This window comes from Kitasatospora sp. NPDC030952 (assembly GCF_055571335.1).
Map to the genome: position 1 here is coordinate 1 of NZ_JBVIFM010000022.1, position 110,569 is coordinate 110,569.

The 110,569-nt window shown below is 74.0% G+C and carries 103 protein-coding genes and 4 pseudogenes (1 of these 107 cut by a window edge); 59 read left to right on the forward strand and 48 right to left on the reverse strand.

From position 1 onward, the window contains the following. Positions 1–153: 153 nt before the first annotated feature. Positions 154–1,119: an NAD-dependent epimerase/dehydratase family protein gene (locus tag ACZ47G_RS30450; protein ID WP_465748149.1), complete on the reverse strand. Its 966-nt coding sequence runs from the start codon at positions 1,117–1,119 to the stop codon at positions 154–156. A gap of 201 nt (positions 1,120–1,320) precedes the next feature. Here ACZ47G_RS30450 and ACZ47G_RS30455 point away from each other — a divergent pair, with 201 nt between their 5' ends. Together ACZ47G_RS30455 and ACZ47G_RS30460 are read left to right on the forward strand one after the other, a co-directional pair. Further along, the gene (locus ACZ47G_RS30455) at positions 1,321–2,325 is read left to right on the forward strand and encodes a cytochrome c oxidase assembly protein (RefSeq protein WP_465748397.1); all 1,005 of its coding nucleotides are present in this window, start codon (positions 1,321–1,323) and stop codon (positions 2,323–2,325) included. Between the two features lie 98 nt (positions 2,326–2,423). Then, positions 2,424–3,062: a YdcF family protein gene (locus tag ACZ47G_RS30460; protein WP_465748151.1), complete on the forward strand. Its 639-nt coding sequence runs from the start codon at positions 2,424–2,426 to the stop codon at positions 3,060–3,062. A gap of 75 nt (positions 3,063–3,137) precedes the next feature. On the opposite strand, the gene ACZ47G_RS30465 is transcribed toward ACZ47G_RS30460, so the two are convergent. Continuing rightward, positions 3,138–5,357 (reverse strand): NADP-dependent isocitrate dehydrogenase, encoded by a 2,220-nt coding sequence (locus tag ACZ47G_RS30465; protein ID WP_465748153.1) that lies wholly within the window; start codon positions 5,355–5,357, stop codon positions 3,138–3,140. A gap of 412 nt (positions 5,358–5,769) precedes the next feature. On the opposite strand from ACZ47G_RS30465, the gene ACZ47G_RS30470 reads away from it, so the two are divergent. Both ACZ47G_RS30470 and ACZ47G_RS30475 read left to right on the forward strand, forming a co-directional pair. Beyond that, positions 5,770–6,096, forward strand: coding sequence for an SAV_915 family protein (locus ACZ47G_RS30470; RefSeq protein WP_465748154.1), 327 nt, complete (start codon positions 5,770–5,772; stop codon positions 6,094–6,096). After that, on the forward strand, positions 6,093–6,422 hold the full coding sequence (locus ACZ47G_RS30475) for a hypothetical protein (RefSeq protein ID WP_465748155.1): 330 nt from the start codon (positions 6,093–6,095) through the stop codon (positions 6,420–6,422). Before ACZ47G_RS30470 ends, ACZ47G_RS30475 begins: the two co-directional genes overlap by 4 nt. Positions 6,423–6,432: 10 nt before the next feature. On the opposite strand, the gene ACZ47G_RS30480 is transcribed toward ACZ47G_RS30475, so the two are convergent. Further along, positions 6,433–6,681: a hypothetical protein gene (locus ACZ47G_RS30480; protein ID WP_465748157.1), complete on the reverse strand. Its 249-nt coding sequence runs from the start codon at positions 6,679–6,681 to the stop codon at positions 6,433–6,435. A 79-nt stretch (positions 6,682–6,760) separates the two neighbouring features. Beyond that, a complete protein-coding gene (locus tag ACZ47G_RS30485; protein ID WP_465748159.1) occupies positions 6,761–7,630 on the reverse strand; it encodes a DMT family transporter in 870 nt (289 codons plus the stop codon). Positions 7,631–8,085: 455 nt separating this feature from the next. On the opposite strand from ACZ47G_RS30485, the gene ACZ47G_RS30490 reads away from it, so the two are divergent. Beyond that, positions 8,086–9,744: an APC family permease gene (locus tag ACZ47G_RS30490; RefSeq protein ID WP_465748161.1), complete on the forward strand. Its 1,659-nt coding sequence runs from the start codon at positions 8,086–8,088 to the stop codon at positions 9,742–9,744. Positions 9,745–9,805: 61 nt separating this feature from the next. Here ACZ47G_RS30490 and ACZ47G_RS30495 read toward each other — a convergent pair whose 3' ends face one another. Further along, positions 9,806–11,431 (reverse strand): FAD-dependent oxidoreductase, encoded by a 1,626-nt coding sequence (locus tag ACZ47G_RS30495; protein ID WP_465748163.1) that lies wholly within the window; start codon positions 11,429–11,431, stop codon positions 9,806–9,808. Between the two features lie 303 nt (positions 11,432–11,734). Between ACZ47G_RS30495 and ACZ47G_RS30500 the strand changes: the two genes are divergently transcribed. The 9 genes from ACZ47G_RS30500 (at position 11,735) to ACZ47G_RS30540 (ending at position 18,635) form a co-directional block, all read left to right on the forward strand. Beyond that, positions 11,735–12,901 carry a SchA/CurD-like domain-containing protein gene (locus ACZ47G_RS30500; RefSeq protein ID WP_465748165.1) on the forward strand — a complete coding sequence of 389 codons (1,167 nt, stop codon included), beginning with the start codon at positions 11,735–11,737 and terminating at the stop codon, positions 12,899–12,901. A gap of 32 nt (positions 12,902–12,933) precedes the next feature. Continuing rightward, complete coding sequence (locus ACZ47G_RS30505; protein WP_465748167.1) at positions 12,934–13,377, forward strand: cupin domain-containing protein; 444 nt, start codon at positions 12,934–12,936, stop codon at positions 13,375–13,377. After that, the gene (locus tag ACZ47G_RS30510; RefSeq protein ID WP_465748169.1) at positions 13,374–14,630 is read left to right on the forward strand and encodes a beta-ketoacyl-[acyl-carrier-protein] synthase family protein; all 1,257 of its coding nucleotides are present in this window, start codon (positions 13,374–13,376) and stop codon (positions 14,628–14,630) included. The genes ACZ47G_RS30505 and ACZ47G_RS30510 overlap by 4 nt, the downstream gene beginning before the upstream one ends. Before the next feature lie 5 nt (positions 14,631–14,635). After that, a complete protein-coding gene (locus ACZ47G_RS30515; protein WP_465748171.1) occupies positions 14,636–15,877 on the forward strand; it encodes a ketosynthase chain-length factor in 1,242 nt (413 codons plus the stop codon). A 53-nt stretch (positions 15,878–15,930) separates the two neighbouring features. Continuing rightward, positions 15,931–16,191, forward strand: coding sequence for an acyl carrier protein (locus tag ACZ47G_RS30520; RefSeq protein ID WP_465748173.1), 261 nt, complete (start codon positions 15,931–15,933; stop codon positions 16,189–16,191). A 1-nt stretch (position 16,192) separates the two neighbouring features. After that, positions 16,193–16,648 carry an SRPBCC family protein gene (locus tag ACZ47G_RS30525; RefSeq protein ID WP_465748175.1) on the forward strand — a complete coding sequence of 152 codons (456 nt, stop codon included), beginning with the start codon at positions 16,193–16,195 and terminating at the stop codon, positions 16,646–16,648. Further along, on the forward strand, positions 16,645–16,974 hold the full coding sequence (locus ACZ47G_RS30530) for a TcmI family type II polyketide cyclase (RefSeq protein ID WP_465748177.1): 330 nt from the start codon (positions 16,645–16,647) through the stop codon (positions 16,972–16,974). The genes ACZ47G_RS30525 and ACZ47G_RS30530 overlap by 4 nt, the downstream gene beginning before the upstream one ends. 378 nt (positions 16,975–17,352) lie before the next feature. Further along, positions 17,353–17,811: a hypothetical protein gene (locus ACZ47G_RS30535; RefSeq protein WP_465748179.1), complete on the forward strand. Its 459-nt coding sequence runs from the start codon at positions 17,353–17,355 to the stop codon at positions 17,809–17,811. A 125-nt stretch (positions 17,812–17,936) separates the two neighbouring features. After that, on the forward strand, positions 17,937–18,635 hold the full coding sequence (locus tag ACZ47G_RS30540; protein ID WP_465748181.1) for a class F sortase: 699 nt from the start codon (positions 17,937–17,939) through the stop codon (positions 18,633–18,635). Between the two features lie 69 nt (positions 18,636–18,704). Here ACZ47G_RS30540 and ACZ47G_RS30545 read toward each other — a convergent pair whose 3' ends face one another. Together ACZ47G_RS30545 and ACZ47G_RS30550 are read right to left on the reverse strand one after the other, a co-directional pair. Further along, the gene (locus ACZ47G_RS30545; RefSeq protein ID WP_465748183.1) at positions 18,705–19,739 is read right to left on the reverse strand and encodes a methyltransferase; all 1,035 of its coding nucleotides are present in this window, start codon (positions 19,737–19,739) and stop codon (positions 18,705–18,707) included. Between the two features lie 26 nt (positions 19,740–19,765). Continuing rightward, positions 19,766–20,845, reverse strand: a complete 1,080-nt coding sequence (locus ACZ47G_RS30550; protein ID WP_465748185.1) for a right-handed parallel beta-helix repeat-containing protein — start codon at positions 20,843–20,845, stop codon at positions 19,766–19,768. Positions 20,846–21,224: 379 nt separating this feature from the next. Between ACZ47G_RS30550 and ACZ47G_RS30555 the strand changes: the two genes are divergently transcribed. Next, entirely contained in the window at positions 21,225–22,166 is a 942-nt protein-coding gene (locus ACZ47G_RS30555) for a deoxyribonuclease IV (RefSeq protein ID WP_465748187.1), read from the forward strand. 112 nt (positions 22,167–22,278) lie between these two features. On the opposite strand, the gene ACZ47G_RS30560 is transcribed toward ACZ47G_RS30555, so the two are convergent. After that, positions 22,279–22,503 (reverse strand): hypothetical protein, encoded by a 225-nt coding sequence (locus ACZ47G_RS30560; protein ID WP_465748189.1) that lies wholly within the window; start codon positions 22,501–22,503, stop codon positions 22,279–22,281. A gap of 402 nt (positions 22,504–22,905) precedes the next feature. Here ACZ47G_RS30560 and ACZ47G_RS30565 point away from each other — a divergent pair, with 402 nt between their 5' ends. Then, positions 22,906–24,318, forward strand: coding sequence for an amino acid permease (locus ACZ47G_RS30565; RefSeq protein WP_465748399.1), 1,413 nt, complete (start codon positions 22,906–22,908; stop codon positions 24,316–24,318). A 346-nt stretch (positions 24,319–24,664) separates the two neighbouring features. Here ACZ47G_RS30565 and ACZ47G_RS30570 read toward each other — a convergent pair whose 3' ends face one another. From ACZ47G_RS30570 to ACZ47G_RS30590, 5 genes are read right to left on the reverse strand one after another with little or no spacing between them, the layout of a single operon-like run. After that, positions 24,665–25,315, reverse strand: a complete 651-nt coding sequence (locus ACZ47G_RS30570; protein ID WP_465748191.1) for a vWA domain-containing protein — start codon at positions 25,313–25,315, stop codon at positions 24,665–24,667. 15 nt (positions 25,316–25,330) lie between these two features. Further along, on the reverse strand, positions 25,331–26,503 hold the full coding sequence (locus ACZ47G_RS30575) for a hypothetical protein (RefSeq protein ID WP_465748193.1): 1,173 nt from the start codon (positions 26,501–26,503) through the stop codon (positions 25,331–25,333). Then, positions 26,500–27,714, reverse strand: coding sequence for a protein phosphatase 2C domain-containing protein (locus tag ACZ47G_RS30580; protein WP_465748195.1), 1,215 nt, complete (start codon positions 27,712–27,714; stop codon positions 26,500–26,502). Before ACZ47G_RS30580 ends, ACZ47G_RS30575 begins: the two co-directional genes overlap by 4 nt. Next, positions 27,711–28,127, reverse strand: a complete 417-nt coding sequence (locus tag ACZ47G_RS30585; RefSeq protein ID WP_465748197.1) for a hypothetical protein — start codon at positions 28,125–28,127, stop codon at positions 27,711–27,713. Before ACZ47G_RS30585 ends, ACZ47G_RS30580 begins: the two co-directional genes overlap by 4 nt. A 7-nt stretch (positions 28,128–28,134) precedes the next feature. After that, positions 28,135–28,839: a hypothetical protein gene (locus tag ACZ47G_RS30590; RefSeq protein WP_465748199.1), complete on the reverse strand. Its 705-nt coding sequence runs from the start codon at positions 28,837–28,839 to the stop codon at positions 28,135–28,137. Positions 28,840–29,103: 264 nt separating this feature from the next. On the opposite strand from ACZ47G_RS30590, the gene ACZ47G_RS30595 reads away from it, so the two are divergent. The 3 genes from ACZ47G_RS30595 to ACZ47G_RS30605 all read left to right on the forward strand — a co-directional run bounded on the left by ACZ47G_RS30595 (position 29,104) and on the right by ACZ47G_RS30605 (position 32,798). After that, on the forward strand, positions 29,104–29,838 hold the full coding sequence (locus ACZ47G_RS30595) for a Crp/Fnr family transcriptional regulator (protein ID WP_465748201.1): 735 nt from the start codon (positions 29,104–29,106) through the stop codon (positions 29,836–29,838). Between the two features lie 153 nt (positions 29,839–29,991). Continuing rightward, positions 29,992–32,514: a hypothetical protein gene (locus tag ACZ47G_RS30600; RefSeq protein WP_465748203.1), complete on the forward strand. Its 2,523-nt coding sequence runs from the start codon at positions 29,992–29,994 to the stop codon at positions 32,512–32,514. 32 nt (positions 32,515–32,546) lie between these two features. Further along, positions 32,547–32,798, forward strand: a complete 252-nt coding sequence (locus ACZ47G_RS30605; protein ID WP_465748205.1) for a hypothetical protein — start codon at positions 32,547–32,549, stop codon at positions 32,796–32,798. A 9-nt stretch (positions 32,799–32,807) separates the two neighbouring features. Here the strand turns inward: ACZ47G_RS30605 and ACZ47G_RS30610 are convergent, their stop codons facing one another. Continuing rightward, on the reverse strand, positions 32,808–33,602 hold the full coding sequence (locus ACZ47G_RS30610) for an FHA domain-containing protein (protein WP_465748207.1): 795 nt from the start codon (positions 33,600–33,602) through the stop codon (positions 32,808–32,810). Between the two features lie 146 nt (positions 33,603–33,748). On the opposite strand from ACZ47G_RS30610, the gene ACZ47G_RS30615 reads away from it, so the two are divergent. Then, positions 33,749–35,437, forward strand: a complete 1,689-nt coding sequence (locus ACZ47G_RS30615) for a serine/threonine-protein kinase (RefSeq protein WP_465748401.1) — start codon at positions 33,749–33,751, stop codon at positions 35,435–35,437. Between the two features lie 332 nt (positions 35,438–35,769). Here ACZ47G_RS30615 and ACZ47G_RS30620 read toward each other — a convergent pair whose 3' ends face one another. Continuing rightward, positions 35,770–38,721, reverse strand: coding sequence for an ATP-binding protein (locus ACZ47G_RS30620; protein WP_465748209.1), 2,952 nt, complete (start codon positions 38,719–38,721; stop codon positions 35,770–35,772). Positions 38,722–39,076: 355 nt separating this feature from the next. Here ACZ47G_RS30620 and ACZ47G_RS30625 point away from each other — a divergent pair, with 355 nt between their 5' ends. The 6 genes from ACZ47G_RS30625 (at position 39,077) to ACZ47G_RS30650 (ending at position 44,818) form a co-directional block, all read left to right on the forward strand. Continuing rightward, on the forward strand, positions 39,077–39,265 hold the full coding sequence (locus ACZ47G_RS30625; RefSeq protein WP_188305239.1) for a YegP family protein: 189 nt from the start codon (positions 39,077–39,079) through the stop codon (positions 39,263–39,265). A gap of 111 nt (positions 39,266–39,376) precedes the next feature. Then, positions 39,377–40,753 (forward strand): glycosyltransferase family 4 protein, encoded by a 1,377-nt coding sequence (locus ACZ47G_RS30630; RefSeq protein ID WP_465748211.1) that lies wholly within the window; start codon positions 39,377–39,379, stop codon positions 40,751–40,753. Beyond that, positions 40,750–42,123: a glycosyltransferase gene (locus ACZ47G_RS30635; RefSeq protein WP_465748213.1), complete on the forward strand. Its 1,374-nt coding sequence runs from the start codon at positions 40,750–40,752 to the stop codon at positions 42,121–42,123. Before ACZ47G_RS30630 ends, ACZ47G_RS30635 begins: the two co-directional genes overlap by 4 nt. Further along, positions 42,120–43,004 (forward strand): SGNH/GDSL hydrolase family protein, encoded by an 885-nt coding sequence (locus tag ACZ47G_RS30640; RefSeq protein ID WP_465748215.1) that lies wholly within the window; start codon positions 42,120–42,122, stop codon positions 43,002–43,004. Before ACZ47G_RS30635 ends, ACZ47G_RS30640 begins: the two co-directional genes overlap by 4 nt. A 139-nt stretch (positions 43,005–43,143) precedes the next feature. Next, on the forward strand, positions 43,144–44,436 hold the full coding sequence (locus ACZ47G_RS30645) for an NUDIX hydrolase (RefSeq protein WP_465748217.1): 1,293 nt from the start codon (positions 43,144–43,146) through the stop codon (positions 44,434–44,436). Further along, positions 44,417–44,818, forward strand: coding sequence for a DUF6188 family protein (locus ACZ47G_RS30650; RefSeq protein WP_465748219.1), 402 nt, complete (start codon positions 44,417–44,419; stop codon positions 44,816–44,818). Before ACZ47G_RS30645 ends, ACZ47G_RS30650 begins: the two co-directional genes overlap by 20 nt. 57 nt (positions 44,819–44,875) lie before the next feature. Here ACZ47G_RS30650 and ACZ47G_RS30655 read toward each other — a convergent pair whose 3' ends face one another. The 7 genes from ACZ47G_RS30655 to ACZ47G_RS30685 form a co-directional block, all read right to left on the reverse strand. After that, a complete protein-coding gene (locus ACZ47G_RS30655) occupies positions 44,876–45,250 on the reverse strand; it encodes a hypothetical protein (protein WP_465748221.1) in 375 nt (124 codons plus the stop codon). A 153-nt stretch (positions 45,251–45,403) separates the two neighbouring features. Then, positions 45,404–45,799 carry a roadblock/LC7 domain-containing protein gene (locus ACZ47G_RS30660; protein WP_380462478.1) on the reverse strand — a complete coding sequence of 132 codons (396 nt, stop codon included), beginning with the start codon at positions 45,797–45,799 and terminating at the stop codon, positions 45,404–45,406. 82 nt (positions 45,800–45,881) lie between these two features. Beyond that, a complete protein-coding gene (locus ACZ47G_RS30665) occupies positions 45,882–47,033 on the reverse strand; it encodes a hypothetical protein (RefSeq protein WP_465748223.1) in 1,152 nt (383 codons plus the stop codon). Between the two features lie 145 nt (positions 47,034–47,178). Next, a complete protein-coding gene (locus tag ACZ47G_RS30670; protein WP_188302932.1) occupies positions 47,179–47,562 on the reverse strand; it encodes a hypothetical protein in 384 nt (127 codons plus the stop codon). A gap of 678 nt (positions 47,563–48,240) precedes the next feature. Next, positions 48,241–49,248, reverse strand: a complete 1,008-nt coding sequence (locus tag ACZ47G_RS30675) for an MsnO8 family LLM class oxidoreductase (RefSeq protein ID WP_465748225.1) — start codon at positions 49,246–49,248, stop codon at positions 48,241–48,243. A 63-nt stretch (positions 49,249–49,311) separates the two neighbouring features. Further along, positions 49,312–49,974 carry a DUF2269 domain-containing protein gene (locus ACZ47G_RS30680; protein ID WP_465748227.1) on the reverse strand — a complete coding sequence of 221 codons (663 nt, stop codon included), beginning with the start codon at positions 49,972–49,974 and terminating at the stop codon, positions 49,312–49,314. Between the two features lie 235 nt (positions 49,975–50,209). Further along, positions 50,210–51,409: a peptidoglycan-binding protein gene (locus ACZ47G_RS30685; RefSeq protein WP_465748229.1), complete on the reverse strand. Its 1,200-nt coding sequence runs from the start codon at positions 51,407–51,409 to the stop codon at positions 50,210–50,212. Positions 51,410–51,791: 382 nt separating this feature from the next. Between ACZ47G_RS30685 and ACZ47G_RS30690 the strand changes: the two genes are divergently transcribed. The 12 genes and pseudogenes from ACZ47G_RS30690 (at position 51,792) to ACZ47G_RS30745 (ending at position 66,351) form a co-directional block, all read left to right on the forward strand. Continuing rightward, entirely contained in the window at positions 51,792–53,195 is a 1,404-nt protein-coding gene (locus ACZ47G_RS30690) for a DUF6271 family protein (RefSeq protein ID WP_465748231.1), read from the forward strand. Further along, on the forward strand, positions 53,192–53,689 hold the full coding sequence (locus ACZ47G_RS30695; protein WP_465748233.1) for a GNAT family N-acetyltransferase: 498 nt from the start codon (positions 53,192–53,194) through the stop codon (positions 53,687–53,689). Before ACZ47G_RS30690 ends, ACZ47G_RS30695 begins: the two co-directional genes overlap by 4 nt. 244 nt (positions 53,690–53,933) lie before the next feature. Continuing rightward, the gene (locus tag ACZ47G_RS30700) at positions 53,934–55,115 is read left to right on the forward strand and encodes a hypothetical protein (protein WP_465748235.1); all 1,182 of its coding nucleotides are present in this window, start codon (positions 53,934–53,936) and stop codon (positions 55,113–55,115) included. 255 nt (positions 55,116–55,370) lie between these two features. Next, a pseudogene (locus ACZ47G_RS30705) lies at positions 55,371–56,981 on the forward strand (AMP-binding protein); the annotation flags it as partial. 105 nt (positions 56,982–57,086) lie between these two features. Continuing rightward, a pseudogene (locus ACZ47G_RS30710) lies at positions 57,087–57,410 on the forward strand (acyl-CoA thioesterase); the annotation flags it as partial. Between the two features lie 64 nt (positions 57,411–57,474). Next, positions 57,475–59,904, forward strand: coding sequence for an oxidoreductase (locus ACZ47G_RS30715; RefSeq protein WP_465748237.1), 2,430 nt, complete (start codon positions 57,475–57,477; stop codon positions 59,902–59,904). A gap of 15 nt (positions 59,905–59,919) precedes the next feature. Next, entirely contained in the window at positions 59,920–60,882 is a 963-nt protein-coding gene (locus ACZ47G_RS30720; RefSeq protein ID WP_465748239.1) for a carbon-nitrogen hydrolase family protein, read from the forward strand. Positions 60,883–60,969: 87 nt separating this feature from the next. Beyond that, positions 60,970–62,091 carry a cupin domain-containing protein gene (locus tag ACZ47G_RS30725; RefSeq protein WP_465748241.1) on the forward strand — a complete coding sequence of 374 codons (1,122 nt, stop codon included), beginning with the start codon at positions 60,970–60,972 and terminating at the stop codon, positions 62,089–62,091. Positions 62,092–62,106: 15 nt separating this feature from the next. Then, on the forward strand, positions 62,107–63,000 hold the full coding sequence (locus ACZ47G_RS30730) for a fumarylacetoacetate hydrolase family protein (protein WP_465748243.1): 894 nt from the start codon (positions 62,107–62,109) through the stop codon (positions 62,998–63,000). A gap of 16 nt (positions 63,001–63,016) precedes the next feature. Then, entirely contained in the window at positions 63,017–63,769 is a 753-nt protein-coding gene (locus ACZ47G_RS30735; protein ID WP_465748245.1) for a maleate cis-trans isomerase family protein, read from the forward strand. Between the two features lie 42 nt (positions 63,770–63,811). Next, positions 63,812–64,735 (forward strand): PaaX family transcriptional regulator, encoded by a 924-nt coding sequence (locus ACZ47G_RS30740; protein ID WP_465748247.1) that lies wholly within the window; start codon positions 63,812–63,814, stop codon positions 64,733–64,735. Then, positions 64,732–66,351 carry an amidohydrolase gene (locus tag ACZ47G_RS30745; RefSeq protein ID WP_465748249.1) on the forward strand — a complete coding sequence of 540 codons (1,620 nt, stop codon included), beginning with the start codon at positions 64,732–64,734 and terminating at the stop codon, positions 66,349–66,351. Before ACZ47G_RS30740 ends, ACZ47G_RS30745 begins: the two co-directional genes overlap by 4 nt. A 17-nt stretch (positions 66,352–66,368) precedes the next feature. Here the strand turns inward: ACZ47G_RS30745 and ACZ47G_RS30750 are convergent, their stop codons facing one another. After that, entirely contained in the window at positions 66,369–66,887 is a 519-nt protein-coding gene (locus tag ACZ47G_RS30750) for a universal stress protein (RefSeq protein ID WP_465748251.1), read from the reverse strand. A 129-nt stretch (positions 66,888–67,016) separates the two neighbouring features. Then, positions 67,017–67,625 carry a hypothetical protein gene (locus ACZ47G_RS30755; protein WP_465748253.1) on the reverse strand — a complete coding sequence of 203 codons (609 nt, stop codon included), beginning with the start codon at positions 67,623–67,625 and terminating at the stop codon, positions 67,017–67,019. A 124-nt stretch (positions 67,626–67,749) separates the two neighbouring features. Here ACZ47G_RS30755 and ACZ47G_RS30760 point away from each other — a divergent pair, with 124 nt between their 5' ends. The 3 genes from ACZ47G_RS30760 to ACZ47G_RS30770 all read left to right on the forward strand — a co-directional run bounded on the left by ACZ47G_RS30760 (position 67,750) and on the right by ACZ47G_RS30770 (position 69,890). Beyond that, positions 67,750–68,385 carry an alpha-ketoglutarate-dependent dioxygenase AlkB gene (locus tag ACZ47G_RS30760; RefSeq protein WP_465748255.1) on the forward strand — a complete coding sequence of 212 codons (636 nt, stop codon included), beginning with the start codon at positions 67,750–67,752 and terminating at the stop codon, positions 68,383–68,385. Positions 68,386–68,500: 115 nt separating this feature from the next. Further along, a complete protein-coding gene (locus ACZ47G_RS30765; RefSeq protein ID WP_465748257.1) occupies positions 68,501–69,250 on the forward strand; it encodes a VOC family protein in 750 nt (249 codons plus the stop codon). A gap of 34 nt (positions 69,251–69,284) precedes the next feature. Further along, positions 69,285–69,890, forward strand: a complete 606-nt coding sequence (locus ACZ47G_RS30770; RefSeq protein ID WP_465748259.1) for a DUF7691 family protein — start codon at positions 69,285–69,287, stop codon at positions 69,888–69,890. 127 nt (positions 69,891–70,017) lie between these two features. On the opposite strand, the gene ACZ47G_RS30775 is transcribed toward ACZ47G_RS30770, so the two are convergent. The 3 genes from ACZ47G_RS30775 to ACZ47G_RS30785 are packed head-to-tail and all read right to left on the reverse strand — an operon-like array spanning position 70,018 to position 73,188. Next, the gene (locus ACZ47G_RS30775) at positions 70,018–70,866 is read right to left on the reverse strand and encodes a carbohydrate ABC transporter permease (protein ID WP_465748261.1); all 849 of its coding nucleotides are present in this window, start codon (positions 70,864–70,866) and stop codon (positions 70,018–70,020) included. Continuing rightward, positions 70,863–71,840: a carbohydrate ABC transporter permease gene (locus ACZ47G_RS30780; RefSeq protein WP_465748263.1), complete on the reverse strand. Its 978-nt coding sequence runs from the start codon at positions 71,838–71,840 to the stop codon at positions 70,863–70,865. The genes ACZ47G_RS30775 and ACZ47G_RS30780 overlap by 4 nt, the downstream gene beginning before the upstream one ends. 37 nt (positions 71,841–71,877) lie before the next feature. After that, positions 71,878–73,188, reverse strand: a complete 1,311-nt coding sequence (locus ACZ47G_RS30785; protein WP_465748265.1) for an extracellular solute-binding protein — start codon at positions 73,186–73,188, stop codon at positions 71,878–71,880. A gap of 327 nt (positions 73,189–73,515) precedes the next feature. Between ACZ47G_RS30785 and ACZ47G_RS30790 the strand changes: the two genes are divergently transcribed. After that, positions 73,516–74,424 (forward strand): IclR family transcriptional regulator, encoded by a 909-nt coding sequence (locus ACZ47G_RS30790; RefSeq protein ID WP_465748267.1) that lies wholly within the window; start codon positions 73,516–73,518, stop codon positions 74,422–74,424. A gap of 451 nt (positions 74,425–74,875) precedes the next feature. Continuing rightward, positions 74,876–75,601, forward strand: a complete 726-nt coding sequence (locus tag ACZ47G_RS30795) for an alpha/beta hydrolase (protein ID WP_465748269.1) — start codon at positions 74,876–74,878, stop codon at positions 75,599–75,601. Between the two features lie 31 nt (positions 75,602–75,632). Here the strand turns inward: ACZ47G_RS30795 and ACZ47G_RS30800 are convergent, their stop codons facing one another. From ACZ47G_RS30800 to ACZ47G_RS30810, 3 genes are all read right to left on the reverse strand, one after another. After that, positions 75,633–76,157 (reverse strand): universal stress protein, encoded by a 525-nt coding sequence (locus ACZ47G_RS30800; protein ID WP_465748271.1) that lies wholly within the window; start codon positions 76,155–76,157, stop codon positions 75,633–75,635. Between the two features lie 155 nt (positions 76,158–76,312). Next, on the reverse strand, positions 76,313–77,053 hold the full coding sequence (locus tag ACZ47G_RS30805; protein WP_465748273.1) for a TetR/AcrR family transcriptional regulator: 741 nt from the start codon (positions 77,051–77,053) through the stop codon (positions 76,313–76,315). 185 nt (positions 77,054–77,238) lie between these two features. Next, positions 77,239–77,571: a ribonuclease gene (locus ACZ47G_RS30810; protein ID WP_465748403.1), complete on the reverse strand. Its 333-nt coding sequence runs from the start codon at positions 77,569–77,571 to the stop codon at positions 77,239–77,241. A 351-nt stretch (positions 77,572–77,922) separates the two neighbouring features. Between ACZ47G_RS30810 and ACZ47G_RS30815 the strand changes: the two genes are divergently transcribed. Both ACZ47G_RS30815 and ACZ47G_RS30820 read left to right on the forward strand, forming a co-directional pair. Next, the gene (locus ACZ47G_RS30815; protein ID WP_465748275.1) at positions 77,923–79,641 is read left to right on the forward strand and encodes a carboxyl transferase domain-containing protein; all 1,719 of its coding nucleotides are present in this window, start codon (positions 77,923–77,925) and stop codon (positions 79,639–79,641) included. Positions 79,642–80,153: 512 nt separating this feature from the next. Then, the gene (locus ACZ47G_RS30820; protein ID WP_465748277.1) at positions 80,154–80,528 is read left to right on the forward strand and encodes an aggregation-promoting factor C-terminal-like domain-containing protein; all 375 of its coding nucleotides are present in this window, start codon (positions 80,154–80,156) and stop codon (positions 80,526–80,528) included. A 215-nt stretch (positions 80,529–80,743) separates the two neighbouring features. Here the strand turns inward: ACZ47G_RS30820 and ACZ47G_RS30825 are convergent, their stop codons facing one another. Then, positions 80,744–81,202, reverse strand: coding sequence for an HD domain-containing protein (locus ACZ47G_RS30825; RefSeq protein ID WP_465748279.1), 459 nt, complete (start codon positions 81,200–81,202; stop codon positions 80,744–80,746). Positions 81,203–81,448: 246 nt separating this feature from the next. Between ACZ47G_RS30825 and ACZ47G_RS30830 the strand changes: the two genes are divergently transcribed. Further along, positions 81,449–82,375, forward strand: a complete 927-nt coding sequence (locus tag ACZ47G_RS30830; protein ID WP_465748281.1) for an AEC family transporter — start codon at positions 81,449–81,451, stop codon at positions 82,373–82,375. Positions 82,376–82,478: 103 nt separating this feature from the next. Here the strand turns inward: ACZ47G_RS30830 and ACZ47G_RS30835 are convergent, their stop codons facing one another. Beyond that, the gene (locus ACZ47G_RS30835; RefSeq protein ID WP_465748405.1) at positions 82,479–82,913 is read right to left on the reverse strand and encodes a MarR family winged helix-turn-helix transcriptional regulator; all 435 of its coding nucleotides are present in this window, start codon (positions 82,911–82,913) and stop codon (positions 82,479–82,481) included. A 201-nt stretch (positions 82,914–83,114) separates the two neighbouring features. Between ACZ47G_RS30835 and ACZ47G_RS30840 the strand changes: the two genes are divergently transcribed. Further along, complete coding sequence (locus tag ACZ47G_RS30840; RefSeq protein ID WP_465748283.1) at positions 83,115–84,005, forward strand: alpha/beta fold hydrolase; 891 nt, start codon at positions 83,115–83,117, stop codon at positions 84,003–84,005. A gap of 54 nt (positions 84,006–84,059) precedes the next feature. After that, positions 84,060–84,494 carry an SMI1/KNR4 family protein gene (locus ACZ47G_RS30845; RefSeq protein ID WP_465748285.1) on the forward strand — a complete coding sequence of 145 codons (435 nt, stop codon included), beginning with the start codon at positions 84,060–84,062 and terminating at the stop codon, positions 84,492–84,494. An 8-nt stretch (positions 84,495–84,502) separates the two neighbouring features. On the opposite strand, the gene ACZ47G_RS30850 is transcribed toward ACZ47G_RS30845, so the two are convergent. After that, on the reverse strand, positions 84,503–84,796 hold the full coding sequence (locus ACZ47G_RS30850) for a hypothetical protein (RefSeq protein WP_465748287.1): 294 nt from the start codon (positions 84,794–84,796) through the stop codon (positions 84,503–84,505). A 234-nt stretch (positions 84,797–85,030) separates the two neighbouring features. Between ACZ47G_RS30850 and ACZ47G_RS30855 the strand changes: the two genes are divergently transcribed. After that, positions 85,031–85,246: a hypothetical protein gene (locus tag ACZ47G_RS30855; RefSeq protein WP_465748289.1), complete on the forward strand. Its 216-nt coding sequence runs from the start codon at positions 85,031–85,033 to the stop codon at positions 85,244–85,246. A 140-nt stretch (positions 85,247–85,386) separates the two neighbouring features. Then, the gene (locus tag ACZ47G_RS30860; protein ID WP_465748291.1) at positions 85,387–86,616 is read left to right on the forward strand and encodes a response regulator; all 1,230 of its coding nucleotides are present in this window, start codon (positions 85,387–85,389) and stop codon (positions 86,614–86,616) included. Positions 86,617–86,835: 219 nt separating this feature from the next. Here the strand turns inward: ACZ47G_RS30860 and ACZ47G_RS30865 are convergent, their stop codons facing one another. The 3 genes from ACZ47G_RS30865 to ACZ47G_RS30875 all read right to left on the reverse strand — a co-directional run bounded on the left by ACZ47G_RS30865 (position 86,836) and on the right by ACZ47G_RS30875 (position 89,009). After that, positions 86,836–87,699, reverse strand: coding sequence for a DUF4328 domain-containing protein (locus ACZ47G_RS30865; protein ID WP_465748293.1), 864 nt, complete (start codon positions 87,697–87,699; stop codon positions 86,836–86,838). A 377-nt stretch (positions 87,700–88,076) separates the two neighbouring features. Then, a complete protein-coding gene (locus tag ACZ47G_RS30870) occupies positions 88,077–88,202 on the reverse strand; it encodes a hypothetical protein (protein ID WP_465748295.1) in 126 nt (41 codons plus the stop codon). Positions 88,203–88,250: 48 nt separating this feature from the next. Next, on the reverse strand, positions 88,251–89,009 hold the full coding sequence (locus tag ACZ47G_RS30875; protein WP_465748297.1) for a DUF4232 domain-containing protein: 759 nt from the start codon (positions 89,007–89,009) through the stop codon (positions 88,251–88,253). A gap of 359 nt (positions 89,010–89,368) precedes the next feature. On the opposite strand from ACZ47G_RS30875, the gene ACZ47G_RS30880 reads away from it, so the two are divergent. Beyond that, complete coding sequence (locus tag ACZ47G_RS30880) at positions 89,369–89,683, forward strand: hypothetical protein (protein WP_465748299.1); 315 nt, start codon at positions 89,369–89,371, stop codon at positions 89,681–89,683. Between the two features lie 22 nt (positions 89,684–89,705). Here the strand turns inward: ACZ47G_RS30880 and ACZ47G_RS30885 are convergent, their stop codons facing one another. Next, positions 89,706–89,969, reverse strand: a complete 264-nt coding sequence (locus tag ACZ47G_RS30885) for a dsRBD fold-containing protein (RefSeq protein ID WP_188302898.1) — start codon at positions 89,967–89,969, stop codon at positions 89,706–89,708. A 267-nt stretch (positions 89,970–90,236) separates the two neighbouring features. On the opposite strand from ACZ47G_RS30885, the pseudogene ACZ47G_RS30890 reads away from it, so the two are divergent. Further along, a pseudogene (locus ACZ47G_RS30890) lies at positions 90,237–91,082 on the forward strand (DMT family transporter); the annotation flags it as partial. A gap of 215 nt (positions 91,083–91,297) precedes the next feature. Beyond that, positions 91,298–91,945, forward strand: a pseudogene (locus ACZ47G_RS30895) (DUF6629 family protein); the annotation flags it as partial. Positions 91,946–91,996: 51 nt separating this feature from the next. Here ACZ47G_RS30895 and ACZ47G_RS30900 read toward each other — a convergent pair. Both ACZ47G_RS30900 and ACZ47G_RS30905 read right to left on the reverse strand, forming a co-directional pair. Beyond that, positions 91,997–93,343, reverse strand: coding sequence for an MFS transporter (locus ACZ47G_RS30900; RefSeq protein WP_465748301.1), 1,347 nt, complete (start codon positions 93,341–93,343; stop codon positions 91,997–91,999). After that, positions 93,340–93,963 (reverse strand): helix-turn-helix domain-containing protein, encoded by a 624-nt coding sequence (locus ACZ47G_RS30905; protein ID WP_465748303.1) that lies wholly within the window; start codon positions 93,961–93,963, stop codon positions 93,340–93,342. The genes ACZ47G_RS30900 and ACZ47G_RS30905 overlap by 4 nt, the downstream gene beginning before the upstream one ends. A gap of 312 nt (positions 93,964–94,275) precedes the next feature. On the opposite strand from ACZ47G_RS30905, the gene ACZ47G_RS30910 reads away from it, so the two are divergent. Continuing rightward, positions 94,276–95,019, forward strand: a complete 744-nt coding sequence (locus ACZ47G_RS30910; RefSeq protein WP_465748305.1) for a histidine kinase — start codon at positions 94,276–94,278, stop codon at positions 95,017–95,019. Positions 95,020–95,174: 155 nt separating this feature from the next. Beyond that, complete coding sequence (locus tag ACZ47G_RS30915; protein WP_465748307.1) at positions 95,175–97,034, forward strand: helix-hairpin-helix domain-containing protein; 1,860 nt, start codon at positions 95,175–95,177, stop codon at positions 97,032–97,034. 79 nt (positions 97,035–97,113) lie between these two features. On the opposite strand, the gene ACZ47G_RS30920 is transcribed toward ACZ47G_RS30915, so the two are convergent. Both ACZ47G_RS30920 and ACZ47G_RS30925 read right to left on the reverse strand, forming a co-directional pair. Next, a complete protein-coding gene (locus ACZ47G_RS30920) occupies positions 97,114–98,040 on the reverse strand; it encodes a carbohydrate kinase family protein (protein ID WP_465748309.1) in 927 nt (308 codons plus the stop codon). A 3-nt stretch (positions 98,041–98,043) separates the two neighbouring features. Then, entirely contained in the window at positions 98,044–99,072 is a 1,029-nt protein-coding gene (locus ACZ47G_RS30925) for a pseudouridine-5'-phosphate glycosidase (RefSeq protein WP_465748311.1), read from the reverse strand. Positions 99,073–99,210: 138 nt separating this feature from the next. Between ACZ47G_RS30925 and ACZ47G_RS30930 the strand changes: the two genes are divergently transcribed. Together ACZ47G_RS30930 and ACZ47G_RS30935 are read left to right on the forward strand one after the other, a co-directional pair. Continuing rightward, positions 99,211–100,113 carry a LysR family transcriptional regulator gene (locus tag ACZ47G_RS30930; protein WP_465748313.1) on the forward strand — a complete coding sequence of 301 codons (903 nt, stop codon included), beginning with the start codon at positions 99,211–99,213 and terminating at the stop codon, positions 100,111–100,113. A gap of 306 nt (positions 100,114–100,419) precedes the next feature. After that, entirely contained in the window at positions 100,420–102,111 is a 1,692-nt protein-coding gene (locus ACZ47G_RS30935; protein WP_465748315.1) for a peptide-N4-asparagine amidase, read from the forward strand. Between the two features lie 411 nt (positions 102,112–102,522). On the opposite strand, the gene ACZ47G_RS30940 is transcribed toward ACZ47G_RS30935, so the two are convergent. The 4 genes from ACZ47G_RS30940 to ACZ47G_RS30955 form a co-directional block, all read right to left on the reverse strand. Continuing rightward, complete coding sequence (locus ACZ47G_RS30940; protein ID WP_465748317.1) at positions 102,523–103,194, reverse strand: response regulator transcription factor; 672 nt, start codon at positions 103,192–103,194, stop codon at positions 102,523–102,525. A 62-nt stretch (positions 103,195–103,256) separates the two neighbouring features. Further along, on the reverse strand, positions 103,257–103,454 hold the full coding sequence (locus tag ACZ47G_RS30945) for a hypothetical protein (protein ID WP_465748319.1): 198 nt from the start codon (positions 103,452–103,454) through the stop codon (positions 103,257–103,259). Between the two features lie 145 nt (positions 103,455–103,599). After that, on the reverse strand, positions 103,600–104,088 hold the full coding sequence (locus ACZ47G_RS30950; protein WP_465748321.1) for a hypothetical protein: 489 nt from the start codon (positions 104,086–104,088) through the stop codon (positions 103,600–103,602). A gap of 99 nt (positions 104,089–104,187) precedes the next feature. Then, positions 104,188–105,372 (reverse strand): sensor histidine kinase, encoded by a 1,185-nt coding sequence (locus ACZ47G_RS30955; RefSeq protein ID WP_465748323.1) that lies wholly within the window; start codon positions 105,370–105,372, stop codon positions 104,188–104,190. 235 nt (positions 105,373–105,607) lie between these two features. Between ACZ47G_RS30955 and ACZ47G_RS30960 the strand changes: the two genes are divergently transcribed. Both ACZ47G_RS30960 and ACZ47G_RS30965 read left to right on the forward strand, forming a co-directional pair. Next, complete coding sequence (locus ACZ47G_RS30960; RefSeq protein WP_465748325.1) at positions 105,608–106,156, forward strand: hypothetical protein; 549 nt, start codon at positions 105,608–105,610, stop codon at positions 106,154–106,156. Between the two features lie 296 nt (positions 106,157–106,452). Continuing rightward, positions 106,453–107,019: a (2Fe-2S)-binding protein gene (locus ACZ47G_RS30965; RefSeq protein WP_465748327.1), complete on the forward strand. Its 567-nt coding sequence runs from the start codon at positions 106,453–106,455 to the stop codon at positions 107,017–107,019. A gap of 106 nt (positions 107,020–107,125) precedes the next feature. Here the strand turns inward: ACZ47G_RS30965 and ACZ47G_RS30970 are convergent, their stop codons facing one another. From ACZ47G_RS30970 to ACZ47G_RS30980, 3 genes are all read right to left on the reverse strand, one after another. Next, positions 107,126–108,178 (reverse strand): hypothetical protein, encoded by a 1,053-nt coding sequence (locus tag ACZ47G_RS30970; protein ID WP_465748329.1) that lies wholly within the window; start codon positions 108,176–108,178, stop codon positions 107,126–107,128. Between the two features lie 160 nt (positions 108,179–108,338). After that, positions 108,339–109,922, reverse strand: a complete 1,584-nt coding sequence (locus ACZ47G_RS30975) for an alpha-amylase family glycosyl hydrolase (protein ID WP_465748331.1) — start codon at positions 109,920–109,922, stop codon at positions 108,339–108,341. 291 nt (positions 109,923–110,213) lie between these two features. Further along, a protein-coding gene (locus ACZ47G_RS30980; RefSeq protein ID WP_465748333.1) for a bifunctional 4-hydroxy-2-oxoglutarate aldolase/2-dehydro-3-deoxy-phosphogluconate aldolase crosses the window boundary here: on the reverse strand, positions 110,214–110,569 show its 3' portion. 271 nt of this gene lie beyond the right edge of the window; 356 of the gene's 627 nt are visible here — the last part of the coding sequence; the start codon falls outside the window, past its right edge; the stop codon is at positions 110,214–110,216.

The following is a 110,569-nucleotide window of genomic DNA, read 5'->3' on the forward strand; positions in this document are numbered from 1 at the left end:
CGCCCCAACCATCGCGTTCGGGGCAGGTGATCATCGATCTGCACATAGAGTGCCGTCAGGAGGGTGTCCAGCTCTTCGGTCGTCACAACCCGAATGCTGGACACCCTCCCTTCATGCCCGGAGCAGAATCGGCAAACCCAGCCGACTTCGGAACTACTCGTCTAGGCCCAGGCCCAGCTCCGTCCGGTACCAGTCCGCCGCCCCGGCCAGGCGGGCCAGCGGCCCCGGACCGGGCGGGCAGGCGGCCAGGCGCCAGACGTCGTCGCTGCGGTACCAGTGGTCGCGGGCGATCATGACGAACTGCCGCTCGGAGACCCGGCCCGGCGTGGCGGCGAGCAGCCGGCGGCACTCCGCCCAGGGCAGCGCCGGGCCGTCCGGGGCGGGCAGCAGGCCGAGCCCGGCGAGGGCGGCCAGCAGTTCGGCGGTGCGGACCGGCGCCGGGTGGGCGGCGTGGTGGATGCCCGGCGCCGGGGGCGGGGCGTCCAGCGCCAGCGCGGTGATCAGCCGGGCCAGGTCGGTGCGGTCCACCAGGGAGAGCCGGGAGTCGCCGCCCGCCCACCGGCCCGGGACCCTGCGGGCCAGCTCGACCAGGGCGGGCACCACCCAGCGGTCGCCGGTCCCGGTGACCAGCGCGGAGCGCAGCACCACGGCACCGGCCGCCAGGGCGTGGCCCTCGCCCAGCAGCCGGGTCCGGCTGGCCTCGGACAGCGGTGCGGCGGGCACCTCGTCGACGCCGATGCCCGGGTGCGGGCCCTCGCCGTACACCGCCGTGGTCGACAGGTGGACGATCCGCCCGATCCCGGCCCGGGTGGCCGCCGCCATCACCGCCGCCGTACCCCGGTCGTTGACGGCCGCGCACTCCTCGGCGCCGCCGCCGACCCGGGAGGCGAGGTGCAGCAGCACCCCGGCGCCCGCGCACAGCCGGTCCAGCGCGGCCCGGTCGGCGAGGTCGCCGGGCACCCAGCCGGTGTGCCCGTCCGCGACGGGCTCCCCGCGCACCAGCGCCCGCACCGGGACGCCGCGGGCCGCGAGGTCCGCCCGTACGGCGGAGCCGATGAAGCCGGTCGCCCCGGTGAGCGCGACCGCGGTCCGTGCCCCGGGCCGCTGTGGCGCTGCCATGGCTGGTTCCTCCCTGCCGACCGGCCGGTCAGTCTAGTCAGCGTGCCGCCCACCCGGAGCCACCCGTACGGAGGGGGCGCCGCTACGGCCGGGGTAAGGCCCACCTAGGCTGTATGCCAAGCAAAACGGGCGAACCGGACCCCCACCAGGGACCACGAGGACGGAAAGCGGGACCCGCCGATGGGCGACGGAATGTCAGGAATGCACCACCACGGCGGGATGGCCCCGCTGGGGCCGTTCAGCCTCTCCAACGTGTGGACCTGGTCCCCGGACTGGGTGTTCCTGCTCGGCGGCCTGGTCGCGCTGGCGCTGTACCTGGTCGGCGTGGTCCGGCTGTACCGGCGCGGGGACCGCTGGCCGATCGGCCGGGTCGTCGGCTGGGTCGCGGGCGTCGCCAGCCTGCTGCTGGTCACCTGCAGCGGGCTGAACGACTACGGCATGGTGCTGTTCAGCGCGCACATGATCCAGCACATGGTGCTGTCCATGCTGACGCCGATCCTGCTGCTGCTCGGCGCCCCGATCACGCTGGCGCTGCGCGCCCTGCGCCCGGCGGGCAAGGGCCGGCCGCGCGGTCCGCGCGAGCTGCTGGTGGCGCTGCTGCACAGCCGGTTCGTGCGGGTGATCTCGCACCCGGCGTTCACCATCCCGATGTTCATCGCGAGCCTGTACGGGGTCTACTTCACCCCGGCGTTCGACTTCCTGATGCAGTACCGCCTCGGGCACATCTTCATGATGGTCCACTTCCTCATGACCGGTCTGACCTTCTTCTGGCCGATCATGGGCGTGGACCCGGGCCCGCACCGCCCCGGCCATGTGATGCGGATCATCGAGCTGTTCATGGGAATGCCCTTCCACGCCTTCTTCGGCGTGGCGGTGATGATGGCCGGCCACCCGCTGGTGACCACCTTCACCGTCCAGGGCTCGCCGCCCGGGACGGACCTGCTGGAGGACCAGAAGCTGGCCGGCGGCATCACCTGGGCGTTCGGCGAGATCCCGACCGCGATCGTGCTGATCGCGCTGGTCTACCAGTGGATGGGCTCCGAGCAGCGGCAGGCCCGCCGCCGGGACCGCGCCGAGGAGCGCAGCGGCGACGCCGAGCTGGAGGCGTACAACGCCTACCTGGCCTCGCTGCACAAGAAGGGCCCTCGCCCGGCCGCCGCAGCACCCGCCGCCGCCCCCGCCGCCCCGGTGGCCGACGCCGGCTGAGCCCGGCCCCGCGGCACCCCGGAGCCCACGTCCTCCCCGGCGGACGTGGGCTCCGTCATGTTCCGGAACGGTGGTCCGGCCGGGGGCGTTCGAGGGGTATGCACGCCCTGTTCCTCCCCGCCGTGCTGCTCGGCGGGTACGCCCTGCTCTGGCTGCTCGGCTTCCTCGGCTGGGCGCTGTTCCAGCGCCGTCGGCCGGTGCCCGCCGGGGCCGACTACCTGGTGGTGCTGGGCGCCGCGCTGGACGGCTGCGAGCCCGCTCCCACCCTCAGGGCCCGGCTGGACGCCGCGCTGGAACGTTTCGCCGCCGAGGAGGCCGCCGGGCACGCGCCGCTGCTGCTGGTGACCGGCGGCAAGGGCCCGCACGAGGAGTGCACCGAGGCCGGCGCGATGGCCCGCTACCTGCTCGCCCGCGGCGTCCCGGCCGAGCGGATCCGGCGCGAGGAGCGGGCCGTGAACACCGCGGAGAACCTGCGGTTCAGCGCCGCCCTGATGGCCGCGGAGCACCCCGGCTACCGCTGCACCGTGGTCACCAGCGGCTTCCACACCGTCCGCTCCGCCCTCGCCGCCCGCCGGGCCGGCGCCCCGGCCCGGCTGCTCGGCGCGGACGGACCGCTCGCCCACGGCCCGTACCAGCTGCTGCGCGAGGCGGTCGGCACGGCGCTCGCGCTGCCGCGCGCCAACGGCGCCGCCCTGCTGCTGCTCACCGGCACCGGCGTGCTGCTCGGACTGGCCTGACGGCGCACGCGGAGAGGCCCCCGGGTCCGCGGCGAGCGGACCCGGGGGCCTCCCGGTGCATCGAACCGATCGGCGTCAGCCGAGGTTGGCGATGGCCTCGTTGAAGGTCTTCGACGGGCGCATCACGGCCGCGGCCTTGGCCGGGTCCGGCTGGTAGTAGCCACCGAGGTCGACGGCCGAGCCCTGGACGGCGATCAGCTCGTCCACGATGGCCTTCTCCTGCTCGGTCAGCGCCTTGGCCAGGCCGTCGAAGGCCTGGGCCAGCTCGGCGTCGGCGGTCTGCTTGGCCAGCTCCTGGGCCCAGTACATGGCCAGGTAGAAGTGGCTGCCGCGGTTGTCGATGCCGCCGAGGCGGCGGCTCGGCGACTTGTCCTCGTTGAGGAAGGTGCCGGTGGCGCGGTCCAGGGTGTCGGCCAGCACCTGGGCGCGGGCGTTGTCCGTGGTGGAGGCCAGGTGCTCGAAGCTGGCGGCCAGCGCGAAGAACTCGCCCAGGCTGTCCCAGCGCAGGTAGTTCTCCTTGACCAGCTGCTGGACGTGCTTCGGGGCGGAGCCGCCGGCGCCGGTCTCGAACAGGCCGCCGCCCGCCATCAGCGGGACGACCGACAGCATCTTGGCGCTGGTGCCCAGCTCCAGGATCGGGAACAGGTCGGTCAGGTAGTCGCGCAGCACGTTGCCGGTGACCGAGATGGTGTTCTCGCCGCGGCGGATGCGCTCCAGCGAGAACGTGGTGGCCTCGACCGGGGACATGATCTCGATCTGCAGACCGGTGGTGTCGTGCTGCGGGAGGTAGGCCTTGACCTTCTCGATCAGCACGGCGTCGTGGGCGCGCTCGGCGTCCAGCCAGAACACGGCCGGGTCGCCGGTGGCGCGGGCGCGGGTGACGGCCAGCTTGACCCAGTCCTGGATCGGCAGGTCCTTGGTCTGGCAGGCGCGGAAGATGTCGCCGGGCTGGACGGCCTGCTCCAGCACCACGTTGCCCTCGGCGTCGACCAGGCGGACGGTGCCGGCGGCGTCGATCTCGAAGGTCTTGTCGTGGGAGCCGTACTCCTCGGCCTTCTGGGCCATCAGACCGACGTTCGGGACGGAGCCGATGGTGGCCGGGTCCAGGGCGCCGTGGGCGCGGCAGTCGTCGAGGACGGCCTGGTACACGCCGGAGTAGCTGCTGTCCGGCAGCACGGCGAGGGTGTCGGCCTCCTGGCCGTCCGGGCCCCACATGTGGCCGGAGGTGCGGATCATGGCCGGCATCGAGGCGTCGACGATGACGTCGCTCGGCACGTGCAGGTTGGTGATGCCCTTGTCCGAGTCGACCATGGCCAGGGCGGGGCCCTCGGCCAGCTCGGCCTCGAAGGAGGCCTTGATCTCGGCGCCGTTCTCCAGCGCGTCCAGGCCGGCCAGGATGCCGCCGAGGCCGTTGTTCGGGTTCAGACCGGCGGCGGCCAGCGCCTGGCCGTACGCCGCGAAGGTCTTCGGGAAGAAGGCGCGGACCACGTGGCCGAAGATGATCGGGTCGGAGACCTTCATCATGGTGGCCTTGAGGTGCACCGAGAACAGCACGCCCTCGGCCTTGGCCCGGGCGACCTGGGCGGCCAGGAAGTCGTTCAGGGCGGCGGCGCGCATCACCGAGGCGTCGACGACCTCGCCGGCCAGCACCGGGACCTTCTCGCGCAGGACGGTGGTGGTGCCGTCCTGGCCGAGCAGCTCGATGCGCAGGGCGCCGTCGGCGGCGATCACGGCGGACTTCTCGGTGGAGCGGAAGTCGTTCTCGCCCATGGTGGCGACGTTGGTCTTGGAGTCGGCGCTCCAGGCACCCATGCGGTGCGGGTGGGTCTTGGCGTAGTTCTTGACCGACTGCGGGGCGCGGCGGTCCGAGTTGCCCTCGCGCAGGACCGGGTTGACGGCGCTGCCCTTGACCTTGTCGTAGCGGACGCGGACGTCCTTGTCCTCGTCGCTCTGCGGGTCGTCCGGGTAGTCCGGCAGGGCGTAGCCCTGGGCCTGCAGCTCGGCGATGGCGGCCTTCAGCTGCGGCACCGAGGCCGAGATGTTCGGCAGCTTGATGATGTTGGCGCTCGGGGTCTTGGCGAGCTCGCCGAGCTCGGCCAGGGCGTCACCGATGCGCTGGGCCTCGGTCAGACGCTCCGGGAAGCTGGCGATGATCCGCCCGGCCAGGGAGATGTCACGGGTCTCCACCCGCACACCCGCCGTCGAGGCGTACGCCTGGACCACCGGCAGGAACGAGTAGGTCGCCAGGGCCGGAGCCTCGTCGGTGTGCGTATAGATGATGGTCGAGTCAGTCATCGGTACTCCGCTTCACGTCTCCAACGTCTTGACGTCAAGATATCTCGTCCCGGGCCCCTCGCTCCACCTCCCCCCGCCCCGGAGCGTGCGCCGGTCGGATCCGGGGGCCCGCGCGGCGGGCACCGGCGGCCGGATCCACCGTGGTCCGGAGCGCGCCGGATGGCAAGCGGAGCGCTCCCGGGCCGTACGGGACGGGCGGGGTTGGGGCGGATGTACGGCCCCGTTCCGGCCGAATTCGGGCCGGCGCGGGACTGGTGCAGTCCAATCGGGTGAGCCGGGTGTCAGGAGTGCGTCAACGCACCACCTCATTCGGTCAACGCTGCGTCAGGACCGGCGACGTCCCGCGGGACCGGACCTAGCGTCGAGGCAAGCAGTTCCGGCAGCCACCACCACCCCACTCGGGAGCATCCGCATGGCCTGCGTCGTCTGGCACGTTCCGGTCACCACCACCGGCACCGGAAGCACCGCCGCCCTCCGCCTCTTCCGCATGCGCAACGGCAGCCGCTGCGCGGTCGGATTCTCCAGCCCCGAGGCGCTCGCCGCCCTGCTGGGGCCCGAGCAGGCCTACACCGAACTCGGCGAGGCCGCCCTGCGCACCCTCACCCGCCCGCTCGGCGTCGACACCCTGGTGCTCGACCCGGGCCTGGTCGCCCCGCCGGTCGCCACCGCCGTCACGCCCGGCGCCGCCCCGGGCGCGGCCCCGACCCCGACCCCGACCGCCCACCTCCAGCACCGGTGACGGCCCCGCTACAGCTCGTCCCGGGCGGGTTCGGCCCCGCTCCGGGACGTACCGAGCAGGCCCGGGCACTGCACGCGATCGCCCGGATCAGCCACGGGCCGGTCCCGCTCGACTTCGACCGGCTGGCCGCGGAGTTCCCGGCCGTGCAGAGCGGCCTGACGCTCGCCGGGGACGCCGATCTGGAGCTGCGCCTCGCCTGCACCGGCCCGGAGGAGCTACGGGCGGTGGCCGCCGCCATCCAGCGGGCCGGCGCGGCCAAGGTCCGGATCGACCTGGTGCTGCGGACGCTGACCCCGGCGCCGGTGACGCTCCGGCCGGTGCCGTGAGCCGGGTGGATCACTCGAACCCGGGGCGCGGGTTCGGATTGACCGCCTGGCCGTCGATCTCCGCGCCCCAGGCGTCCTCACCACCGGCGTCCACGCAGTAGCCGCTGCCCTCGACGTGCCCGCCCGCGGCCCGGCAGGTCGCGGCGGTGACGTCGCGCCGCACGGCCCCCGCCGCCGGGGCGGGGGCCGCGGCACCGGCGACGAGGAGGACGGCGATCGCGGTCGTGACGGCCACCCGGGCCGCGCGTGAGCTCTTCATGCGGCCCACGACAGCACGGCGGCGTGCACCCGGCGACCACAGCTCGCCCGCCCGGGTGCAACCCGCCGCACCCCGCGGGCTACGACCGGTACGACGACCGGGCCAGGGCGGCGATCGCGGCCAGCAGCAGCACCGAACCGGCCACCAGCCCGGCCGTGAACGGCTCGCCGAGGAACAGCACGCCGATCACCGCCGCCGTGGCCGGCTCCAGCAGCACCAGCACCGAGGCGGTGGTGCCCGGCACGGCGGTCAGCCCGCTGAAGTACCACCGGTAGGCGAGCAGGGTCGGCACCGTCCCGAGGAAGAGCAGCGCTCCCCCGGTCAGCACCGGCCGCCCGGTGCTCGGCAGCACGCCCTGCAGCACCGCGAGGGGCAACAGGCAGAGCAGCCCGGTCGCGAAGGCGCCGGTGCCGGCCCGGGCCGAGCCGCCGCCCCGGGCCCACAGGGTCAGCGCGCTCTGGCCGGTCCCCGCGAGCAGCGCCAGGGCGACGCCCAGCGCCGGGCGCGGCCCGGCGGCCGGCGCCGCCACCAGCAGGGCCAGCCCGCCGAGGGCGAGCGACACGGCGGCCACCGCCCGCCGGGTGAGGCGCTCGCCGAGCAGCAGGTGCCCGCCGAGGCTGGTGAGCACCGGCCCGGCGCCGATGGTGATCAGGGTGCCCAGCCCCAGGCCCGCGTAGTGCACGGAGCCGAAGTAGGCGCACTGGCTGACGGCCAGCCCGAGGCCGGTGAGCACGGCGGCGCCGCGCCGGGTGCCGCGCTCCCGGCCCGAGGGCAGCAGCGCCACGCAGAGCGCCGCGACGCCGAAGCGCCAGCAGGAGACGGCCACCGGGCCGAGCCCGCTGGTGCGCATCAGGAGCGCGGCCACGGCTCCGCCCACCCCCCAGGCGACGGCGGCGGCGGAAATGGACAACAGGCCGTGCCGGAAGGGCACGGCGGTGCAGGAGGTCATGCGTCGGTGCTCCACGATGTTCGCCGGTTCTGGTCCGCGGGGTACGCGGGCGGCAGTCATCGCCCCGGCGCCGACGGGCTCTCCCGCTCGGCCGGGTCAGGTGAGGAGGCCGCCCGCTAGCGGACCGGCGGCGGGAGGATCACGAAACGCACGGGACCAGCCTACGACGGGCGGCCCACGGCATGGCTATGCGGGATACGTCATCCCTATCAACACGTGGGCGATCCATAATGCCTGACCGGATAGCGAAGCTCAATTCACGCTCAAATGGTGAACCTACCGACGAGTCACGTAACACGCCCATGAACAGAAGGCCCCCTACCTGCACGGATATCTGGCAAAGAAAGTAAACATTCAGCAATGAAATCTGTGCAGAGGTCTATGAATAGCCCTACTGTGTGGCAACTCTCCGCGCTCCGCCCACCCCGGAGCCCCCACACACAGAGAGATCCTCCATGGCTTCCCTCAACCAGATCTCGCCGCCCGGCCAGAGCTCCGGCACCACCGGGACCGCCCACCGGTCGCTCAAGCGCCACGTCGGACTCGTCGGCCTCATGTGGGCCTCGGTCGGCTCGATCATCGGCTCCGGCTGGCTCTTCGGCGCGAAGAGCGCCGTCACCGCCGCCGGACCGGCGGCCGTCATCTCCTGGGGCATCGGCGCCGTCGCGATCGTGCTGCTCGCGCTCGTGCACGCCGAGCTCGGCGGGCTCTTCCCGGTCTCGGGCGGCACCGCGCGCTACCCGCACTACGCCTTCGGCGGCCTGGCCGGCATGTCCTTCGGCTGGTTCTCCTGGCTCCAGGCGGCCACCGTGGCACCGATCGAGGTCGAGGCCATGATCAATTATGCCAAGGACTCGCCCTGGGCCGGCGGACTGCTGAACGCCGACAAGACCCTGACCACCAGTGGGTTCGTCGTCGCGACCGTGCTGATGGCGGTATTCGTCGCGGTCAATTTCCTCGGCGTGAAGATCCTCGCCCGGACCAACAGCATCGCCACCTGGCTGAAGATCTTCGTTCCTCTGCTCACGATCTTCCTGCTGGCGATCACCAGTTTCCACGGCTCCAACTTCACCTCGCACGGCTTCGCCCCGTTCGGCGCCAAGGGCGTGCTGGCCGCGATCAGCACCAGCGGCATCATCTTCGCGCTGCTGGGCTTCGAGCAGGCCATCCAGATCGCCGGCGAGAGCCGCAACCCCAAGCGCGACATCCCCCGCGCGGTGCTCGGCTCGGTCGCCATCGGCACCCTGATCTACACCCTGCTGCAGGTCGTCTTCATCGGCGCGCTGCCGGTCAGCGCCTTCGCCAACGGCTGGGCGAAGCTCGACTTCCCCGGCATCGACGGCCCCTTCGCCGGTCTGGCCACCCTGGTCGGCCTCGGCTGGCTGTCGTACGTGCTGAAGGTCGACGCGGTGATCTCCCCCGGCGGCACCGGCCTGATCTACACCACCTCCACCTCGCGGATCTCCTACGGCCTGAGCCGCAACGGCTACGCCCCGCAGAAGTTCGAGCAGCTGGACAAGAACGGCGTGCCGTGGTTCGGCCTGATCATCTCCTTCGTGACCGGCGTGATCTGCTTCCTGCCCTTCCCCAGCTGGCAGGAACTGGTCGGCTTCATCACCTCCGCCAGCGTGCTGATGTACGCCGGCGCCCCGCTGGCCTTCGGCGCCCTGCGCCGCCGGCTGCCCGACCGGGAACGCTCCTACCGGCTGCCGCTGGGCGGCGTGGTCTCCCCGGCCGCCTTCGTGGTCTCCAGCCTGATCATCTACTGGGCCGGCTGGCAGACCCTGTCCCGTCTGGGCATCGCCATCGTGCTCGGCTACGCCCTGCTCGGCAGCTACGCGGCGTACGCGATCAAGAAGGGCCTGCCGAACGCGCCGCGGCTGAACTGGAAGGCCGCCCAGTGGCTGCCGGTCTACCTGCTGGGCCTGGGCCTGATCTCCTGGCAGGGCGGCTTCGGTGACGGCACCGGCCGGATCCCGATGTGGTACGACATGGCGCTCGTCTCGGTGTTCTCGCTGGTCATCTACTTCTGGGCGATCCGGGTCGCCCTGCCCGCCGAGGAGATCGAGCGGGAGGTCGCCGACGTCGAGGTGGTCGACGCGGGCGGCCACTGATCCCTCCGAACACGCGGCAGGGCCCGCCGGACACCCGTCCGGCGGGCCCTGCCGCGTTCCGCTACAGGTCCAGCACCGCCCGCAGCGCGGCCTCGACCTCGGCCTCCGGGTCGGCCACCGGGCCCGGCGAGCGCCAGGCGACGAAGCCGTCCGGGCGCACCAGCAGCGCGCCGCCCGGGCCGATGCCGTGCAGGGCGGCGAAGTCCGTGCCCGGCTCCGGGGCCAGGTCGTCCTCGGCGCCGTCGCCGATCCGGTAGGCGTCCAGCGGCACGGCCAGCCGGTCGGCCGCCCGCCGGGCGCCCTGCTGCCAGGCCGTGCCCTCCGGGTCGGTGAGCAGCACCATCGCCTGCTCGTAGAGGTCCAGCGTGGACAGCCGCACCCCCGCGCACAGCAGCCACTGGTGCGGCGCCCGGCTGCCCGGCTCGCCGGCCGACTCGAACGCCTCCGGGACGACCGGTCCGTGCCGGTCCGTGCCGAGCACCGCGCCCCGCGGGTAGCGGTAGCCGAGCGCCACCGCGAGCACCCCGGCCTGCCGACCGACGCCCGGGACCACCGCGTAGCCGGGGTGACTGTGCTCGGCGGAGCGGGCCGAGGCCCGCTCGCCGGTGACCTCGGCGACCGGGCGGCGCTCCTGCCCGTACGTCTCCAGCAGGCCGGGGCCGGCCCAGCCGCAGAGCACGGCGGCCAGCTTCCAGGCCAGGTTGTGGGCGTCCTGGATGCCGGTGTTGGAGCCGAACGCGCCGGTCGGGGACATCTCGTGGGCGGAGTCCCCGGCGAGGAAGACCCGCCCGGCGCCGTACCGCTCGGCGACCCGTTCGGCGGCGTGCCAGGGCGCCTTGCCGGTCACCTCGACGTCCAGTTCGGGCAGGCCGACGGCGGTGCGGATGTGCCGCTCGCAGCGCTCGTCGGTGAACGCCTCCAGCGGCTCGCCGTGCTCGGGGTGCCAGGGCGCGTGGAAGACCCACTCGGACTGGTTGTCCACCGGCAGCAGCGCGCCGTCCGCCTCCGGGTCGGTCAGGTAGCAGGCGATGAAGTGCCGGTCGCCCACCACCTCGGCCAGCCGCTTGCTGCGGAAGGTGATGCTGACGTTGTGGAACAGCTCGCCCTTGCCGGTCTGGCCGATGCCGAGCCGGGTCCGGACCGGGCTGCGCGGACCGTCCGCGGCGATCAGGTACTCCGAGCGCACCACCCGCTCCTCGCCGGTCTCCCGGCTGCGCAGCAGGGAGGTGACACCGTCGGCGTCCTGCTCGAAGGAGACCAGTTCGGTGCTGAACCGCAGGTCGCCGCCGAGTTCGCGGGCCGCGCGCAGCAGCACCGGCTCCAGGTCGTTCTGGCTGCACAGGCACCAGGCGCTGGGGCTGAACCGGGCCAGCCGGCCGCCCGGGTCGATCTCCCGGAACAGCCACTCCTGTTCCTCGCCGGTCAGCGAGGGCGCCTGGAGGATGCCGTGGTTCGGGGCCAGCACCGAGGCCGCCTCACGGACCGCCGGCTCGATCCCGGCCACCCGGTACAGCTCCATCGTGCGGACGTTGTTGCCGCGCCCGCGCGGGTGATGCGAGGTGTCGGCGTGCTTCTCGACCAGCAGGTGCCGGACACCCAGCCGCCCGAGGAACAGCGCCGCCGACAACCCGACCAGGGAGCCGCCCACGATCAGGACCGGCACCCGCTCGTCAACCTTCGGATTCATCAATTGCTCCACCCTGTACGGGGATTGCGCGGCCCGGCGACTGGCTCGGCACCGCCCTCGACGGGCCCGCTCAGCCGGGGGCCCCGCTCTTCCATCCCCCGCCCGAGGGGGGCTGTGCCGCCGCTTCGCCCGGATGGCCCGCAAATCTCGCGCCGCGCCCGGTCGGCCGCTCACGATCGACCTCAGGCCTGGCGCCGCCTGCCCGGGCCGACCGCCACCGCACCTCCCTCCCACCGGCCGGGAGCACTCGCCGGACGCGGCCGTCACGGCCCGCCGCGTGCGGCCAAGAGCAGAAAGTGGATCATGACAACTCTGTCCGAACCGCAGCCGAAGCAGCACGAAGACTCCGACACCCGGCTGAGGGTGGTGCTGATGCTGGAGATCCAGGACGGCGCCCAGCAGCGTTTCCTCGACGTCTACGAGCAGCTGCGCCACCAGGTCGCCTCGGTCCCCGGCCATGTCAGCGACCAGCTGTGCCAGTCCATCAACGACCCCCGCCAGTGGCTGATCACCAGCGAGTGGGAGGACCAGGAGACCTTCCTGCAGTGGGTGGACAGCCCCGCCCACCGCGAGATGGTCAAGCCGATGCACGGCTGCGTCAGCGACAACTTCCGTTCGCTGCGCTACGCCGTCCTGCGCGAGACCTCGGCGGCCGGCTCCACCGGCACCCGGGCCCCGATGGAGGTCCCGCCCGGCCTGCCGCGCAGCGAGCCCGCCGGGCACGTCGGCCCGCCGCGGGCCGACCCGGGCCCGGACGGCGTGGTGCGCCACGCGCTGACCTTCACGGTCAAGCCCGGCAGCGAGGCCGAGGTGGCCCGCATCCTGTCCGGCTACACCTCGCCCCGGGCCGAGGTGGACGAGCACACCCGGCTGCGCCGCACCTCGCTGTTCATGCACGGCAACCGGGTGGTGCGGGCCGTCGAGGTGGTCGGCAACCTCGGCGACGCGCTGCGCCACGTGGCGATGCAGCCCGAGGTGCGGGCGGTCGAGGAGGAGCTCAACCCGTACCTGGAGGAGGCCCGCCAGCTGGGCGATCCGCAGTCCGCCCGCGCCTTCTTCGCCAAGGCGGCGCTGCCCGCCCGGCACCAGGCGATCGCCAGCTCCCCCGCCTCCGGGCGGCTGCACCGGCACGCCGTGCTCTACCCCGTCCGCCCGGGCCGCGGCCAGGCCGTCGCCGAGCTGCTCTTCGACCACGACAACCTCGCCACCGCCGACCCGACCGGCCCGGTCGCGGCGGCCACCGTCTTCCAGCGCGAGGACACCGTGGTGCGCCTGGTCGACCTGCGGGTGCCGGCCGAGGCCGAACCGGCCGCCGCGCTCGGCGTGGCCGGCGACCAGGAGGCGGCCGAACTCGCCCGGCTGCTCGACCTCGGAGCGGCCGGCGACCTGCGCACCGTCGCGGGCCTGAGCGCGTTCCTCGCCGCCCGTGCCATGAGCCCGGTCACCGACCGCAGCTCCCAGAACGCCTGACAGCCGGCCAACCCTCCCGGAGGAAAGCCATCATGACCACGCAGTACCCGCGGATCATCAACCTCGACGAGGCCCCGGAGAACCGCCGCCACGGCGCCGAGCTGCGCACCATGCTCACCCCGCCCAGCTGCGGGGCGACCAGCGGCTTCATGGGCCTGGCCATCATCAAGCCCGGTGAGCGGATCAACGAGCACTACCACCCGTACTCCGAGGAGTTCGTGTTCGTCGTCTCCGGCGACCTCGAGGTGGACCTGGACGGGAAGACCCGGCCACTCAAGCCCGACCAGGGGCTGATGATCCCGATCAACATGCGCCACCGCTTCCGCAACGTCGGCGACACCGAGGCCCGGATGGTCTTCCACTGCGGCCCGCTCGCCCCGCGCCCCGACCTCGGCCACGTGAGCACCGAGGAGTCCGCCGGCACCGGGGAGAGCGCCGCCTCCGGCCCGCCGGAACGCGCCAAGGTGGTCTCGTGACGCGGCGGGTCGCCGTCACGGGGATCGGTGTGGTAGCGCCCGGAGGGATCGGCATCCCGGCGTTCTGGGAGCTCCTGACGTCCGGCCGCACCGCCACCCGGGGCATCACGCTCTTCGACCCGGCCGGGTTCCGCTCCCGGATCGCGGCCGAGTGCGACTTCGACCCGGCGGCCCACGGACTGACCCCGGAGGACGTCCGACGGGCCGACCGCTACGTGCAGTTCGCGATGGTCGCGGCCGCCGAGGCGGTCGCCGACGCCGGCCTGGACCTGGCCGCCGAGGACCCGTGGCGGATCGCCGTCTCGCTCGGCACCGCCGTCGGCGGCACCACCCGGCTGGAGCACGACTACGCCCTGGTCAGCTCCACCGGCGCGCGCTGGGACGTGGACCACCGGCACGCCGAGCCCCAGCTGCACCGGGCCTTCGCCCCCAGCACGCTGGCCTCCGCGGTGGCCGAACGGGTCGGCGCCCACGGCCCGGTGCAGACCGTCTCCACCGGCTGCACCTCCGGACTGGACGCGATCGGCTACGGCTTCCAGGCCGTCGAGGAGGGGCGCGCCGACATCTGCGTCGCCGGCGCCTCCGACTCCCCGATCTCGCCGATCACCGTCGCCTGCTTCGACGCCATCAAGGCCACCAGCGAGCGCAACGACGATCCGGAGCACGCCTCCCGCCCCTTCGACGCCCACCGGGACGGCTTCGTCCTCGGCGAGGGCGGCGCCGTCCTGGTGCTGGAGGAGCTGGAGCACGCCCGCCGCCGGGGTGCCCGGATCTACGGCGAGATCGGCGGCTTCGCCACCTTCGGCAACGCCTACCACATGACCGGCCTCACCAAGGAGGGGCTGGAGATGTCCCGGGCGATCGACCACGCGCTCGACCACGCCAAGGTCGACCGCACCGACGTCGACTACGTCAACGCGCACGGCTCGGGCACCAAGCAGAACGACCGGCACGAGACCGCCGCGGTCAAGCGCTCGCTGGGCGACCACGCCTTCAGGACGCCGATGAGCTCGATCAAGTCGATGGTCGGGCACTCGCTCGGCGCGATCGGCGCGATCGAGGTGGTCGCCTGCACCCTCGCACTGGCCCACGGCGTGGTGCCGCCGACCGCCAACTACGAGACTCCCGACCCGGAGTGCGACCTCGACTACGTGCCGCGCACCGCGCGTGAGCTGCCGCTGAGCCACATCCTCTCGGTCGGCAGCGGATTCGGCGGATTCCAGTCCGCCGTCGTGCTCAACAGAACGGGGTGAGATCCATGACGTCACGTCAGCAGGGCCGCCGGGCGGTGGTCACCGGCCTCGGCGTGGTGGCGCCGAACGGTGTCGGTGCCGACGCCTTCTGGAAGGCCACCAGGCAGGGCGTGAGCGTCCTCGACCGGATATCCCGCGAGGGCTGCACCGACCTGCCGCTCAAAGTCGCGGGCGAGGTGCGGGAGTTCGAGCCGCAGTCGGTGATCGACAGCCGTTACCTCGTGCAGACCGACCGCTTCACGCACTACGCGATGGCTGCCGCCGACCTGGCGGTGACCGACGCCGGGTTCCGGCCAGACCCCGAACACCCCTTCGCGGTCGGCGTGGTGACCGCGGCCGGCTCCGGCGGCGGCGAGTTCGGCCAGCGCGAACTCCAGCAACTCTGGGGCCAGGGACCGAGGTTCGTCGGACCGTACCAGTCCATCGCCTGGTTCTACGCGGCCAGCACCGGCCAGATCTCGATCCGCGGCGGCTACAAGGGCCCGTGCGGGGTGGTCGCCAGCGACGAGGCCGGCGGCCTGGACGCCCTCGCGCACGCCGCCCGCTCGGTCGAGCGCGGCACCGACGCCGTGGTGGTCGGCGCCGCCGAGGCCCCGCTGGCGCCGTACTCCATGGTCTGCCAGCTCGGCTACCCCGAGCTGAGCCTGGCCGACCGGCCCGACGCGGCCTACCTGCCGTTCACCGCCCGGGCCTGCGGTTTCGCCCCCGCCGAGGGCGGCGCGATGCTGCTGCTGGAGGACGAGCAGGCGGCCCGGCGGCGCGGCGCCGCCGTCCGGGCGTACCTGGCCGGGCACGGCGCCACCTTCACCGGGGCCTCCCGCTGGGAGGAGTCCCGGGAGGGGCTGGCCGCCGCGATCCGGATCGCGCTGGACGAGGCCCGGATCGCGCCCGAGGAGATCGACGTGGTCTTCGCGGACGCGCTCGGCGTCCCCGCCGCCGACCGGGCCGAGGCCCTGGCACTGGCCGACACGCTCGGTCCGGCTGCCGAGAGGGTCCCGGTCACCGCCCCCAAGTCCGGTACGGGCAGGGCCTATTGCGGCGCCCCGATGCTGGACGTGACGGCCGCCGTACTGGCCATGGAGGACGGCGTGCTGCCGCCCACCCCCAATGTCACCGAGGTCTGCCACGACCTCGCCCTGGTGACCGGCCGCGCCCGCCCGGCCGAACTGCGCACCGCGCTGGTGCTCAGCCGCGGGCTGATGGGCTCCAACTCCGCGCTGGTGCTCCGCCGCGGCGGTCCGTCCTGACCCCTGAACCCCCGATCCACCGCACTTCGCCACCGCACTTCGAAGGGAATCCCGTGAGCAACACCCTCAGCTATCCCGAACTGGCCGCCCTACTCCAGTCCCGGGCCGGCGTCACCGTCGACCCGGGCGACCTGGAGCAGCCGGGCGCCCAGTTCGACGACTTCGGCGTCGACTCGCTCGGACTGCTCGGCATCGTCGGCGAGTTGGAGAACCGGCACAGCCTCAAGGTCACCACCGGCGCCGAGACCGCCAAGACCCCGGCCGAGTTCCTGCAGCTGGTCAACACCTCCCTGTCCGCGAAGGCAGGTGCCTGAGATGCCCGGACACACCGACAACGAGATCGTCATCAACGCCCCGGTCGACCTGGTCTGGGAGATCACCAACGACCTGGAGAACTGGCCGGAGCTGTTCAGCGAGTACGCCTCGGTCGAGGTGCTGGAGCGCGAGGGCGACCGGGTGCAGTTCCGGCTCACCATGCACCCGGACGAGAACGGCAAGGTCTGGAGCTGGGTCTCCGAGCGCACCACCGACCGCTCCTCGCTCGCGGTCAGGGCCCGCCGGGTCGAGCCCGGCCCGTTCGAGTTCATGGAGATCCGCTGGGAGTACGCGGAGGTCCCGGCCGGCACCAGGATGCGCTGGATCCAGGACTTCGCGATGAAGCCCACCGCGCCGGTGGACGACGACGGCATGGTCAACCACATCAACAAGAACTCCCGGATCCAGATGCAGCTGATCCGCGAGAAGGTCGAGAAGCAGGCGGCCGAACGATGACCGAGACCCATCGCGCCCTGATCGTCGCCCGGATGAAGCCCGAAGCCGCCCCGGACATCGCCGAGGTGTTCGCCGACTCCGACCGGGGCGAGCTGCCGCACCTGATCGGCGTCACCGGCCGCAGCCTCTTCCAGTTCGGCGACGTCTACCTGCACCTGATCGAGGCCGACCGCCCGCCGGGCCCGGCCGTCGCCAAGGTCCTCGGCCACCCGGAGTTCCGGACCGTCAGCGACCGCCTCACCGCCTACGTCCAGGCCTACGACCCGGCCACCTGGCGCGAGCCCAAGGACGCCATGGCACGCGAGTTCTACCGCTGGGACCGCTGACCGCCACCGCGGTCCGCCGTCCCTCTGGGCCCGCCCCCGGCCGTGCGCCGGGGGCGGGCCCACGCGCGCCCACCACCCGGCGGCGACGCGGGGCGCCCGTACCCCCGGGCGCGACGCGGGGCGCCCGTATCACCCGGCGGCGACGTGTGGCGCCCGTACCACCCGGCGCCACGCCAGGTTCACCCGGATCGCCGGGGCACCCGGGTGAACACGCCCCGGACTCCACCCGAAGGGCGCACGGAGCGTACCGGCGCTGCCACGCTCCGGTGGCAGTCGGCCGCACCGTGGTTGACGGTGGATCAGGCGCCACTTTCCGCGAGTCCCCTTGACCGGCATCGTGCCGGCGGTCGCGGTCCGCGCGCCGGAAGGATCATCCTCATGCGTTCTGCACGTACGCTGCTCGCCGGAGCGGCCGTCGCCGCCGTCCTCACCGTCGGCACCCCCATGGCCTTCGCCGACGGCACCTCCTCGGACCAGGGCAAGAACCTCACCTGGCAGGAGAAGCAGTCCGACAACAAGGGCGGTTCCGGTTACGACGACAAGAAGTCCGGCGGCTCCGACGAGCACAAGGGTTCGGGCGAGCACAAGGGCAACGACGACCACAAGGGCAGTGACGACCACAAGGGCAACGACGAGCACAAGGGCAACGACGGCCGGGGCTCCGGCGGCCACGACGAGGAGTACGCCTCCCCGCACGGCGGCGTGCACACCGGCGGCGGCGGCCTGGCGCTGTCCGGCGGCGGCCTCGCCTCCGGCGCGGTGCTGCTGCTCGGTGGCCTGGGGGCCGGCGCGTACGCGCTGCGCCGCGGCCGCCGTACGTCCGGCGCGGTCGCCTGACCCTGCCGGCTGATGCCTGCTGCCTGATGCCGCCTCTGGGCGCCTCCCCCCGGCCGGGGTGGGGCGCACGGAGGCGGCGGGCCGTTGCGGAACCCTGACGAAGGAACGTCGAGCGGAGGACAGGAATGACGGGCGGTCCCGGGTCCGGAATGCCCCGGCTGCTGCGCGGCGGCATGGGCGCGGCTGCGGTCGGCCTGCTGCTGATCTACAACTCGGTGGACACCGGGCCGAGCGGGGACACGACGGCCGGCCAGGCCGCTCCCCCGGCGGCCGTCGCCCCCGCCGTCCCGGGAGCGGTGGCGGCCGCCGCCACCGCTCCCGCGAACGCCTCGCCCGCGGCGCCGGGCTCGCCGGCGCTCAAGCGCTCCAAGCCGACCCGGCTGCGGATCCCGCAGATCGCGGTGGACGCGCCGTTCACCGAGCTCACCCTGGGCCCCGCCGGGCAGCTCAACGCGCCGCCGCCGGACGACAAGAACCTGGTCGGCTGGTACCGGGACGGCGCCACCCCCGGCGAGCGCGGCAGCGCCGTCGTCGCCGGGCACGTGGACACCACCAAGGGCCCGGCGGTCTTCCTGCTGCTGAGCCTGCTGCTGCCCGGCAACAAGGTCGAGGTGAGCCGCGCGGACGGCACCGTGGCGGTCTTCACCGTCGACGCGGTGGAGACCTTCGCCAAGAACGCCTTCCCGGACCAGAAGGTGTACGGCAAGACCCCGGACGCCCAGCTCCGGCTGATCACCTGCGGCGGCACCTACGACAAGAAGCGGCGGGACTACCTGGACAACGTGGTGGTCTTCGCCCACCTGGAGTCCTCCCACAAGGCCTGAACCCGTGCGACGGCCGCTGCTCCCCCGACGGGTCGGGGAGCAGCGGCCGTCGCGTACGGGCCGGGCGGCTCAGCCGCGGACGGTGGCCTCGAAGGCGTGCAGGTAGGGGTTGACCGGGCGGACGGCGGCGACGTCGAGGCCGGCCTCCCGCATCAGCTGGACCATGCTGTCCTCGGAGTGCTTGGCGCCGCCCACGTTGAGCATCAGCATCAGGTCCATGGCGGTGGTGAAGCGCATCGAGGGGCTGTTGTCGACGAGGTTCTCGACCACCACGACGCGGGCGCCGGGGCGGGCCACGGCGACCACGTTGGCGAGGGTGCGGCGGGTGCTGTCGTCGTCCCACTCCAGGATGTTCTTGATGATGTAGAGGTCGGCGCGCACCGGGATCTCCACCCGGCAGTCGCCGGGCACCAGGCGGGCGCGGGCGGAGAAGGCGCCGCCGTCCTGCAGCCGGGGGTCGGCGCCGGCGACGACCTTGGGGAGGTCGAGCAGGGTGCCGTGCAGGGCCGGGTGCTTCTCCAGCAGGCTGGCCAGCACGTGGCCCTGGCCGCCGCCGATGTCCGCGACCGAGTCGATGCCGGTGAGGTCCAGGTAGTCGGCGAAGTCCATGGCGGACTGGCGGCTGGAGGTGGTCATCGCCTTGTCGAAGACCTTCGCCGAGTCGCCGGCGTCGCTGTGCAGGTAGTCGAAGAACTCCTTGCCGAACAGCTCGGGGAAGACGTTGCGCCCGGAGCGCACCGCCTCGTCCAGCTTCGGCCAGGCCTCCCAGGTCCACGGCTCGGTGCACCAGAGGGCGATGTGGCGCAGCGAGTTGGGGGCGTCCTCGCGCAGCAGCCGGGACATCTCGGTGTGTTCGAAGCAGTCGTCGCCGGTCTCGGCGAAGAGCCCGTAGCAGGTGAGCGCGCGCAGCAGCCGGCGCAGCTGGCGGGGCTCGGTGTCGAGCCGCGCGGCGAGTTCGGTGACGCCGGTCGGGGTGTCACCGAGGACGTCGGCGACACCGAGCCGGGCGGCGGCGCGCACGGCGGCGGCACAGGCGGCGCCGAAGACGAGCTCGCGCAGGCGCATCGCGGCCTGGGGCGTGGGGTTGACGGGTGCGGTGGTCATGGGCTGGTCCTTCTCGATCGGGGTCGTCAGCAACGGCCGGACGGCTCGGAGACCGAGCAGGTGTTGCGGGCGAAGGAGTTGTCGGTGCCGGAGTCGCGGTCGGCGAGGTCGGCCGGGCCGTTGCCGCTCAGGTGGTTGTCGGCGACGGTCGCCCGGGTGTTGGGGATGCCGACGGCGCTCTTGAAGAGCACGATGCCGCCGGAGAAGTCCGAGGCGCCGACGTTGTCGTGGACCTCGTTGTCGGTGACCCGGGCGTCCTCGGTGCCGGTGAGCACGATGCCGGCGCCCTGGATGGCGCCCAGGCGCGGGTTGGCCGGGCAGAACTTGTTGTTGGCGACCACCCGGTTGCGCCGGACGTCGAGGTCCCCGGCGCGGGGCACGCCCTCGTCGCCGACCACGAAGACGCCGCTGCAGTTGCCGCTGATCCGATTGCCCTGGACGGTCAGCACCCGCAGTCGGCGCACGGTGACGCCGACCCGGTTGCCGGTGAGCTCGTTGCCCTCGACGACGGTGCCCCCGGCGTCGGGCGCGCCGCCCTCGCGGTAGGCGTAGTTGGCGAGGAAGACGCCGGACTGGCCGTTGTCCACCGAGCGGTTGCCGAGGATGGCGGCCTTGGTGGAGATCTCCTGGCTGATGCCCTGCTGGGCGTTGTCGTGGACGTAGGTGGCGCGGACGGTCAGGCCGGTGGTGCCGCTGGCGTCGATGCCGTTCTTCCGGAAGCCGGTGACGGCCAGGGCCTCCACCGTGACGCCGGGCAGCGGGGCGGCCTCGGTGCCGACCACGCAGACGCCGTGCCCGGCGGTGGCGCAGGCGTTCTCGGTGCCGTCCCCGGGGGTGATCACGCTGTCCGGCCCGGAGCCGCGCAGGGTGAGGTCGGGGGTGGCGATGCGGACGCTGCCGCGGTAGGTGCCGGGGAGGAGCTGGATCGTGTCGCCGGGGTGGGCGGCGTCGACGGCTCGCTGAATCGATTCTCCCGGCTGGACGAAGAGCACCGCGCCCTCGGCGGCCTGGGCCGCGGGGGCTGCGGCCAGGGTGGCGAGGACGGTGGTCAGGGCGGTGGCGGCGGCGGTGGCCGCGGCGAGGTGGTGGAGCCGACGGGTGGGCATGGTGGTGACCTGTCTTTCGGCGCGCTTGGTGTGGCGGGTGCGGCGGGTGGGGGCGGGTGGAGCAAGTGGGGCAGCGGGGACGGTGCGGTGGTGCGGCAGTGGGACGTGCGGCGGTACGGAGGTGGGGCGGCGGGACGGTGCGGCGGTGCTGGTTCGTGCTGCTCGGGAGGCGTTCCGACCCGGCGTGTGCGGGCGGTGACGTTCGGTGAGTGCGGCCGAGTCGACGGTACGGGCGCCCCGTGGGGGCCGCCACCAGGGCTGGGCTGCCGGACTGACGGGGCGTCGGCCGCTGGTGGGACGCCCCGGCGTGGCGTGCGTACCCGGCGCCAGGACGGGCCCGCGCGCCGTCGCCCGCCGGGCCCGTGGCATCCTCGGGGGCATGAGCACCGCGCCCGAACCGACCACCGCCGCCCGCCGCAATCCGATCGGCGCCCACGTCCCGGTGGCCGGCCGCGGCCTGGCGGGCACCGGACTGGCGTACGCCCGCAGGGTGGGCGCCGAGACGGTGCAGGTGTTCGTGGCCAACCCGCGCGGCTGGGCCACCCCCGCGGGCAACCCGGCGCAGGACGAGGAGTTCCGCACCGCCTGCGCCGAACAGGGCGTCCCGGCCTGGGTGCACGCGCCGTACCTGATCAACTTCGGCTCGGACAACCCGGCCACCCGGGAGCGTTCGGCCGACTCGCTGCGGCACTCGCTGCACCGCGGGCACGCGATCGGCGCGCTCGGCGTCGTGCTGCACACCGGCTCGGCGGTCGGGACGGCACCCGGCGGCGGCTCGCGCCGGGCCGAGGCGATGGCCCAGGTGCGCGCCGACGTCCGGCCGCTGCTGGACGAACTGGACGCGCTCGGCGACGACGCCCCCTGGCTGCTGCTGGAGCCGACCGCCGGGCAGGGCAGCTCGCTCTGCTCCCGGCTGGAGCAGCTGGCCGAGTACGTGGAGGCCCTGGACGGGCACCCCAAGGTGGGCGTCTGCCTGGACACCTGCCACGCCTTCGCCGCCGGGCACGACCTGGCCGCTCCCGGCGGGGTGACGGCCGCGCTGGACGCCCTGGCCTCGGCGGCCGGCCCGGGCCGGCTGCGGCTGATCCACGCCAACGACTCGGAGGACGCGGTCGGCGCCCGCAAGGACCGGCACGCCAACATCGGCGCCGGGATGATCGGCGCGGAGCCGTTCCGGGAGCTGTTCGAGCACCCCGAGACGGCCGGGGTGCCGCTGTTGGTGGAGACCCCGGACCGCAAGCACGGCGGGGACGGCACCGGGCACGCGATGGACATCGCGGTGCTGCGGGAGCTGCGCGAGCGGGCGGCCGTACCGGCCTGAGGCCCGCCGGGGCGGCTGTCGCCGGCGCCCACCACCCCGCCTGCTGCGGCAGGCGAGCACGGGTGAGCCCGGGACCGCTGTGCGGTCCCGGGCTCACCCGTCGATCAGTCGATCAGCAGTCGCCGATGCAGTCGTCCTCGGTGTGGGCGTGGACGTTGGTCCAGTTGGCGTGCGGGCCGAACAGGCCGACACCGGCGCTGCCCATCTCCAGGCTCTGCCCGGTCGACGAGTGCGACGCGTGCCAGTTCGCCATCGCCGGCGCCGGCGCCGCGAGGGCGGCGGCACCCGTCACCACGGTGATCACGGCGAGCTTGCGGATGTTCCCACGAAGCGACATCTGATGTCCCTTTGGCTTGTCGATGGTCCTCAACCCGCGCCCCCGAACGGCCAGTTCGAGCCGATTCGACGGGCCGGGCGACGCCCCACCGGGAGGCGCCGGGCCAAGGTTGGCACACGAACCCGCACCGGCGGGCGCGCGCCGCAACCGCGCTGGGACATTCGGGTGACACATCTCCCCCTGCCGGACGAACGCGGTCGTACGCCTGCATTCCGGGTCGAACAGCCTCACGGGGCGCACCGGACGAGTGCCCGTCCGAGCGGCCCGGGACCGCAAGTCTTGCGGTGATCCGCCGGGCGGAATGAACAAATCCCATCGATTTGGTGCAAGGTGCCGCGCAGTCCGAGCATGAACGGTCGCTCCACCGAGCGCGAGCAGGACCACGAAAGGCGCACCACCCTCATGCAGACCAGCCCCGCCGCACCCCGGCAGGCGACCCGACCGAGCGCTCCGGCCGGCCTCGACCCGGCCGGCCTCGACCCGGCAGGCCCGGAGCCGGTCACCCCCGTTCCCCCGCAGAACGGCCGCCGCTTCGGGCTGCCGACCGCCACCGCCCTGGTGATGGGCAACATCATCGGCGGTGGCATCTTCATGATCCCGGCCGCGGTGGCGCCGTTCGGGACGGTCAGCCTGCTCGCCTTCGTCGTCCTCACCGTGGGGGCGATCGCCCTCGCCCTGGTCTTCGGGCAGCTGGCCCGCCGCAACCCGCGCACCGGCGGGCCGTACGTCTACGCCCGGGAGGCCTTCGGGGACTTCGCCGGCTTCCTGTCGGCCTGGTCGTACTGGATCACCACCTGGGTCAGCAACGCCGCCCTCGCGGTGGCCGCCGTCGGCTACCTGGACGTACTGGTGCCGCTGCACCACGACATCGCGCTGGAGATCACCGCCGCGCTGGCCTTCCAGTGGCTGCCCGCGCTGGCCAACCTGGCCGGCACCCGGTTCGTCGGCGCCGTCCAACTCGTCTCCACCGTCCTGAAGTTCATCCCCCTGCTGCTGGTCTCGGTGGGCGGGCTGTTCTTCTTCGACCCGAAGAACATCGGGCCCTTCGACGCCGGCGACCAGGGCTGGATGGGCGGCATGACGGCCGCCGCGGCGATCCTGCTGTTCAGCTACCTGGGCGTGGAGTCGGCCGCGATGAGCGCCGGGCAGGTCCGCGACCCGGAGCGCAACGTCGGCCGGGCCAGCGTGCTGGGCACCAGCGGCGCCGCCGTGGTCTACCTGCTGGGCACCCTCGCCGTCTTCGGCACCGTCGCGCACCAGCAACTGGTCAGCTCCAGCGCGCCGTTCTCGGACGCCATGAACGGCATGTTCGGCGGCACCTGGGGCGGCACGGTGATCGCCGTCGCCGCGCTGATCTCGATGACCGGCGCACTCAACGGCTGGACCCTGCTCGCCGCCCAGGCGCCGTACGCGGCCGCCAAGGACGGGCTGTTCCCGGCCGCCTTCGGCCGGGAGAAGCGCGGTGTGCCGACCTTCGGCGTGATCGTCAGCGTCGCCCTCGCCTCGGTGCTGACCATCGCCAACTTCGCCAGCGGCGCCAAGGGCGCGTTCAACATGCTGGTGCTGGTCACCACCTTCACCGCGGTGGTGCCCTACCTGCTCTCCACCGCCGCCCAGTTGTACTGGCTGGTCCGCGGCGCCACCGACAAGGTCAACGGCCCGCACCTGGTGCGCGACGCCGTCCTCGGCCTCGGCGCCTTCGCCTTCTCGCTCTGGCTGCTGGCCGGCGCCGGCTACGCCGCCGTCTACCAGGGCGTGCTGTTCCTGTTCGCCGGCGTCCTGGTGTACGTCTGGCTGGCCGGGCGCCGCCGCTAGCGCCGCCGCTGGGGCGTGTCTTTCCCCGAAGGGTGCTCCGGGGGAGGCACCGGCGTGGTGGTGGTGGTGGTGGTGATCGTCGGCTCGGGAAGCCGGGTGGGTGAGGCCGAGAGCGAGCAACTCGGCGACGGCGCGGCGGCGGGAGTGGAGACCTTTGGGGTCGGTTGTACCGGCGCCGGCGCCGCCGGGTGCGAGCCGCCTCCGCCCCCGTTCGCCGAGGGGCCGAGGAGATTGCCCGCCGCCGCGACCGCGCCGCCACAGGCGAGCAGCACCGCGGCCAGTACGGACAGTCCGACGGAGGCACGGGACGCCCGGGGCGCCGTGGTACGCGGGTCGGTGGCCATGCTCAGTCCACGTATTCCTGGGCGACCTGGACGTACTCGAAGCCCTTGACGTCGGTGGCGATCTGCATCCGGCCGGTTTGCGAAGAGGCGATCAGGGTGTTGAGCAGACCGGAGATCGCCCCGCTCAGCGCCGACTCGGTGTCCGAACCGTCGGCGATGAACAGCGCTTTGGTCGCCACCTCCTGCAGCACGCCGCGCTCGGCAGCGCCGAAGCCGTAGGCGATCACGTGCGGGTAGCGCGGCCGGCTCGGGTCCACCAGCTCGCGAAAGGACGCCCGCCAGTTCGCGTCGGTCGGACCGCCGTCGGTCAGGAAGAAGATCGTCGGCCGCAGCACGCTGTGGTGCTGCGCCCGCAGGCTGCTGACATCCTCTTCGATGCACTGCCGCAGCCGGTCGAAGGTCTTGCCGTAGTCCGTGCGCCCGCCGCAGATCACCTCGGGCATGCTCGGCACCTGTTCCATGTCCGACATCGGGATCACCACGTGCACGTCGGTGGAGAAGGCGACCACGCTGACCCGGGCGAACTCCGAGACGCGCGGATTCGTCGCCAGGTTGTAGTGCAGACGCGAGAGGGTCGCGTTGAGCACTGCCTCGTGCGGCTTCATCGACGAGGATGCGTCGATCACCACGTAGGTGGGCAGGCAGAGTGACATGTGTGCACCCCTGAGCTAGTGGTTGGAGGCGATGATGATGACGATCAGCAGGGTCACGACGAAGACGAGCGCCCCGATCCAACCGGCGAACCGAGTGGTCGCGGGCTCCTGCTTCTTCTCGGCGGTGCCCGTGCCGACGGAAGGCTTCGGGGTCGTGCGCGGCTCGGGCTGCTCGGGCTGCTCGGTCGTGCTCGGCGCGGGCGACGGGATCGGGGACGGCACGGGCAGCGGAGCCAACGGGGGCGGCGAGGTACGGGTCGGACGTGGCACGGCCCTGAGGTAGGGCCCGTTGTTCAGCGCCTGGTTCAACTGGGCGGCCGCGGGCCGCCGCTCGCGCTCGGTGGCGAGCAGCATGTCGAGCAGCACCTCGGAGAGGGCGGGCTGGTCCGGCCAGGGCGACAGGGAGACGCTGTGGAAGGCGCGCGCGTCGCGCTGGCCGGTCAGGCATTTGGCGACGAGCAGGCCGAGCCGGTAGCGGTCGGTGTACTGGTCCGCGTCGGAGCCCGGCGGCGTGAGCGGGTCGGCCCAGTTCGGCTGGTGGAGGTCGGGCATCTTCTTCGGCTGACAGCCGTCGACGTCGATCAGGTAGACGGAACGCCCGCCCGGGCTCCAGAAGGCGTTGGAGAACGACCAGTCCGAGTAGACCAGGCCCAGGCCCTCCAGGATCGCGGCGAGTTCCGTCAGCCGCCGGCAGGCCGCCAGTCGGCCCTCCAGGCCGGGGCGCGGCAGGCCGACGCCCCGGATCGAATCGTCGGACTTCGCCAGCCAGTCGATCTCGAGGAACCGGCGCTCGCTGAACTTGCCGCGCCGCAGCTCGGACCGGTAGTGCTCGGGCGCCATCGGGATCACGCACCCGACGGCCGGGTTGCCGGGCTCGTGGATCCGGGCCGCGGGCCAGCACGTCCCGGCGTACAGGGTCGCCCGCTCCGCCTCCGGCAGCGTGTCCGGGGCCGAGATCAACAGATCGATCCGGTGGGCGTCCTCCGGGTGCCGGTCCGGCCGGTAGAGCTTGGCCAGCCAGCCCGGATGGCAGATCAGCGGACGCACGGCGACGGCCTGGCCGTTGTGCTCGGAGATCGGCTCGGCGAGCGGTCCGAGATCGCTGAGGGCCACGGCCCTCGGCAACGCCCAGCCCCGCGGATCCACCGCCGGGACACCGTCGCCGGCGATCGGATGGAGGTCGGTCATGCTCCCCTGCCGTTCCACACCACGACGGCGGTGCGATCGTCGAGGCACTGCGGCGCGTCGAAGCCGACGTCGGCGGTGAACCGGGTGGCCGGGACCGGCGAGCGCCAGGCGTTCGCGAAGTACTCGTTGACGTTGGCCGCCCGGTCCGCCCACGCGTCGCCGATCCCGTCCGTGACCAGGGCGAGCGCGGCACCGGCCGGCAGGGTGAGGTAACGCTCCACGGCCAGGTGCGGCGTGTCCGGCAGTCGGCCGGCGACCTCGTTCGAGACCACCGCGGCCGCGCGATCCTTGGCCTCGCCGGCGGAGAACTGCCACTGCGGGACGCGCGGGTCGAGCGTCCAGGCCGAACTGTCGCCGAGCCACCCGACCCACGCCTGCGCCACGCCGTTCGCGTCCGGCTCGGCGATCACCGCCGTGATCAGCACGGTGGCCAGGTCCGAGGTGCCGACGCCGCGTCCGGCCGCGTGAGCGGCGACCGATTCCGCGATCCGCCCGTACAACTCCTTGACGTCGAGCCGGTCGAACCCGCCGGCCTCGATCTGCTCGCGCAGCAGGGTGACGGCCTGGCTGGAGGCCGCGGTGGCCCCGGTGTCGGACCACACCGCGCTGGACAGGCCGTCGGCCACGGCCACGATCGCGTACCGGCTGTCCCGGCTCCGCCCGATCCGGTAGGAGTCCTGTCGCGGCCCGGCGGGCTGGCCACAGCGGTGGCCGGGCCCCACCACGGAGGCCGCGCGGATGACGAGGGCACCTACGGTGGCTTCGTCGGCGGCGATCCCGTTCTGCACCGTGCGCTCCGGCAGCAGCCAGGGGTAGCCCTGTGCACGCGCGCCTTCACCGAAGCGGGGAACACTCAGGTCGGTCGGCCGCTCGCGCAGGAACGGCCGGGGCCTCCCGGGCTGGGCCGTCGGCGCCACCGGTCCTGCGACATAGCGGCAGGCCGGCGCCGTCGCGTCGGGCCGGGGCGCCCGTTCGAGCCGGCCCCCCTGCCCGGCCGGCGCCGCGGCGGCCTCCGACCCCAGCGCGGCCGCCGCGCCGACGACACCCACCGCCGCGAGGGCGAACACGTCCACCAGCCAGCCGTAGTGCCGGTGCGGCGTGCCGACCTCGATGAAGGCCCCGATGACGACGGCCACGAGCAGCGCCGCCCGCACCCAGCCGTCCGTCGGGCCGACCGTCGAATCGGCCGGCCGGCCGTCGCCCCCGCTCACGGCCGTTCCCCGGAATCGCGGGACCTCGGCCCCGACGCGAAGTGCTGGTTACCGTGCTGCACCGCGAACACCTCCCCCGAACCGGTGGCGGAGTTGACCTGGACCGCGACCTCCGGCTGTTGCGGGACCCGCAGCGATGCCAGGGCCATGACGTCCTGGGCGAGTGCCGGATTCCGGTCGAGCAGTTGGAACAGGGCCTGGGTCCAGTAGTCCACGACCTCGGCGTCGACCGCTCCCCTCGTGGCGGTCGATCGCCGCTCCAGCGCGGCGGACAGTTCCCTGCGGCGGTTGCCGTGGGCCCGGGCGATGACGCCGCTCATCAGTTGCTTCGCCTCGCTCCACAGATCGGTGCCCATCGCGGACACCAGAGCGGTGGCTCCGCTCGCGGCCAGCTCGGCGAGTTCCTGGTTCATCGGCGCTTCAGCCCCGTTCGTTGTAGCGGATGTGCTGGTCACCTCGGCCGACGGCGAAGACCGTGCCGTTCCCCGTGGCCCGGACGAGTTGCTCCACGGTCCGCGGCACGGCTTCCGCCGACCGCTCGTGGGAGCGGGTTTCCCCCGACCGCTCGTGGGAGCAGGATTCCCCCGGCCGCTCGCCGGAGCCGGCTTCCTGGCCGGAACCGCCGTGCGGCCCGACCGGACTGCCCGGATACCAGAGCCAGGCCCGTGCGGCGTACTCCTTGACCCGGACCTCGGCCGCGGTGAAGGCGCCGGCTTCGAGCTCCTCGTCGCCGTGCCCGACCGTCTCCTCGTAGTAGTGCTGCGAGAGGATCGCGGCCACCGGGGTACCGTCCGGACCGGCCAGGGCCGCGCGCCGCAGCGGGGGCGAGTCGAGCAGCCGGGCGAGCGCCTCGAACGGGGTGCCGGAGACGGTGCCGTCCGGATCGAGCCGCACCTCCCCCGCGTGCACCGCGGCCCGTACCCGCAGCCGGGTGTCCGGGCCGGCGTGCCGGTTGTGCTCGCGGATCCGCGAGCCCAGCTCCGGCAGCAGCGGGACCAGCAGTCGGGCCTTGGGCAACCCGGACGGGGCGACGAGCCGGCAGCCGTCGCCGGTGTCGACGTACGCGAAGTCCCGCCGGTCCAGCGCCGCGACGCCGAGGGCGCCGAACAGCGCGGACCGCAGCACACCGCGGATCTCCTGCAACCGCTGCTGACCGCGGCCCGCGGAACCCGCGATGTCGCACGCCAGCAGAGGTCGGTACTCGTACCTCGGATCCACATTCCCTCCGCGATCACGACGGGGCCGGCAGTTCGCACACCGATCTGCCGTCGGCCCCGAATTCCCGGTGCCGACACGATGGTTGACGAGATCGTAGGGGAGGGGTCCTCGGGTAGACCGGCTACTAATACGGCTTGTCCGGCTTCGGCCGGACAAGGAGAGGGGTGAGCGATGAGCAACACACGGATGCGCGGGGCAGAGGCCTACTGGCCGCCGACCGGGCTGCTCGGCCGGGTCGGCGAGACCGATCGCCGAGTCCTGCTGGGTCTCGGCCACGGCGTGGTCTACCCGGCCGGTCAGATCACCATCCGCGAGGCCGACACCTCGGACTTCGCGCTGCTCCTGATCGGCGGCACGGTGAAGGTCACCGCGCACGCACAGGACGGTCGGGACGCGCTGCTGGCCGTGCGGATGGCCGGGGACCTCGTCGGAGAGCTCGCCGGGATCGACGGTCAGCCACGCATCGGCACCGTGACCGCCTGCGGCCGGGTCCTGGCCCGCTACATCCTGCCCTCCGAACTGCTGGCGTGCACGAAGCAGCACCCCGCCATCGGGCTCGCACTCAACGCGAGCGTGGTGGCCAAGCTGCGCACGGCGACCGGCCGGATCGTCGACTTCACCGGTTGCGACGTGCTCGGGCGGCTGGCCAGGATCCTGCACCACCTCGCGGTCACCTACCGGCGCCCCGGCCTCAACGAGGCCCATCTCCCGCTGTCGCAGCCGGAGATGGCCACGCTGGTCGGCGCCGCGGAGTCGTCGATCCACAAGGCCCTGCGGGCCCTGCGGGAGTCGGGCGCCGTCGTCACGGGCTACCGCAGGATCACCATCCTCGACCTGGATCACCTCGCCCGGATCGCCGCCGACGCCGAACCGACCGGCTCGCCGACGATCCCACCGAGCCGGTAGCGGCGACTGGTTCCGGCGATCCCACCGAGCCGGTAGCGGCGACTGGTTCCGGCGATCTCACCAAACAGGTAAAAGCGACGGGTTCCGATGACGGGTCGGCGCCAGCATGACCGAGTGCCGGGACCCGAACCTTGGAGAGGACCGGGGAAGCAGATGCCAGAGAACAACGGTGCTCTGGGCGGTTCCGCACGAATCCGGGCGGGCGACGTGTCCGGGACGATGATCGTCGGCGACCGGAACACCGTGACCAACCTGAACATCACCGCCGAGAACGGTTCGAGCGTCACCCTGAACGCGGGGCCGCCGCCCACTCCGGTCAAGCGTCAGCCGATCTCCCACCTGCCGCGCTCCGGCGCCGATCCGCTGATCGGCCGGGAGCAGGACCTTCGAGTCCTGCAACGGGAGCTCGGGACACATCAGTTGGTGCAGATCTGGGGCGCCCCCGGGGTCGGCAAGAGTGCGCTGCTGCGCCACCTCGCCCGCAGCATGCCGCGCGGGCCCGAAGGCGTGGCCCACATCGAAGCCGGCAGACGGACGGCCGACGACCTCGCGCAGGCGATCTTCGACATCAGCTTCGACGCGCCGAACTACAAACCGTCGCTGGAGGTGTTGAAGGAGCACCTGAAAACCCTGCGGCTGCGGATCTACCTGGACGACGCGGGGCTCGACGAGAAGGACCTGCACCGGCTCTTCGACATGGCCGGGCACTCCACCTTCGTCTTCACCTCACAGCACCGGTCGTCGGTCAGCGGCGTACGCGCGATCCATCTCGACGGACTGACGGACTCGGCAGGGGTGCACCTCGTACAGACGGTACTGGCCCGCCAGTTGCGGCCCGAGGAAGCGCGGACCGTGGCGGCGCTGTGCGACGCCGTGCACGGCAATCCGCTCCGGCTGCGGCGCATCGCCCTGTCAGCCGCGACCGGCAAGGGCCTGCCGGGCATCGCCGACCTCCCCGCACTGCTCCCCGCGCTGCTCAACCGGCTCCAGCCGGCCGAGCGTGACCTGCTGCACCTGCTCGGCTCGCTGTCCGGCGCCGAGTTGGCGGCCCGGCAGCTCAACGCGCTGCTCGGCCGGACGGACGGCGACGCGCTCGCCGACCGCCTGGTGCGGCACGGTCTGCTGACCGCCTCGGAAACCGGCTACGGGTGTCCACCGGACGTCGCCGAGTGCGTGCTGAGGAGCCGGATGACGCAGTTCCCCGCCGACAGACTCTGCCGGGCGCTCACCGCGTGGGTCGAGTCGCGGGAGACCACCCCGGACCAGGTCGCGGCCCACTTCCAGGCCCTGGACGTCGCGGTGATGGGAGCGGAGCGGAGCGGACACGCACGCCTCGGCACGGCGCTGGCCCGTGCCGCCTCGCCGAAACTGGCGCTGTCCCGGCAGTTCGACGCGTGGGGCAGCCTCCTCGGGGCCGGCTGGGCCGCCGCGAAGAGCGCGGGGGACAGCGCGGGCGAGGAGTTCTTCCTGCGCGAGGCGCGCACCCGGCGAAGGGCGATCGGCCGGGCGGCACTGACGACGGCCCTGGTACTGGAGGCGGGGGTGCTCTGGCAGGAACTCGCCGCCCTGCAAGCGCACTCGGTGGCCCACCAGGCCGCCACGGCGGCGATCACCGCCGCACCGCCGATCGTGCCTCTTGCGCCGGTCGTGCCTCTTGCGCCGGTTGCTCCGGTCACGCCGATCGCCCCGGTTGCTCCGGTCACGCCGGTCACGCCGGCACCGACCGCGGTCGCCCCGCCGCCGGTCGCCCATCCGGTGGTCAGCCCCCCGACGGTCACCCACCCGGCCCTCGCCCCCACCGCTCCGGCGCCCGTGCACGCGCCGACTCCACCGCAGGTGATCGACCTGTCCCAGGCCGCCCAACAGCCCCCACCCACCGGCCACGTGGCCGGTGCGCACTCCCCCTCGCACGCCCTGCCACACAAGATCGACCTCTCAGCCGCCCACTCGTCAGCCGCCCACTCGACGCACGCCGCGAGCGCCACCACCACGGCCGGCACCGGCCACACGGCGGTCGCCACCGCCGCTGCGGCCACCGCCAAGGGAGGAACAGCCCTCGCCGTCGCCTGTGTCGTCGGCTTCACAGGCGTCATCGGCGTGGGTGCCATGGTCTACACCCAGAACCAGTCGGACCGAACTCCGGCGGCCCAGGCCACCTACCCATCGGTCCCGCCTCCGCGGGTCTACACCCCCGCCCCGCCGCCGCCTCCGCGGGTCTACACCCCCGCCCCGCCGCCCCCGCCTCCGGTCGTCACACCGGACCCCGTCGATCCCGTGTGCGCAACGGTGGTGCCGGAATTGGGACAGGAGAACCAGCAGCACAACGCCGACCTGCCCACCGTGCACAGCGCCGTCGAGTCGTACAACAACGCCGTGAACGCGCACAACTCAGGACGGACCTCCGCCGTTCCCGACGACAGCGCGATGAACTCCCGCATCGACATCATCCTCAAAGACCTGCGCGCCAGCGAGTCCACGTCGCGGGGAGCCATCTCGCAAGCGCGGGACAGAGCCGTGGTAGCCGACCTCAAGGGCATACTGACCGCTCTCCAGCAGGAGGAGAGCCAGTTCCGCTCGTTTCGGAACAAGACCAGTAACAGCTACGACACAGCCGGCCAGGCTTCGGCATACAACTCGGCCTGGCAGAGTCTGGTGCTCCACTGCACAGCCTTTTGATCCGCCACGAATCCGACCAGGAAAGGACGACCATGCCTACGGAATCCACTCCCGGTGACATCCACGCCGGAGACGTCTCCGGCACCTTCATCGTGGGCGACAGCAACCACGTGACGAACACGACCACGCATCACCCCGAGCAGCCGCAACCCCGACCGCACCAGCACAACTCGGCCGAGGACCAGGCAGCCGTCTTCGCCGTGGAACACGGCACCATGCACGTCACCTACAACCACAACGACGACAACCACAACGACGAAGCCGCGCCCAAGGCGGAGGACTGAGAGAACGCGTCAGTCCCGATCGGCCAGCGACTCCAGGTCCTGGGCGTTCAGCGTCGCCGTCTTCAGCAGTTCCCTGATCAGGTTGACGCTGAGCGTCGAGCCGACCGGCTCGCCGACCTCGTCGCGCGTCAGGCCGCGCACGCCCCGCCGGCGAAGCCGTTCGCGCACGTCCTCGACGGTGTTGGCGACCGACTTGTGGGTCCAGAACTTGGTCGTGTGGGGCGAGGCGTTGACCAGCCGGGCCGTGTCCTCCCAGGCCAGCGGGAGCGGGAAGGCGTCCTGGCCCTCCAGGTAGCGCCGGGCGAGCGCGGTCAGCACCAGCCGTTCCTGCAGGGAGAGCACGTAGACCGTGTCGGGAGCCGCGGTCTCGGCGCTGCTCGTGGAACGGGGGTGCAGGTCGTCCCCGTCCACGACACGGGCCTCCACCAGGTGGGAGCGCCGCTTGGACGAGTTGATCACCAGCGGGGTGTAGCCGGGCCCGATGATCCGCTTGTGGCCGGTGAGCATCAGCACGCCGTCGGGCAGCTCGATCGGCAGATTGCCGGTATTGACCAGCCACCAGTCGCCGTCCGGGCCGGCGCAGGTGAAGACGCCGTGCCGACGGCTGACGATCGGGTCGTCGACACCGACCGGTACGTGCACGTCCTCGCGGTCGCGCCCGAACAGCAAGGTGTACCGGCGCGGCGGCACGGCGTACCCGCCTTCCGGGCCGAGCACGAAGATCGTCCCGGGTGGCGCCGAGGGCACCCGGTCGGAAGGACTGCCCGGCGGCAGCACCTGGGGTGGGAAGTCTCCGTACGCCATCTCACATACCTCCGCCTCGGCTCGCGCCAGTGTACGAGCGCGCCGGGAGGACCAGTCCCCCTGCGGGCATGCCTGCGCCGAGCTTGCGGAACCCTCAACTCTGTTTGCTCTGAATGAACTTGCTCGATAGCCTGCCCGCCGTGAGCATGATCAGTCGGCGAACTGCCGCGATCGACAGCATGGTCGCCGAACCACTCGGTCCAGGCGATCCGCAGGAGATCGGCAGCTTCAGCACCATCGGGCTGCTCGGCACCGGCGGTATGGGCGAGGTCTACCTCGGCGTCTCGGACAGGGGCTACGCCGCCGTCAAGCTCGTCCGGCCGCGGCTGGTCTCCAGCGAGCGCTTCGAACGAGAGGTCGGCATCCTCTACCGCGTGCCGTACGGAGTCGGACCCCGGGTACTGGCGAGCGACGCCACTCCGGAACGCCCCTGGTTCGCCACCGAGTACGTCCCCGGGCTCACGGTGGACGAGGCGGTCCGGCTGCACGGCCCGCTGCCCGCCGAGGCGCTGTGGCTCCTGCTGACCGAGACAGCCGCTCAGCTGCGGGCCGTACACGCGTCCGAGATCGCGCACCGCGACATCAAGCCCGCCAACGTCATGCTGGTGCGCGGCGGCGTGAAGCTGATCGACTTCGGCATCGCGCGCGCCGCGGACCAGGCGAGGCTCACCAGGAGCGGTGGCGGTTACGGGACGCAGGGCTTCTCGGCCCCGGAACAGCAGGCCGGGGACGAGGACGTGGCGGCGCCCGCGGACGTCTACTCGCTCGCGGCACTCCTGCTCTACGCCGCCTCGGCCCGCACGCCCAGCGCCGTCCCCGACCTGCGGCCGCTGCGCGCCGTGGACGCCGACCTCGCCGCCCTCCTCGAGCCCTGTCTCGCCACCGACCCCGGAGCCCGCCCCACCGCCGACGAGCTCGTCCTGGCGACCCGCACGCACCGGCCCGCCACTCCCCCGTCCTGGCCGTCCGAGGTCACGTCACACATCGAGTCGCGACGTGCCTTCGCCGAAACGCCGATCGGCAAGCTGGAGACCGTCCCGCCACCGGATGCGACCACTGACCGGAAGTCCGACGTCGGGACCGCACCCCTCGCACCACCCCGCCGCCCGCGCAAGCACCTGTTCCTGCTACCGATCGCCGCGGCGATCGCCCTCGGCGCGGTCGCGGTGTTCGTCCTCAGCCCGTTCACCTCCCCGCCGGACCACACGTCGCAGGCGTCCGGCGGCGCGCCGCTCACCGTCGCGTCCGTGGCCGGGACGCCCCACGGGCCCTCCGCGAGCCCGAGCGCCTCGGTCGCCGCCACCGCCCAACCCTCTCCCCCGCCGTCGACCGCCCCGGCCGGCACCACGCGGACACCCTCCCCGAGCCTGCAGCCCTCGACCTCCGCCACCGCCACCGCCAAGCCCGCTACCCTCCCCCCGGCCACCCCACCGAGCACGGCCCCCGCCGCCCCCTCGGCGACCGCCCCCAGCCCCACCTCGTCATCGATCGGCGGCATCAACGGCAGCGACGACCCGGCACAGGTCAAGGGCTCCGAGGCGGACACCAGTTGGTTCGGCAACGACGCCGCCTGCTCCGCCTGGCTGGACGACAACGGCTCCGGCTCACTCGCGGGCGTGCTCAACACCTCCCTGAACCAAACCTGCGTCGCCGAGCTCGCCCGCAGCGACGGCTTCACCTACACCTTCCGCGCCTCCTGGGGCGCCGCGAAGACGAGCTTCGTCCCGGACATCGGCTACACGATGTGGATCTGCGTCCGGAACGCGAACAACCCGTCAGGCGAGCAGTGCTCCGCACGCTTCGGCATGAACGGCACCACCCCGGTCCGCCGGTGAAACGGGTCGCCGGAACGACTGCGGCCCAGACATCGACGGCATCAACGGCAACTGGGTCGACGGTGTGTAGGCCGTTCGACGAAATCGCGTGGAGGCTTCCGAACGAGCGGAGCGGTGAGCGATCGGTAAGCGATCGGTAAGACGCCCCTGCCTACATTCGATGTACACACCCGCTGGGGGGGGACGGCCGGGTCCGCGCAGGGGACGGACCCGGCCGCGGGTGTGTACCGTCCGTGGACCAACCGCGCCGTCCGTAGGCCGCCCGAACCGTCCGTGGGTCATCCGAACCGTCCGCGGACCGCCCGAACCGTCCGTGGACCAGCCGCGGCGCCTCAGCCGTCGTGCGACAGCGCGTCCGCGTCGCCGTTCGCCGGGCCCTCGCCCAGCTCCCGGGCCTCACGCCGCACCCGTTCGGCGGGCCCGGCCAGCCCCGCCGCCTCGTACGCGCGCCCGAGCGCCCGCAGCGCCTCGGCGAGGAACGACCGCCAGCCGCGGGCCCGCCAGAGCAGGACGGACTCCTCCAGGTGCGCGACGGCCGCGTCGTGCTGCCCCGCCGCGAGGTCCAACTCGCCCAGGATGCCCAGGGCTTGGGCGAGGTGGTGGCCCAACTCGAAGCGCCGCGCGATGGCCAGCGCCGCCTCCGCCGTCTGCCGCGCCCGGTCGTCGCCGGTCTTCGCGTGGAGCGTGGCCAGGTAGAGCAGGGAGAACGCCTCGGCGTAGCTGTCGCCGAGCGAGCGGGCCATCGCGAGCGAGTTCATGAGCAGGTCGCACCCGCGCCCGACGTCGCCCGCGCGGCCGTGGGCGGCGCCGAGGAACTGGATCGCGGTGGCCTCGAAGCGGACGTTGCCGATCATGCGCGCCAGGCGCAGCGTCTCGGTGAGGTGCTCGATGGTGCGGCCGAGGTCGGTCTCGCCGTGGGCGACGGCGATGATCTGGTGCGCCTTGGCCACTCCGCCGGGGTGGTCGTGGCCGGCGGCGAGGTCCAGGGCGCGGCGGGCGGTGTCGAGGGCCTCGCGCGCGCGGCCCTGGGCGACCAGGCTCCAGGCGAGCAGGACGAGGGCGTCGGCGGCGCCGCGCGGTTCGCCCACCTGCTCGAACAGGTCGAGAAGCTGCCGCGCGCGGCCGTCCAGCGCGACCATCGCCTGGGTCCCGTCGGCGGGGGTCGCCCAGGTGGTCACCTCGATGAGGCCGCGGGTGAGCACGGCCGTGCCGACGACGTCACCGGCCGCCTTGCAGACCTGGAGGACGGCGAGGTTGGTGGTGCGCCAGTCGTCGTAGAGGCCGCGGACGTCGCAGTACCTCTCCTGGCAGGCGGCAAGGTCCCAGGCGGTCGGGACGAGGCGCAGCGCGGCGGCCTGCCGGGCGCACGCGTTGAGCGCGGGCTGCTCCACGTCGAACCAGGCCATCGGGTCGTCGAGCAGCCGCGCCGCGGGGCCGTCCGGCAGCGGGCGGCGTGGGGCGGCGCTGTGGATCGCGGCGAAGCAGGGCCCTGGCACCTGGTCGCCGGCCTGTTCGGCGAGCCAGAGCCAGGCGCCGAAGGCCCGTTCGAGGGCATCGGCGCGATCGGCGGGGCCGTCGGTGGCGTGGGCGTGCTCACGGGCGTAGAGCCGGACGAGGTCGTGGAAGCGGTAGCGAAGGTGGGGCTCGGTGCCGGTCTCCTGGAGGAGCTGGGCGTCGATGAGCTCCTCCAGCTGCCGCTCGGCCTCTTCCAAGGGGATGTCTGCGAGCGCGGCGGCGGCCCAGGGGGCGAAGTCGGGTGCGTCGAGCAGGCCGAGCAGGCGGAAGGTGCGGCGGGTCGACTCCGGCAGCCGGGTGTAGCCGACGGCGAAGCCCGCCCGCACGGCGAGGTCGCCGGCCGCGAGCTCGTCGAGGCGGCGGCGCTCGTCGCACAGCAGCTCGGCGAGGCGGGCGAGGCTCCAGCGCGGGCGGGCGGCCAGGCGGGCGCCGGCGATGCGGACGGCGAGCGGCATGCCGCCGCAGAGGTCGGCGATCTGCCCGGCGGCGACGGGTTCGGCGGCGACCCGGGCGTCGCCGACGATGTGGCGCAGCAGCGTCTCGGCGTGGGCGGCGTCGAACCCGCCGAGGTCGATGAGCCGGGCACCGGGCAGGGCGGTGAGGGTGGCGCGGCTGGTGACGAGCGCGGCTGCTCCGGACTGCGCCGGGCTGCCGGGGAGCAGGGACCGGAGCTGGCCCTCCCCCGCGGCGTTGTCCAGGACGACGAGCACGCGGCGGTCGGCGAGCAGGGTGCGGTAGAGGGCCGCGCGTTCGTCGAGGGACTCGGGGATCTCCCGGGCGTCGGCGCCGAGGGCGCGCAGGAAGGCGGCGAGCACGCGGGCCGGGTCGGCCGGTTCGTCGTCGGCGCCGCGCAGGTCCGCGTAGAGGCGGCCGTCGGGGTAGTCGGCGGCGGCGCGGTGGGCGGCGTGGACGGCGAGGGCGGTCTTGCCGATCCCGCCCATGCCCGAGACCACCGGTACGCGGCCGTCGGAGAGGGCGGCGAGGACGAGCCGCAGGTGCTCCTCGCGGCCGGTGAAGTCCGGGAGGTCGGGCGGGAGTTGGCTCGGCGCGTGGGCCGGTCGGGCGCCGTCGTGATCGCGGGCCAGCAGCGCGAGGAAGACGCTCTGGACCTGCTCGCCCGGCTCGATCCCGAGCTCCTGGGCCAGCCGCCGTCGCAGCGCCTGGAAGCGGCGCAGCGCCTCGGCGGGGCGGCCGTCGGCGGCGAGCAGTTCGAGGAGGGCGGCCTGCACGGGCTCGTCGAAGGGGTGCTCCTCGGCGAGCGCCGTCACGGCCGGCAGGGCGCAGCGGGGGTCGGCGGTCCGGGCGAGGGTGAGGGCGGTGGTGCGGACGGTCTCCTCGACCGCCGTCAGCAGCGGGTCCTCGCGGTTGAGCCGGTCCAGCCCGGCCAGCACCGGGCCGCGCCGCAGGTCGAGCGCGGCGGCCGGCTCCCCGTCGGCGGCCAGCCGCCGGAAGCGCCCGAGGTCGACGGCCTCAGGGCGGACGGCCAGCCGGTAGCCCTCGGCGTCGGATTCCAGCACGACCGTGCCGTCCCCGAACGTCCCGAGCCACCCGCGCAGCCGGGACACCCCGGTGTGCACGGCGCCCCGGCCGACCCGGTCGGTCTGCCCGGCCCACACGAGCTCCAGCAGCCGCGCGGCCGACAGCCGCTCGCTCTCGGCGAGCAGCAGCGCGCCCAGCAGCCCGCGCAGCACCGTCGCCCGGGGCAACGCCTGCGGCTCCGAGTCCACGGCCACCGCCAGCGGACCCAGCACCCCGAACGTCATCCCCATCGGTTCCAGCCCCTCACGCTCACCACTCGAACAGGCCGCTCCCCGCACACGTGATCATGACAGCGGTGCGGACACCGAGCAACGGCCCCGCGCAACGGTATCGGGCTGACCGGTTCACCGACACGTCCAGCGGTACAGCCGCCCAGCGGCCGGGAGGGCCCGCCGCGCGAGCCCGCCCAGCTCTTCAGGAACCCGAGGACCGAGCCTCCGTCATCGCACGGGTGCGCCGACCGAACCGAACGAGCCAGATGGACCTGGTCCGATGACTCGGATGCCCCAGCCGGCGGGCGGCGCTTCGGGGTCGGACCTACGGTGCGGTGCGAGGGGGTTACCTGAGCGAGAGGTGTCGACTGGCATGGCTGGGAAGTTCGAGCTGTACACGGACGAGAGCGGGATGCACCGGTTCCGGCTCAAGGCGAGCAATGGGTCCGTCGTGGTGACCGGCGACCCGCACGAGAGCAAGGACGACTGCCTGAGGAGCATCGAGTCGATCCGCAAGCTCGCGCCGTACGCGGAGCTCAAGGAGACGGCCGGCTCGGCCTGAGGCGACGCCGGGTGGAGGACGCGGGTCGGCGGTGCAAATCGCCGACCCGCGTTCGCTTGTACGACAGATCCCTTTGGCCGGGTGCACGCCGGGCGCGGACACAACACAGGCATGCGCGTCGCCATCGTCACCGAATCCTTTCCTCCCGAGGTCAACGGAGTCGCCCACAGCGTGCTGCGGACGGCCGAGCACCTGCTCCGTCGGGGCCACCGGCCCCTCGTCGTCACCCCCGCGCCGGCGCGGGGCGCCCAGTGCCCGCCGCAGACCTTCGGCACCGGCGCCGAGGCGGAGCGGATCCCCGTGGTGCACATCCCGTCGATGCCGCTGCCCGGGTACCCCCAGGTGCGGATCGCGCTGCCCAGCCGGCAACTGGCGGCCGCGCTCGCCCGGCACCGGCCCGACATCGTCCACCTGGCCAGCCCGTTCGTGCTGGGCGCGCGCGGAGCGCAGGTCGCGGCCCGGCTCGGGGTGCCCGCCGTCGCCGTCTACCAGACCGACCTCGCCGGGTACGCCCACGCCTACCGGGCCGGGCGGGGGCTCGGGGAGGCCGCCGCCTGGCGGCGGATCCGGGCCGTGCACCGGGCCGCCGCCCGCACCCTGGCGCCCTCCACCCCCGCCGCGCAGGACCTCACCGCGCACGGGGTGCCCAGGGTCCAGCTGTGGCCGCGCGGGGTGGACTCGGTGCGCTTCCACCCCCGGCACCGCGACGAGGCCCTGCACCGGGCGCTCGCCCCCGGCGGGGAGGTGCTGGTCGGGTACGTCGGGCGGCTGGCACCCGAGAAGCGGGTCGACCTGCTGGCCGCCGCCTCCGCCCTGCCCGGGGTGCGGGTGGTGGTCGTCGGGGACGGCCCCTCGGCGCCCGGGCTCAAGGCCTCGATGCCCGGCGCGGTGTTCCTCGGCCGCCGCACCGGCGAGGAACTGGCGCGATGTTTCGCGACCCTGGACGTGTTCGTCCACACCGGCCCGCTGGAGACCTTCTGCCAGACCATCCAGGAGGCGATGGCCAGCGGCGTGCCCGTGATCGGACCGGCCGCCGGCGGCCCGCTCGATCTGGTCGCCCACCACCGCACCGGGCTGCTGGTGCCGCCCCGGGACGGCGCGGCGGTCGCCCGGGCGGTCGCCGAGCTGGCCGCCGACCCGGCCCGGCGGGCCTCGTACGGGCGGGCCGGGCGGGCCGAGGTCACCGCCCGGACCTGGGAGGCGGTCGGGGACCTGCTGCTGCGGCACTACGCCGAGGTGCTCGCGGAGCACCGGGGGGTGGCGGGGGCGGCGGGAACCTCCGGCGCTCAGGCTGCTGCTGTTGCTGTTGCTCCTGCTGTTGCTCCTGCTGTTGCTCCCGCGAACGCCACATCGACCGCCACCGCCACCACCGCCACACCGGCCGCGACCGCCACCACCACCGCCACACCGGCCGCGACCGCCACACCGACGGCGACCGCCACCGCCGAGCCGGAGGTGCCGGTCCTGCCGGAGGAGCTGCCGGCATGACGCCCCCACCTCGCAGCGGGCCGCTGACGATCGTGCGGCTCGCCAACTTCGTCACCCCGGTCTCCGGCGGCCTGCGCACCGCGCTGCGCCACCTGGGTGCCGGGTACCGGGCGGCCGGGCACCGGCCGGTGCTGATCGTGCCCGGCGAGCGGCGCTCCGAGGAGGACACCGAGCAGGGCCTGGTGGTCACCCTCCCCGGCCCCGTGCTGCCGGCCAGCGGCGGCTACCGGCTGCTCACCGACCGGCGGGCGGTGGCCGCCGAACTGACCCGGCTCAGCCCCGACCGGCTGGAGGTCTCCGACCGTACGACCCTGCGCTGGAGCGGCAGTTGGGCCCGGCGGCACGGCGTCCGCTCGGTGATGGTCTCGCACGAGAGCGCCACCGGGCTGCTGGGCACCTGGGGCGTACCCCGCCCGCTGGCCGCCGCGGCCGCCGACCGGCTCAACGCGGCGACCGCCCGCGCCTACGACTCGGTGCTCTGCACCACCGACTGGGCGGCGGCCGAGTTCCGCCGCATCGGCGTGCCCAACCTGGTCCGGGCGCCGCTCGGGGTGGACCTGACGGCGATGCGCCCGTTGCCGGCGGACGTACGGGCGGTGGAACGGGCCCGGTACGCGGCGCCCGGGGACGTGCTGCTGGTGCTCTGCTCCCGGCTCTCGGCCGAGAAACGGCCCGAGCGGGCGATCGAGGCGCTGACCCGGCTGCGGGCGCGCGGGCTGCCCGCCGTCCTGGTGGTGGCCGGGACCGGCCCGCTGCGGGACCGGCTGGCCGCCCGGGCCGCGCGGCTGCGGCTGCCGGTGCGCTTCCTCGGCCACCTCGGCGGGCGCGCGGAACTGGCCGGGCTGCTGGGCAGCGCGGACGTCGTGCTGGCGCCCGGACCGGTGGAGACCTTCGGGCTGGCCGCGCTGGAGGCGCTGGCCTGCGGCACGCCGGTCGCGGTCAGCCGCTCCTCCGCGCTGCCCGGACTGGTCGGGCCCGCCGGGGTGGCCGCCGTCGACTCCGGGGCCGGATTCGCCGCCGCCGTAAGGGAGTTGCTGGGGCGGTCGGAGCCGGTGCGGCGGGCGGCCGCCCGGGCACAGGCCGAGCGGTACGGCTGGCCGGCGGCGGTGGCGGCCTTCCTGGCGGCGCACGGGGTACGGGGACCGGACACGGCGGGCGGGGCACGGGAGCCCGGTGCGGCGAGCGAGGCGCGGGGACCGGGTGTCGCGGGCGGGCTGCGGGGCTCGGGTGAACTTGAGGGCTCGGGCGCGTTTGCGGGCTCGGGCGCGTTTGGGGGCTCGAGCGCGCTTGGGGGCTCGGGCGCGAGCCCGGGCCGGGGCCCCGGTGGGGATGAGTGGAACTCCGGTGCACGGGAGGGGGGTTCGCGATGAGCGTGCTGGATGCCGGGCCCGACCGGGCCGCCGAGGACCGGCCGACCGCGGGCGAGCTGCTGCGCTTCGTCGCGCTCGGGGACTCGCTGACCGAGGGGATCGGAGACCAGGTCGGCGAGCGGTGGCGCGGCTGGGCCGCCGTCCTCGCCGGGTCGCTGGCGCCCGAGGGGCGGACCGTCGAGTTCACCAACCTGGCCTACAGCGGCGCCCAGACCGCCGACCTGACGAGCCGTCAGGTTCCGGCGGCACTGGCCCGGCGCCCCCAGCTGGCGGCCGTACTGGTCGGCGGGAACGACACCCTGCGGGCGGGCTTCGACATCCGGCGCACCACCCTGGAACTGGATGCCACCCTGGGCGAACTGTCCTGCCACGGCGCGGTGTTGCTCACCGCCTGCCTGCCCGACGCCGGCACCCTGCTGCGCCTCCCGGCACCGCTCGCCCGTCCGCTGGCCCGGCGGATGCGCGCGGTCAACACCGTGGTGCACGCCCTGACCGCGCGGCACCGGGCCGTACACCTGCACATCGCCGAACTTCCCTGGTGCGAACAGCGGCGACTGCTGAGCGTGGACCGCCTCCACCCCAGCGCCGAGGGGCACCACCTGATCGCCCGCCGGTTCCACGAACTGCTCGGCACGGCGGGGCACCCGCTCGGCCCACCGCCCGCCGTCGAACCCGCCGAACCCCCACCGGGCCGCGCCGCCGACCTCTGGTGGATGGCCACCCGGGGCACCCGCTGGGTCGCCGCCCGCAGCACCGACCTGCTGCCGGGCCTGCTGGCCCTGGCCGCGGTGGAGGGCGCCGCCCGGCTGCGCGGGTCGAGCGCGCGGCACGACGAACGGATGGTCTGGGCCACGGCCCAGGCCCTGGCCTCGCTGGGGTGACGGCACCGCGCGGGGCGCGGCTCTGCCGAGCGGCGAGGGCGGGATCACCGGGAGCGGGTATCCGCGCAGGAGTTCGGGGGGAACCATGAGCCCGGCGGGGATGTCGTCCCCGGGGAACGCTGTGGCGGAAGGAGCCTGGGTGGAAGCGTCGGGCAAGACGGGACGGGGGATCCTGGCGGCGGCCGGGGTGCTGTTCCCGGACGGGCAGGCGGCCCCGGACGGGCAACCGTTCCCGGACGGGCAGCCGTTCCCGGACGGGCGGGGGCGAGTGCTGGTGGTGCGGCTGCCGTACGACCGGAAGCATCCGGTGGCGATCCCCGGCGGCGGGTGGGAGCCCGCCGACCGCTCGCCCCGGGAGACGGCGGAGCGGGAGATCGCCGAGGAGCTGGGCTTCACGCCCCGACTGGGGCCGCTGGCGTGCGTCGACTGGGCGATGTCCCCGACCCGTCCGCCGATCGTGGCGTACCTGTACTGGGCCGAGCCGCTGACGGCGGAACAGGTGGCGGCGATCCGGCCGGACGCCGCCGAGGTCGGCGGATGGGTGTGGCTGACGGCGGAGGAGGCGGGGCACGCCCTGCCGCCGCGGCTGTCCCGGCGGGTGACGGCCTGCCTGCGGGCGCCGCGGACGGCCGGGCCGCTGGAGCTGGAGGACAGCCTGCCGGTCGGGCACACCCTGCGGGCGCTACCCGCCGACGGGCCGGTACCCGAGTACACCGGGCTGGCCGCAGCGCCCGGGCTGGGGACCGCGCGCGGACTGGGGACCGCGCCCGGGCTGGGGGCGGAGTCGGCCCTGAGGTCCAGCGGGCCACCGACGGCCGAGCCGCCGACGACCGAGCCGCCGATGGACCGGGACACCTACTACGCCACCCGGCCGCGGATCCGGGCGAAGGCCCGGGCGCTGTTCACCGACGGTGACGGCCGGGTGCTGCTGGTGCGGCTACAGCCGTGGGACGGCCCGCGCGGGCGGGTGCCGTACTGGACGCTCCCGGGCGGCGGGGTCGAGGCCGCCCGGGAGACGCCCCGGATGGCGGCGCGGCGGGAGATCCGCGAGGAACTGGGCTGGGAGGTCGAGCCGGGGCCGCTGCTCGCGCTGGACTGGCAGCCCGGGGTGGTGGCCGACCCCGAGGCCGACCCGGCGACCGGCCGGGACACCGCCGTCCTGGTGTACGTCTACGACGGCGGCCAGGTGACGGCGGAACTGCTCGGTTCGATCACGCTCCAGGAGCAGGAGCTGGTGGAGTGGCGGCTCTGCGGTCCGGAGGAGGCCCGGGTCCTGCTGTCCGAGCCGTCCTGGAACCGGGTCGCCGCCGCGATCGCGGCCCGGGAACGGGCGGGCGGGCCGGTCGAGCTGGTGCGCGGACGGGCCGCCGGTCCGGGGGTTGAGAACCCTCGGACGGGTGAACACTGGGGGCATGCAGAACGCGATCACTGAGGTGCTGACCGGTCGGCGGGTCGAGGCCGTCAGCGGCGGAGCCCGGCTCGACCTGCGGCTCGACGGGCCGGTGACCGTACGGGTGGCGCACGAGTTCCGCTTCGCGGCGCCGTCCTTCGCGGCCCCGAAGGAGGTCGGGCACTTCTTCCCGGCGCTCACCGTCCGGCCGACGCCGCCCCTGCTGGCACTGGTCGGCCGGACGGTCGACACCGCCCGGATCACCCCGGCCGGCGGCCTGGAGCTGGGGTTCGCGGAGGGCGGCGCGCTGTCCGTCCCGCCGCACGCGCTGCTCGCACCGTGGAGCGTGCTGACCGCCGACGGCGCGGTGTGCGCGGGGCTGGCGGGCGGCGAGGTCCGGTGGACGGAGCCCGGCGGGGCGTGAGCCGCCGCCGGGGCCTGTTCCGCGACCCGGCGCCCGTAGCCGGCGCCCTGTGGCCGGTCAGACCTCCAGGTCGGCCTCGATCCGGGTGAGCTGGTGGCGGGCCATCGCCAGGTTGGCCCGGCCCTTGTCCAGCGCCAGGTAGAGGAAGAGGCCCTTGCCGGTGCGGCCGCCGAGCGGGCGGATCAGGTGGTACTGGCTGCTCAGCGTGATCAGGATGTCCTCGATGCCGTCCTGCAGGCCGAGCATGTCCATGGTGCGCATCTTGGCGCGCACCACGTCGGTGTTCCCGGCCGCCGCCACGTTGAGGTCCAGGCCGCCGGGCCCGTCGAGGGTGGCGAGCGCCATGCCGCTGTTGTAGTCCACCAGGGCCGCACCGATGGCACCTTCGATGGTGGTCATCGCCTGCTTGAGCGCGCCGGCTGCGTCGGTCATTGTCGTCAACTCCTGTTGGTCAGTCGGTTGGTCGATAAGTCGGTTGGTCGGTGGGTGGGTTGGTCGGTGGGTGGGTTGGTCGGTGGGTGGGTCGGTCGGTGGGTGGGTCGGTCGATTGGTCGATGGACCGGAAGGGTCTTCGGCCGGGGCGGGTCAGCCCGCGTCGCGCGGGTCCTTCGGCACCAGGGCGTCGTTGAGCAGCTCGGCGATGCGCCGGGCGCAGCGGCGGGCCTCCAGGTGGAGCCGGCCGACGTTGACGTCCGGGAGCGCCAGCAGGGTCAGCACGCAGCTGCCACCGGCCGCGTAGGTGGCCACGTAGCCGTGTTCGCCGCGCACCACCGACTCGCGGAACTCGCCCTGGCCGGTGGTGTCCGCCAGCCGCTGGGCCAGCGAGAGCGAGGCCGCCGTCATCGCGGCCAGACCGGTGGGTTCCGTCCCGTGGGTGTCGTGCGCGACCAGCAGGCCGTCCACGCTGGCCACCAGGCCGCCCGCGAGGTGCGGGACGCGGCGTTTGACGGCGCGGAGCTCGGCGAGCAGCTCGGTCTCCAAGGCGATCAGTTGTCTCCTTCCGACACGCTGCTTGAGTGCCCGCCTCATGGCCGGGACGGCGGGGTCGCGGGCGGAGAGTGGCTCAAAGTCGGACCTCCAGAAGGTCTCGGACCCGGGTCAGCAGCGCGATGTCCGGGTCGGGGACGGTCAGCGGGTGGGCCGCTGCCGGGGTGGGTGGTCGGTCGGAGCGCGTGGGGGCGGGCGCGGGGGCTACGGGGCCGGAGGGCGCGGAGCTGGTGGCCGAGGGACTGGTGACCGGGGCGCCAGTGCCCGGGGAGCCGGCGACCGGGATGCCGCGGAGGGTGGCGCCGGGGACCCTGCGGTGCAGTCCGCCGCCGGGGCGGACGGGTGCGGCCGCCGGGCGGGCGGGCACCTCGGCCGGGCGGGCGGGGGCGGCTCCGGAGTGTCCGGGTGCGGACGGGCCGGGGGCGACCGGGGGCGTGACGGTCGGCGCGGCGTGGCGGGGGGCGTCGAGCAGTCCGGCGGCGGCCAGCCGGCGGACGTCCGCCGTCACACCGAAGCCGGAGCGGCCGAGCAGCCGGGCCAGGTCCGCCGGGGTTCTTCGGCCGTCGGCGTGGTCCAGCAGGTCGCGTCGGCGTCGGCCGGGCGGGCGGTGCGAGGGGCGTCGGCTGTGCTCGACCGGACGCACCGGTGCGGTGTCGAGCTGCGGCCAGGGCCAGATCCGGTCGAGGAGCCGGCGACGGCGCTCGACCTCGCGGCCGAGCCGCGCCGGGTCGACCAGTGCCACCGGGCCGAGCCAGTGCCGGGCGGCGGACTCGAACCGCCAGGTGCCGCCGGCCGGGTCGGCGAGGATGAAGTAGGAGGCGTCGAACAGCGTGCCCAGGTGGCCGAGTTCGAGCTCGCCGTGGGTGAGCAGCCGCCGTTCGACCAGGACTTCGCCGACCCGCCCCTGCGGGCCGTGGCGGTCCAGCAGCTCGGCCCAGCCCTCGGGGGTGATCCGACCGCAGCCGGTGAGCAGGTCGGCCAGCCCGGGCGCGCGCGGCGACTCGGCGGCGGCCACCTGGCCGTCGACCAGGTGGAGGATGCCGAGCGGACCGTGCAGGGCGCCGGTGGCCCGGCGGGCGGCGAGCAGGGCGACGGCCTCGCCCGGGGTCCTGGGCGTGGCGGACTCGGCCCGGTCGGTCGGCTCCGCCGGCGGCGCTTCGGCGGTCAACGGTGCGGCGGTCAACGGTGCGACGATCAGCGGTGCGGCGGTCAGCCGTGCGGCGGTCATGCGGGCCACCGCCGGGCGGTCAGGGCCATCGGGGGCGTCGGGATCGCCGGGGCCATCGGGGACGTCGGGGGCGTCGACGTGGCAACGGCGGGCGAGGTGGCGCGGCCGGCTGGCCGGAATGCGACGATCGGTTCGGGCGCCGCGCTCACCCCAGCACCAGCTCCTCGGCGAGGGCCTGGAGGCGGAAGCGGGCGACGGCGAGGTTGCCCGACTCCCGGTCCAGCCAGAGGTGCAGGACGAGCCGGCTGTCGAAGACGGTGTCGATGAAGCGGATCAGGTGGTAGCTGCGACCCGCGGTGACGATGATGTCCTCCAACGGCGAGCGCCGGTCCTCCGCCACGGTGAAGGTCTGGCTCTCAACTGCCGCGCGCACCAGGTCGGTTGCCTCGGCGGCTGCGGTCTCGTGTTCGCCGACCGGGCTGTCCCCGAGGCTGCCGAGGGCGAGTCCGCTGCTCCAGTCGACCAGGCTCGCCGAGCGGGCTCCGGCGATCGCCATCGCTCCGGAGAGGCATTCGTCGATACCCGGCACACCGGCTCCTTCGAGGGGGTCTGGGTGGCCGGGCGCAGCGCGACTCCGGCCGGGTCGCCACCAGCAGTGGCAGGTTCGACACGGAAGGCTACTGCCGGATTCCGTATGACGAACATTCCAATGGCATATTCACACCAGCTGCGGCGGGTTTCAGCCAAGGTGTGATGGAGCGTCAGGTCCGCCTGAGGAGCAAACCAGCTGGCCGATCGTCCCTCGCGACGGATGGCTCAACGGCCACCTGGCACGGGACCTTGGCCGATACCGGATCGCAGGCGAGGGTTTCGAGGGCCAAAGTGCGATAAGAGGACCCGCCGGGTCGGCGACCGGGCGCGCCCGGCCATGCCGGACGGGCGGACGGCGGCTCGGGCTCCGACAGACGGGCGGACGGGTGGAGGGCCACGGCGGACGGCCGGGCATGACGAAGGGGCCCGTTCCGCTGGACGGAACGGGCCCCTTCGGGTGGAGCGCCAGGCCCGGATCGCACGGACTCTTCCTACTGAAAGTAGGACGTGCTCTGGTAGCACCGCTGACGCATGTTCGAGAAGTCTTCGTTTCGGAAGATCATTTCCCCTCGACAAGAAGAACAGTAGCAGGTCATCACGCCTGGTCAGAAATCCGGCCCGGGTAGCCGGGGAGGCCAGGGGCGACCCAGGCGACTCAGCCCGGGTCGACCACGGCTCAGGCCTGGCCGACGGCCTCGGCGAGCAGCCGGTAGGAGTCCAGCAGTGCGGTGCGGTCGTAGGTGCTGGTCGCCACCAGGAACTCGTCCGCGCCGCTGCGCGCCACCAGGGCGGCCAGCTCGGCGGCGGCCTGCTCCGGGGTGCCCGCGATGTGCCCCTTGAGCGACTGCTCGAACGCGGCCCGCTCGCGCTCGCTCATCGCCCGCGCCCGGATCTCGGCGGCCGGGGCCAGCGGCGGGAACTCCCCGTGGGTGCGGGAGTACGCGCCGGCCCAGGCCTCCGGGACGAGCAGTTCGCGCGCCCGTTCCTCGGTCTCGGCCACCGCGGCCGTGCCCGAGACCACCACGTACGGCTCGTCGGCCTGCTCGGAGGGTCGGAAGCGGCTGCGGTAGGCGTCGATCGCGGCGAGCATCCGGTCCTCCCCGCGCGCGGCGGCGATCACCAGCGGCAGCCCGGCCTCGGCGGCCAGCTCGGCGCCCGCACCGGTGGCCAGGACGAAAGCCGGCACGTGCAGGCCCTCGGCCGGACGGGCGTGGACGTCCCGGTGCACCTGCTGCGAGCCGTCGAAGTAGCCGAGCAGCTCGCTCAGCTGGCCGCCGAAGTCGTCCGCGGCGTCCTTCTCCCGCCCGAGCGCCCGCCGGACGCCGTCGGTGAAGCCCACTGAGCGACCGAGCCCCATGTCGATCCGCCCCGGGAACAGCGCCGCCAGCACCCCGAACTGCTCGGCCACCACCATGGGCTGGTGGTTGGGCAGCATCACCCCGCCGGTGCCGACCCGGATCCGGCTGGTGGCCGCCGCGACCGCCGCGGCGAGCACCGTCGGCGCCGATCCGGCCACCCCGGGCACGCCGTGGTGCTCGGAGACCCAGAAGCGGTGGTAGCCCAGCCGCTCGACCTCGCGGGCGAGGGCCACCGTGTTGCGCAGCGCCTGCGCGGGTTCCTCGCCCTGTCTGGTCCGGGAGCGGTCGAGGACGGAGAGCCTGGTCGCGGGCGTAGCGCTGGTCACGGGGTGGACAACGCCCACCCGCCGGGTGGGCATTCCCCCAGCGGGCGCCGACGGGTGCCACCGTCATCGCCCCTCGGACCCGGGCCCGGGCCCGGGCCCGGCCTCGGTCCGGGCCTCGGTCCGGCCGTCGGTCCGGGCACCGGCCCGGGGTATTCGGCCCGGGAGCTCGGCCGCGGCCGTACGGCGCCCCCAGGGCTTGTACACCGACAGGATGACGTTGAACAGGTAGAGCGCGAGCGCGACCGCCGGGACGATCACCGTGTTGTAGCGGACGAAGCCGAGCTCCGCCACCGGGATCGGGCCGGTCGGGTGAGCGTCCGCGACGCGGGCCGCGTCGTGCAGCCGGTCGGTGAGGGCGAACACCGAGGCGGCCGTCGCGCCGAGCGTCAGCCAGAACTTGGTACTTACCCAGTAGTACCGGAACAGGCCCCAGGACGTGCCGAGCCCCAGCGCCACCCCGCTCAGCAGGGTGAGCAGGCTCAGCGGCAGGATGAGCGGGTCGCCGAGCAGGGCCATCGCCCGGTAGGCGGTTCTCAACCGGTCGGCGTCGTCGGTGGTCAGCGCCGTCACCGCCAGGGTGAGCAGGCAGAGCATCAGCGCCAGCCAGCTCACCGAGGCGACGACGTGCAGCACCACCAGCCGCTTGCGCGCCCCCGGCGACAGGCGGCGGCCGGCGGACCGCCGCCCCGCGCCGGGGGCCGCGACGGCTCCGGTGGACGAGCGCACGGGTACCTCCTTCGAGTCGGGGTCACGAGGACGCGCCCAGACTCCCCCGCCCGCTCCTCATCGGGCATCTGACGATGGAAGTAACTTGGCCTACTCCCGGGCGAGTACGCGCCCGGGAGCAGCCGCGGCCGATCAACTCCCCCGGGAGTACACCCGCCGAAGCAGACGCACACGGCCCGCCAGCCCGGTCGGCCCCGCCAGCCCCTCGGCCCGCCAGCCCGCCAGCATCGGCGCGTCAGTCCGTCACCGCGAAGCCGTGGGCCGCGCCCAGCCGGTGCAGCGAGTCCGATCCGGGGATCCCGTCCGCGGCCCCCGCCGTGTAGCCGCACCGCCGCTGCCAGCCGGCGTACGCCGTGACCGTGAGGCTGCCGTAGGAGCCGTCCACCCAGCGCTGTTCGAGCAACCCCTCGTCCGCCAGCGCCTGTTCGACGATCGCCACCTCGGCCCCGTACGTCCGGTGCCCCTGTTCGGCGCCCGGGTCGGTGTGCGCCGCCGCGACGACGTGGGCGAGCGAGACGGTGCGCGGCCCGGGCAGGTAGCCGAGCAGCCGGCGCAGCGAGCCCTCGCCGGGTACACCGTCGGCGGCCTGCCCGGAGTAGCCCAGGCTCGTCTGGTAGTCGGCGTAGTTCTCGGTGTCGGCGTCCGTCCAGTCCGGTCCGGGCCCGGAGTGGTAGTGGGTGCCGAAGCCGGCCGCGACCAGCGCCCGGCCGACCGTGGTGACCTGGTAGCCGTGGGCGCCGTAGCCGTACGCCAAGCCGTTGACGGTGGCCTGGTAGCGGGCCGGGGTGGAGCCGCCGGGCGGCGCCGGGTTCTGCTGGGAGGGCGGGCCGGACGACGAGCCGGAGCCGGCGGTGAAGGCCGGCCACGAGCCGGGGTCGGTGTGGTCGTTGTAGGGCACGTGGGCGTGGGCGTACCAGCCGCCGGCGGTCTCCCAGGTCCGCTCGTCCCGGTGCGCGGAGAAGTCGGTGGGCCGCCCCATCGGCCACGTGTCGGGCACGCCCCAGGAGGAGATCCAGGCGTGGATCCGGTCCCAGCCGGCGCAGGGGGTGTCGACCAGCCGCGCGTAGACCGTGCCCTGGTAGCGGCAGTACGGGAAGAAGACGGCCTCGATCTGGATCACCACCCGCCCCGCCCGGTTGGTGCGGGTGGGGCTCTGGCTGGGGCTGAGCAGGCTCTTGGAGCGGGAGTCGGCGGGGAACAGCTGGGCGGCGCGGCCGCTGAAAGGGTCCCAGATCAGGTGCGGGGCATCGCCGGCGCCGCCGCCGGTGAAGTAGCTGACGAGGCTCTCGTAGGTGCACCAGTCCTGCGGCGCGGCGGCGGTGGCGTTGCGGTCCCAGGTGATGTGGGCGATGGCCTTCGGCGGGTACTGGTGGTCGGTCGTCGCGTGGTCGCCGAGGTCGTGGATCTCGGCTCCGGGCAGCCACAGCTCGGGCATGCTGGCTCCTCCGAACGGAGTAGTGGCGTCGTTGCCGGTATCGGCAGGTCCTGGTCGGGGGTTGACCCCGACGGCGGGATCGGTGGCGATGAACCTCCCGTGCCCGCACGGCCGTTCGGATCATCGAGGGGAGTTCGTCCTGGCGTGCGAGCCGGGGGCCCGCGGCGCGCCGCCGGCTCCGTACTCCGTCCTGCCCGAAAAGGGACCCGGGGAAGCCCCGGAGGATCCGGAATCGGTCGGGCGGGGGGGCGCATTCCACCTCGCCGCAGCTGCCTTGTCAATCGTTGACTTGGCAAGTGGTCTAGTCCACGGTAGGGCGCCTCGAAGCACTCATGTCACCGTTGCCCCAACGGTTCTGACGAACAGACGGAGAGCCACCGCCATGCAGAGAATCTGCCTCGCCCTGCCGACCATGCGTCCCTGCCCCGAGACCATCGCGGAACTCGCCGAGGAGGCGGCCTACGCCGTCGCCACCTTCGGCGTCGAGGCGCACCTCCTCATCCTCGACACCACCGGCCCCGCCGAGTTCGCGCAGAACGCCCGCGCCGTGGCCGCGCTGGAGCCGACCCCCGGCGTGGTCGTCCACCACCTGGGCGAGGAACGGCAGCGGGACTTCCTGCGCCGGGTGACCGAGCGCACCGGCGCCGCCGACCCCGAGCTGCTGCTCGACCTGATGCTCCCGCGGGCCGTCGCGTACGGCTCCTGCGTCAACCGGCTGTTCCTGGGCGCGGCCGCCCTGGGCTGCACCTCGGCGCACCTGCGCAACGACGACGCCGACTTCCAGGTCGTCGACGGTGAGAAGGTCTTCCCGATCCACCACGAGCTGCTCTCGATCGGCCGACCGGCCGGCGAGGCGGTGGCCGGCGTGTCCCGCTCCGAGCTCGACCCGGCCGACGCGGACAAGCCGGTGATGCTGGTCAGCGGCTCCTTCATCGGCGAACTCAACGTGGACATCAGCGAGATCCACGAGCTGGACCCGGCCGTCTACCGCGACGTGGTGCGCCTGTGGACCCCGCCGGTGTGGCCGGAGGAGGACCGGGACGCGATGGTGGAGGTCTCCTTCAAGGGCTCCGACTCCGGGCCGTTCAGCACCGACGACTCCGTCCTCGGCGTGCCCGACATCTGGGACGTCTACATGTGCAACATCGCCCTGGACCACCGGGCCTACGAGGTGCTGCCGCTCCTGCCCTCGATCGAGACCATCGGCAGCGACTACGCCCTGCTGCACGCCCTGGTCCACTCCCGGCTGCCCGGCGTCGTCCACAACCGCCACATCGTCAACTACTACACGCCCGAGCGCCGCACCGGCGCCGGCTTCATCGCCTACCAGCTGCGGTTCGTCAAGTTCCTGCTCTCGATGCTGTACCTGTACCCGGTCTACGGCGGGATGATCGACCTCGGCCGCGAGCTGCTGGACGAGCGGCACGGGCTGAAGGTCGAGCCCGTCCTCGACCTGATCCGGGGCAGCGTCGACTGGGACCGGGCCGGGAACGAGCACTGCCTGGACGTCCTGGACCGCTCCTACCGCAAGCTGGGCGGCAAGTACGCCGAACTCGCGGACGTGGTGGCCGAGCGACGCCCGCAGCTCCTGGACGAGGCCCGGCAGGACGCCGAGCGCTGGGCGGTGCTGGTGGAGGCCTGGGCGGCGCTGGTGACCGCCGCCCGCGCCCAGGGCCTGGACTCCCGCACCCAGGACCTGGACGCCGGCGCCCAGGGTCCGGACGCCGACGCAGCGGGCCCCGACGCAGCGGGCCCCGACGCCGACGCGGAGGTGCCGGCCCGGTGAGCGAGGACCTCCGGATCCGACGACTGGCCGACGACGACTGGGACGCCGTGGTCGCGCTGGAACACGACGCCTACGCGGCCGACGGCCTGTCGGAAGGTCGGGAGGCGCTGCAGTCCCGGGCCCGCAGCTCGCCGGCCACCTGCTTCGTGCTGGAGCACCGGGGCGCCGTCCGCGGCTACCTGCTCAGCCTGCCGTACCCGCCGCTGCGCTGCCCGGACCTCACCCGGCCGGAGGAGAGCGCGTACGCCTCCACCAACCTGCACGTGCACGACCTGGTGATCGCCGAGGACCTGCGCGGCCGGGACGTCGCGCTCGGGTTCATGCGGCACTTCCGGGCGCAGGCCGAGGAGTCGGGCTTCGAGCGGATCTCGATGGTCGCGGTGCGCGGCGCCGACATCCTGCTGCGGCTGCTCGGCTACCGGGCGCACCGGGAGGTGGCGGTGCCGGACTGCTACGGGCGCCGCGCGGTCTACATGTCGACACCGGTGCGCTGACCGCCGCCCGGGCGCCGAGGCGGCCGGCCGCCGCACGCCCGTCCACCCGCACGCCGGTACGCCGGTACGCCGGTACGCCGGTACGCCGGTACGCCGGTACGCCGGTACGCCTGGAGGAGTCGTCGGGTGCCCGGCGCGTCCGGGCGCGGTTGCAGTTCAGTCTCCGTTCGGTTCGGTGGGGGTGCGTCCCGGCCACCGGTCCGGGAGCCTGGTGGCAAGGACTCATGCGGCGGGGGGAGTTGCCATGGGGGACGGCCAGGAGCTGGTACCGGGCGTGGTGCGGGCGCTGGTCCGGCTGGCCCGGGGTGCGACGGGCGGGGCGGGGCAGGCGGTGGCCGAGGTGGTGCGGGCCCGGCTGCGGCTGATGCCGGAGGGGGCGCGGGCCCTGGCGGCGATCGAGGGCGGGCCGGACGATCCGCGGGCGCGCGCCGCGCTGACCACGGCCGTCAGCCAACTGCTGGCCACCGACCAGGGGTTCGCCCAGTACCTGGGCACCACCCCGCTCGGCACGCCGACCGATCCGAGTACCGTCCGGCTACGGACCGATCAAGCGGACGACCCGCGCACCGTCCAGCTAGGGACCGGCCCGGAGGCGGACCCGCGGACCGTCCAGCTACGGACCGACCCCGAGGCGGACCCCCGGACCGTCCAGCTGCGCGGCACCCCGGAGGCCGACCCGCGCACCGTCCAACTGCGCACCGGCCCGACCGCCGGCCCGACCACCGTCCAGCTCCGGGTCGACCCGGCCACCGCCGGCGCCCAGGCCCTGGCCGCCCGGCGCGGCAACCTCGCGATCATCGTCGCCCTGGCCCTGGTCCTGATCGCCGCGCTGGTCGCACTGGGCATCAACCTCGGCTCGCGCCCGCTGCTGCACCCCACCGGGCCCGACTTCGCCCACGCCGCCCGGACCATCCGCGACCCCGCGCAGGCGCAGGGCGTACTGCCGGACGTGGCGGCGATGCCGGGCGGCTGGCAGGTGGAGAGCGGACCACGCTCCGGGACCGGCAGCGGGCCGGACGTGCCGTGTCTGCTCCCGGACGCCTGCGACCAGCAACTCGCCTACGCCACCGTGGCGTTCCACGCCGTTTCGGCCCAGACCGTACGGTTCACCGTGGTCGGCTTCGGCTCCGCCGAGGCGGCCGGCCGGGCCTTCGGCAGCATGCTCGGCCCGGGCGACGGCCGGGAGGCCGCCACCACCGTGACCATCCCGTCGATCGGCGACCAGAGCGCCGCCCGCACCCGGGGCGCGTCGGCGACGGAGGCCGTGGTGCGGGTCGGCTCGACCCTGCTGTCCGTGCGGGACGACGGGCCGGGCGCGGCCGCCACCACGCCCGCCCTGGTCCTGTTCGCCCGGCTGCTCGCCGAGCGCGCCCAGCAGTCCCAGGACGGCCGCGCGCCCGACGCGATCTTCCACTCCGCCGTCTGAACGCCCGAACGCCCGAGCCCCGGGACCCCCGCCACACCCCACCCCGGAACCCCGCCGCGCCCCACCCCGAAACCTCTCCACACCCAACCCGGAATCCCCTCCACGCCCCGCAGGCCCCACCGGCCCGCGGGGCGTTCCGTCTGCCCGGCCGCACCTCCCGCCCCCGTAGCCCGAATGCATGTATCGCTCTCTTGACTGGCGTCACGAGAGCGCCATACTGGCTTCACTCCCGCTCGCACAACGAGGTGCCCGCCCATGGAGCTCTCCCCCTCGGCGCACGTGGACACGTTCTGCCGAGACCATCTCCCGCCCTTCGACCAGTGGCCAGAACTCCTCTTCGAACTCCCGGAATTGGCCTACCCCGACCGCCTGAACTGCGCCGCCGCCCTGCTCGACGACACCATCGCCCGACTCGGACCGGACCGCCGCTGCCTGCTCACCCCGACCGAGCGGTGGAGCTACGGCGACCTGCGCGACCACGCCGACCGGATCGCCCGACTGCTCACCGAGGAACTGGGCCTGGCCACCGGCAACCGGGTCCTGCTGCGCGGCCCCAACACGCCCTGGCTGGCCGCCTGTTGGCTCGGCGTCCTGAAGGCCGGCGGAGTGGTGGTCACCACCATGCCGCTGCTGCGCGCGGCCGAGCTGACCGAACTGACCCGGATCGCCCGCCCCACCCTCGCCCTGTGCGACCACCGCTTCCTCGCCGAACTCGACCGGGCCGCCACCCCCGGCCTGCGCGTCCTGCCCTTCGGCGGCCCCGGCCCCGAGGACCTCACCGCCCGCTGCGCCGACCGGCGCCCCGGCTTCAGCGCCGTACCGACCGCCGCCGACGACGTCGCCCTGATCGCCTTCACCTCCGGCACCACCGGCCGCCCCAAGGCCACCCTGCACTTCCACCGCGACGTGCTGGCCAACGCCGACACCTTCTCCCGCCACCTGCTCCGCCCCACCCCCGACGACCTGTTCACCGGCACCCCGCCGCTCGGCTTCACCTTCGGCCTCGGCGGCCTGCTGGTCTTCCCGCTGCGGGCCGGCGCCGCCAGCCTGCTGCTGGAGCAGGCCGCCCCCGAGCAGCTCGCCGAGCTGGTCCGGCGGCACGGCGTGAGCGTGCTGTTCACCGCCCCGACCGCCTACCGGGCGATCCTCGCCGCCGGGTTGGCCGACCGGTTGGCGGGCGTGCGGCGCTGCGTGTCGGCCGGCGAGCCGCTGCCCGCGGCCGTCTGGGAGGCCTTCCACGCCGCCACCGGCCGACGCCTGATCGACGGCATCGGCGCCACCGAGCTGCTGCACGTGTTCATCTCGGCCGCCGACGGCGACATCCGGCCCGGCTCCACCGGCCGGCCCGTCCCCGGCTACCGGGCCGCGATACTCGACGGCCAGGGCAACCCGCTGCCGGACGGCGAACCCGGGCTGCTCGCCGTCAAGGGCCCGACCGGCTGCCGCTACCTGGACGACGAACGCCAGCACGACTACGTCCGCAACGGCTGGAACCTCACCGGCGACACCTACCTCCGCGACCGGGACGGCTACTTCTGGTACCAGGCCCGCAACGACGACATGATCGTCTCGGCCGGCTACAACATCGCCGGCCCCGAGGTGGAACAGGCGCTCGCCGCCCACCCGGCGGTGGCCGACTGCGCCGTGGTGGCCGCCCCGGACGAGCGGCGCGGCACGGTGGTCAAGGCGTACGTGGTGCTGCGCGAGGGCGCCCCGGCCGGCCCGGAGACCGTCAAAGAGCTCCAGGAACACGTCAAGCGCACCATCGCCCCGTACAAGTACCCGCGCGCCGTCGAGTTCGTCACCGGACTGCCGCGCACCGCGACCGGCAAGCTGCTGCGCGCCGAACTCCGCCGGAGGGCCGCCCTGGAACCGCGACCGAACCCCGCCAGTGTCACCATCGAGCGCCGGGTCGAGTGGTCCGACACCGACGCCGCCGGGCACTACCACTTCTCCGCCGTGCAACGCTGGGCCGAGGCGGCGGAGGCGGCGCTGCTGCGCCGGCTCGGGCTGGCCGAGTTGTTCGGGCGGATCCCCCGGGTGCACTTCGAGGCGGACTACCGCGAGCGGCTCTGGTTCGGGGACGTCGTCCGCACCGAGCTGCGGGTGGTCCGGGTCGGCGGCTCCTCGCTGCACTACGCCTTCGAGGTGCACGGGCCGCAGGGCCTGGCCGCCAGCGGCCGGATGTCGGTGGTGCACGCCGCCCCGCACACCAAGGGCGCCGAGCCCTGGCCCGCGCCGGTCCGCCGGGCGCTCGCCGAGGCCGGGCCGCAGCAGGCGGAGGTGCTCGCATGACGGCGGGGCCGCAGCAGGCGGAGGCGCTCGCCGAGGCCGGGCCGCAACAGGCGGAGGTGCTCGCATGACGGCCGGTGCACCGCTCACCGGTGCACCGCTCACCGGCCCACCGCTCACCGGCCCGCCGCGCCCGGGCCCGGCGGCCCGCCGGATCGCCGTCATCGGCGCCGGCCCGGGCGGGCTCTACTTCGCCGCCCTGGCCAAGCGGTTGGCCCCCGAGCGCGAGATCACCGTGTTCGAACGGGACGGCCGGGAGGACGAGTTCGGCTTCGGCGTGGTCTTCTCCGACGAGACCCTGGACGGCATCGCCCAGGCCGACCCCGAGGTCTTCGCCGCGATCAGCGCCGAGTTCGCCCGCTGGAGCGACATCGACATCCGCTACGCCGGCCAGGTCCGCACCAGCGGCGGCCACGGCTTCGCCGCCCTGGACCGCAACCGGCTGCGCGCCGTGCTGCAACGGCGCTGCGCCGACCTGGCGGTGGACGTCCGCTACCGCACGCCCGCCCCGCCGGTCGACCGGCTCGCCGCCGAGTACGACCTGGTGGTCGCCGCCGACGGCATCCACTCAGCCACCCGGGCCGCCCACCCCGAGGCGTACCGCACCGAACTGGACGAGCGGCACTGCCGCTACATCTGGCTCGCCACCGACCGGGTCTTCGAGGCCTTCACCTTCATCGTCGAGGAGTTCGACTTCGGCACCGTCCAGGTGCACGCCTACCCGTACAGCGCCACCCGCTCGACCTTCATCGTCGAGATCGCCGAGGACGCCTGGCGCCGCGCGGGCTTCGAGGCCCTCGCCGCCCGGGAGTTGACCCGCGGCGAGAGCGACACCGCGAGCGTGGCACGCTGCGCCGAACTGCTCGCCGGGCACCTGGACGGCCACCGGCTGATCCCCAACGCGTCCCGCTGGATCCGTTTCACCACGGTACGGAACGCCAGTTGGCGCCACCGCAACACCGTGCTGCTCGGCGACGCCGCGCACTCCGCGCACTTCTCGATCGGCTCGGGCACCAAACTGGCCCTGGAGGACGCCCTCGCCCTGGCCGCCGCACTGAGCGAACAGCCCACCCTGGACGGCGCGTTGGCCGCTTACGAGGCCGAGCGGCGGCCGGTGGTGGAGTCCACCCAGCGCGCCGCGCAGGCCAGCCTGGAGTGGTTCGAGACGATCGGCCGCCGCACCGGGCAGGACGCCGACCGGTTCGCCTTCAACCTGCTCACCCGCAGCCGCCGGGTCACCTACGGCAATCTGCGCGCCCGCGACCCGGAGTTCGTCGCCGCCGTGGACACCGCCGCCGGCGGCGCGCCCGGGGTGCCGCCGATGTTCCGGCCGCTGAAGCTGGGCGCGCTGGAGCTGCGCAACCGGATCGTCGTCCCCCCGCTGGCCACCTTCACCTCCCCCGACGCCCTGCCCAGCGCCTTCGACCGGGCCCAGCTGACCGCCCACGCCCTCGGCGGCGCCGGGCTGGTGATCGCCGGGATGACGGCCGTCAGCCCCGAGGGCCGGACCACCGACCGCTGCCCCGGGCTGTGGACCGACCGCCAGCAGGCCGCCTGGACCGAACTCCGGCGCGCCGTCGCGGCGGTGAGCGACACCCCGGTGGGCATCCAGCTCACCCACGCCGGCCGCCGGGGCGCCACCGCCGCGCCCGGACCGGACGGCATCGGCCGCCCGCTCGCCGAGGGCTGGCCGCTGCTCGCCCCCTCGCCGCTGCCCTGGGACGCCGACAGTCCGACCCCGCACGAGGCCAATGACGTCCAACTGGCCTCCGTCATCGCCGACTTCGCCGCCTCCGCCGAACGCGCCGCCCGGGCCGGGTTCGACGTGCTGGAGCTGCAGTTCGGCCACGGACACCTCCTCTCCGCCTTCCTCTCCCCGCTCACCAACCGCCGCACCGACCGCTACGGCGGCCCGCTCGCCCACCGGCTGCGGCTGCCGGTCGAGGTGCTGGCCGCCGTCCGCGCCGCCTGGCCCGCCGGGCGGCCGCTGCTGGTGCGGATCTCGGCCGCGGACTGGGCCCCCGGCGGCACCACCGAGGCCGAGGCGGTGGCGATCTGCCGGGCGCTGGCCGACGCCGGGGCGGACGCGGTGGACGTGTCCACCGGCGAGGTGGTGGCGCACCAGCGGCCGCCGTACGGGCGCGGCTACCAGACGCCGTTCGCCGAACTGGTGCGCAACGCCACCGGCCTGCCGACCGTCGCGGTGGGCGCGATCTCCGGCCACGACGACGCCAACTCCGTCCTGCTGGCCGGCCGCGCCGACCTGGTCGCGATCGGCCGGGCCCACCTGCACGACCCCTTCTGGACCCTGCACGCCGCCGCCGACCAGGGCTACACCGGCCCCGGCGCGCCCTGGCCCGAGCCCTGGCTGGCCGGGCGCCGCAAGCCGCCGGGTCCGGGCGCCGACAAGGTCGCCCCGCGCCTGCACCTGCTGCGCGAGGCCGCCCCGCCCGTCCACCGCCGCTGGCTGCCGATCCCGACCGAGGGTGAGGAGTGAGGAGTGAGGAGAAGCATGGACCTGCCCCGCTTCACCGCCGCCGCCGTCCAGGCCGCCCCGGTCTACCTGGACCCGGCCGCCACCGTGGACAAGGCCGTCGCCCTGATCCAGGAGGCGGCCGGGCGCGGCGCCGAACTGGTGGTCTTCCCCGAGGTGTTCGTGCCGGGCTACCCGTACTGGAACTGGACGATGACGCCCGTCCAGGGCTCGCCCTGGTACGAACGGCTGTACCGCGCCGCCGTGGACGTCCCCGGGCCGTACGTCGACACCCTGCGCGCCGCCGCCCGGCAGGCCGGGGTGGTGCTGGTGATCGGCGTCAACGAGCGCGGCCGGCACAGTCTGGGGGTGCTGTACAACACCCTGCTGATCATCGGCTCGGACGGCGAACTCCTCGGCGTGCACCGGAAGTTGGTGCCGACCTGGGCCGAGAAGCTGACCTGGACCCAGGGCGACGGCAGCTCACTGAAGGTGCACCGCACGGCCGTCGGCCCGCTCGGCGCACTGGCCTGCGGCGAGAACACCAACACCCTGGCCCGCTTCACCCTGCTGGCGCAGGGCGAACTCGTCCACGCCGCCAGCTACATCGCGCTGCCGGTGGCCCCCGAGGACTACGACATGGCGGAGGCGATCGCGCTGCGCGCCGCCGCCCACTGCTTCGAGGGCAAGCTGTTCACCGTCGTCTCCTGCTCCACCATCTCGCCCGAGATGGTCGACCTGATCGCCGGCGAGGACCAGCAGGTGCGCAAACAGCTCGCCCGCCCGCGCAACGCGCTGTCCGGGATCTTCGGACCGGACGGCCGGGCGGTCACCGAACCGCTGGTGGACGAGGAGGGCATCGTCTACGCCGAGATCGACCTCGGCCGGTGCATCCAGCCCAAGCAGATGCACGACATCATCGGCCACTACAACCGCTTCGACGTCTTCCGACTGCACGTGGACGACCGCCCGCTGCGGCCGCTGGCACACCCGCACGACTGACCCAACCCCACGACTGACCCGCCCGCACGACTGACCCGACCCCACGACTGACCCACTCGCGCGACGAGATCTGACCGAGGAGGAGGCATGACCGCCGAAGGCCCCTACGACGACGCCCGGATCGGCCGGGCCCGCGTCCAGGACAGCCCCGAACTGCTCGCCTACTACGAGGAGTTGGCCAAGCACGAGGCCGGCGCCCTGTGGACGGTGGCGAACGAGATCGAGCCCTGGTACCCCCAGCCGAAGTCCGTCCCGGTGCTCTGGCGCTACGCCGACCTGCGCCCGCTGGTCCGCAAGGCCCTGCCGCTGGTGCAGGCCGACGACGCGGGCCGCCGGGTGGTGATGCTGGTCAACCCCGGCCGCCGCGAACTCAGCGCCGCCGTCGGCCTGTTGTACACCGGACTGCAGATCATGGGCCCCGGCGAGGCGATGACCGCCCACCGCCACCAGGCCGCCGCCCTGCGCTTCGTCCACGAGGGCACCGGCGCCTGGACGATCGTCGACGGGCAGAAGCTCAGGGTCGGCCCGCGCGACTTCGCGATCACTCCCAACGGCACCTGGCACGAGCACGGCAACGAGTCCGAGTCCGACCCGGTGATCTGGCAGGACGGCCTGGACATCCCGCTGGTCAACACCCTGGACGCCAACTTCTACGAAGTCCACCCCGACCTCCACCAGCGGCCCGACCCGGTGCCGAACTCCTCGCTGCTCAGCTACGGCGGCAACCTGCTCCCGTACGGCGTCGAGAAGTGGACCCGCCCGTACTCGCCGCTGCTCGGCTGGCCCTGGGAGCCCAGCTACCACGCGCTGTGCCGACTCGCCCGCGCCACCGAGGGATCGCCCTACGACGGCGTGATCATGGAGTACACCAACCCGGTCACCGGCGGCTCGGTGATGCCCACCATGGCCGCCCACCTCCAGCTGCTCCGCCCCGGCCAGGCCACCCGCGCCCACCGGCACACCGGTTCGGTGGTCTACACCGCCGCCAAGGGGCGCGGCGTCTCGGTGATCGCCGGGCAGCGCTTCGCGTGGCAGCAGGGCGACGTCTTCGTGGTGCCGTCCTGGGCCTGGCACGAGCACGCGAACCTCGACCAGGGCGAGGACGCCTGCCTGTTCTCCTTCAACGACTTCCCGGTGATGCACTCGCTCGGCCTGTACCGCGAAGAGGCCTTCCCGGACCACGACGGGCACCAGCCCACCACCCCGTAACAGGAGTTCACCGCGATGCAGCTGCTGACCTACCGCGCCGACGGCGACGACACCCCCCGCCTGGGCGCCCGGACCGGCACCGACCGGGTCGCCGACCTGACCGCCCTGGCCACCGCCGCCGGTGTCGAACTCCCGGACACCCTCCTGGAGTTGATCCGGGCCGGCGAGCCCGCCCTGGCCACCGCCCGCCGACTGCTCGACGAACCGGGGCGGACCCGGCCGCTCGCCGAGGTCTCGCTGTGCGCCCCGCTGCGCCCCGGCAAGATCGTCGGCGTCGGCCTCAACTACGTGGAGCACGTGGCCGAGTCCCACCGCAGCCTGGAGACCGAACGCGAAGTCCCGGACCGCCCGGTGCTGTTCGGCAAGCCCGCCACCGCCGTCACCGGCCCCGGCCAGCCGATCCTGCACAACGCCGACCTCACCAAGCAGCTCGACTGGGAGTGCGAACTCGCCGTGGTGATCGGCGAACCCGCCCGGCGGGTGAGCGAACGGGACGCCTGGCGGCACGTGTTCGGCTACAGCATCGTCAACGACATCAGCGCCCGCGACCAGCGCCGCGCCGGCCAGTGGTTCTTCTCCAAGGGCCAGGACAGCTACGCGCCGTTCGGGCCGGTGGTGGTCACCACCGACGAGATCCCCGACCCCCAGCGGCTCGACCTCTCGCTGCGGGTCAACGGCGAACTGCGCCAGGACTCCAACACCCGCCACATGCTGTTCGGCATCGCCCGGCTGATCGCCGACATCTCGGCCGGCATGACCCTGGAGCCCGGGGACGTGATCGCCACCGGCTCCCCCTCCGGGGTGGGCGCCGGGATGGTCCCGCCGCAGTTCCTGCAGCCCGGCGACCTGGTCGAGGCCACCATCGAGCGGATCGGCACCCTCGCCAACCCCGTGATCGACGCCCGCTGAGAGGAGTCCGGCGCAGATGACCACCTACCGGATCGGCCAGATCGTCCCCAGCTCCAACGTCACCATGGAGACCGAAGTCCCGGCCCTGCTGCGGGCCCGCGAGGCGATCGCCCCCGAGCGGTTCACCTTCCACTCCAGCCGGATGCGGATGACCAGGGTCACCCCCGAGCAACTGCGCGCCATGGACGGCGAGTCCGACCGCTGCGCCGCCGAACTCTCGGACGCCCGGGTCGACGTGATCGGCTACGCCTGCCTGGTCGCGGTGATGGCCACCGGCCCCGGCTACCACCGCGAGGCCGAGCGGCGGCTGCACCGCCGGACGGTCGAGAACGGCGCGCCCGCGCCCGTGGTCACCAGCGCCGGCGCCCTGGTCGCCGGGCTCCAGGTGCTCGGCGCGAAGAAGGTCGCGATGGTCACCCCGTACCCGCGCCCGCTGGCCCGGACGGTGGTCGACTACCTCGGCCAGGAGGGCATCGAGGTGCTCGACCACGCCGCCCTGGAGATCGCCGACAACCTGGAGGTGGCCGCCCACGACCCGGCCCGGCTGCCCGCGATCGCCAAGGGCCTCTCGTACGCCGGGGCGGACGCCGTGGTGCTCTCCGCCTGCGTGCAGCTGCCCTCGCTGTCCGCCGTCGAGGAGGCCGAACAGCAGCTCGGCATGCCGGTGGTCTCGGCGGCGATCTGCACCACCCACCAACTGCTGCGGGCGCTCGACCTGCCCGCCGTCGCCCCCGGCGCCGGGCACCTGCTCTCCGGGGCGTACAGCTGACGTTCTATGATCACCACCAGCCGTCGGGGAGGAGGGCCGGGCATGCCGGAGAGCACGCAGAGCAGCACCCGGCCCAGCTCCCTGATCAACACCGTCTACGGCGAGTTCGTCCGGCGCCTCGGCGGCTGGATATCGATCGCCGACCTGATCGCGCTGATGGCCGAGCTGGACGTCGACGGCCCGGCCGTCCGCTCGGCGATCTCCCGGCTGAAGAAGGCCGGCACCCTGCTCCAGGAGCGCCGCGCGGGCACCGGCTACCGGCTGGCCCCCGCGATGGGCCCGGTGTTCGACGAGGGCGACCGCCGGATCTTCCACAGCCTGGAGCCCGCCGAACTCGCCGACGGCTGGGTGGTGGCGGTCTTCTCGGTGCCCGAGTCCGAACGCGCCCACCGCCACCAGCTGCGCTCCCGGCTCAGCTGGCTCGGCTTCGGCAACGCCGCCCCCGGCGTCTGGCTGGCCCCCGCCCGGCTGCTGCCGGACGCCCGCCGTCTGCTGGAGCGCCTCGGCCTGAGCGCCTACGTGCACCTCTTCCTCTCCGCCGAGTACGCCGGCTTCGCCGAACTCCGTACGGCGGTGGCGAGTTGGTGGGACCTCCCGGCGATCGAGGAGCAGTACGCGGCCTTCACCGACACCTGGCGGCCGGTCGCCGAGGAGCTGCGGGGGCGCGCCACGGTCGAGCCGGTCGAAGCGGTCGCCACGGTCGAGGCAGTCGGACCGGTCGAGCCGGTCGAGCCGGTCGAGGCGTTCCGCGCCTATGTGCCGATGCTCACCCAGTGGCGCAGGCTGCCGTACCTCGACCCCGGGCTGCCCGAGCCGCTGCTGCCCGCCGACTGGAACGCCCGCCCGGCCCGGGCCGTGTTCACCGAGGTGCACGGGCGGCTCGCCGAGCCGAGCCTGCGGTACGTCGAGAAGGTCACCGGGCTGCCCCACCCCGCCGGAGCGCCCCACCCCCAGGAGTTTCAATGACCACCCCAGCCCCAGCCGACCTGCTGATCCGCGCCGGCGCCGTGCACACCCTGGTGCCGGGCGAGCCGCCGCAGCGGGCGGTGGCCGTCACCGGCGGCCGGATCACCGCACTCTCCGCCGCGCCGGACGGCCTGGACGCCCTGGTCGGACCGGACACCGAGGTGGTGGACGATCCGTCGGCGACGGTGCTGCCCGCCTTCGACGACACCCACACCCACCTGATCCTGGCCGGGCACAGCGTCCACGGCGTCCCGGTGCACCGGGCCCGGGACCTCGCCGGGTTCCTGGAGCTGATCCGCGAGCGCGCCGCCCGCACCCCGGCCGGGCAGTGGATCGTCACCACGGTCAACTGGCAGGAGGTGCTGCTCGCCGAGCAGCGGATGCCGACCACCGCGGAGCTGGACCGCGCCACCGGCGAGCACCCGGTGCTGGTGCGCCGGGGCGCCTACAACATGGTGCTCAACTCGGCCGCGCTGCGGCTGGCCGGGATCGACGAGTCCACCGAGTCGCCGGACGGCGGCGTGGTCGAGCGCGACGAGCACGGGCGGCTGACCGGCCGGCTGATCAACCGGGCGACCGAGCCGGTCGAGCGGGTGCTGCCGCGCCCGACCCTCGCCGAGCGGATCGAGGGGCTGCGCGCGGCCTCCGCCGACTACGCGGCCACCGGGATCGGCACCGTGCGGGACTGCCTCGTCCCGGTGGAGGACCTCGACGTGCTGGACGCGGCCCGGGCCGAGGGCGCGCTCGCCGTCCGGGTCCGGGCACTGGTGTCCGGCTTCGCGGCCCGCACCCCCGAGCAGGTGGACGCCCTGCTGGACCGGATGGACGACTGGCGCGCGGACGGCCGGGACGACGATCGACTGCGCCTGTGGGGCGTCAAGTTCGGCATCGACGGCGGCTTCGAGGCAGGTGCCCTGGAACAGCCGTACCAGGGGCAGCCCTGCTACCACGGCCGACTGCTCTGGGAGCCGGAGGACCTGCTCGCGGCGGTGGAGCGGGTGGTCGAACGGGGCTGGCGGGCGGGCGTGCACGCCTGGGGCGACCGCGGGCTGCGGGTGCTGCTGGACGTCTTCGAGCAGGTGCTGAAGCGCCGCCCGGGCCTGCCGCCGGGGACGCTGGTGGTCGAGCACGGCGGACTGGCCCGGCCCGATCAGCGGGCCCGGGCCATCGCCCTCGGCATCCCGGTGACGGTGCAGCACCCGCTGCTGCACGACGGCGCGCTCACCCAGCAGCGCGCCTGGGGCGAGGAGCGTACCGCGGCCCTGTTCCCGCTGCGCGAGTGGCTGGACGAGGGAGCACAGCTGTCGGCCGGCTCGGACTTCCCGGTCGGCCCGTACGGCGCGATGGTGTCGGTGTGGGGCATGACGACCCGCGGCACCACGGCCGGGGTGGTCGGCCCCGAGCACGCGATCGGACGGGCCGAGGCGATCGCGCTGCACACCGTGAACGCCGCCCGGCTGACCGGCGAGAGCGCCGACCGCGGCAGCCTGCGGCCGGGGGCGCTCGCCGACCTCACGCTCTGGCCGGTCGACCCGCTGAACTGCCCGACGGCGGCGCTGCGCGATCTGCTGCCGGCCCGGACGATGGTCGGCGGCCGGACCGTGCACGGGGTCTGACCGAACGTCAAAACCCCTCAGGCCGCGATGAGTTCCCGCAGGTCGATACCCCGGTGCAGGGCCCGCAGGTCCTCGTGCAGGTCGGACGGCGGGACGACCAGCACGCCGCCACGGGCGTGGTCCAGGCAGTAGCGGGCGACCGAGCCGCGCAGCAGTCGACGCACTCGGCCGCGCAGCGAGCCGTGCCGGCCGGCGCTGATCACCAGCAGGTCGCCGGGCCGGTCGGCCATGGCGGTCAGCACCGGCCCGGCTTCGCCCCGCATCACCAGCGGCTGCACCGGCAGGCCGATCGGCAGCCCGCCGAAGGCCTGGCCGAGCGCGCCCTCCAGCCGGGCCCCGGCGGCGTCCTGCCAGGCGCGCAGCAGCGGCGGGCAGGGCCGGGCCCGGTAGCTGCGCTCGCCGCCGACCGGGGTCCAGGCGAGCACCGGGACGAGGACGGCCTGCCGGGCCCGGGCCTCCTCCGCCGCCCGGTGCAGGGCGGTCAGGCTGTGCAGTGAGCCGCTGACTCCGACGATGACGCGGGCGCCGTCCGACATGATCCTTCGCTTTCCGATGTGAAGCCTATCCAGTGTCTGCGTTTATGCTGCCACATCGGCGCTACGGCCTACAAATCCAAGGCATTCACTGAATATCTCCTTGCATCTCACCTCGAAGGTCGCGCGGGGTCAGCGCGTCCGGGGCCACTCGGCCGCCTCGTCCGGCCGGACCTCCTGGAGCAGCCCCCAGGTGAAGTCCGCCGTCCAGGAGGCCACCCGCCCGTCCGCGCCCGGCGCCGCGAAGTCCAGCCGGAAACTGGTCGGCGCACTCCCCTCGCGCGGCACGGCCCCAGGGAAGGACGCCCCCACATCGCCCACCACACAGCCCCACGGCTCCAGGTCGTCGACGGTGCGCAGCACTGGCCCCGGGGCACCGGCCGCCCGGACCAGCCACTCGTTCAGCACCGGCGCGCCGGTTCCGGCCGGCCCGAGCAGCACCTCGAAGCGCAGCTCCGGCCAGAGCGGCAGCGCCCACTGCCGGGCCGTGCACTCCAGGTCGCCGATCCGGCGCGGCAGACTCGCCTCCGCCGGCCCCAGCACGGCGGCGTACCGGGCGGCGCCGCGCGGGAACCGGGGCGCCCGGACCATCGCCTGCCAGCGCTTGTTCGCCTCCCGCATCGCGGCCCGGGTGGCGCCGAGCCGCCGCACCGCGTCCTCGACCAGCTCGGGGTGGTAGTCGGCCATCCGGCGCAGCAGGAAGAGCTGGAACTCGGTGACGCCGAACCCGTTGATCGCCATACCGGCAGGCTAGGGCCCGTCTTCAAACTCGCGTCTGCGGGGCGACGCCGGGAGTTGGCAGACAGGCCCTAGCCTCCGGACTTTTGTTCGAGCAGGTGTTCGAATCACGGCGTAGGCTGGGCCCATGTCCGCAACCGTCCACCTCCAGCCCTCACTGTTCGAAGAAGCCACCGACCCCCGGCTCGGCCCGCTCAACGGCCTACGGCGCCTGCCGCTCGGCGACGGCGCCTGGCTGGACGTCCTGCCCGGTTGGCTGCACGGCGCGGACCAACTGTTCGAACAGCTGGCCGCGACCGTGCCCTGGCGGGCCGAACGGCGCGAGATGTACGAACGCACCGTCGACGTCCCCCGGCTGCTCGCCTCCTACGCCGCCGAGGACGAGCCGCCGCACCCCGTCCTCGGCGAGGCCCGGGCCGCACTGAGCCGGCACTACGCCCCCGAGCTGGGCGAGCCGTTCCGCACCCTCGGGCTCTGCTACTACCGGGACGGCCGGGACAGCGTGGCCTGGCACGGCGACCGGATCGGCCGCGGCGCCCGCGAGGACACCATGGTGGCGATCCTCTCCGTCGGCGAGCCCCGGGTCCTCGCGCTGCGGCCGCGCTCCGGGGGCGGGGCGGTGGTCCGCCGGCCGCTCGGCCACGGCGACCTCGTGGTGATGGGCGGCTCCTGCCAGCGCACCTGGGAGCACGCGATCCCGAAGACCGCCCGCCCGGTCGGCCCGCGGATCAGCATCCAGTTCCGCCCGCGCGGGGTCGCCTGAGCCAGCGCCCCCTCCGCCGCCCCTCCCCTACCCCCGTTCCCGCTCCCGTTTGCCGCGCACCGGCCGGGCGCGCAACCTGACGGGGGTGGGGCGCGGGGGTGACCAGGAGGCCGGCATGCCGAAGGCGGGCAGGTACCACGAGGGCGTCCCCTGCTGGACCGTCCTGACCACCCCGGACCTCCCCCGGGCGCAGCACTTCTACGGCACGCTGTTCGGCTGGGAGTTCGTGCCGACCGGCCCCGCCGAGGCGGTCGCCACCCGCAACGGCGCGCAGGTCGCCGCGCTCGGCGCCGCCCCCGGGCCGGCCGGCTGGACCACCCACCTCGCCTGCCGGGACCTGCCCCGCACCGCGGCGGCCGTCCGGGCCGCCGGCGGCCGGATCGCCCGCGAGCCGTACCCGGTGCCCGACCAGGGCCGGGCCGCGCTCGCCGTCGACCCGCTCGGCGCGCCGTTCGGGCTCTGGCAGGGCGACCCGGTCGAGGGCGCCGGGCTGGTCGACGAGCCCGGCACCCTGACCTGGAACGAGCACCTCTCCGCCGACCCGGACGCCGCCCGGGTGTTCTACCACCGGGTCTTCGGCTACGGCTACGACCGCCCGAGGTCGGGCCACACCCTCGCCCGGGTCGCCGGGCTGCCCGCCTGCAGCATCGGCCCCACCACCCCGGGCGCGAGCGCCCCCGGCTGGCTCACCCACTTCGGGACGGCCGACACCGACCGCGCCACCGCCGCCCTGCGCGCCCTCGGCGGCACCGTCCGCGCCGGGCCCGCACCGACGCCGTTCGGCCGCTCGGCGCTCGTCCGGGACGCCGCCGGGGCGGAGTTCGTGCTGGTCGCCGTCCCGGGCCCGGAGGCCGAGGCCGCCTGACCCGACTGTCCGTCACGGCCGATACGGTGATCCCATGAGTTCCTTCCTGACGGCGTACCTGACCGACGTCGACGACAAGCACACCCTGGCCGGCTGCGCCGACGAGGCCGTACTCCAGGACGTCCTCGGCCACTCGGGCGCCGAACTGGACTACGCCGACCAGGAGTTCGCCGACCAGATCGAGGACGGCGCCCCCACCGCCCGCGAGGCGCTGCGCGCGGTGGTGTACGGCGGACCGTTCGACGAGGAGCACGCCTTCCAGTACCGCTACGCGTACCGGCACCTGTGCGGGACGGACGCCACGCTCCTGGACAACCGCTCCTTCGGCCCCTTCCGCGGCCTGTGGCTGGACGAGGTGGACGACGGCCTGCGCGCCTACGGCGTCACCGCGGTCTCGCTCTCGGACTTCCACTACGGCAGCGACTTCCCGGCCGGCCTGCCCCACTGTCCCGAAGTGTCCTGCGGCGAGTGGTCGTCCGAGCAGTGCCGGGAGGCCCTGCGCCAGTTCGAGCAGGCCGAACGCGAGGGCCTGGCACCGGAGTTGGACCGCGCGGTGGCCGAGGCCGTCCAGGAGGTCGCCGGCTGGCTGCGCACGGCACGGGAGTTCGAGGGGCACGGAGTCATCGGCTTCGTGTCCTGAACCGGCCCCGGCCGCACCAGGCCCCGGCCGCACGAGGTCGTAGCCGCACGAGGCCCCGGCGCCGAGCCGCCGGGGCCGGCCGCCGGTGGGCCCGGCCGGTGGGCTCGGCCGGTGGGCCCGGCGGGCGTCAGTCCTTGACCGCGCCCGCCAGCCCCGACACCAGCCGCCGCTGCACCGCGATGAAGAACACCAGCACCGGCACCGTCATCAGCGTGGACGCCGCCATGATCCCGCCCCAGTCGTTCTCGTCCGGCTTGAAGAACACCAGCAGCGCCGAGGGCAGCGTCTGGTTCTGGGTGGCGCTGATGATGAAGGTCTTGGCGAAGACGAAGTCGTTCCACGCCGCGATGAAGGAGAACACGCTGGTCGCGGCGAGGCCCGGGGCCACCAGCGGAAGCAGGATCCGCCACAGGATGCGGGTCCGGCTCGCGCCGTCGATCTGCGCGGCCTCCTCGATCGAGACCGGGACGGCCGCGACGAAGCCGCGCATCATCCAGATCCCGAACGGCAGCGAGAACGCCAACTGCACCAGCACCAGCGAGGCCAGGGTGTTCAGCCCGATGCCCGGCGCGAACCGGCCTGCGTCGCGGAACATGAAGAACAGCGGGATGGTCAGCGCCTCGACCGGGATCATCTGGGCGATCAGGAACATCACCATGATCGTGGTGCGGAAGCGGAACCTGAACCTGGTCACCGCCACGGCCGCCAGGAACACCACCACCGCCGAGAGCACCACCACCGACAGCGCGACCACCAGGCTGTTCACGAAGTACCGGCCGAAGCCGTCCACGCTGAGCACCTGACGGAAGCTCTCCAGCGTGGGGTGCGCCGTCCACGGCCTCGGATCCAGCGACTGCACCTCGCCCTTGGGCTTGAAGGCCGACAGCACCATCCAGAAGACCGGGAAGGCGGTGACCCCCGCCAGCAGGATCGCGCCGGTGTTGGCGGCCAGCCGCCACCGCGTACGGGAGTTCACAGTTCGTTCCCCGTCCGTCGCAGGGTGCGGATGTACAGGACCGTCGGGACCACCAGGATCAGCAGCATGATCACGCCGATCGCCGCGCCCAGCCCGTACTGCGAGGAGGCGAACGCCTTCTGGTACGCGTACACGTTGAGCACCAGGTTCTGGCCGGCGATGCCGCCGCCCTCGGTCATCACGTAGATCTGGGTGAAGACCTTGAAGTCCCAGATCACCGACTGGATCACCACGATGGTCAGGATCGGCCGCAGCATCGGCGCGGTGATCCGGCGGAAGGTGGTCCAGGTGCCGGCGCCGTCCAGGGCGGCGGCCTCCATGACCTCCTCCGGGATGGCGCGGATGCCCGCGTAGAGGGTGACCATCACGAACGGGTAGGAGTGCCACACCACCACGGCGCCGACGATCAGGAACGCCGTCCACCTGTCGTAGAACCAGTTGAACTCGTGGAAGCCGCTCAGCCCCAGCTTCACCAGGGTGTGGTTGACCAGCCCGAGATTGGTGTCGAACAGGAAGCTCCACACCGTCGAACCGGTCATCGCGGGCGCCGCCCAGGCGGCCATCGCCGCCGTGGTCAGCATCAGCCGCGGCCAGCGGCCGACCCTGGTCAGCAGCACCGCGAGGGTCGCGCCGACGGCCAGGGTGGCGACCACGCAGAAGGCGGCGAAGCCGACGGTCTGCAGCAGCACCGTCCAGAACTGGCCGTCCTCCAGGATCTTCGAGTAGTTGCCGAGGCCGACGAAGGAGGTCGGGGCGCCGCCGGAGGCCTGGGCCTGCCCGAAGTCCAGCACGGACAGCAGCCCGAGCTGGTAGATCGGGTAGGCGACCAGCGGGATCAGGATCACCGCGGCCGGCAGCAGCAGCAACAGCGGTGGCCTGCGACGCCGGCCGCCCGGGGGTGCGGCCGGCGCCCTGCCCCCACGGCGCCGCGGGGAGGGCGGCGCCGACGGGGCGGTCGTGGTGGTTGCGGACACGTACGGACCTGCTCTCTGCTCGGCGGGGCTCGGCGGGTCAGTGCGCGGCGAAGGCCGAGTTGATCTGCGCCGCCGCGTCGGCCGAGGCCTTGGCCACGTCCGCCTTGCCGGTGACGACCTGCTGCAGCATGGTCGGGATCACCGACTGGGCGTCGATCTGCGCCCACGCCTGGTCGAGCGGCACGAAGCGGGTGCCGGCCGCGATGGTGTCGGTGAACGGCTTCAGGAAGGGGTCCTTCGCCCCGACCTTGCCGCTGACCGACTTGAGCGTCGGCAGGTTGCCCATCGCGTCGTACATCTGCTCCTGGTAGGCCGGGTTCGCCAGCAGCTCGGCGAACTCGACGGCCAGGGTGCGGTGTTTGGCCGCCTTCATCACCCCGAGGTTGTTGCCGCCCGCGAAGGCGGGGGCGATCGAGCCGGGCTTCTCCCCCGGCAGCGGAACCACCCCGTACTTGCCCTTGACCGCGCCCGCGTCCACCTTGCTGCGGTTGGAGTTGACCAGGATCGCCATCGCCGACTTGCCGGCCGCGAACAGGTCGACGGTCTTGCCGCCGGTCAGGTCCGCGCACTGCTGGGCGGGGCAGCCGTCCGCGCCGAAGAGTTCGGTGTAGCGCTTGATCCCGGCCTGCGCGGCGGGCGAGTCGATGGCGGCCTTGAAGGCCGAACCGTTCTTCGCGGCGATGTCGCCGCCCGCGTCCCAGACGAAGGGCAGCGCCGCGAAGGTGTACTTGCCGCCGACCGCGATGCCGAAGGTGTCCGGGTGCGCGGCGTGGATCTTCTGCCCGGCGGCGACCAGTTCGGCGTACGAGGCCGGCGGGTTGAGCCCGGCCTCGGTGAACAGGTCGGTGCGGTAGTACAGGGCGCGCACGCCGACCCACCACGGCAGGCCGTAGGTCTTGCCGTCGACCACCGCCGTCTTCGCGATCGCCGGGTCGAGGTCGCCCTTGTCCTGCCACGTGTCCAACTCGGCGCCGATGTCGGCGAGGCCGCCGGCGGCGACGTAGCCGGGCAGGTCGGTGTTGCCGAACTCGACCAGGTCGGGGGCGCTGTTGGGGTCGTTGAAGGCGCCCTTCATCTTGGCGGCGCGGGCCGAGGCGTCGGTGTCGATGTAGCTGACCTTGACGGTGACGCCCTGGTGGGCGGCCTGGAACTCGTTGACGGCCTTGGTGACCACGGCCTCCTTGGCCGCGTTGCCCGCCTCGTTGTACAGCCACACCTGCAGGGTGCCGGTCCGGTCGTCGGCGGCCTTGTCGCCGGCCGGTGCGGCGGTGCCCGGGGCGCAGGCGGTGGCGGCGAGGCAGCCGGCGGCGAGCACGGCCGCGGCGGCGGCCCGACTGGTGAGTCGCATGGGTGGAGACCTCCCCTCCCGACAGCTGCCGCCGAGACGCGGGCCGCTGCGGACGGGCGCGTCGAAGCAGGCCCTGACCGGGGCCGATGGTGGGTGAGTGGTGGGGGTGACGGCAGGGCGCAGCGCCTCGGGTGGGCGACGCCGCCTGCTCGATGGCAGGGACGTTAGGCGTGGCCGATCGGCCCCAACAAGAGGCGGTTCACGAAGTTTTGCACTGCACAACGTTGTATCGAAGACGAGGTGATCCGGGCCCGAAGGGGTACGTTCTGACAACCGCCGCCGACCAGCGGGGGAACCCCAGCAGAACCCGGACCAGGGAACGGACCCATGACGGAGACGTCGCCCAAGACGCCCGCGCAGGCGACCCCAACGCCCGCGCAGGCGCCTCCAACGCCCGCCCAGGCGACCCAAACCCCCGCACAGGCGCCTCCGACGCCCGCGCCCGCGGCGAAGCCCACGACCGAACGCAACCAGTCCTCCTCGCTGCGCCGCGCGCTCGCCGTCCTCGGCCACGTCCGGGACCACGGCGACGGGCGTGGCGTCCCGCTCGCCCAACTCGCCGACGCCCTGGGCCTCAACAAGAGCACCGTGCTCCGGTTGGCCGGCCCGCTGCTCGACGAGCACCTGCTCGAACGGGACCGCGAGACCGGCTGGTTCCGCCTCGGCCACGGCGCGCTCCGGCTCGGCCAGGCCTACCTGACCACCCTCGACCTGCGCAGCGTCGCCGCCGAACACCTCCGCCGGCTCCAGCGCGAGGCCGGCGAGACCGTCCACCTGACCGTCTGGCAGTCGCCCGGCATCGTCTACCTGGACAAGGTCGAGGACGAGACCAACGTCCGGATGGCCTCCCGGGTCGGCAGCCGGGCACCCGCCTACTGCACCGCCACCGGAAAGGCGATCCTCGCCTGGCTGCCCGAGGAGGCGGTCACCGAGGTGGTCGCGGCCGGACTGCGCCCGGTCACCGCCTGGACCATCGCGGACGAGACCCGGCTGCGCGCCGACCTCGCCCGGATCCGCGCCCGCGGCTACTCGATCGACGACCGGGAGAACGAACCCGAAGTGCGGTGCGTGGCCGCGCCGATCTTCGACCACACCGGCGAGGTGACGGCCGCGCTGTCCGTCTCCGGTCTCACCTCCCGGATGACCGCGGCCCGGGTCCGCGCCCTCGGCCCGGTCGTCGCCCAGACCGGCCTGCGGATCTCCCGCGAACTGGGCTCCGACCGCCAGCCGTCCTGAACTCCCCGTCCCCGCCCCGGAAACGCGAACGGGGCCCGGCACCGTGAAGGTGCCGGACCCCGTCCGACCTTGGAGCGCCAGGCCCGGATCGCACGGACTCTTCCTACTGAAAGTAGGACGTGCTCTGGTAGCACCGCTGACGCCTGACAAGAGATCATCTCTCTCGCGACTGGAAGAACACTAGCAGCTCAACACTCATGCACCCAACCACGAACCATCCCCCGGCCCACCCCCACCAGCGGCCCGGAAACGCGAACGGGGCCCGGCACCGTGAAGGTGCCGGACCCCGTCCGACCTTGGAGCGCCAGGCCCGGATCGCACGGACTCTTCCTACTGAAAGTAGGACGTGCTCTGGTAGCACCGCTGACGCCTGACGAGGGATCGTCTCCCTCGCGACAGGAAGTACAGTACCAGCTCGGTGATCATGCATCGAACCGGAGGGGAACCCGGCATGACGAACGCTCGACCCGAGACCGTTCCGTACGCGGACGGACGGCTGTTGGACGTCCACCGCCCGACCTCCGCCGCCGGCACCGGGCCCGCCGCCGAGCCCGCCCCGGTCGTCCTGCTCTGGCACGGCTCGGGCCCCGATGAACGCGACGTGCTGCACACCGTCGCCCAGGAGGCCGCCGGGCTGGGCCTGTTGGTGCTCGTCCCGGACTGGCGCTCCGACCGGGAGGACGGCGGCCGCGCCGAACTGCTCGCCTCGCTGGCCTTCGCCCGCCGCAACGCCGCCGCGTACGGCGGGGATCCGGAGCGCTTCGTGCTGGCCGGCTGGTCGCTCGGCGGCCGGGAGGCCGTCGCGGTGGCCACCCACCCGGACACTCCGGCCGAGCTGCGCCCCACCGCCGCCGTCGGCATCGCCTCCGCCTACGGCCGTCCGGCCGCCACCACCGGCGACAGCCCGCTCGACCTGCTGACGACGGGGCCCTGTCCGGTGCCGATCCGGCTGGTGCTGGGCACCGCGGACGAGGTGGTGCCCGCCTTCCTCACCCGTGAACTGCACGCGGCCGTCCCGACCGCCGAGCTGCTCGAACTCCCCACCGACCACGCCGGCGTGGTGATGACCAGCTACAGCCCGGAGGCCGGCCGCTGCCTGCCCGCCACCGACCCGGCCACCCTGGCGGCCGGCCGGCAGACCGCCGCCGTGCTCGCCCGGGCGGCCGGGATCGGGTAGCAGCGCCTCCCCAACAGGCTTGCCCCGCCGGTCAGTTCCCCGCGACCAGGTCGCGCAGCCCGTACCCGCGCTCCAGCACGTCCAGGTCCCGCTGCAGCGGCGGGCGCGGCACGGTGAGCACGGGGCAGGTCGCGTGCCGGACGCAGTAGGCGGTGATCGACGGCCGGATCAGCCGGGAGAGGCGGCCGCGTTCGCGGCCGGCGCCGAGCACCAGGACGTCGCCGGGCCGGTCCGCACAGCGCAGCAGGGTGTGGGCGGTCTCCCCGCGCATGGCCTGGCAGCGCAGCCGGGCTCCCGCGTACCGCCCGGCGAAGGCCTCGTCGAGCGCCTGCCGCAGCCGGGCGACGGCGGCGTCGCGGCCGGCGTCGACCACCGGCGGGCAGACCGTGCGGCGGTACCCGAGTTCCTCGCCCGGCGGGGTCCAGCACAGCACCGCGAGCACCTCGACGTCCGTCCGCCGGGCTTCGGCCACCGCGTGGTGCAGGGCGGCCAGGCTGCCGAGCGAGCCGCTGACGCCGACCACGATCCGCCCTTCGTCGGTACCCGTGTCCGTCATGGCCCCTCCCGCCTCTCCGTCCGCGCCGCCGCGCCGTGGCGGGTCACCCCAGCAAAGCGGGCCGCCGCCGTCCGCTCCGGCCCGTTGACGCCGCCCTGACGCGCCGCCCGGCGTTCCGTACGCGTCCCTGATGCGGGCGGGCGAGGAGGGCCGGGTCAGGCCCCGGGCGGCCCCGGCGGCCGGACCGTCAGGCCCCGGGCGGCCCCGGGCGGCTCCGGCGACTCCGGCGACTCCGGCGGCTGCGCATCCCACAAGTCGGCGAACATCCGGTCCAGGTGCTCCTCGCCGATCGGCGGGACGGGCAGCGGGTGGGTGGCCCGGGCGCGGAAGCCGTCCAGCAGCAGGGCGAGGTAGCGGCGCCAGAGGTCGGGGCGCAGTTCGGTGGCGGCGGGCAGGGCGCGGCAGAGCGGGCCGAGCAGGAACAGCAGGTCCATGGTGACCACGTCGGGCCGCATGGTGCCCTGCTCCTGGGCACGGGCGATGAGGGCGCCGACGGTGACGGCGTGGCGGCGGCTGATCTCGATCATGCCGGGGATGCTCGGGATGGCCTGGGTGACCAGGTCGTTGATGCCCCGGTCGGCGGCGACGAGTTCGAAGATCCGCTCGAAGTACCGTTCCAGGCCGGTCCAGGCGTCCTCGGCGGCGAGCGCCTCCTGTCCGGCGGTGGCCAGTCCGGCCCCGGCGTCCGCGAAGACCTCGGCGATCAGGGCCTCGCGGGTCGGGAAGTGCCGGTAGAGGGTGGCGTTGCCGACGCCGGCCTCCTTGGCGATCTGGTCCAGCGGGACGTCCAGGCCGTGCCGGGAGAACATCTCGCGGGCGGCGGCGAGCAGCAGGTCGCGGTTGCGCTGCGCGTCGCGCCGGAGCCGTCCCGGGGGGTTCGCGCTGCTCGGTGCCATGCGCAGACCCTAGCAACGGCACGGCCGCCGGGTGTTCACCGGCTCGACGCCGGGCCGCACCGGTCCTGGTGGGCAACTACCCTACGGAGCCCTGGAGAAGAGCGGCCCCGGACGGCCCGTGTCGGCCGTACGGCCGTGGCCCCGGCGGGCGTTCCCGCCGGGGCCACGGTCACTGCGGCGGCGCGTCAGCAGGTCTGGTCGATGAGGGAGAACGTGGCGTAGTGGTCGCCGGTGTAGTAGTCCTCCTGCGAGGCCTCGCCGGTGATGATCCGGCGGGTACCGCGGGTCGGGGCGCCCGGGGTGATGACGGTGTACTCGTGGTAGTACCCGTACGACTGGCTGGGCAGGACGCCCTCTCTGTTCTGGAAGACCACGCCGTCCTGCGAGTACGGGAACGGCCCGTCCGAGGCGATCAGGTTCAGGGTGTCGGTGGCCTGCGCCGGCAGCGCGGACAGGCACACCGAGCCGCTCACGTCGGCGTGCGCCTCGGTGGCGACGGCGACGGGGGCGAGGGTCATCAGGGCGACGGCGGTGATGGCGGCGGCGCGGGTCTTCCACGCGCGTAGAGTGCGAGTCATGTCCACCAGTGTGGCGAGACACCGACAACTCCGGAAGGCCCTCGGCGAACTGTTTACCGGCGGGTAACTCCCCTTTTCCATCTGCGACTTGGCCCGTACGGCAGTCCGCCGGAAGGTATCCCCGAGACCGTCCACGAACCACCGGCGCCACCCTTGGGTCGACCGCCGTCGAACAACCGCACGCCTCGCTGTAGACCTACTCACACCTTCACAGCACTCCCACAACGGCCCGCCCACCCCGCATAGAGTGACGGATCGTCTCGGACCGGAACGATCTCTGACGGGGTGGACATGAACACGGGCACTGACAAGGGCGCGGGCGCCGTCACAGCTGCGGGCACTGGCACTGGCACTGGCGGCGGCACCGGCACCGGCACCGGCACCGGCACCGGCACCGGCACCGGCACGACGAGCGGCGCTCCCGTCGGCAACGGCACCGCACTGACCGCCCACCAGCTGATCGGACTGCTGGTCGACCCGGGCGGCTTCCACAGCTGGGACGAACCGACGCCCGCGCCGCCCACCGACCCCGGCTACCGCGCCTCGCTCGACCGGGCCCGCGAGCGCACCGGCCTGGACGAGGCCGTGCTCACCGGCCTCGGCCTGATCGACGGCCGGCCGGTCGCCCTGGTCGCCTCCGAGTTCGGCTTCCTCGGCGGCTCGATCGGCGTCGCCACCGCGGAACGGATCACCCGGGCCGTCGAACGCGCCACCGCCGAGCGCCTCCCCCTGCTCGCCCTGCCGGTCTCCGGCGGCACCAGGATGCAGGAGGGCTCGGCGGCCTTCCTCTGCATGCTCCGCATCACCGCCGCCGTCCAGGCCCACCGCGCGGCCGGCCTCCCCTACCTCAGCTACCTGCGCAACCCGACCATGGGCGGGGTCTTCGCCTCCTGGGGCACCCTCGGCCAGCTGGTCCTCGCCGAGCCGGGCGCCCGGCTCGGCTTCCTCGGCCCCCGGGTGTACGAGGAGCTGCGCGGCGTGGAGCTGCCGGCCGACGTCCAGCGGGCGGAGACGCTGGCCGGGCACGGCCTGGTGGACGCCGTGGTGCCGCCGCGGGAACTGCGAGAGCTGCTCCGCCGCACCCTCACCGTGCTCGGCACCACTCCTCCTTCTTGCACCACCCCTCCTTCTTATAGGGGCACCCACGCTTGCCGGGGCACCGCGGAACGCGACGCCCCGGACGCCGACCCCCATGGCACCGTAGCCCCGGACGCCGGACCCCAGGGCACCGGAGCCCCCGACGCCCAGGACGCCTGGGACTCCGTCCGCCGCACCCGGCGCCCCGACCGCCCCGGCACCCGCGAGCTGCTGCGCCGCACCGCCGAGGAGCTGGTGCTGCTCGACGCCCCCGGCGGCCGCGACGGCGCCCTGGTCCGCGCGCTCGCCGTGCTCGGCGGCCACCCCGTCCTGGTCGTCGGCCAGCAGCGGCAGGACGCGCAGCACGAGCGCCCCTTCACCGCCGCCGACCTGCGGGCCGTCCGGCGCAGCGCCCGGCTGGCCGAGCAGCTGGGCCTGCCGCTGGTGACCGTGGTGGACACCGCCGGGGCGGAGCTGTCCGCCGGGGCCGAGCTGGACGGCATCGCGATCGAGATCGCGCACTGCCTGACCACCCTGCTCGCCCTGCGCACCCCCGTCCTCGCCGTACTGCTCGGCCAGGGCTCCGGCGGCGGCGCACTGGCGCTGCTCCCGGCCGACCGGGTGCTCGCGGCCGGGCACGCCTGGCTGGCGCCGCTGCCGCCGGAGGGCGCCTCGGCGATCGTGCACCGGGACGGCGCCCACGCCGCCGAGCTGGCCCGGACCCAGGGCATCGGCGCCCGGCAGCTGGCGGAGGTCGGACTGGTGGACGAGGTGGTCCCCGAGCTGCCGGACGCCGCCGAGGAGCCGGCGGCCTTCTGCGCCCGGCTGGGCGCGGCGGTCGTCACGGCACTCGGTGAGCTGTCGGCCACCGCCGAGGCGGACCGGCTCGCGGCCCGAGCACTGCGGCACCGGCGCCTGGGCGACCTCCGGTGACCCTCGGCGAGCGCGTCACCGCCCGGGGTCACCGGATCCTGTGGCGCCGGACACAGATCGTCAGTACCCAAAGTGTCGCGGCCGGACCGCCGGGTGACAGCGGCGGCTCCCAAACGGTGAGTGCGCTCACAGGCGAATCGAGCCTACGACGGTCGGTAGTGGTGCCAGCGGACCCCCGACCGCACCCCCGGGGCCACCGCCCACAACCCGGCGTCCGCCCAGCTCGGAGCCCGTCCGCCGACCCGCCCCGGGTGCCCCTTCGAATCCACGGCCACCGCCGCGCGTACGACGGTGCGTCGTAACGAAGGGGTCTTGGCGAGGGCCGATCCGGTCTGGCAACAATGGCTCTCGTCGCCAGCCGCTCCGGCTCCTGTCCCGCCGGTGGACGGCCTGCCGCCGAGTTCGCGCCCCACAACCGCAACGGCCCCTGTCCGGCCCGTGGTCCTGGGTGGGGCGCGACTCGGCCCAACCTGATTGAGGTCTTGTACTACATGCCCGCTTTCAAGCTCCGTATGCGCACTTCCGCCGCGATTCTCGCCGGCACCGCTGGTCTGACCGCCCTGGGCGCCGGTGTGCTGCCCGCCACCGCCAACGCGGCCACCGCCTCCCCGCAGGCCATCGCCGCCCAGATCGTCCCGGCGAACCAGCTGGCCTCGTTCAGCCAGATCATCAGCCACGAGTCCGGCTGGAACGTGACCGCGACCAACCCGAGCTCGGGCTCCTACGGCCTGGGCCAGGCCCTGCCGGCCTCCAAGATGGCCTCCGCGGGCGCCGACTGGAAGACCAACCCGGCCACCCAGATCAAGTGGGCGCTGGACTACATGAACACCCGCTACGGCAGCCCGAACGCCGCCTGGAACTTCTGGCAGAACCACCACTGGTACTAAGCCGACCGACCACCGGCTGAGCTGCCTGCCACCCGTCTCCTGACCACTTTCCCCCTCACCCCGGGGGTCGGACAGGGACCACCGGGGTGACCCGAGAGGGCCCGGGCCCGCGCGATCCGCGTGGCCCGGGCCCTCCCGTGCTTTCCCCTGCTTTCCGCCGCTTTCCGCTGCGCTCCCCTGCCGCACCCCTGCCGCGCCCCGGGCCGCCGCGCGGCTCAGAGCTCCCCGGTGAGCCCCAGCAGCTCCCGCATCCGGGCGTACTTGGCGGCCAGCCGCTCGGCGGTCGCCCGGTCCAGCGTGGCCAGCCGCGCGGGATCGGAGTTGTGCGCCAGGTCGGCGCGCTTGACCACCAGCGCACCGGGCGTGGCCAGGATGCGCGCCGTGTACGCCTCGACCGGCTCCTCGGGGCGGCGGGTGAGCGCGTCCACGATCGCCTTGGTCTCCTCCGGCAGCGCGGCCCCCGCCAGCCACTCCCGGCTCAGCCGGTCGTCCTCGACGGTGTCGTGCAGCCAGCCCGCCGCGATCTGCGCCTCGCTGCCGCCGCGCGCCGCCGTTCCACCGGCGACCGCCGCGATGTGCTCGGCGTACGGGTGCCCGTTCTTGTCCACTTGCCCCTGGTGGGCGCGGCGCGCGATGGCCTCCACCTCGGACAGGCTCAGGTACTGGTCCTCCATCGGCTCATCGTAGGCCCGCGCGGCACGCCGTACCCGGGCCGCCTGCCCGGCCCGATCCGTGCGCTTCCTCGGCAGGCGGGGCTCCCGGGCCCCCGTTGATCAACGCCCCGACGGCCACTGGTTTACTCCCCCGGGGGTTCACAGCGTCACCGGTGCTCCAGGGCCCCCGCCGACAGGCCCCATAGGCCGCAGGGCGGGCGACCCCCGCCGCCACCCGGCAGACCCTTCCGAGCGATCCGAGGAACCATGCCCGCGCTCCACCCGCTGCTGTCCGCCTTCGCCCCGATCTGGGCGCTCACGGCGGTCGGCTACGTCGTCGCCCGCGCCGGGCTGCTCGGGCCGCAGGCCGAGCTGGTGCTGACCCGCTTCGTCTTCCACGTCGCGATGCCGGCCGCACTCTTCCTGATGATCGCCCGCACCCCGCTCGGGCACTTCGCCAACGCGTCGATGCTCGCCTTCGTGGCCGGCGCCACCGTCGCGACCGGCCTCGGACTGCTCGCGGGGCGCCTGCTGTTCCGCCGCAAGCGCGGCGAACTGGCGATCGGCGCGATGGCCTCCGGCTACGTGAACTCCGCGAACCTCGGCATCCCGGTGACCATGCAGGTGGTCGGCGACGCCTCGTTCGTCGGACCGGTGATCCTGTTCCAGATCCTGCTGGTCACCCCGGCCGTGCTGGCCGTCCTGGACAGCGGCGCGGCCGGCCGCCGGGCCCTGCTCACCCTGCCGCTGCGCAACCCGGTGCTGCTCGCCACCGCGCTCGGCGCCCTCGCCTCCGCGACCGGGCTGCACCTGCCCGCCGAGCTCAACCACTCCGCCGAACTGCTCGGCGGCGCCGGGGTGCCGACCGCCCTGGTCGCCCTCGGCATGTCGCTGCACAACCGCCCGCCCGCCGACGGACCCTCGCGCCGGGCCGAGGTCGGGCTGACCGTCACGATCAAGACCCTGGTCCAGCCGCTGGTCACCCTGGTCGTGGCCGGCCCCGTACTCCACCTGCCCACGCACCAGCTGCTCACCGTGGTGCTCTTCTCCGCCCTGCCGACGGCGCAGAACGTCTACACCTACGCGCGCGAGTACGGGCAGGGCACCGAACTCGCCCGGGACACCGTGCTCTGGTCGACGCTGGTGTCGATGGCGACCCTGTCCCTGATCGCCTGGACCCTCGGCCCCGCGTAGCGCCCGCGCCCGCCATCACTCACCGGCCTCACTCCTGCCGGCCTCACTCCTGTCGGCCGTGCTCCTGTCGGCCTCACTCCTGTCGGCCTTGCTCCTGCCGGCCTTACTCCTGCCGGGCGGCGGCCACCACCGAGGTCATCGCCTCCAGGAAGCGCCGGGCCGTGGCCAGTTCCGCCGGGTCGAACCGGCCCATGGCCGCGACCAGGTCCCCGATCAGTCCGCCGAAGAACCCCTGCCCCAGTTCCATCGCCCGCTCCTCCACCACCAGCCGCACCTTCCGCCGGTCCTGCGGATCGCGCTCACGGCGGATCAGCCCGAGCCGCTCCAGCCGGTCCACCAGGCCGGTGGTACCGGCCGAGTTGAGCCGGAGCGCCTCCCCGAGCCGGCCCGGGGTGACCACCTCCCCGGCCCGGGCGGCGTCCAGCAGGTGGATCAACGCCCGCAGATCGGTCGGATGCAGACCGTTGCGGGCCGCGAACTCGGCTCCGAACAGGTCCAGTTCGACCGTCAGACCGCGCAACAGGTGGACCAGCCGCATCGGCTCCTCGACCTCGGACACCCTCTCGTCCTTCCTCGGGCACACGTGTGCCACTATTCTCTCGTTCAGCGAGATACTTGTTCAACGAGTGATCCAGCGATGACCGCAGCGCTGACGGCAGCGATGATCCCAGCAGTGGGTCCAGCGCCGATCCCGCACCCGACCCGGAGCCGATCACACCACACCCCGCGGAGGCCCATCATGTCTGCCCGCACCACCCCCGACCCCGCACCGCGCCTCGCCCCGTTCTTCGCCGCCTACGACCGGCTGCTCGCCCGCTGGCCCGTCCCGGTCGAACCGCTCACCGTGCGCACCGGCCACGGCACCACCCGGATCAACGCCTGCGGCCCCGCCGACGGCCGCCCCCTCGTCCTCCTCCACGGCGGCGGCGCCACCTCCACCATGTGGTTCGCCAACGCCGGCGCCTTCGCCGAGGCCGGTCACCGAGTCCTCGCCGTCGACCTCATCGGCGACCCCGGGCGCAGCGTCCACGACGGCACCCCCCTCCGCGACGTCCCCGGCCTGCTCGGCTGGCTGGACGCCGTACTCGACGAACTCGGCGTCCCCGCAGCCGACTTCTGCGCCCACTCGTACGGCGCCTGGATCGCCCTCCAGTACGCCCTGCACGCCCCCGCCCGGGTCGGCCGCCTCGCCCTGCTCGACCCCACCCAGTGCTTCACCGGTTTCCGCCCCGGCTACCTGCTGCGCGCCCTCCCCCTCTTCCTCCCCCGCCGCACCCCGGCCCGCGCCCGCTCCTACCTCGACTGGGAGTCCGCCCCCGGCCCCGCGCTCGACCCCGACTGGCGCGAGCTCTACGCCCTCGGCTACGCCGACTTCCCCGCCTCCCCCGTCATCACCGGCCCCCGCCCCACCCCCACCCGGCTCCGCACCCTCACCACCCCCCTCCTCGCCCTCTACGCCGCCGACTCCCGCGTCCACGACCTCCGCCGCACCGCCGAAGCCACCCGCCGCGCCCTCCCCCACGCCACCGTCACCACCCTCCCCGACGCCACCCACCACGCCCTCCCCCACGCCGCCGCCCCGCAGGTCAACCACCGCGTCCTCACCTTCCTCACCCCGCCCGGCCGCTGACCTCCACCGCCCGGCCGTCACCCACGGAACGGCGACCCCCTACGCTTGCGGATCATGTGGACACAGACGGCCGCCGACGCGTTCCCGGGCAGCGGCTTCAGGGAGCCCGCCCAGGAATCGGCACTGGCCGGGGCGGAGAGCCGACTCGGGGACGAACTGCCGGCCGAACTCAGGCAGTTGCTCCTGGAGAGCAACGGGATCGTGGGCCGGACCAGCGTCGACACGGTCTGGCCCGTCGAGCGGATCGTCGAACAGAACCGCTACCTCCGGGCGGACGCCTCCATCGCCCGGCTGTACATGCCCTTCGATGCCCTCCTGTTCTTCGGGGACAACGGTGGCGGCGACCAGTTCGCCTTCGTACGGAAGCCCCGCAAGCCGGACATCTTCGTCTGGGACCACGAGAGCGACAGCCGCTCCTGGGTCGCCAACGACCTGCGGGACTACCTGGGGCGCTCGCTCGCCGCGGGCGGAGACGACTGGTACCGGTAGCCGAAGGGTCAGCCGCGGTCGGCAGCCCGCCGCAGCAGCTCCGCCGGCAGCCGGTCCGGCAGGCTCGCCGAGAACCGCACCCGCCCGAGCGGCGCACGGGCGTCGATCCGCCGGACCACCGCCCGGCAGGCGGTCAGCGGCCCCCGGTTCTCCGGGTCGAGCCCGGGGTCGTACGAGGTCAGCAGCAGCTCGACCCGGGCCCCGGGCAGGCTCCAGCGAGCCACCGTACAGCCGCCGGGCAGCCCGGACAGCTCATCGGGCAGCAGCGGAAGGGCCGTACTCCCGATCGTCGTGATAAACACAGCGGGCCGAACGGCGTGTCGACGACGGGCCGCTCGCCGAGGCGGAGGCGGGTCCGCGGAACGGTGGGGAGCAGCACCCGTGCCGGCGCCCGCTGTTGCCGATTGGTGTTCCCGCCCCGGAAACAGGGGCGCAACGGTGCCCGGACTCCCCATGCTGTGACGCACCGTCAGACCGGTCCGGCTGGCGGGCAGGGCGTGGCCGGCGAAGGCCGCCACGGATCGAGGAGGTTCACGGTGCAGCGTGCGCTGCTGTCGACCAGGGCGACTCTGGTGCTGCTGATCGGCGTGCTCACGGGAATCGGCGCGGGCATCCTGGCCGCCGCCGGGGGCGGGCACCTGGTCCGGTGCGTCCTGTACGGCGCCGGCGCCTTCGGCGTCAGCGTGCCGTTCGTCAACCGGCTCGTGGGCGATCCCGAGCAGGAGCCGGCCGAGAACGAGCCCGCCTCCTGATGCCCGCGCGGCCCGGGCCCTCCGGCTTCCCGGTCCCCGGGCCGCTACCGTGACCGCGACCGCGACCGCGACCGCGACCGCGCCGACACTGCAAGGATGGTGGCCTCCGTGGAGGCCCATGAGACACCGGGGGTGACCGGGTGGGAAGCCTGCAGCCGCTGAACGCCGACCTGAACAAGGAGTGCCGCGCCTTCGCCGAGGCGCTGCGCAGCCTGTTCGCGGGGCTGCGACCCACGGTGTCGGTGCGCCGCTACAGCTCGCGCCGCCACCTGAGCCCAGGGGCGCTCTCCCGCTACCTGTCCGGGCAGCGGATCCCGTCCTGGCAGTTCGTGCAGGACCTGCTCACCGACGTCGGCGCCGACCGGGGCAACGTCGCCACCCCGGAAACCGTCGAGCTCCTCCGCTGCCTGCACGCGGCCGCGCAGCAGACCAGTGCCTCGGTCGGCCACGCCGTACAGCAGTTGCAGTCCCAACTGGCCGAGGCCGACCGGCTCTCGCGGCGCTCCGCGGCGCACAGCGACGTCCTGGGAGACGCCTTGCTCGACAAGAACCACCGCATCGCCGACCTGGAGCTGCGTCTCAACCAGTTGGAGACCGACTGGGCGCGGGAGCGCGCCCGCGCGGACGAGCTCTCCCGGTACGGCGGTGACCGCGCAGACCTGCTCCTCGAGAAGCAGGCCCTGGAGACGGATGTCGCGCGGCTGGAGACCGAGCTGGCGGAGGCGCTGCGGCGTCAACTCGCCGCCGAGGCCCGCTGCGAGCTGCTGGAGCGCCAACTGATCGTCGCCGAACAGCAGGCCGGCGAGGACCCGCTGCGGATCGAGGCACCCGCGCCCGCCACCACCCCGGCCGCCACCGGCAGACCCAGGGTCCTCGTCGTCGACGACCAGCCCGCGAACCTGGTCGCCCTCGAAGCCGTCCTCGCCGCCGCCGACTGGGACGTCCTCGCCGTCGCCTCCGGCCCGGAGGCCCTGAAGGCACTGCTCCAGCACAACGACATCGCCGTCATCGTCCTGGACGTCCAGATGCCCGGCATGGACGGCTACGCGACCGCCGCCCAGATCAAGAGCCGCGCACAGACCCGCGACATCCCGATCATCTTCGTCACCGCGATCGGGTCCGACCCGGAGAACACCCTGCGCGGCTACGACGCCGGAGCGGTCGACTTCATCGTCAAGCCCTTCGACCCCTGGCTCCTGCGCGCCAAGGTCACCGTCCTGACCGGCATGTACCTCAACTACCGCGGCACCCCACGCGCCATGCCCCCGCACCAACCCGCCCACACCGCCACCCCCTGGCTCCTCCCCACCACCCCCACCGCCGACGGCCTCGTCCCGTCACCAGCGGGCCGCCCGATGGTGAAGCCCTGACAACCCGATGCCCGCTCGCCGGGGCCCCTCGCCGCACTGACTGCGAGGGGGCCATCGGGCGAACGGTCACGTGGCACGCAGCCGCCTCCCTCGGCGGTCCAGGGGCTGACCAGGGTCGTCGACCGGCACCGTGACCGGCGCCCACTCCCACCGAGCCGCTGATCCACGGCGCAGTCCTCCCAGCGTCCGTCATCGGCCGCACACGGACCGTACGGGCCGTCAGACCGAGGGCCGTCCCTCCGGCGCTGCTTCACGCGGCGCCTCGGCGGGCGCGGGTGTGGCTGCGGCGGCCGGGGGCGACACCAGGGCCTGGATCCGGGACTCCTGGGCGGCTCTGGCTGCGAGCGGGTTGATGTCGGCCCGGCGCGCTTGTTGCATGGCGGTCAGCCGGGTGACCACGATGATCGCCGCGATTGCTGCCGCCAGTCGAAGGGCCGAACCGGTGGCTTCCACCCGGATGCTGTTGCGCAGGTGCTCGAGGTCATCGGGGAACAGCGGGTTCACGTGACCCACCATGGTGCTGGCGATCCGGTCGACGATCAACGAGCCGATCCAGGTGGACCACCACACGACGAGGATCTTCTCCGACGGCGTGCGCCGTCTTCCCTCGGCGTCCAGCGGCGCGCTCGCCCTCCAGCAGTCCACCATCAGCTGCCAGGGGAACCAGAGCAGGACGACCGGGGTGAACCAGGCCCCGATGCTCCAGCCGCGTCCCAGCCGGTGGGCGCTCGGTGCCAGCAGCTCGGCGTTCCTGCGGATGCGGTAGAACCAGACGATGAACACCACGGCGGTGGCCAGCGCCAGCAGGATGAACACCCCGTTCAGGGCGTGTGCCACGGAGTCGATGGCGTCGAAGTCGTCGAAGGTGACGTCACCTGATCCGTCCACCACCCGGCCCACGAGCAGGTCCGACCAGAGGTCCACCGCGATCGCGACCGCTGCCACCGCGGCGTTCAACCCCAGCAGGGTGTAGAGCGCCGCGGCGAGACCGTTCGCCGGACGCAGGGCCGCCGCCCACCCGGGGCCGCCTCCGCGCAGCCGAAGCAGCGGCCGCTGTCCGTCCCCACAGGGCGCGTCCCGCACGCCAAACACACCATCGGATCGTCAACTCCAGGAAATAGCCGCGTGCTGGACCACGCACGCCGGTAGGCCAGCGCCCCGACCGGGGCGGGCGCGCCGACTCTAGGGGATCCACAGCCTGCACCGCCAGAGAGTTTTCGCAGCTCAGAGGCGGTATCGCCAGATAACCGACAGATCGCTCAGCCGCCGGACACGGGGGTCGGATCCGGTTCCGTGCCCTTCTTCCGGTGTCGGCCCGACTCGATCTTCATGTGTGGCTGTCGAGTCACTCCTGGGTGGGGGACGTGAGGGCGGAGAGGGCAGGCCCGTATGGCTCCGGATCCGGCGTCAGGCCGAGTCGGCGGTCCTCGCAGCCCGGGGACGAGTCGCGGTGTGGGGCGTCAGCGGCGGACCAGGCCCGCCTTCCGGGTGAGGTCGGGGTCGTCCGGGGTGCCGAGGACGAGGGTCCGGAGGGCCGCACCGGTGTAGACGGCCAGGAGGCGGGCGATCCTGCGGGTCTTGTGCACGGTGGGGTGTCCGTTTCTCTCGGGCCGGCGGGGTGGTGCGGGTGGTGGCTACCAGGAGGTGGCGTCGTCCATGGACTGCTGCCAGTAGGTGGTCTTGAGGGAGTCGTCGAGGTAGACGCCCTTGGTGGGCAGGGCAGGGTGGGCGGCGGGGCCGACGCTCTCGTTGCCCGAGGGGCCGTGGAAGTAGAGGTCGAGGGTGGTGGAGGTGTAGCCGTTGGTGTTGTCGGTGCCGTCGGTGGAGGAGAGGTTGACGGAGGCGTAGCCGGACTGGCCGGGCTGGAGGGTGACGACGGCCTGGGGCTTGGAGTCGGTGATGACCGGGGGGACGGACTGGGCCTGGCCGAACTGGAGGGCCGGGTAGTCGTAGAGGTAGCAGGTGGCGGTGCCGGTGTTGGTGACGGTGAGCAGCAGGTGGTTGACGGGGCGGTTGAGCGGGGCGGCGGTGGTCTTGGTGGTGGCGGCGGTGCAGGTGACGGGCTTGGCCGCCTCCGGGGCCTGAGGAGCGGGGGCCTTCGGGGCGGGCTTGGGGGCGGCGGGCGTCTTGGGGGCGGTGCCGGGGTCAGCGGCAGCACTGGCGCCGGTAGAGGTGGTGCCGGCAGCGGAGCCGGCGGTCGAGGCGGAGGCCGCAGCGGTGGCCTCCTGGGTAGGGCGGGCCGTGGCCGACGGGGTGGCGGTGCCCGAGGGAGCGGCCGCGGCCTTTCCGTCCTCGCTGCCGTTGTCGTTGCCGCAGGCGGTCAGCGAGAGGGTGGCGAGAGCGATGCTCGCGGCAGTGGTGATCAGTCGGGTGCGGGAGGTGCGGACGGACATGTGGTCGGGCCCCTTTCGGCGTTCGGTCGAGCGGTTCGTCGACTCGATGACCAGAGCTTGCGGACCGATCCGTCCCAGCCGGAAGATCCACCGGCACGATGGGGAAGGTGGAACGCCGAAACGGGCTCTGACCAGCGGGAACGCAACGAGCCTGGAACGCTGGAACGGGACGCGGCGCCCTGGCGACCGACGGCGGACCGGGACCGGCGCCGCCTCCCGGATCCCGAAGACCCCTGTGTCACCGGGGGTGGGCGGGGGGGTGGGGTGGGGGTGGGTGCGGTGGCCGGAGTGCTGGGTGGTCTGCTGCGGCTGGGGGTGGTGGCCGAGCACCGGACGGGCGGGCGGTCCAGGCGCCCTTCGTGGTCTTCCGCGAGGCGCTGAAGGAACTCGGCACGACCCTGCCGGACGAGCGGACGGCCGACCGCTGCCCGCTCCACCACCTGGCAGGCCGGCTCGCGGCCGGGGAGATCACGCCCGCCACGGCGGCGGGCCGGATCTGGTACCTCGCCATGACGGGCGACGCCGAGCCCGAGAACGCGTTCCTGGACGACGGCCATCGACGACCAGCCCGCCAACCCCTGGGCCTGACACCGGCCGAAGCCGCCCGGGGAGGGTCGTGCTCACACGGCTCTCCCGCCCGGCGCCCCGGGCGGCCCCGGCGGCCGGATGCGTAGGCGCCGTCAGTGGATGGCGCCGTCAGTAGATCAGGTAGCCCGGGCGGTGCCCCTCGTCCTCGATCTCGCCGGTGGCCTGGGCCCGCAGCTTGCGGGACAGTTCCTCCAGGGCCCGCGAGGCCGCGACCTCCTCGCCGATCCTGGCGAGCGGGCGGTCCTCCGCACTCTTCTCGGCCTCACCGTGCGCGCTCAGGCCCGGCGCCCTCGCACCCGTCAACCTGGCGTCGCACACCGTGTGCACACCGTCTTCGTCGAAGCTGAGCTCCACGTCCCACTGGTTGTGCATGCCACACCTCCTGGCGGCGGCCCCCGTCGCGCCGATCCCGGCCGACCCGGGCGGTGGGCCCGTGGCGGCCGCTCACACCAGCGTGCGCCCGCCCCACCCGTGGCGGCAAGCGCGGGCTTTCGCGGCGGTGGCCGGTACGGATCCGCCGCGTCCGATCGGCCCGGCCGCCGCCCCGGCGGTACGCTGACGGAAGCGTGCCGCGCCCGCCGAACCCTCCCCCGGAACCGCCGGCGCGGCGCGGGGCAGCGACAACCTGGTGGTCCCTCCGTGGCGGTCTTCCTCCTCGCTCTGAGTGCGGCCTGCTGTCTGGGACTCGGCTTCGTCCTCCAGCAGCACGCGGCGCAACGGGCCCCCCGTGCCGACCTGCTGCGCTGGCGTCTGCTGCTGGACCTGATGCGGATGCCCGAGTGGCTGCTCGGCACCGGGTTCATGGTCAGCGGTCTGCTCCTCTCCGCGCTCGCGCTCAACCAGGGCGAGGTGTCCCTGGTCGAGCCGCTGCTGGCGACCAACCTGATCTTCGCCATGGCACTCTCCCGGGTGCTCACCCGTCAGACCCTCGGGCGTTCCGGCTGGGCCGGGGTGCTGCTGCTGGGCCTCGGGGTGACGGCCTTCATCGTGGCCGGGAAGCCGACCGGCGGCGGTCCGCCCGCCGGGGAGCTGCGGCACTGGCTGGTGGTCGGCACGGTGGTCGGGCTGACCCTGCTGCTGGTCACCCTCGCCCGCCGGCTGCCGCTGTTCGAGGAGGCCACCCTGCTGGCACTCGCCGCCGGGCTGCTCTACGGCCTCCAGGACGCGCTCACCCGCACCACCACCCAGCGCCTCGACCACGACGGGCTGATGGTGGTGCTGCGCACCTGGCAGCCGTACGCCGTGGTGGTGGCGGGCGTGGTCGGACTGCTGCTGGTGCAGAGCGCCTTCGAGGCCGCCCCGCTGCGGATGTCGCTGCCGGCGCTGACCGCCGCCCAGCCACTGTCCGGGATCGCCTGCGCGGTCGGCTTCCTCGGTGACCGGCTGCGGGTCACCCCCGGCGCGCTGGCCTGGCAGGCGGCCGGGCTGGTGGCGATCGTGATCGGGGTGATCGTGATCGGTCGACATCCGGCGATGCCCGGCAGTGTCCGCGAGACCTTGGAGAGCATCGGGGTTCCGCCGGAGGACCGGCCCGGTGACGGTAATGGCGACGGCAACGGTGACGGCGGCGGCGATGGCGATGGCAGCGGTGACGGCGGCGGCGGCGATGGAGATGGCAACGGTGACGGCGGCCGGGAGCCGGGCGGTCGCGGCGACACCGGCGTGAACCGTAAGCGCGAGTAGCGCGGGCAGGTGGACCGATGTGCTGGAGCGCCCAGGCGGACGCCGTGGCCGGCGCGGCGGTCGCGGGCGTCGGCGTGGCGTGTCTGGTGCGCGCCCGGCGGTCCAGGAGGCCGCAGCGGCTGCCCCTCGCCGCGCTCCCGCTGGTACTGGGCGTGCACCAGCTCGTCGAGGCGCTGGTCTGGCTCGGTACGGACGGTGAACTGCCGTCCGCCCTCGCCGGGGCGGCCCGCACCGCCTGGGCGGTGATCGCCCTGCCGCTGTTGCCCGTGCTGGTCGCGGTAGGGGTCTGGTGCGCAGCCCACGAACCCGGGCACCCGGCCGGCCCCGGCCGACGCCGCGTACTCGCGCTGCTGGCGCTGCTGGGCGCGGCGGTGGCGGTCCCGCTCGCGGCCGCCGTCGCCGCTCACCCGGTGACGGCCACCCAGCACGGCCACACCCTCGGCTACGCCATCGGCATCCCGCACCCGGCCCTTCTGCTCACCGGCTACCTCCTCACCACGGTCGGCTCCCTCCTGGTCAGCGGCGACCGTCTACTCCGCCGCCTCGGTCTGCTCACCGGAGTGGGCGCGGTGCTCTGCGCCCTGCTCTGGCGGCTCGCGTTCGTCTCCACCTGGTGTGCCCTCGCTGCCTTGGCCAGCCTCCTACTCCTCCACTGGGTGGGACACCCGCCCACGGACCGTCGGCGACCGGTGAACGCCGGGCGGGCCCGTCCGCCCCTAGGGCCGCGCCGCCTCCACCGCGCCCTCTTCAGCTCGCGCCTGCCCATCGGCCCTGGCTCCCCCGTGCCCCCGCAGCCGGTCCATCTCCCGCCATTCCGGCCGCAGGCCGGTCAGCGTGGTGGTGGCGAAGTACAGGGCGCCGGCCGTGAGCAGGCCGGGTATCAGGCCGACCAGGGCGACGGCCGCGCCCGCGAGGAGGCCACCGAGGGGGATGCCTGCCCAGGCGAGGGAGTCGCCGAGGGCGTGGACGCGGCCGAGGAGGTGGCGGGGCACCCGTTCGAAGAGGACCGCGCCGAGAATCGGGTTGAGGAAGCCTGCCCCGAAGCCGCCCAACGCGAAGACCGTGACCACCGCCCACATCGGCGCGTCCAGCGCCAGCACCAGGTAGCGCGGTGCCCCGGCGATCAGGAAGCCGGCGAAGAAGACCGTACGGCGGGGCAGCCGGTGGGCCAGCGCCGCCGCGATCAGGCTGCCGATCACCGCCGTGACGCCCAGGACGCTGCCGAGCAGGCCGATCGCGGCCGGTCCACCACCGGACTCGCGGGCCCAGACCGGCAGCAGGACCGTCGTGAACCCGGCGTCGAGCAGGTTGGTGATCCCGACCATGACCGTCACCGTGAGCAGCAGCGGCTCGGTCCGCAGGAAGCCGAAGCCCTCCCGGAACATCCGCCAGTAGCCGCCGCCGTTCGGCTCGCCTTCGCCCGGGGCCTCGGCGGGCACCGTGCCCGGGGCCGCCGGGCGGCCCATGCCGGGCGGCAGCGCCAGGGCGATGATCAGTGACCCGAACGCGAAGGTGCCCGCGTTGACCGCCAGCCCGGCCAGCGGACCCACCAGTGCGACCAGCCCGCCGCCGACCGCCGGGCCGATCGTGGAGGCCAGCCGTTCGGTGACCCCTGAGAGCCCGGTGGCCCGCTCCATCGGCACCCGGGCGTGGTCGGCCGCCTCCGGGACCATGACCGACTTGGCCAAGTCTCCCGGCCCGCGCATCGCACCGATCACCGCGACCATCGCCAGCAGCAGCCCGAACGGCAGCATCCCTTGGACGTGCAGCAGCGGGACCAGCCCGGCGGCGACGGCACTCACCGCGTCCGTCGTCCAGGACACCACGCGCGGCCCGATCCGGTCGACCAGCGGCCCGGTCAGCGCCTTGACCAGCACGTACGGCGTCATCTCGGCGAAGGCGACCAGCCCGGTCAGGGTGGCGCTGCCGGTGGTGGCCAGGACGAACCAGGGCAGGGCGATGGCAGAGATCCGCGTCCCGGTCAGGGAGACCGCCGTGGCGGCGAGCACCCCGGCCAGCGGCCGTAGGGTGCGCGCCGGCGGCTCGGCGATGCTGCTGGTCATTCGGCGCTCCCCTCCCCCGGCTCCGGCTGCCCCTGCGGATCGGGCAGCACGTGGACCGCGACGGACACCTGCTCGCTGCCCTCCGGCACCGGCCCCTCGGCGCCGACCCGGCGGTAGCGCCGGAGCACCGCGGACAGTTCGGCCGTCAGTTGCTCCGCTTCGGCCGGCGTGAGCTGGAGCAGCATGTCGCTGAAGTCGACCGTTCTGCGCCACTCCCTGGGCATCGTCTCGAAGGCGTCGAGCGCCCGCTGGGCGGTCAGGGTGTGGCTGGCCAGCACGGAGCGCAGGAAGCCGACGGCCGCCCCGGGCTCCTCGTCCGCCATGTCCTCCCCCGTCCAGACCGTCATCCGGTGCGCCGAACGCCACCACCGCTCCCGGGCGTTGCCGCGCTCGGTGTCCTCCTCGACGAAGCCCGCGGCGGCGAGCTGGCGCAGGTGATAGCTGGTGGCTCCGGAGTTGAGCCCCAGCCGCTCGGCGAGCCTGGTCGCCGTGGACGGGCCGTGCTTGCGCAGCAGCCCGACCAGTTGCATCCGCACGGGGTGGGCCATCGCCCTCATGCCCTTGGCGGTGAGGACGACGTGCGGGTCGTCGCTGTGCTTCCAGCCGCGGTCTTCGGTCATGGCCAGGAGCCTAGGACCGCAAAGAAGTGTTTGCAAAGGGTTTTTTGCGAAGCTTCTTTTGCGGTCGCCGGGTCGCCCGGCTGCCCGGTTTCCCGTCGCCCGGTCGCTCGGCCGCCGCACCGCACCGCCCCGCCGGTCGGCGGACCGCTCACCCGCCGGTCGGCGGGGGCCCCGCCCCGCTTCGCGCCCCGGAGCCGGATTGTCACCCGGGCGGCGGAGGGGCAGGCTGTCATCTAGGGCCCGGGAAAATGGCCCGCCCCGGTCGGCCGCGGAATCGATGACGGCCACCGGTCAGGCACGAGGGGCAGGGCAATGACACGCGGGAAGCTCTGGGGCTACGTCGCTTCGGGGGCCCGAGCGCTCGGCGCGCTCGGCGGCGTGGGCGGCGCGGGCGCCGTCGATCGCAAGGACGACGGGGGCGCCCCGGACGGCCTCGGGCCGTTCCCGCCGACGGCGATGGCCGGCCCCCGGACACTGTCCCGCACGGAGCTCGACCGGCTGAGCTGGACCGGCCGGCAGGCCGGGTGCGAGCCGCAGGCACGACACGTGCAGGTCACCGAGGTGGTGCGCCGGGTGGTTCGCGGCGGCGGCCGGGCGGCGGCCGTCACGGTCCGGCTCGCGCCCGGGCTGCCGGTGGTGGCCGGGGACGCCCGCCGGATGGAGGCCGCGGTAGCCGGGCTGCTCGACCACGCGATCCGGCGCAGCCCGCTGGGCAGCCGGGTGCTGGTCCGCGCGGACGTCACCCGCCCCGACCCGGCGGCGCCCCGCACCGCGGCCGAACGGGACACGACCGGACAGGTCTCGACAGGGCACGGCACGAGCGCGCGCGGCACGGCGCGCCGCAGCCGGGAACGGGTCGAGATACGAATATCCGACCGCGGAGCGTACGAGCCCCCCGAGGCCCGCGAATGGCTGTTGGCGGGCGTCCGGGCCAGCGGACCGGTGGGCCCCGCCCTGCACAGCCTGGTGGTGGCGGCGGGCGGACGCCTCGCGGTCGAGCCGACCCCCGGCGGCGGCCTCACCGTGGTGCTGTTGCTCACGGTCGCCTACGACTAGGGAGCAGGCGCGGGCGCGGGCGCTGGCGTAACCGTAGGCGTAGGCGTAGGCGTAGGCGTACGAAGGCGTACGCGTAGGCGCAGGTGCAGGAAGCAGACGGCGCCACTGGTGCGCACCGCGCGGCGAACGGCAGGCTCCGACCCTAGACTTGCCCCATGCCCCGGCTCAACGACCAGGTCAGGGAGCTGCTCCAGGAGTACGCCGACCTGATCAACATCACCGGCGGGGACGCCTTCCGGGCCCGCGCCTACGAGAAGGCCGCCCGGGCCGTCGGCGGCCACCCCGAGGACGTGGCCGGCCTGGACGTCAAGGGACTGCAGCAGATCCCCGGCGTCGGGAAGTCCACGGCCGAGAAGATCGCCGAGTACCTCGCCACCGGCGAGATCCCCGCACTGGAGGCCCTGCGCGCCGAGATCCCGTCCGGCGTACGGGGGATGATGGCCGTCCCCAGTGTCGGGCCCAAGCGCGCCCTCGCCCTCTACCGCGACCTCGGCATCGCCTCGGTGGACGAACTCGCCGCTGCGATCCGCGCCGACAGGCTGACCGGTGTGGCCGGATTCGGCGAGCGCAGCGGGGAGAAGATCCTGCACGGCATCGAGCTGATGCGGCAGTCCGGAGGCCGGACCCTCCTCGACGCCGCCACCGAGCTGGCCGAGCAGCTGGTCGCGGCGCTGTCCGCCGTCCCCGGCTGCACCCGCTGCGCGTACGCCGGTTCGCTGCGCCGGATGCGCGAGACGGTCGGCGACATCGACGTGCTGGCGACCGCCGCCGACTCCGCCCCGCTGATGGCCGCGCTCACCGAACTCCCGTACGTGACCGAGGTGATCGGCAGCGGGCCGACCAAGACCTCGGTCCGCACCGCCCAGGGGATCCAGGTCGACCTGCGGGTCGTGCCCGAGGAGGACTGGGGCGCCGCGCTGGTCTACTTCACCGGGTCGAAGGCGCACAACATCAAGCTGCGCACGATGGCGGTGCGTGCCGGTCTGAAGCTCTCCGAGTACGGGCTGTTCGAGGTCGGCGGCGACCCCGGGAAGGACGACGCCAAAGGCGCCAAGGGGACCGGCGAGACCAAGGGAACCAAGGGGACCAAGGGGACCGGGGACGCCAAGGGAACCAAGGCCACCGGGGGCGGCAAGGGCAAGGCGGAGGAGGGCGCCAAGGTGGTGTCCGCCTCCGAGGACGAGGTGTACGCGGCGCTCGGCCTGCCCTGGATCCCGCCGACGCTGCGCGAGGACCGCGGCGAGATCGAGGCCGCGCTGAACGGCGAACTCCCGGAGCTGATCCAGGAGTCGGACCTGCGCGGCGACCTCCACACCCACACCGACCTGACCGACGGCCTGGCCACCCTCACCGAGATGATCGACACGGCGGCGGCCTGCGGCTACTCCTACTACGCCGTCACCGACCACGCGCCGGACCTGGTGATGCAGCGGATGACCGACGAGAAGATGCTCGCCCAGCGCGAGGAACTGCGCCGACTCGCCGACCGCCACAAGAAGTTGCGCCTGCTGCACGGCACCGAACTGAACATCGGACCGGACGGCGGCGTGGACTGGCCGCCGGAGTTCCTGGCCGGCTTCGACGTCTGCGTGGCCTCCGTGCACTCGCACTTCAACCTCGACCGCGCCGCCCAGACCCGCCGGTTGATCCGCGCCTGCGAGAACCCGTACGTCCACGTCATCGGCCACCTCACCACCCGCCGGATCGGCCGGCGCGGGCCGATCGACGTCGACCTGGACGCGGTGTTCGCGGCCGCCGCGCGCACCGGCACCGCGATCGAGATCAACAGCTCCCCGCAGCGGCTCGACCTGCGCGACGAGGACGTCCTCCGGGCCAAGCGGCATGGGGTGCGCTTCGCGATCGACAGCGACGCCCACGCCACCGGCCACCTCGCTTACCCGCGCTTCGGCATCGGTACGGCGCAGCGTGGCTGGCTCACCACCGAGGACGTGATCAACGCCTGGACGTGGCAGCGGCTGAAGCGCTTCCTGCGCAAGGACGCACTGCAGAAGTAGTCCACCCCACTACGGATGTCGTCACTACGGCCGCCCGTAGGCACTACACCTGCAGTAACAGCACCCGTAGTGGCCCGCCCTACCCCTCCGCCAGCTCCCCCAACTCCCCCAACTCCCCCAACTCCCCCAGCGAAGCCCCCAGCGAAGCCCCCGGCACGGCCAGCACCCGGGCGGCGCTGCGGTGCCCGAGCCCGGCCGCCAGGCGGAGGTCCCCGGAGTCCAGGAACCCGGCCAGGAAGCCCGCCGCGAAGGCGTCGCCGGCCCCGGTGAGGTCGCGCACCTCCGCCACCGGCGGCACCGGTACGGTGAACAGCCCCTCACCCGGTACGTCGACGGTGGTCGCCTCGGCCCCCGCCTTGGTGACCACCGTGGTGGCCGCCAGCCGGGCGCGCTCCGGCCCCGGCAGCCCGTCCAGCAGCAGCCCCAGGAAGGCCGACTCGGAGCGGTTGGCGAACACGAAGGTGGGCGCCAACTCGGCCAGCAGGCCCAGGAACCGCTCCCGTCCGAACTGTTCCAGCATGCCGGTGGAGGAGGCGTCCACCGAGGTGGTGCCGCCCGCCCGCCGGACCCGGGCGAGCGCGTCGAGCGCCGTCCGGCCGACCGGCTCGCCGTCGAAGGAGTAGGCGGGCACGTGCAGGTGGCTCAGGCCGGTCAGCCAGTCGTCCGGGACGCGTTCCAGCAGCGTGGCGGCGCCGCGGTCGGGCAGCATGGTCCGCTCGCCGTCCTGGTCGATCAGCACCACGATGCTGCCGGTCTGCCCGTGCCGCTGCACCCGTACGTCCACGCCGTGGCCGCCGAGTTCGGCGACGACGCCGTCCCCGACCGGGTCCGCTCCGACGCAGCCGAGGAAGCGGGCCGGGACCTGCCCGGCGGCGAAGCAGGCGACGTTGGCCGCGCTGCCGCCGCGCCGCCGGAAGACCCGGGCGCCGGAGTCGGTGCCGTGGCGCAGCGGGCCGTCGACCCAGACCACGATGTCCTCGACGAGGTCGCCGAGCACCCCGAGCACGGGTCAGGCCCCGGTGGACGCGGTGGACGCGGCGGACCCGCCGGCCCGGGCGGCCAGGGCGGTGGCGATCTCGCCGCCGAGGCGCACGTTGCCGCGGTAGACCTCGACGTTGACCTCCAGGCTGCGGCCCCCGGTGTCGCGCTGGATGTGGTCGAGCAGGAAGGGGGTGGAGGCGTTGCCGGTGATGCCCCGGCGCTCGGCCTCGGCCCAGGCGCGGGCCAGGATGCCGTCCAGTTCCTCCGGCGGCAGCTGCTTGGCCGGGTCGACCGGATTGGCGATCAGGACGGCCTGCGGCAGGTCGAGCCGGTCGCGGGCGTCGATGATCCCGGCGGCCTCCTCGGGCGACTGCACGGCGAAGTTGATCTCGTGGCCGGAGTCGGTGACGTAGAAGCCGGGGTACTTGGTGGTGCGGTAGCCGATGACCGGGATGTTGAGGGTCTCGAAGCGCTCCAGGGTGGCCCGGATGTCGAGGATGGACTTCACCCCGGCGCTGATCACGGTGACCGGGGTGGCGGCCAGGGTGGTCATGTCGGCGGACTCGTCGAAGCTCTCCGAGGCGCCGAAGTGGACGCCGCCGAGGCCCCCGGTGGAGAACACCCGCACGCCCGCGCGGTGGGCGAGGAAGGCGGTGGCGGCGACGGTGGTGCCGCCGTGCCGGCCGAGCGCGGCGACCACCGGCAGGTCGCGCAGGCTGACCTTGTCCAGGCCGTCGGTGGCGGCGAGTTCGGTGATCTGCTCGGTGCTCAGGCCGACCGTGGGGACGCCCGCGTGCACGCCGATGGTGGCCGGGACGACGCCCGCGCCGCGCAGCCGCTCCTCGGCCTCCAGCGCGACGGCGAGGTTGCGCGGTCGTGGCAGGCCGTGGGTGAAGATCGTCGATTCCAGGGCGACCACGGGTCGGCCGGCGGCGACGGCCTGCGCGACCTCCTCGGAGATCCGGATGGCGGGGTTGCCGGCGGGGTTGCCGGCGGAGGCGCCGGCGGGAGTGCCGCCGGAGGAGCTGACGGAGGTGCTGACGGGCAGTCCGGTCATGAGGCGAGCTTCCTGTGAGATGCCACTGCGATGGGGCAACGCGACGATCAGCGTAGGGACGGTTCGGATCGGAAACCAGAATGAGTCCTGGGGTTTCCGATAGATGATCAGCTATCAGTTCGCACTAGGATGATCCCCATGGGCTTCACCTTGCGGCAGCTGGAGGTCTTCCTGACCGTCGCCGAGACGCTGCACTTCGGGCGGGCCGCCGAACGCCTGCACATCTCCCAGCCGACGGTCAGCCAGGAGGTCGCCCGGCTGGAGCGGACCGTCGGCGTCGAGCTGTTCGACCGCAGCCGCCGCTCGGTCGCGCTGACCGAGGCGGGCGAGGTGATGGCGGCCGAGAGCGCGCGGCTGCTCGAACAGGCGGGGGCCATGCTGACCCGGGTCCGGCTGCACGAGGAGTCCCGGCTCGGGACGGCCCGGATCGTCGCCTCGCCGAGCGTGGCCAACCGGCTGCTGCCCGCCGTGGTCAGCCGGGCCGAGCAGGAGCTGCCCGCGCTGGACACCGCCGAACTCGCCGTCGACACCGGGCAGGTCTCCACCACCCTGGCCGGCGAACTCGCCGACATCGGCCTCGGCCGCTTCCTGGAGGACGTCCCCGGCTACCGGCTGGAGCGGATCGCCGACGAGCCGGTCCGGGTCGCCCTCGGCCGGGACCACCCGCTGGCCGGCCGGGCGAGCCTGCGGCTGGGCGAACTGCGCGACCTGCCACTGCTGTTGTGGCCGCGCGAGCAGCACCCCCGGTACTACGACCACGTCCTCGGCCTGTGCGCGGAGCACGGCGTCGACCCGCCGGTGCTGGTCAGCCCGCCGCGGATCGTCGGTTCCCGGCTCTACCTGCTCGCCCGCAACCGCGCCTTCTCCCTGGTGCCCGGCTCGATGACCGGCCACCTCACGGAGGACGTGACCACCGTACGACTGGAGGGACGGGCCACCCTGCCGCTGGAGATGCAGTGGCGCACGGACGACCGGCGGCCCCCGCTGGCGACGCTGCGCAACCTGATCCGGCAGGAGGCCGCGGAGCTGGAGGAGTGGTAGCGCCACCGCGCACGGCAGGAGCCGCAGGAACCAGAGGAGCCCCGGGAACCACAGGAACCACGGGAACTCCGAAAACCGGAGAAGCCCCCCGGAACCGGAGGAACGCCGGGAACCCCGGAACCCCGGAACCCCGGAAACCGGAGAAGCCGCCGAACCCCGGAAGCCGCCCGCAGCACAGGAACCGGAACGCCCGCGGCAGCACCCGACCCCCACCCTTGACGCTCACATGCCAGCGCCGGAAGGATGCCCGGATCACCCACCCGGCCCGTCGCGAGCCGACGGGCCGCCCGACCCCGGGGATCCACCTTGGCCCTGCGCCCCCTGCCCTCCCCGCGCCCCCGCCGCCCGCTGCTGCGCCGCCTCGCCGGACTGCTCGGCGCCGCCGCCCTCACACTGGCAGGCACCCTCACCACCGCCGCGCCCGCCCACGCCGACTTCGGCCGCGGCTACCACGACCCGGTCACCGCCACCAAGCCGCTGACCCGCCCCGACACCCGCTCCTGCACCGTCGAGGTGATGCACGACCGCGAGTTCCGCAACGGCTACGGCAACCCGCCCGACACCCCGTACACCGCCACCGTCACCCCGCCCGCCGACTGCGCCGGGCCCTGGTCCGCCGTGGTCATGGACCTCCACGGGCAGGTCGCCGGGCGGCAGTTCGACCGCATCTTCAGCGTCCGCATCGGCGGCGTCCAGGTGCTGCTGTCCTCCACCCCGGAGCCGTCCCCGGACGGCATCAAGTGGAACGTCGAACGCGATCTCACCCGCTACGCCCCGCTGTTCGCGGCCGGGCCGCAGCCGTTCTCGCTCGACCTCGCCAACGTCACCGACGCCACCTACACCGGTGTCTACAAGCTCTCGGCGAGCCTGACCTTCTACACCGCGGACGACCGCTGGCCGGCCGCCCACGGCGCCGACCAGGTCCTCACCACCGGGCCGTTCGCGCTCACCCAGGCCGCTCCGGGCACCGCCCAGGACGTCACCTTCCCGCAGAACCTGCAGCGCCTGACCGCCGAGGTCTACGCCCGCGGCGGCGGCGCCTGCGAGGAGTTCGCGTACGCCTCCGCGCCGGACGCCTTCGTCGCCGCCAACCCGTCGATCGGCGCCTGCGGCAAGGGCCCGTTCCGCGAGCTGCGGCTCACCGTGGACGGAAAGGTGGCCGGCGCGGTCTGGCCGTACCCGGTGATCTACACCGGTGGCTGGGACCCGCTGCTGTGGCGGCCCGTCCCGGGCGTCTTCGCGTTCGACCTGCCCGCCTACCGGCTCGACCTCACCCCGTACGTCGGCCTGCTGCTCGACGGGCGCCCGCACCGCGTCGGCATCACGGTCAACGCCGCCGAGGCGCAGAGCAACGACCAATGGACCGGCCAGGTCAACCTGTTCGCCGAGGTCGACCACGGAACCGACCACACCTCCGGGCAGCTCACCGACTACCGGGTCGCCCCCGAGGCCACCGTCGCGACCGAGCTCGCCGACCACGGTGGCGGCAGCGGCGACTGGACCGTCACCGCCGCCCGGCACGACCTCGCCCGCGGCTGGGTGCAGACCTCGCACGGCCGGATCACCACCGAGGTGCGCGACGACCTCGCGTTCAGCTCCGCCCAGCAGCTGCGCGACGCCGGCAACGACGTGACGCTGCACAACGACGCCGACCTCACCCGCACCACCAGCACCTGGGGCGGCGGACCGCACCGCACCACCACCGTGCACGAGGGCGAACCGCTGGACGTCACGTACAAGGTGACCCACGACGCGGCCGGGAACACCGACCAGAACACCGCGATGGACCTCGGCTACCACCGCGAGGCCACCACCGCGACCGGCGGCCACGTCACCGAGCGCTCCACCGTGGACCACACCCTGCGACCCACCGCCACCCGCCACGACGGCGACCGCACCGTCCGCACCGGCAGCAGCACCGAGGACTACCGCAGCACCGGGCCGGACGGGCCGTACCACCGGACGCTGAGCTTCGTCGACGGGTGGCCCGCGCCGTAGGCCCCGCCTTCCGGCCCCGCCTCCCGGCCCCGCCTCCCGGCCCCGCCTCCCGGCCTCGATTCCCGGCCCCGCCTCCCAGCCTCGACTCCGGCCTCGACTTGCGAGATTTGCCCGTTTTCGGGCCGTTCACCCCTGGTGCACACGCCGTGGGAGGCGCATGATGGGAGATGGACCTGCGAGGCAGCTGAAGGCAGTTCGACCGCAGGAGGCAGTGGCGACAGGTCGAGACGGATCAGGGTCTGCCGCTGGTACTACCTCGGTCGACGATCGAACTACCGGCCGGAGGACGTGACGTCCGGAGGCCACCCCCGCCTCGTAGGTTCCGCGCGTCCACGGAGCATCCCCTCGGCTCCGTGGACGCGCTCCTTCCCGCCCCAGCCCCAGCGCGCGCGGGGTGGCAGAGGCGGGGCGCTACTGCGGCACCCGGTACCCCATCTCCCAGGCGTGCACCGCGATCCCGACCCGGTTCGGCACCCCCAACTTGCGCTGGATGCTGGCCACGTGGGTCTTCACCGTGCCCGGGGAGATGAACAGTTCGGCCGCGATGTCGGCGTTGGTCCGGCCCGCCGCGACGTGGCCGGCGATCTCCACCTCCCGCTCGGTCAACGCCACCACCGGAGCCGCCGGGCGCGCGGGCCGGCGCGGCGCCGTCACGTGCTTCAGCAGCCGCACCGTGACCGACGGGCTGATCAGGCTCTCGCCGTCCGCCGCCGCCCGCACCGCCTCGGCCAGCAGGGACGGGCCGGAACGCTTCAGCAGGAAGCCGGACGCGCCGTGCTGCAGCGCCGGGTAGATGTACTCGTCCAGGTCGAAGGTGGTCAGCACCACCACCCGCACCGAACCGGACAGCCGCCTGGTCACCTCCAGCCCGTCCAGCCGCGGCATCCGGATGTCCACCAGCGCGACGTCCGGCCGCAGTTCGGCCGCCAGCTCCAGCGCGGCGAGCCCGTCGACGGCCTCGCCCACCACCTCGATGTCCGGCTGTGCGTCGAGGATCCGCCGCACGCCGCGCCGTACCGCCTCCTGGTCGTCCGCGATCAACACCCGGATCACCCGCGGACACTCACCGTTCGTACTCGTCACACCGGGCAGTGTCCCGCACCACCCGGCGGACGGGAAAGTTCATGCCGCCGATCCGGCCCGGTTCACCTCCGCCCGGTGAAGCTGGCGCCCATGAACGCCCCCAGCGGACGCACCCCCGCCAGCACCCCGGCCAGCACCCCGGCCGGCCTGATCGAGGACGCCCCCTGGTCCGCCTTCCGCGACGCCGACAACCCGTACGGCTTCGCCTCCTTCGACGTCCACCCGGGCGAGCGCGGCAGCGCCACCACCATCGACGTCACGTACTACGCCGTCAGCGGCCCGTACGGCGACCTCGCCCCGGTGGACCGCTTCACCCTCACCCGCCCGCGCGGCGCCCGCGGCGGCGGCCGGGAGCGCGGTTGTGCGCCCCGCCGACGGACCCGGTTGTGCGACCCGTCAGCGGGCTCAGATGTGCGTCCACCCGCCGTGGGCGAGGAGCCCGATGGGGCCCGCCGCGAGCAGCGCGGCGAGTACCGTCCCCGCCGAGCCGCGGTTTCGCCGTGCGGTGAGCAGCAACATGACGCCGGACGGGAAGGCGAAGACGAAGACCGGCAGCGGGATCAGGAGGTACGGGGACGAGCACAGCGCCTCGATGCCGAGCTGCAGCCAGCCGACGGTGAGGCAGGCGCGCCGGAAGTCCGGCTCGCGTGGTACGACCAGGGGCAGCATCGTCAGCCCGAGGAACCCGAGGAGCAGGCCCCAGTACCAGGGGCCGCCGCCCCACCACAGGCCGTCAACGACCCATGGAATCCAGGTGACCACGGCCAGCGCGGCGAGTACGCGCCCGCTGGGCCTGACCCGGCCCCGCACGGGCTCGGCGCGCCGGACATCCCGCCGGTCGGCGAACGCGGCCTCGACCGCATAGCCGGGCGGCACCGAGTGTGACTCGCTCATCCCCTACCCCCGAACACGATTTGAACGCGTTCAATGACTTGAACGCGTTCAACTTAGCGCTCCCGCCGTCCCGGCGAAAACCCGGGGTACGGGAGACCGCTACCGCCCCGGCAGGGTGCAGCACACCTGCCAGCCCGACCGGCCGAGCGGGCCCGAGGTCAGGGTGCCGCCGTGGGCGGTGGCACGGGCCGCCAGGCCGGCCAGGCCGGTACCGCCCGCGCCGGGGCGGCGGCGCAGCCGCGGCCTGCGGGTGGCCGGCCCGCCGGTGTCACCGACGGTCACCCGTACCGCCCGGCCGTCCGGCTCCAGGGCCACCCGGACCGTCACCTCGGTGGCCTGCGGGGCGTGCCGGCGGACGTTGGTCAGGGCCTCCAGGACGACGGCGTACGCGGTGGCCTGGGCCTCGGCGGCGAGCAGCCCGACGGTCTCCGGGGCGAGGTCGACGGTGGCGTGCGGGCCACCCTTCGTACCGAAGCGGGCCACCAGCTCCGGCAGGTCGGCCAGGCCGAGGCGGCGCGTGGTCCCGGCCGCCCCCTGATCCTCGCGCAGCGCGCCGACCATCTCGTCCATCGAGTCGAGCGCGCGCAGCCCCGCCTCCTCCAGCCGGCGCAACAGGGCCGCGGTCTCCTCCGCTTCCTGGCCGGGGAGTTGGCCGGCCTGGGCCTCCAGCACGATGCCGGTGATCTCGTGGGCGACGGAGTCGTGCAGGCCGCGGGCGACCTCGAGCCGCTGCTCGCGCCTGGCCCGGGCGACCGCCCGCTCCCGCCGGGCGTCCAGGACCCGCAGGTAGAGGCCCGCCCCGGCCACCCCGAGCACCGGCAGCAGCGCGAACAGCACGCCGATCACCGGACCGGCCGGGCCGCCATGGGGCGTCCGGAGGGCGAACCGCAGCGGCAGCACCACGGCCGCGAGCCCGACCAGGCTGCCGACCGGCCCGGCCCAGCGGTCCGGCAGCCGGCGGACCGCCCGGAACAGCACCCCGAGCAGCGCGAGCCATTCGAACGGCAGCCAGAACGCGGGCAGCCGGTAGGGCCCGGAGTAGCAGAGGTCGACCAGCAGCGAGGCGGCGGCCACCGCGCCGGCGCCGGTGGTGGGGGCGAGCCGCCCGAGCGGCCAGGGCAGCAGCGCCACCGCCGCGGCGAGCGCGGCCGTCAGGGCGAGCAGCAGGGCCGCGCCGTGCTCCCCCCGGTGTGCGAGCGCCACGGGCGCGAGCAGCAGCAGGGCGGTGCCGACGGCGGGCAGGCGACGGGGCCGGTCGGGGCGGGGAGGCGGGTCGGTGCGCACCCCTCCGAGCCTACGGCCCGCTCTCCCGGGGGATGCCGGGCTCCTCCGCCGGGAGGAGGCAACTCCCCTCCGCAGCGGGAGGTTTGCCCGGTCCGGCCGGGCCAGACTCGATGCCGTCGGAGCGACCGGCCGGGGAACAGGACCCCGTCGGAACACCTGGCCGCGGAACACCACCCGCCGGAACAATCGCCCGCCACCCACCGGATCAATCGCCCACCCAGGAGGCCGAACCGCCATGGACCGCCGCCGTCTCGCCACCGCCGCTGCCGCGCTCTGCCTCCTGGCGGCCACGGTCGCCACCGCCGCCCCGGCGACCGCCGCGGCACCGGCCACCGCCGACGGCTTCGGCCCGGTGGTCCTGCACGGGAGCGCCGGGACCGTCCTCACCGCCGCCTTCGACGGCTTCACCGGCGACCCGGTCCAGCTCACGGTCGACGCCCGCGCCGGCCGCAACTCCGACCCCGGCACCACCCGCGGCCACTTCCACGTCCGCCATGTGCACACCGACGGCCGGCTGGTCGCGGACTTCGAGGGGGACATCACCTGCCTGGCCGTCGGCGGCCGGGAGGCGATCGCCACCGGCGTGGTCACCGGGGGCGAGGTGCCGTGGTTCCCGGGCCGGCCGGTGGTCGGCCAGAAGGTCGCGCCGTCGGTCGAGGACGACGGCCGACGCGGGGACCGGGTCGGCTGGGTCTGGGGCTTCTTCGGCGCACCGGTCTCGGACTGCCAGGGCACGGTACCGTTCCTCCGCACGACCAGTGGCGACTTCTCCGTGCACGGCTGACCACCGCCCGACCAGGGCCTTCCGGGTGCCCGACCGGGCCGGGGCGTCACCACCCGCCCGCTCCCCGGCTCCCTGGAGGCCCCGATGCTCCCCGCCCGTCATGCCACCGCCCGCCCGACCGCATCCCGGTCGGCCAGAGCCGGCAGCCCCGGCCCGACTACGGCCGACTCGCCGCCGTCGGCCCGTACTTCGCCCTCGACAGCGACGCCACCGGCAGCCCGCCGCCCGGCTCCCGTCCCCTGCCGGAGCTGTACGGCACCGGGCCGGACGCGCCGCTCGCGGCCCGGATCCGGGTGGTGGCGCAGCGGCTGGGCACGGCCGAACTCCGGGTCGCCGCCTCGGTCCTGCACCTCGGACTGGCCGCCCGGTTCTGGTCGGTGGGCATCGGCTCGGCCGTCCTGCTGGGGACGGTGCCGACCCTGGAGCGGGCCTGGGTGCGGATCCCGGACCAGGGGCCGATCGACCTCTGGACGCCGCCGGAGCCGGTTCACCCCGATGCCGGGGAGCTCGTCGACCGGCTCCACGAGGCCGTCCTGATCGGCCTGTTGGAGCCCCTGGCAGCAGCAGTGCGCGCCGCCGTGCCGCTCTCGGCGCGCCTGCTGCGCGGCAACGAGGCCTCCGCGCTGGCCGGGACGCTGCGGGTGCTTGACGCCCACGCGCCGGGCCGGGCAGCCGAGTTGGTCGCCGGCCTGCTGGACCGTCCGCCACTGGCCGGCTCCGGCGCCCTGCTCACCGGCCCACGCGGGGCCGCGTTCCGGCGGACCAGCTGCTGCCTCTACTACCGGACCGGGCCGGGCGCGGGGCTCTGCGGGGACTGCTGCTTCACCCGGCCGCCCAGCCGCCCGAATCGGAGCCGGCCCTAGACGCACGGGCCCGCGCCCGGCTTGTCCAAGGCCGGGCGCGGGCCGTCGATCCCCACCCGGTGCCGATGCCCTCGCACCGGGTGAAGTCCTTTCCGGCGTACGGTCCTCAGACCGCGACCGCCTCCTCCATCTCCTCCTCGGCCTCCACCGGCGTCTCCACCGCCCGGCGTCCGCGGCCCTCGTACATCGCCGCGGCGACCAGGGCCGCCCCGCTCAACAGCAGCCAGACCAGCAGGGTCAGCAGGTGCCCGCCGAGGCCGGCGCCGCCGTCGAAGTACAGGATGCTGCGCGCGCCCTCCAGGAAGCCGGCGCCGGTCCAGAAGCCGTGCAGCGCCCCGAAGAAGTCGTTCTGCAGCTCGGGGCGGTAAATCCCGCCGGAGGTGGTGAAGTTGAGCATCACGAACAGCACCATCAGGGTGAGGGTGGTCCACTTCTTCAGGAAGCTGTGCAGGCCGATGCCGATCAGCACGATGCCCGCGGAGTAGAGCCAGCCGAGCGCCCAGATCGCGGCGCGGTCGTGGTCGACGACGTGGAAGAGCGGTCCGGCGGTGGCGATCCCGATCACGCTGACCACCAGTGAGACGGCCAGGCCGACCAGGGCCCGGATCCGCAGGCTCAGCCCGGCTCCGGCGGCGCCGATCACCGCGACGCTGGCGTAGGAGCCGATGCTCAGCGCGACCAGCAGGAAGAACAGGCCCTGACCGGTCGGGTCGCCCTTGGCGGGAGTGGTGAGGTCGGTGACGTGCAGCGGGACGCCCTGCCGGTCGGTGACGTTGGTGAACACCGCCGTGGCGGCGACCACCGAGGTGTCCGAGTTGCCCTTGGCCACGATCAGTTCGGGGTTCCTGGCATCCGGGACGAAGGCGCCGACCAGGGCGCGGTCGCGCAGCAGCTGCTCGGCTGCGGGGCGGTCCGCGATGGTCCGGACGTCCAGCGCGTCGCCGGCCTTGCCCTGGATGGTCTGCGCCAGGCCCTGGGCCTGGGGGCCGGAGCCGACGACGGCGACCTTGAGGTGGTTGGGTTCCGGCTGGTGGAAGGCACCCTGGTAGGCGAGCGCCATGCCGAGGCACATCAGCAGCGGGGTGAGCAGGTGGATGGCGAGGTGCTTGAGCGAGTGCCCCAGGGTGGGCGCTGCGGCGGGGGTCTGGGGTGTGCTCATGGCGTTCGTACCGTCCTCCGGCGTTCTCTTCCGGCTCTTCCGATCGAGGTGACACATACCACCAATCAAGGTGGTAAATGCAACCATCTATGGATGTAGCTTACAACCATCCAGCCGGAATCGGAAACCCGACCACCCGAGCGGCGCCCCGAGCGCGGTCTCAGCCCAGCTCGAACACGCCGTACGAGAAGCCGTCCGCCCGCAGCTCGCCGTCCACCACCCGCACGCCCTGCACCTCCAGCGGCCGCACGGCGCCCCCGTCCGCCAGCCGGAGCGTCCCCGGCTCCCGCCGCGGGTTCACCGCCACCAGGTACCGCCCGGCGCGGGTGTACACCAGCGGGTACCCGGCGTGCCGCACCTCCACCCCGCCCGACGTCCCCAGCCCGGGGTGGGCGCGCCGCAGCGCGATCAGCCGCCGGACGGTGTGCAGCAGCGAGGTCGGGTCGGCGCGCTGGGAGAGCACGTCCGGGCGCCGCGGGTCCGGGTCCAGCGGCAGGTAGTACCGCTCGGGCGCGGCGGTGGAGAACCCGGCCGAGGGGCCCGGCGTCCACTGCATCGGGGTCCGCGAGCCCGCCCGGTTGAAGCGCGGCCCCAGCACGCTGCCCTCGACGTCCGGCAGCCCGGGCAGGTAGCGCATGCCGATCTCGTCGCCGTAGTACACCGCGGGCAGGGTCGGCCAGGTGAGCAGGAAGGCGAAGGCGGGGGCGAGTTGCTCGCCGGAGCGCGGGCCGGTGGCGAGCCGGGAGAAGTCGTGGTTGGCGGTGGGCAGCACGATGTGCCCGTTGCCCTCGGTGAGTTGGGCGGCGGAGCGCCAGGCGTCCAGGAAGGTCTGCGGGGTGCCGCGCCCCTCGGCCTCGAAGTAGCAGGGGCCCTGCTGCCAGAACTCCTCCACCGTCCCGCCGTCGTTGTTCCACAGCGATCGCAGGGGAAGGCCGTGGTCGCCCCCGCCGAAGTGCAGGAAGAAGTCCGCATGGAACCCGGCCGCGACGGCGGCGGCCGGCTCGCCCCACTCGGCGAACAGCGCGGACTCGGGGTGGGTGCGGTCCAGCCAGTCGCGCAGTTCGGTCCAGAGCTTGGCGGTCTCCACCCGGCCGGGGTCGTCCTTGACCAGCGAGTACGCCATGTCGACCCGGAAGCCGGCCACGCCGAGGCCCAGCCAGTGCGCCATGATGTCGCGCAGCGCCGCCCGGTTGGCGCGCGGGCCCTCGGCGTCCACCGGCTGGCGCCATGGCTCTGCCGAACTGCCGCGCGCATAGCCGAAGTTGAGGGCGGGCTGACAGTCGAAGAAGTTCGGCAGGTACCAGCCCGAGCGGCTCCCGGGCGAGGCGACGAAGCCGTCCACCGGGCGGTCCGACCAGATGTAGCGCTGGTCGGACGGGTCCTCGGCGGAGGCCAGGAACCAGGGGTGGCGGTCGGAGGTGTGCCCGGCGACCAGGTCCAGCAGGATCCGGATGCCCTTGCTGCGGGCGGCCTCGACCAGGGCGACCAGGTCCTCGGTGCGACCGTAGCGCGGGGCCGGAGTGAGGTAGTCGGTGATGTCGTACCCGGCGTCGCGGAACGGCGAGGCGAAGCAGGGGTTGAGCCAGACCGTGTCCACCCCCAGCCAGGAGAGGTGGTCGAGGTGCTCGGTGATGCCGGCGAAGTCGCCGATGCCGTCGCCGTCGGAGTCCGCGAAGGACTGCGGGTAGATCTGGTACAGCACGGCGTCGGCCAGCCAGTCGGGGCCGGGGCGGGTCGAGGTCATGGGGTGGATCCTCCTGCCGGGTCCGGGGGCCGCGCGGGCCGAGAGCCGAGGGGCCGGGGGTGAGCCGGGTGCCACCGATTCTCGTCCAATCCCGGCCGCCCCGACAGCCCGCCTCACACCTTCACGGAACCACCGCCGTACCCACGCGACGCTCCACCGGACCCGCCGTGCCGCCCCAACCACCGCGCCGCTCCACCGGACCCCGCCGTGCCTCCCCGACCCACCACGCCGCCCCAACCCGCCGGACGGGCCCTGCCGCGCCCCCCGTTACGGCACCCCGCCACGCCTCCGTTACGGCACCCCCGCCGCGCAGGCCCGGGTGAACACCCGCGCCCGCCGGGTGATCTCCGCCCAGTCCCCCGCCTCCACCACCTCCGGCGGCACCACGTCCGTCCCCGCGCACACCGCGAGCGCCCCCTGCGCCAGGAACTCGGCCGCGTTGCCCGCGTTGACCCCGCCGGAGGCCACCAACGGCACGTCCGGGTACGGGCCGCGCAGGTCCTTGAAGTAGCCGGGGCCGAACGACCGGGCCGGGAAGATCTTGACGGCGGCCGCGCCCAGGTCGACCGCCCGGGCCACCTCGGTCGGTGTGAGCGCCCCCAGCACCACCGGCACCCCGCGGGACCGGCCGGCCGCCGCGACCTCCG

What these genes read in the sequence shown, in the direction of transcription:
- ACZ47G_RS30825 (WP_465748279.1), bottom strand. Translation starts at nt 81,202, where the DNA reads ATGGAGGACCAGTACCTGAGCCTGTCCGAGGTGGAGGCCATCGCGCGC.
- ACZ47G_RS30560 (WP_465748189.1), bottom strand. Translation starts at nt 22,503, where the DNA reads ATGTCGCTTCGTGGGAACATCCGCAAGCTCGCCGTGATCACCGTGGTG.
- ACZ47G_RS30515 (WP_465748171.1), top strand. Translation starts at nt 14,636, where the DNA reads ATGACGTCACGTCAGCAGGGCCGCCGGGCGGTGGTCACCGGCCTCGGC.
- ACZ47G_RS30565 (WP_465748399.1), top strand. Translation starts at nt 22,906, where the DNA reads ATGCAGACCAGCCCCGCCGCACCCCGGCAGGCGACCCGACCGAGCGCT.
- ACZ47G_RS30460 (WP_465748151.1), top strand. Translation starts at nt 2,424, where the DNA reads ATGCACGCCCTGTTCCTCCCCGCCGTGCTGCTCGGCGGGTACGCCCTG.
- ACZ47G_RS30530 (WP_465748177.1), top strand. Translation starts at nt 16,645, where the DNA reads ATGACCGAGACCCATCGCGCCCTGATCGTCGCCCGGATGAAGCCCGAA.
- ACZ47G_RS30450 (WP_465748149.1), bottom strand. Translation starts at nt 1,119, where the DNA reads ATGGCAGCGCCACAGCGGCCCGGGGCACGGACCGCGGTCGCGCTCACC.
- ACZ47G_RS30830 (WP_465748281.1), top strand. Translation starts at nt 81,449, where the DNA reads ATGCCCGCGCTCCACCCGCTGCTGTCCGCCTTCGCCCCGATCTGGGCG.
- ACZ47G_RS30910 (WP_465748305.1), top strand. Translation starts at nt 94,276, where the DNA reads ATGACACGCGGGAAGCTCTGGGGCTACGTCGCTTCGGGGGCCCGAGCG.
- ACZ47G_RS30790 (WP_465748267.1), top strand. Translation starts at nt 73,516, where the DNA reads ATGACGGAGACGTCGCCCAAGACGCCCGCGCAGGCGACCCCAACGCCC.
- ACZ47G_RS30525 (WP_465748175.1), top strand. Translation starts at nt 16,193, where the DNA reads ATGCCCGGACACACCGACAACGAGATCGTCATCAACGCCCCGGTCGAC.
- ACZ47G_RS30770 (WP_465748259.1), top strand. Translation starts at nt 69,285, where the DNA reads ATGAGTTCCTTCCTGACGGCGTACCTGACCGACGTCGACGACAAGCAC.
- ACZ47G_RS30975 (WP_465748331.1), bottom strand. Translation starts at nt 109,922, where the DNA reads ATGACCTCGACCCGCCCCGGCCCCGACTGGCTGGCCGACGCCGTGCTG.
- ACZ47G_RS30555 (WP_465748187.1), top strand. Translation starts at nt 21,225, where the DNA reads ATGAGCACCGCGCCCGAACCGACCACCGCCGCCCGCCGCAATCCGATC.
- ACZ47G_RS30760 (WP_465748255.1), top strand. Translation starts at nt 67,750, where the DNA reads ATGTCCGCAACCGTCCACCTCCAGCCCTCACTGTTCGAAGAAGCCACC.
- ACZ47G_RS30610 (WP_465748207.1), bottom strand. Translation starts at nt 33,602, where the DNA reads ATGGCGTACGGAGACTTCCCACCCCAGGTGCTGCCGCCGGGCAGTCCT.
- ACZ47G_RS30655 (WP_465748221.1), bottom strand. Translation starts at nt 45,250, where the DNA reads ATGACCGACGCAGCCGGCGCGCTCAAGCAGGCGATGACCACCATCGAA.
- ACZ47G_RS30950 (WP_465748321.1), bottom strand. Translation starts at nt 104,088, where the DNA reads ATGAGCGAGTCACACTCGGTGCCGCCCGGCTATGCGGTCGAGGCCGCG.
- ACZ47G_RS30500 (WP_465748165.1), top strand. Translation starts at nt 11,735, where the DNA reads ATGACAACTCTGTCCGAACCGCAGCCGAAGCAGCACGAAGACTCCGAC.
- ACZ47G_RS30715 (WP_465748237.1), top strand. Translation starts at nt 57,475, where the DNA reads ATGACGGCCGGTGCACCGCTCACCGGTGCACCGCTCACCGGCCCACCG.
- ACZ47G_RS30720 (WP_465748239.1), top strand. Translation starts at nt 59,920, where the DNA reads ATGGACCTGCCCCGCTTCACCGCCGCCGCCGTCCAGGCCGCCCCGGTC.
- ACZ47G_RS30685 (WP_465748229.1), bottom strand. Translation starts at nt 51,409, where the DNA reads ATGCCCGAGCTGTGGCTGCCCGGAGCCGAGATCCACGACCTCGGCGAC.
- ACZ47G_RS30815 (WP_465748275.1), top strand. Translation starts at nt 77,923, where the DNA reads ATGAACACGGGCACTGACAAGGGCGCGGGCGCCGTCACAGCTGCGGGC.
- ACZ47G_RS30765 (WP_465748257.1), top strand. Translation starts at nt 68,501, where the DNA reads ATGCCGAAGGCGGGCAGGTACCACGAGGGCGTCCCCTGCTGGACCGTC.
- ACZ47G_RS30740 (WP_465748247.1), top strand. Translation starts at nt 63,812, where the DNA reads ATGCCGGAGAGCACGCAGAGCAGCACCCGGCCCAGCTCCCTGATCAAC.
- ACZ47G_RS30620 (WP_465748209.1), bottom strand. Translation starts at nt 38,721, where the DNA reads ATGGGGATGACGTTCGGGGTGCTGGGTCCGCTGGCGGTGGCCGTGGAC.
- ACZ47G_RS30470 (WP_465748154.1), top strand. Translation starts at nt 5,770, where the DNA reads ATGGCCTGCGTCGTCTGGCACGTTCCGGTCACCACCACCGGCACCGGA.
- ACZ47G_RS30915 (WP_465748307.1), top strand. Translation starts at nt 95,175, where the DNA reads ATGCCCCGGCTCAACGACCAGGTCAGGGAGCTGCTCCAGGAGTACGCC.
- ACZ47G_RS30485 (WP_465748159.1), bottom strand. Translation starts at nt 7,630, where the DNA reads ATGACCTCCTGCACCGCCGTGCCCTTCCGGCACGGCCTGTTGTCCATT.
- ACZ47G_RS30455 (WP_465748397.1), top strand. Translation starts at nt 1,321, where the DNA reads ATGCACCACCACGGCGGGATGGCCCCGCTGGGGCCGTTCAGCCTCTCC.
- ACZ47G_RS30550 (WP_465748185.1), bottom strand. Translation starts at nt 20,845, where the DNA reads ATGCCCACCCGTCGGCTCCACCACCTCGCCGCGGCCACCGCCGCCGCC.
- ACZ47G_RS30800 (WP_465748271.1), bottom strand. Translation starts at nt 76,157, where the DNA reads ATGACGGACACGGGTACCGACGAAGGGCGGATCGTGGTCGGCGTCAGC.
- ACZ47G_RS30665 (WP_465748223.1), bottom strand. Translation starts at nt 47,033, where the DNA reads ATGACCGCCGCACGGCTGACCGCCGCACCGCTGATCGTCGCACCGTTG.
- ACZ47G_RS30570 (WP_465748191.1), bottom strand. Translation starts at nt 25,315, where the DNA reads ATGTCACTCTGCCTGCCCACCTACGTGGTGATCGACGCATCCTCGTCG.
- ACZ47G_RS30700 (WP_465748235.1), top strand. Translation starts at nt 53,934, where the DNA reads ATGGGGGACGGCCAGGAGCTGGTACCGGGCGTGGTGCGGGCGCTGGTC.
- ACZ47G_RS30795 (WP_465748269.1), top strand. Translation starts at nt 74,876, where the DNA reads ATGACGAACGCTCGACCCGAGACCGTTCCGTACGCGGACGGACGGCTG.
- ACZ47G_RS30970 (WP_465748329.1), bottom strand. Translation starts at nt 108,178, where the DNA reads ATGAGCACACCCCAGACCCCCGCCGCAGCGCCCACCCTGGGGCACTCG.
- ACZ47G_RS30640 (WP_465748215.1), top strand. Translation starts at nt 42,120, where the DNA reads ATGAGCGTGCTGGATGCCGGGCCCGACCGGGCCGCCGAGGACCGGCCG.
- ACZ47G_RS30805 (WP_465748273.1), bottom strand. Translation starts at nt 77,053, where the DNA reads ATGGCACCGAGCAGCGCGAACCCCCCGGGACGGCTCCGGCGCGACGCG.
- ACZ47G_RS30820 (WP_465748277.1), top strand. Translation starts at nt 80,154, where the DNA reads ATGCGCACTTCCGCCGCGATTCTCGCCGGCACCGCTGGTCTGACCGCC.
- ACZ47G_RS30615 (WP_465748401.1), top strand. Translation starts at nt 33,749, where the DNA reads ATGATCAGTCGGCGAACTGCCGCGATCGACAGCATGGTCGCCGAACCA.
- ACZ47G_RS30490 (WP_465748161.1), top strand. Translation starts at nt 8,086, where the DNA reads ATGGCTTCCCTCAACCAGATCTCGCCGCCCGGCCAGAGCTCCGGCACC.
- ACZ47G_RS30885 (WP_188302898.1), bottom strand. Translation starts at nt 89,969, where the DNA reads ATGCACAACCAGTGGGACGTGGAGCTCAGCTTCGACGAAGACGGTGTG.
- ACZ47G_RS30495 (WP_465748163.1), bottom strand. Translation starts at nt 11,431, where the DNA reads ATGAATCCGAAGGTTGACGAGCGGGTGCCGGTCCTGATCGTGGGCGGC.
- ACZ47G_RS30730 (WP_465748243.1), top strand. Translation starts at nt 62,107, where the DNA reads ATGCAGCTGCTGACCTACCGCGCCGACGGCGACGACACCCCCCGCCTG.
- ACZ47G_RS30480 (WP_465748157.1), bottom strand. Translation starts at nt 6,681, where the DNA reads ATGAAGAGCTCACGCGCGGCCCGGGTGGCCGTCACGACCGCGATCGCC.
- ACZ47G_RS30960 (WP_465748325.1), top strand. Translation starts at nt 105,608, where the DNA reads ATGGACCGCCGCCGTCTCGCCACCGCCGCTGCCGCGCTCTGCCTCCTG.
- ACZ47G_RS30900 (WP_465748301.1), bottom strand. Translation starts at nt 93,343, where the DNA reads ATGACCAGCAGCATCGCCGAGCCGCCGGCGCGCACCCTACGGCCGCTG.
- ACZ47G_RS30750 (WP_465748251.1), bottom strand. Translation starts at nt 66,887, where the DNA reads ATGTCGGACGGCGCCCGCGTCATCGTCGGAGTCAGCGGCTCACTGCAC.
- ACZ47G_RS30650 (WP_465748219.1), top strand. Translation starts at nt 44,417, where the DNA reads ATGCAGAACGCGATCACTGAGGTGCTGACCGGTCGGCGGGTCGAGGCC.
- ACZ47G_RS30465 (WP_465748153.1), bottom strand. Translation starts at nt 5,357, where the DNA reads ATGACTGACTCGACCATCATCTATACGCACACCGACGAGGCTCCGGCC.
- ACZ47G_RS30535 (WP_465748179.1), top strand. Translation starts at nt 17,353, where the DNA reads ATGCGTTCTGCACGTACGCTGCTCGCCGGAGCGGCCGTCGCCGCCGTC.
- ACZ47G_RS30835 (WP_465748405.1), bottom strand. Translation starts at nt 82,913, where the DNA reads ATGCGGCTGGTCCACCTGTTGCGCGGTCTGACGGTCGAACTGGACCTG.
- ACZ47G_RS30545 (WP_465748183.1), bottom strand. Translation starts at nt 19,739, where the DNA reads ATGACCACCGCACCCGTCAACCCCACGCCCCAGGCCGCGATGCGCCTG.
- ACZ47G_RS30625 (WP_188305239.1), top strand. Translation starts at nt 39,077, where the DNA reads ATGGCTGGGAAGTTCGAGCTGTACACGGACGAGAGCGGGATGCACCGG.
- ACZ47G_RS30600 (WP_465748203.1), top strand. Translation starts at nt 29,992, where the DNA reads ATGCCAGAGAACAACGGTGCTCTGGGCGGTTCCGCACGAATCCGGGCG.
- ACZ47G_RS30585 (WP_465748197.1), bottom strand. Translation starts at nt 28,127, where the DNA reads ATGAACCAGGAACTCGCCGAGCTGGCCGCGAGCGGAGCCACCGCTCTG.
- ACZ47G_RS30690 (WP_465748231.1), top strand. Translation starts at nt 51,792, where the DNA reads ATGCAGAGAATCTGCCTCGCCCTGCCGACCATGCGTCCCTGCCCCGAG.
- ACZ47G_RS30725 (WP_465748241.1), top strand. Translation starts at nt 60,970, where the DNA reads ATGACCGCCGAAGGCCCCTACGACGACGCCCGGATCGGCCGGGCCCGC.
- ACZ47G_RS30905 (WP_465748303.1), bottom strand. Translation starts at nt 93,963, where the DNA reads ATGACCGAAGACCGCGGCTGGAAGCACAGCGACGACCCGCACGTCGTC.
- ACZ47G_RS30605 (WP_465748205.1), top strand. Translation starts at nt 32,547, where the DNA reads ATGCCTACGGAATCCACTCCCGGTGACATCCACGCCGGAGACGTCTCC.
- ACZ47G_RS30635 (WP_465748213.1), top strand. Translation starts at nt 40,750, where the DNA reads ATGACGCCCCCACCTCGCAGCGGGCCGCTGACGATCGTGCGGCTCGCC.
- ACZ47G_RS30810 (WP_465748403.1), bottom strand. Translation starts at nt 77,571, where the DNA reads ATGACCCTCGCCCCCGTCGCCGTCGCCACCGAGGCGCACGCCGACGTG.
- ACZ47G_RS30845 (WP_465748285.1), top strand. Translation starts at nt 84,060, where the DNA reads ATGTGGACACAGACGGCCGCCGACGCGTTCCCGGGCAGCGGCTTCAGG.
- ACZ47G_RS30630 (WP_465748211.1), top strand. Translation starts at nt 39,377, where the DNA reads ATGCGCGTCGCCATCGTCACCGAATCCTTTCCTCCCGAGGTCAACGGA.
- ACZ47G_RS30930 (WP_465748313.1), top strand. Translation starts at nt 99,211, where the DNA reads ATGGGCTTCACCTTGCGGCAGCTGGAGGTCTTCCTGACCGTCGCCGAG.
- ACZ47G_RS30925 (WP_465748311.1), bottom strand. Translation starts at nt 99,072, where the DNA reads ATGACCGGACTGCCCGTCAGCACCTCCGTCAGCTCCTCCGGCGGCACT.
- ACZ47G_RS30745 (WP_465748249.1), top strand. Translation starts at nt 64,732, where the DNA reads ATGACCACCCCAGCCCCAGCCGACCTGCTGATCCGCGCCGGCGCCGTG.
- ACZ47G_RS30840 (WP_465748283.1), top strand. Translation starts at nt 83,115, where the DNA reads ATGTCTGCCCGCACCACCCCCGACCCCGCACCGCGCCTCGCCCCGTTC.
- ACZ47G_RS30735 (WP_465748245.1), top strand. Translation starts at nt 63,017, where the DNA reads ATGACCACCTACCGGATCGGCCAGATCGTCCCCAGCTCCAACGTCACC.
- ACZ47G_RS30595 (WP_465748201.1), top strand. Translation starts at nt 29,104, where the DNA reads ATGAGCAACACACGGATGCGCGGGGCAGAGGCCTACTGGCCGCCGACC.
- ACZ47G_RS30875 (WP_465748297.1), bottom strand. Translation starts at nt 89,009, where the DNA reads ATGTCCGTCCGCACCTCCCGCACCCGACTGATCACCACTGCCGCGAGC.
- ACZ47G_RS30505 (WP_465748167.1), top strand. Translation starts at nt 12,934, where the DNA reads ATGACCACGCAGTACCCGCGGATCATCAACCTCGACGAGGCCCCGGAG.
- ACZ47G_RS30540 (WP_465748181.1), top strand. Translation starts at nt 17,937, where the DNA reads ATGACGGGCGGTCCCGGGTCCGGAATGCCCCGGCTGCTGCGCGGCGGC.
- ACZ47G_RS30785 (WP_465748265.1), bottom strand. Translation starts at nt 73,188, where the DNA reads ATGCGACTCACCAGTCGGGCCGCCGCCGCGGCCGTGCTCGCCGCCGGC.
- ACZ47G_RS30755 (WP_465748253.1), bottom strand. Translation starts at nt 67,625, where the DNA reads ATGGCGATCAACGGGTTCGGCGTCACCGAGTTCCAGCTCTTCCTGCTG.
- ACZ47G_RS30575 (WP_465748193.1), bottom strand. Translation starts at nt 26,503, where the DNA reads ATGACCGACCTCCATCCGATCGCCGGCGACGGTGTCCCGGCGGTGGAT.